Origin of the sequence: Pseudomonas sp. NPDC088444 (assembly GCF_044900175.1) — a bacterium.
Classification (GTDB): Bacteria; Pseudomonadota; Gammaproteobacteria; order Pseudomonadales; family Pseudomonadaceae; genus Aquipseudomonas.
In genome coordinates, this window is sequence record NZ_JBJDNK010000005.1 from 1 (window position 1) to 113065 (window position 113065).

The 113065-nt window shown below is 60.4% G+C and carries 109 protein-coding genes (1 of these 109 cut by a window edge); 69 read left to right on the forward strand and 40 right to left on the reverse strand.

Annotation, left to right across the window (positions count from 1 at the left end; genetic code table 11):
• From ACI2KB_RS11150 to tssE, 15 genes are all read left to right on the forward strand, one after another.
• A partial coding sequence (locus ACI2KB_RS11150) for a DUF2345 domain-containing protein (RefSeq protein WP_404634379.1) occupies window positions 1-2274 on the forward strand: 2274 nt, incomplete at its 5' end.
• Window positions 2271-2909 (forward strand): DUF2931 family protein, encoded by a 639-nt coding sequence (locus ACI2KB_RS11155; RefSeq protein ID WP_404634381.1) that lies wholly within the window; start codon window positions 2271-2273, stop codon window positions 2907-2909. The genes ACI2KB_RS11150 and ACI2KB_RS11155, both read left to right, overlap by 4 nt.
• On the forward strand, window positions 2896-3384 hold the full coding sequence (locus ACI2KB_RS11160) for a hypothetical protein (protein WP_404634383.1): 489 nt from the start codon (window positions 2896-2898) through the stop codon (window positions 3382-3384). Before ACI2KB_RS11155 ends, ACI2KB_RS11160 begins: the two co-directional genes overlap by 14 nt.
• A complete protein-coding gene (locus ACI2KB_RS11165; protein WP_404634385.1) occupies window positions 3381-4019 on the forward strand; it encodes a DUF2931 family protein in 639 nt (212 codons plus the stop codon). The genes ACI2KB_RS11160 and ACI2KB_RS11165 overlap by 4 nt, the downstream gene beginning before the upstream one ends.
• 85 nt (window positions 4020-4104) lie before the next feature.
• Window positions 4105-6360: a hypothetical protein gene (locus ACI2KB_RS11170; RefSeq protein WP_404634387.1), complete on the forward strand. Its 2256-nt coding sequence runs from the start codon at window positions 4105-4107 to the stop codon at window positions 6358-6360.
• Window positions 6357-7394 (forward strand): formylglycine-generating enzyme family protein, encoded by a 1038-nt coding sequence (locus ACI2KB_RS11175; protein ID WP_404634389.1) that lies wholly within the window; start codon window positions 6357-6359, stop codon window positions 7392-7394. Before ACI2KB_RS11170 ends, ACI2KB_RS11175 begins: the two co-directional genes overlap by 4 nt.
• An 11-nt stretch (window positions 7395-7405) precedes the next feature.
• Window positions 7406-8104, forward strand: coding sequence for a DUF3592 domain-containing protein (locus ACI2KB_RS11180; protein WP_404634391.1), 699 nt, complete (start codon window positions 7406-7408; stop codon window positions 8102-8104).
• A 25-nt stretch (window positions 8105-8129) separates the two neighbouring features.
• Window positions 8130-8393, forward strand: coding sequence for a PAAR domain-containing protein (locus ACI2KB_RS11185; protein WP_404634393.1), 264 nt, complete (start codon window positions 8130-8132; stop codon window positions 8391-8393).
• 1 nt (window position 8394) lies between these two features.
• Entirely contained in the window at window positions 8395-9582 is a 1188-nt protein-coding gene (locus ACI2KB_RS11190; protein WP_404634395.1) for a hypothetical protein, read from the forward strand.
• 310 nt (window positions 9583-9892) lie between these two features.
• Window positions 9893-12949 carry an ImcF-related family protein gene (locus tag ACI2KB_RS11195; protein WP_404635024.1) on the forward strand — a complete coding sequence of 1019 codons (3057 nt, stop codon included), beginning with the start codon at window positions 9893-9895 and terminating at the stop codon, window positions 12947-12949.
• A complete protein-coding gene (gene tssA, locus ACI2KB_RS11200; RefSeq protein ID WP_404634397.1) occupies window positions 12946-14532 on the forward strand; it encodes a type VI secretion system protein TssA in 1587 nt (528 codons plus the stop codon). Before ACI2KB_RS11195 ends, tssA begins: the two co-directional genes overlap by 4 nt.
• A 24-nt stretch (window positions 14533-14556) precedes the next feature.
• On the forward strand, window positions 14557-16326 hold the full coding sequence (tssF, locus tag ACI2KB_RS11205) for a type VI secretion system baseplate subunit TssF (protein WP_404634399.1): 1770 nt from the start codon (window positions 14557-14559) through the stop codon (window positions 16324-16326).
• Window positions 16290-17483, forward strand: coding sequence for a type VI secretion system baseplate subunit TssG (gene tssG, locus ACI2KB_RS11210; RefSeq protein ID WP_404634401.1), 1194 nt, complete (start codon window positions 16290-16292; stop codon window positions 17481-17483). Before tssF ends, tssG begins: the two co-directional genes overlap by 37 nt.
• Window positions 17365-17901, forward strand: a complete 537-nt coding sequence (tssJ, locus tag ACI2KB_RS11215; RefSeq protein WP_404634403.1) for a type VI secretion system lipoprotein TssJ — start codon at window positions 17365-17367, stop codon at window positions 17899-17901. Before tssG ends, tssJ begins: the two co-directional genes overlap by 119 nt.
• A 2-nt stretch (window positions 17902-17903) precedes the next feature.
• The gene (gene tssE / locus ACI2KB_RS11220) at window positions 17904-18344 is read left to right on the forward strand and encodes a type VI secretion system baseplate subunit TssE (protein ID WP_404634405.1); all 441 of its coding nucleotides are present in this window, start codon (window positions 17904-17906) and stop codon (window positions 18342-18344) included.
• A gap of 141 nt (window positions 18345-18485) precedes the next feature.
• Here tssE and ACI2KB_RS11225 read toward each other — a convergent pair whose 3' ends face one another.
• Together ACI2KB_RS11225 and ACI2KB_RS11230 are read right to left on the reverse strand one after the other, a co-directional pair.
• The gene (locus ACI2KB_RS11225; RefSeq protein WP_404634407.1) at window positions 18486-19547 is read right to left on the reverse strand and encodes a patatin-like phospholipase family protein; all 1062 of its coding nucleotides are present in this window, start codon (window positions 19545-19547) and stop codon (window positions 18486-18488) included.
• A gap of 73 nt (window positions 19548-19620) precedes the next feature.
• A complete protein-coding gene (locus tag ACI2KB_RS11230; RefSeq protein WP_404634409.1) occupies window positions 19621-20517 on the reverse strand; it encodes a LysR family transcriptional regulator in 897 nt (298 codons plus the stop codon).
• Window positions 20518-20642: 125 nt separating this feature from the next.
• Here ACI2KB_RS11230 and ACI2KB_RS11235 point away from each other — a divergent pair, with 125 nt between their 5' ends.
• The 7 genes from ACI2KB_RS11235 (at window position 20643) to ACI2KB_RS11265 (ending at window position 27313) form a co-directional block, all read left to right on the forward strand.
• On the forward strand, window positions 20643-21026 hold the full coding sequence (locus tag ACI2KB_RS11235) for a tautomerase family protein (protein ID WP_404634411.1): 384 nt from the start codon (window positions 20643-20645) through the stop codon (window positions 21024-21026).
• A gap of 114 nt (window positions 21027-21140) precedes the next feature.
• Window positions 21141-21419: a hypothetical protein gene (locus ACI2KB_RS11240; protein ID WP_166595210.1), complete on the forward strand. Its 279-nt coding sequence runs from the start codon at window positions 21141-21143 to the stop codon at window positions 21417-21419.
• 310 nt (window positions 21420-21729) lie between these two features.
• Window positions 21730-22647, forward strand: coding sequence for an AAA family ATPase (locus ACI2KB_RS11245; protein ID WP_404634413.1), 918 nt, complete (start codon window positions 21730-21732; stop codon window positions 22645-22647).
• Entirely contained in the window at window positions 22644-23600 is a 957-nt protein-coding gene (locus tag ACI2KB_RS11250) for a DUF58 domain-containing protein (protein WP_404634415.1), read from the forward strand. Before ACI2KB_RS11245 ends, ACI2KB_RS11250 begins: the two co-directional genes overlap by 4 nt.
• Window positions 23601-23613: 13 nt before the next feature.
• The gene (locus tag ACI2KB_RS11255; protein ID WP_404634417.1) at window positions 23614-25617 is read left to right on the forward strand and encodes a DUF3488 and DUF4129 domain-containing transglutaminase family protein; all 2004 of its coding nucleotides are present in this window, start codon (window positions 23614-23616) and stop codon (window positions 25615-25617) included.
• A 21-nt stretch (window positions 25618-25638) separates the two neighbouring features.
• Window positions 25639-26418 carry a CHAD domain-containing protein gene (locus tag ACI2KB_RS11260; protein WP_404634419.1) on the forward strand — a complete coding sequence of 260 codons (780 nt, stop codon included), beginning with the start codon at window positions 25639-25641 and terminating at the stop codon, window positions 26416-26418.
• A 100-nt stretch (window positions 26419-26518) separates the two neighbouring features.
• Window positions 26519-27313, forward strand: coding sequence for an acyl-CoA thioesterase (locus ACI2KB_RS11265; RefSeq protein WP_404634421.1), 795 nt, complete (start codon window positions 26519-26521; stop codon window positions 27311-27313).
• A 58-nt stretch (window positions 27314-27371) separates the two neighbouring features.
• On the opposite strand, the gene ACI2KB_RS11270 is transcribed toward ACI2KB_RS11265, so the two are convergent.
• Window positions 27372-27593 carry a hypothetical protein gene (locus ACI2KB_RS11270; protein WP_404634423.1) on the reverse strand — a complete coding sequence of 74 codons (222 nt, stop codon included), beginning with the start codon at window positions 27591-27593 and terminating at the stop codon, window positions 27372-27374.
• A gap of 446 nt (window positions 27594-28039) precedes the next feature.
• Window positions 28040-29359 carry a methyl-accepting chemotaxis protein gene (locus ACI2KB_RS11275; protein WP_404634425.1) on the reverse strand — a complete coding sequence of 440 codons (1320 nt, stop codon included), beginning with the start codon at window positions 29357-29359 and terminating at the stop codon, window positions 28040-28042.
• Between the two features lie 642 nt (window positions 29360-30001).
• Between ACI2KB_RS11275 and ACI2KB_RS11280 the strand changes: the two genes are divergently transcribed.
• The 9 genes from ACI2KB_RS11280 (at window position 30002) to ACI2KB_RS11320 (ending at window position 39708) form a co-directional block, all read left to right on the forward strand.
• Window positions 30002-30913, forward strand: a complete 912-nt coding sequence (locus ACI2KB_RS11280) for a dihydrodipicolinate synthase family protein (protein WP_404634427.1) — start codon at window positions 30002-30004, stop codon at window positions 30911-30913.
• Window positions 30906-32423 carry an aldehyde dehydrogenase gene (locus ACI2KB_RS11285; protein ID WP_404634429.1) on the forward strand — a complete coding sequence of 506 codons (1518 nt, stop codon included), beginning with the start codon at window positions 30906-30908 and terminating at the stop codon, window positions 32421-32423. Before ACI2KB_RS11280 ends, ACI2KB_RS11285 begins: the two co-directional genes overlap by 8 nt.
• Window positions 32420-33766, forward strand: coding sequence for an NAD(P)/FAD-dependent oxidoreductase (locus tag ACI2KB_RS11290; protein WP_404634431.1), 1347 nt, complete (start codon window positions 32420-32422; stop codon window positions 33764-33766). The genes ACI2KB_RS11285 and ACI2KB_RS11290 overlap by 4 nt, the downstream gene beginning before the upstream one ends.
• Before the next feature lie 85 nt (window positions 33767-33851).
• The gene (locus ACI2KB_RS11295; protein WP_404634433.1) at window positions 33852-34700 is read left to right on the forward strand and encodes a glycine betaine ABC transporter substrate-binding protein; all 849 of its coding nucleotides are present in this window, start codon (window positions 33852-33854) and stop codon (window positions 34698-34700) included.
• A gap of 91 nt (window positions 34701-34791) precedes the next feature.
• On the forward strand, window positions 34792-35910 hold the full coding sequence (locus ACI2KB_RS11300) for a glycine betaine/L-proline ABC transporter ATP-binding protein (protein ID WP_404634435.1): 1119 nt from the start codon (window positions 34792-34794) through the stop codon (window positions 35908-35910).
• A complete protein-coding gene (locus ACI2KB_RS11305) occupies window positions 35907-36755 on the forward strand; it encodes an ABC transporter permease (RefSeq protein WP_404634437.1) in 849 nt (282 codons plus the stop codon). Before ACI2KB_RS11300 ends, ACI2KB_RS11305 begins: the two co-directional genes overlap by 4 nt.
• The gene (locus ACI2KB_RS11310; protein WP_404634439.1) at window positions 36752-37600 is read left to right on the forward strand and encodes an ABC transporter permease; all 849 of its coding nucleotides are present in this window, start codon (window positions 36752-36754) and stop codon (window positions 37598-37600) included. Before ACI2KB_RS11305 ends, ACI2KB_RS11310 begins: the two co-directional genes overlap by 4 nt.
• 34 nt (window positions 37601-37634) lie before the next feature.
• On the forward strand, window positions 37635-38633 hold the full coding sequence (locus tag ACI2KB_RS11315; RefSeq protein WP_404634441.1) for a 4-hydroxyproline epimerase: 999 nt from the start codon (window positions 37635-37637) through the stop codon (window positions 38631-38633).
• Window positions 38634-38694: 61 nt separating this feature from the next.
• A complete protein-coding gene (locus ACI2KB_RS11320; protein ID WP_404634443.1) occupies window positions 38695-39708 on the forward strand; it encodes a GlxA family transcriptional regulator in 1014 nt (337 codons plus the stop codon).
• 112 nt (window positions 39709-39820) lie between these two features.
• On the opposite strand, the gene ACI2KB_RS11325 is transcribed toward ACI2KB_RS11320, so the two are convergent.
• Complete coding sequence (locus tag ACI2KB_RS11325; protein WP_404634445.1) at window positions 39821-40186, reverse strand: glyoxalase superfamily protein; 366 nt, start codon at window positions 40184-40186, stop codon at window positions 39821-39823.
• A gap of 166 nt (window positions 40187-40352) precedes the next feature.
• On the opposite strand from ACI2KB_RS11325, the gene ACI2KB_RS11330 reads away from it, so the two are divergent.
• Window positions 40353-41393: a PotD/PotF family extracellular solute-binding protein gene (locus ACI2KB_RS11330; protein ID WP_404634447.1), complete on the forward strand. Its 1041-nt coding sequence runs from the start codon at window positions 40353-40355 to the stop codon at window positions 41391-41393.
• Window positions 41390-43108 carry a diguanylate cyclase domain-containing protein gene (locus tag ACI2KB_RS11335; RefSeq protein WP_404634449.1) on the forward strand — a complete coding sequence of 573 codons (1719 nt, stop codon included), beginning with the start codon at window positions 41390-41392 and terminating at the stop codon, window positions 43106-43108. Before ACI2KB_RS11330 ends, ACI2KB_RS11335 begins: the two co-directional genes overlap by 4 nt.
• 21 nt (window positions 43109-43129) lie before the next feature.
• On the opposite strand, the gene ACI2KB_RS11340 is transcribed toward ACI2KB_RS11335, so the two are convergent.
• Window positions 43130-43816, reverse strand: coding sequence for a YoaK family protein (locus ACI2KB_RS11340; protein WP_404634451.1), 687 nt, complete (start codon window positions 43814-43816; stop codon window positions 43130-43132).
• A gap of 352 nt (window positions 43817-44168) precedes the next feature.
• Between ACI2KB_RS11340 and ACI2KB_RS11345 the strand changes: the two genes are divergently transcribed.
• Complete coding sequence (locus ACI2KB_RS11345; protein WP_404634453.1) at window positions 44169-44486, forward strand: class I SAM-dependent methyltransferase; 318 nt, start codon at window positions 44169-44171, stop codon at window positions 44484-44486.
• Here the strand turns inward: ACI2KB_RS11345 and ACI2KB_RS11350 are convergent.
• Together ACI2KB_RS11350 and ACI2KB_RS11355 are read right to left on the reverse strand one after the other, a co-directional pair.
• Window positions 44473-45411 carry a hypothetical protein gene (locus ACI2KB_RS11350; protein ID WP_404634455.1) on the reverse strand — a complete coding sequence of 313 codons (939 nt, stop codon included), beginning with the start codon at window positions 45409-45411 and terminating at the stop codon, window positions 44473-44475. The two genes, ACI2KB_RS11345 and ACI2KB_RS11350, sit on opposite strands and share 14 nt — an antisense overlap.
• Before the next feature lie 254 nt (window positions 45412-45665).
• Window positions 45666-46682, reverse strand: a complete 1017-nt coding sequence (locus ACI2KB_RS11355; RefSeq protein ID WP_404634457.1) for a zinc-dependent alcohol dehydrogenase family protein — start codon at window positions 46680-46682, stop codon at window positions 45666-45668.
• 200 nt (window positions 46683-46882) lie between these two features.
• On the opposite strand from ACI2KB_RS11355, the gene ACI2KB_RS11360 reads away from it, so the two are divergent.
• Window positions 46883-47353 (forward strand): RidA family protein, encoded by a 471-nt coding sequence (locus ACI2KB_RS11360; protein WP_404634459.1) that lies wholly within the window; start codon window positions 46883-46885, stop codon window positions 47351-47353.
• A gap of 97 nt (window positions 47354-47450) precedes the next feature.
• On the opposite strand, the gene ACI2KB_RS11365 is transcribed toward ACI2KB_RS11360, so the two are convergent.
• On the reverse strand, window positions 47451-48134 hold the full coding sequence (locus ACI2KB_RS11365) for a GntR family transcriptional regulator (RefSeq protein WP_404634461.1): 684 nt from the start codon (window positions 48132-48134) through the stop codon (window positions 47451-47453).
• Between the two features lie 250 nt (window positions 48135-48384).
• Here ACI2KB_RS11365 and ACI2KB_RS11370 point away from each other — a divergent pair, with 250 nt between their 5' ends.
• The 7 genes from ACI2KB_RS11370 (at window position 48385) to pstB (ending at window position 55798) form a co-directional block, all read left to right on the forward strand.
• Window positions 48385-49182, forward strand: a complete 798-nt coding sequence (locus ACI2KB_RS11370) for an enoyl-CoA hydratase/isomerase family protein (RefSeq protein ID WP_404634463.1) — start codon at window positions 48385-48387, stop codon at window positions 49180-49182.
• Window position 49183: 1 nt separating this feature from the next.
• A complete protein-coding gene (locus ACI2KB_RS11375; RefSeq protein ID WP_404634465.1) occupies window positions 49184-50377 on the forward strand; it encodes a CaiB/BaiF CoA transferase family protein in 1194 nt (397 codons plus the stop codon).
• A gap of 59 nt (window positions 50378-50436) precedes the next feature.
• Window positions 50437-51744, forward strand: coding sequence for an MFS transporter (locus tag ACI2KB_RS11380; RefSeq protein ID WP_404634467.1), 1308 nt, complete (start codon window positions 50437-50439; stop codon window positions 51742-51744).
• A gap of 314 nt (window positions 51745-52058) precedes the next feature.
• Window positions 52059-53075: a phosphate ABC transporter substrate-binding protein PstS gene (gene pstS / locus ACI2KB_RS11385; RefSeq protein ID WP_404634469.1), complete on the forward strand. Its 1017-nt coding sequence runs from the start codon at window positions 52059-52061 to the stop codon at window positions 53073-53075.
• Window positions 53076-53148: 73 nt separating this feature from the next.
• The gene (pstC, locus tag ACI2KB_RS11390; protein ID WP_404634471.1) at window positions 53149-54144 is read left to right on the forward strand and encodes a phosphate ABC transporter permease subunit PstC; all 996 of its coding nucleotides are present in this window, start codon (window positions 53149-53151) and stop codon (window positions 54142-54144) included.
• Window positions 54141-55019, forward strand: coding sequence for a phosphate ABC transporter permease PstA (gene pstA, locus ACI2KB_RS11395; protein WP_404634473.1), 879 nt, complete (start codon window positions 54141-54143; stop codon window positions 55017-55019). The genes pstC and pstA overlap by 4 nt, the downstream gene beginning before the upstream one ends.
• A complete protein-coding gene (pstB, locus tag ACI2KB_RS11400; RefSeq protein ID WP_404634475.1) occupies window positions 55019-55798 on the forward strand; it encodes a phosphate ABC transporter ATP-binding protein PstB in 780 nt (259 codons plus the stop codon). The genes pstA and pstB overlap by 1 nt, the downstream gene beginning before the upstream one ends.
• A 185-nt stretch (window positions 55799-55983) precedes the next feature.
• On the opposite strand, the gene ACI2KB_RS11405 is transcribed toward pstB, so the two are convergent.
• Entirely contained in the window at window positions 55984-56916 is a 933-nt protein-coding gene (locus ACI2KB_RS11405) for a LysR substrate-binding domain-containing protein (protein WP_404634477.1), read from the reverse strand.
• Window positions 56917-57144: 228 nt separating this feature from the next.
• Between ACI2KB_RS11405 and ACI2KB_RS11410 the strand changes: the two genes are divergently transcribed.
• The 3 genes from ACI2KB_RS11410 (at window position 57145) to ACI2KB_RS11420 (ending at window position 60734) form a co-directional block, all read left to right on the forward strand.
• On the forward strand, window positions 57145-57945 hold the full coding sequence (locus tag ACI2KB_RS11410) for a glucose 1-dehydrogenase (RefSeq protein WP_404634479.1): 801 nt from the start codon (window positions 57145-57147) through the stop codon (window positions 57943-57945).
• Window positions 57938-59761, forward strand: a complete 1824-nt coding sequence (locus ACI2KB_RS11415) for a glycoside hydrolase family 15 protein (RefSeq protein WP_404634481.1) — start codon at window positions 57938-57940, stop codon at window positions 59759-59761. Before ACI2KB_RS11410 ends, ACI2KB_RS11415 begins: the two co-directional genes overlap by 8 nt.
• A gap of 517 nt (window positions 59762-60278) precedes the next feature.
• Window positions 60279-60734, forward strand: a complete 456-nt coding sequence (locus tag ACI2KB_RS11420; RefSeq protein ID WP_404634483.1) for a type VI secretion system amidase immunity protein Tai4 — start codon at window positions 60279-60281, stop codon at window positions 60732-60734.
• A 176-nt stretch (window positions 60735-60910) separates the two neighbouring features.
• Here the strand turns inward: ACI2KB_RS11420 and ACI2KB_RS11425 are convergent, their stop codons facing one another.
• The 5 genes from ACI2KB_RS11425 to ACI2KB_RS11445 are packed head-to-tail and all read right to left on the reverse strand — an operon-like array spanning window position 60911 to window position 66869.
• Window positions 60911-62335 (reverse strand): DUF2723 domain-containing protein, encoded by a 1425-nt coding sequence (locus ACI2KB_RS11425; RefSeq protein WP_404634485.1) that lies wholly within the window; start codon window positions 62333-62335, stop codon window positions 60911-60913.
• Between the two features lie 37 nt (window positions 62336-62372).
• Window positions 62373-63299: a YbhN family protein gene (locus ACI2KB_RS11430; protein ID WP_404635026.1), complete on the reverse strand. Its 927-nt coding sequence runs from the start codon at window positions 63297-63299 to the stop codon at window positions 62373-62375.
• A 53-nt stretch (window positions 63300-63352) separates the two neighbouring features.
• Window positions 63353-64108, reverse strand: coding sequence for an SDR family oxidoreductase (locus ACI2KB_RS11435; protein ID WP_404634487.1), 756 nt, complete (start codon window positions 64106-64108; stop codon window positions 63353-63355).
• Window positions 64105-65421: an FAD-dependent oxidoreductase gene (locus ACI2KB_RS11440; RefSeq protein ID WP_404634489.1), complete on the reverse strand. Its 1317-nt coding sequence runs from the start codon at window positions 65419-65421 to the stop codon at window positions 64105-64107. Before ACI2KB_RS11440 ends, ACI2KB_RS11435 begins: the two co-directional genes overlap by 4 nt.
• On the reverse strand, window positions 65418-66869 hold the full coding sequence (locus ACI2KB_RS11445) for a UbiA family prenyltransferase (protein ID WP_404634491.1): 1452 nt from the start codon (window positions 66867-66869) through the stop codon (window positions 65418-65420). The genes ACI2KB_RS11440 and ACI2KB_RS11445 overlap by 4 nt, the downstream gene beginning before the upstream one ends.
• 304 nt (window positions 66870-67173) lie before the next feature.
• Between ACI2KB_RS11445 and norR the strand changes: the two genes are divergently transcribed.
• Window positions 67174-68730: a nitric oxide reductase transcriptional regulator NorR gene (gene norR, locus ACI2KB_RS11450; RefSeq protein ID WP_404634493.1), complete on the forward strand. Its 1557-nt coding sequence runs from the start codon at window positions 67174-67176 to the stop codon at window positions 68728-68730.
• A gap of 19 nt (window positions 68731-68749) precedes the next feature.
• On the opposite strand, the gene ACI2KB_RS11455 is transcribed toward norR, so the two are convergent.
• Window positions 68750-69751 carry an NAD(P)H-quinone oxidoreductase gene (locus tag ACI2KB_RS11455; RefSeq protein ID WP_404634495.1) on the reverse strand — a complete coding sequence of 334 codons (1002 nt, stop codon included), beginning with the start codon at window positions 69749-69751 and terminating at the stop codon, window positions 68750-68752.
• A gap of 25 nt (window positions 69752-69776) precedes the next feature.
• A complete protein-coding gene (locus ACI2KB_RS11460) occupies window positions 69777-71213 on the reverse strand; it encodes an NAD-dependent succinate-semialdehyde dehydrogenase (RefSeq protein WP_404634497.1) in 1437 nt (478 codons plus the stop codon).
• 243 nt (window positions 71214-71456) lie between these two features.
• Between ACI2KB_RS11460 and ACI2KB_RS11465 the strand changes: the two genes are divergently transcribed.
• Complete coding sequence (locus ACI2KB_RS11465; protein ID WP_404634499.1) at window positions 71457-72401, forward strand: LysR family transcriptional regulator; 945 nt, start codon at window positions 71457-71459, stop codon at window positions 72399-72401.
• A gap of 95 nt (window positions 72402-72496) precedes the next feature.
• On the forward strand, window positions 72497-74716 hold the full coding sequence (locus ACI2KB_RS11470; RefSeq protein WP_404634501.1) for an EAL domain-containing protein: 2220 nt from the start codon (window positions 72497-72499) through the stop codon (window positions 74714-74716).
• Here ACI2KB_RS11470 and ACI2KB_RS11475 read toward each other — a convergent pair.
• Window positions 74709-75134 (reverse strand): NUDIX hydrolase, encoded by a 426-nt coding sequence (locus ACI2KB_RS11475; protein WP_404634503.1) that lies wholly within the window; start codon window positions 75132-75134, stop codon window positions 74709-74711. The two genes, ACI2KB_RS11470 and ACI2KB_RS11475, sit on opposite strands and share 8 nt — an antisense overlap.
• A 154-nt stretch (window positions 75135-75288) precedes the next feature.
• On the opposite strand from ACI2KB_RS11475, the gene yghU reads away from it, so the two are divergent.
• The 4 genes from yghU (at window position 75289) to ACI2KB_RS11495 (ending at window position 79825) form a co-directional block, all read left to right on the forward strand.
• A complete protein-coding gene (gene yghU / locus ACI2KB_RS11480; protein WP_404634505.1) occupies window positions 75289-76128 on the forward strand; it encodes a glutathione-dependent disulfide-bond oxidoreductase in 840 nt (279 codons plus the stop codon).
• Between the two features lie 108 nt (window positions 76129-76236).
• A complete protein-coding gene (locus ACI2KB_RS11485) occupies window positions 76237-77175 on the forward strand; it encodes a Dyp-type peroxidase (RefSeq protein ID WP_404634507.1) in 939 nt (312 codons plus the stop codon).
• 112 nt (window positions 77176-77287) lie between these two features.
• Window positions 77288-79483 carry an OsmC domain/YcaO domain-containing protein gene (locus tag ACI2KB_RS11490; RefSeq protein ID WP_404634509.1) on the forward strand — a complete coding sequence of 732 codons (2196 nt, stop codon included), beginning with the start codon at window positions 77288-77290 and terminating at the stop codon, window positions 79481-79483.
• A 177-nt stretch (window positions 79484-79660) separates the two neighbouring features.
• Window positions 79661-79825 carry a DUF2986 domain-containing protein gene (locus tag ACI2KB_RS11495; protein WP_404634511.1) on the forward strand — a complete coding sequence of 55 codons (165 nt, stop codon included), beginning with the start codon at window positions 79661-79663 and terminating at the stop codon, window positions 79823-79825.
• Here the strand turns inward: ACI2KB_RS11495 and ACI2KB_RS11500 are convergent.
• The 6 genes from ACI2KB_RS11500 to ACI2KB_RS11525 form a co-directional block, all read right to left on the reverse strand.
• Complete coding sequence (locus ACI2KB_RS11500; protein ID WP_404634513.1) at window positions 79806-80273, reverse strand: type II 3-dehydroquinate dehydratase; 468 nt, start codon at window positions 80271-80273, stop codon at window positions 79806-79808. The genes ACI2KB_RS11495 and ACI2KB_RS11500 overlap by 20 nt on opposite strands.
• A 16-nt stretch (window positions 80274-80289) precedes the next feature.
• Entirely contained in the window at window positions 80290-80913 is a 624-nt protein-coding gene (locus tag ACI2KB_RS11505) for a glutathione S-transferase (protein WP_404634515.1), read from the reverse strand.
• Entirely contained in the window at window positions 80910-81932 is a 1023-nt protein-coding gene (locus ACI2KB_RS11510) for an NAD(P)H-quinone oxidoreductase (protein ID WP_404634517.1), read from the reverse strand. Before ACI2KB_RS11510 ends, ACI2KB_RS11505 begins: the two co-directional genes overlap by 4 nt.
• 43 nt (window positions 81933-81975) lie before the next feature.
• Window positions 81976-82935 (reverse strand): ABC transporter ATP-binding protein, encoded by a 960-nt coding sequence (locus tag ACI2KB_RS11515; RefSeq protein WP_404634519.1) that lies wholly within the window; start codon window positions 82933-82935, stop codon window positions 81976-81978.
• 40 nt (window positions 82936-82975) lie between these two features.
• Window positions 82976-83401, reverse strand: a complete 426-nt coding sequence (locus tag ACI2KB_RS11520; RefSeq protein WP_404634521.1) for a RidA family protein — start codon at window positions 83399-83401, stop codon at window positions 82976-82978.
• A gap of 135 nt (window positions 83402-83536) precedes the next feature.
• Window positions 83537-84787, reverse strand: coding sequence for a flavin-containing monooxygenase (locus ACI2KB_RS11525; protein WP_404634523.1), 1251 nt, complete (start codon window positions 84785-84787; stop codon window positions 83537-83539).
• A gap of 327 nt (window positions 84788-85114) precedes the next feature.
• Between ACI2KB_RS11525 and ACI2KB_RS11530 the strand changes: the two genes are divergently transcribed.
• The 5 genes from ACI2KB_RS11530 to ACI2KB_RS11550 all read left to right on the forward strand — a co-directional run bounded on the left by ACI2KB_RS11530 (window position 85115) and on the right by ACI2KB_RS11550 (window position 90562).
• A complete protein-coding gene (locus tag ACI2KB_RS11530; RefSeq protein WP_404634525.1) occupies window positions 85115-86089 on the forward strand; it encodes a LysR family transcriptional regulator in 975 nt (324 codons plus the stop codon).
• A gap of 383 nt (window positions 86090-86472) precedes the next feature.
• Window positions 86473-87996 (forward strand): amino acid ABC transporter permease/ATP-binding protein, encoded by a 1524-nt coding sequence (locus tag ACI2KB_RS11535; RefSeq protein ID WP_404634527.1) that lies wholly within the window; start codon window positions 86473-86475, stop codon window positions 87994-87996.
• Between the two features lie 37 nt (window positions 87997-88033).
• Complete coding sequence (locus tag ACI2KB_RS11540) at window positions 88034-88906, forward strand: phytanoyl-CoA dioxygenase family protein (protein ID WP_404634529.1); 873 nt, start codon at window positions 88034-88036, stop codon at window positions 88904-88906.
• A gap of 27 nt (window positions 88907-88933) precedes the next feature.
• Window positions 88934-89767 (forward strand): ABC transporter substrate-binding protein, encoded by an 834-nt coding sequence (locus tag ACI2KB_RS11545; RefSeq protein WP_404634531.1) that lies wholly within the window; start codon window positions 88934-88936, stop codon window positions 89765-89767.
• A gap of 63 nt (window positions 89768-89830) precedes the next feature.
• The gene (locus tag ACI2KB_RS11550) at window positions 89831-90562 is read left to right on the forward strand and encodes a class II aldolase and adducin N-terminal domain-containing protein (RefSeq protein WP_404634533.1); all 732 of its coding nucleotides are present in this window, start codon (window positions 89831-89833) and stop codon (window positions 90560-90562) included.
• A gap of 95 nt (window positions 90563-90657) precedes the next feature.
• On the opposite strand, the gene ACI2KB_RS11555 is transcribed toward ACI2KB_RS11550, so the two are convergent.
• The 6 genes from ACI2KB_RS11555 to ACI2KB_RS11580 all read right to left on the reverse strand — a co-directional run bounded on the left by ACI2KB_RS11555 (window position 90658) and on the right by ACI2KB_RS11580 (window position 94964).
• Entirely contained in the window at window positions 90658-91572 is a 915-nt protein-coding gene (locus tag ACI2KB_RS11555) for a LysR family transcriptional regulator (protein WP_404634535.1), read from the reverse strand.
• A gap of 142 nt (window positions 91573-91714) precedes the next feature.
• Entirely contained in the window at window positions 91715-92107 is a 393-nt protein-coding gene (locus ACI2KB_RS11560) for a VOC family protein (RefSeq protein ID WP_404634537.1), read from the reverse strand.
• Window positions 92108-92231: 124 nt separating this feature from the next.
• Window positions 92232-92585 carry a hypothetical protein gene (locus ACI2KB_RS11565; protein WP_404634539.1) on the reverse strand — a complete coding sequence of 118 codons (354 nt, stop codon included), beginning with the start codon at window positions 92583-92585 and terminating at the stop codon, window positions 92232-92234.
• A gap of 140 nt (window positions 92586-92725) precedes the next feature.
• A complete protein-coding gene (locus ACI2KB_RS11570) occupies window positions 92726-93187 on the reverse strand; it encodes an Hsp20 family protein (RefSeq protein ID WP_404634541.1) in 462 nt (153 codons plus the stop codon).
• Window positions 93188-93387: 200 nt separating this feature from the next.
• On the reverse strand, window positions 93388-93900 hold the full coding sequence (locus ACI2KB_RS11575; protein ID WP_404634543.1) for a thioredoxin family protein: 513 nt from the start codon (window positions 93898-93900) through the stop codon (window positions 93388-93390).
• Between the two features lie 131 nt (window positions 93901-94031).
• A complete protein-coding gene (locus tag ACI2KB_RS11580; protein WP_404635028.1) occupies window positions 94032-94964 on the reverse strand; it encodes a LysR substrate-binding domain-containing protein in 933 nt (310 codons plus the stop codon).
• A gap of 122 nt (window positions 94965-95086) precedes the next feature.
• Between ACI2KB_RS11580 and ACI2KB_RS11585 the strand changes: the two genes are divergently transcribed.
• Window positions 95087-96034 (forward strand): DMT family transporter, encoded by a 948-nt coding sequence (locus ACI2KB_RS11585; protein WP_404634545.1) that lies wholly within the window; start codon window positions 95087-95089, stop codon window positions 96032-96034.
• Between the two features lie 247 nt (window positions 96035-96281).
• Here the strand turns inward: ACI2KB_RS11585 and ACI2KB_RS11590 are convergent, their stop codons facing one another.
• Together ACI2KB_RS11590 and ACI2KB_RS11595 are read right to left on the reverse strand one after the other, a co-directional pair.
• The gene (locus ACI2KB_RS11590) at window positions 96282-96584 is read right to left on the reverse strand and encodes a DUF1330 domain-containing protein (RefSeq protein WP_404634547.1); all 303 of its coding nucleotides are present in this window, start codon (window positions 96582-96584) and stop codon (window positions 96282-96284) included.
• A 74-nt stretch (window positions 96585-96658) separates the two neighbouring features.
• Entirely contained in the window at window positions 96659-97336 is a 678-nt protein-coding gene (locus ACI2KB_RS11595; protein ID WP_404634549.1) for a type 1 glutamine amidotransferase domain-containing protein, read from the reverse strand.
• Between the two features lie 132 nt (window positions 97337-97468).
• Here ACI2KB_RS11595 and ACI2KB_RS11600 point away from each other — a divergent pair, with 132 nt between their 5' ends.
• Entirely contained in the window at window positions 97469-98389 is a 921-nt protein-coding gene (locus ACI2KB_RS11600; protein ID WP_404634551.1) for a LysR substrate-binding domain-containing protein, read from the forward strand.
• A 41-nt stretch (window positions 98390-98430) separates the two neighbouring features.
• Here ACI2KB_RS11600 and ACI2KB_RS11605 read toward each other — a convergent pair whose 3' ends face one another.
• Complete coding sequence (locus tag ACI2KB_RS11605) at window positions 98431-98865, reverse strand: GNAT family N-acetyltransferase (protein WP_404634553.1); 435 nt, start codon at window positions 98863-98865, stop codon at window positions 98431-98433.
• A 279-nt stretch (window positions 98866-99144) separates the two neighbouring features.
• On the opposite strand from ACI2KB_RS11605, the gene katG reads away from it, so the two are divergent.
• Window positions 99145-101406: a catalase/peroxidase HPI gene (katG, locus tag ACI2KB_RS11610; protein WP_404634555.1), complete on the forward strand. Its 2262-nt coding sequence runs from the start codon at window positions 99145-99147 to the stop codon at window positions 101404-101406.
• A gap of 195 nt (window positions 101407-101601) precedes the next feature.
• Here katG and ACI2KB_RS11615 read toward each other — a convergent pair whose 3' ends face one another.
• Complete coding sequence (locus ACI2KB_RS11615; RefSeq protein WP_404634557.1) at window positions 101602-102558, reverse strand: alpha/beta fold hydrolase; 957 nt, start codon at window positions 102556-102558, stop codon at window positions 101602-101604.
• Between the two features lie 147 nt (window positions 102559-102705).
• On the opposite strand from ACI2KB_RS11615, the gene ACI2KB_RS11620 reads away from it, so the two are divergent.
• From ACI2KB_RS11620 to ACI2KB_RS11640, 5 genes are all read left to right on the forward strand, one after another.
• Window positions 102706-103605 (forward strand): LysR family transcriptional regulator, encoded by a 900-nt coding sequence (locus tag ACI2KB_RS11620; RefSeq protein ID WP_404634559.1) that lies wholly within the window; start codon window positions 102706-102708, stop codon window positions 103603-103605.
• A gap of 108 nt (window positions 103606-103713) precedes the next feature.
• Window positions 103714-104346 (forward strand): glutathione transferase, encoded by a 633-nt coding sequence (gene yfcF / locus ACI2KB_RS11625; RefSeq protein ID WP_404634561.1) that lies wholly within the window; start codon window positions 103714-103716, stop codon window positions 104344-104346.
• A gap of 237 nt (window positions 104347-104583) precedes the next feature.
• Window positions 104584-104850 carry a PepSY domain-containing protein gene (locus ACI2KB_RS11630; protein WP_404634563.1) on the forward strand — a complete coding sequence of 89 codons (267 nt, stop codon included), beginning with the start codon at window positions 104584-104586 and terminating at the stop codon, window positions 104848-104850.
• Between the two features lie 116 nt (window positions 104851-104966).
• On the forward strand, window positions 104967-105404 hold the full coding sequence (locus tag ACI2KB_RS11635) for a GNAT family N-acetyltransferase (protein WP_404634565.1): 438 nt from the start codon (window positions 104967-104969) through the stop codon (window positions 105402-105404).
• 152 nt (window positions 105405-105556) lie between these two features.
• A complete protein-coding gene (locus ACI2KB_RS11640; protein WP_404634567.1) occupies window positions 105557-106588 on the forward strand; it encodes an Ldh family oxidoreductase in 1032 nt (343 codons plus the stop codon).
• Here ACI2KB_RS11640 and ACI2KB_RS11645 read toward each other — a convergent pair.
• Window positions 106585-106782, reverse strand: a complete 198-nt coding sequence (locus ACI2KB_RS11645; protein WP_404634569.1) for a hypothetical protein — start codon at window positions 106780-106782, stop codon at window positions 106585-106587. The two genes, ACI2KB_RS11640 and ACI2KB_RS11645, sit on opposite strands and share 4 nt — an antisense overlap.
• Window positions 106783-106993: 211 nt before the next feature.
• Here ACI2KB_RS11645 and ACI2KB_RS11650 point away from each other — a divergent pair, with 211 nt between their 5' ends.
• From ACI2KB_RS11650 to map, 4 genes are all read left to right on the forward strand, one after another.
• A complete protein-coding gene (locus ACI2KB_RS11650) occupies window positions 106994-107221 on the forward strand; it encodes a hypothetical protein (protein WP_404634571.1) in 228 nt (75 codons plus the stop codon).
• Window positions 107222-107590: 369 nt separating this feature from the next.
• Window positions 107591-107941: a helix-turn-helix domain-containing protein gene (locus tag ACI2KB_RS11655; RefSeq protein WP_404634573.1), complete on the forward strand. Its 351-nt coding sequence runs from the start codon at window positions 107591-107593 to the stop codon at window positions 107939-107941.
• A 74-nt stretch (window positions 107942-108015) separates the two neighbouring features.
• Window positions 108016-108270 (forward strand): ParD-like family protein, encoded by a 255-nt coding sequence (locus ACI2KB_RS11660; RefSeq protein WP_404634575.1) that lies wholly within the window; start codon window positions 108016-108018, stop codon window positions 108268-108270.
• Window positions 108267-109052, forward strand: coding sequence for a type I methionyl aminopeptidase (map, locus tag ACI2KB_RS11665; protein ID WP_404634577.1), 786 nt, complete (start codon window positions 108267-108269; stop codon window positions 109050-109052). The genes ACI2KB_RS11660 and map overlap by 4 nt, the downstream gene beginning before the upstream one ends.
• 443 nt (window positions 109053-109495) lie before the next feature.
• Here the strand turns inward: map and ACI2KB_RS11670 are convergent, their stop codons facing one another.
• The 5 genes from ACI2KB_RS11670 to ACI2KB_RS11690 all read right to left on the reverse strand — a co-directional run.
• Entirely contained in the window at window positions 109496-109840 is a 345-nt protein-coding gene (locus tag ACI2KB_RS11670; protein ID WP_404634579.1) for a YggL family protein, read from the reverse strand.
• A 216-nt stretch (window positions 109841-110056) separates the two neighbouring features.
• Window positions 110057-110815, reverse strand: a complete 759-nt coding sequence (locus ACI2KB_RS11675) for a class II aldolase/adducin family protein (protein ID WP_404634581.1) — start codon at window positions 110813-110815, stop codon at window positions 110057-110059.
• 23 nt (window positions 110816-110838) lie between these two features.
• Window positions 110839-111630: an ABC transporter permease gene (locus ACI2KB_RS11680; protein WP_404635030.1), complete on the reverse strand. Its 792-nt coding sequence runs from the start codon at window positions 111628-111630 to the stop codon at window positions 110839-110841.
• A 34-nt stretch (window positions 111631-111664) separates the two neighbouring features.
• Window positions 111665-112912: an ABC transporter permease gene (locus tag ACI2KB_RS11685; protein ID WP_404634583.1), complete on the reverse strand. Its 1248-nt coding sequence runs from the start codon at window positions 112910-112912 to the stop codon at window positions 111665-111667.
• A 36-nt stretch (window positions 112913-112948) separates the two neighbouring features.
• A protein-coding gene (locus ACI2KB_RS11690) for an ABC transporter substrate-binding protein (protein WP_404634585.1) crosses the window boundary here: on the reverse strand, window positions 112949-113065 show its 3' portion. It continues 903 nt past the right edge of the window; 117 of the gene's 1020 nt are visible here — the last part of the coding sequence; the start codon falls outside the window, past its right edge; the stop codon is at window positions 112949-112951.

A 113065-nucleotide genomic window follows, 5' to 3' on the forward strand; every position in this document is an offset into this window, starting at 1 on the left:
CAGTTGGAAGATGCACTGCAACTGGTGCAGGCATTGGCGCAAAGTGCTGCGGTGTCGGGGGCCTTGCCCGCCGATGCGGCTGAGCAAAAGCGCCTGAAAGCCGCGTTGTCCGGCCTCGACAAGGTCGGGCTGCTGGCATCGGCGCCGGAAGGCATGGCGCTGACCTCCGGGACGAACCTGCAAGTGTCGGCCGCGCAAAATCTTGCGGTCACCGCGGCCGAGAGTGCCGACGTGAGTGTCTTCAAACGCTTCAGCGTCGCGGCGGGCGAGGCTATCAGCCTGTACGCCCATCGGCTGGGATTGAAGCTGCTGGCGGCCAGAGGCCCGGTGCGGGTCGAGGCGCAGAGTGACGCCATGACCCTTCGCTCCAAGGCCGAGCTAAGCCTGGAAAGTGTTGACGGTGAAATTGTCCTCAATGCGAAGAACGGCATCACCCTGGTCAGTGGCAGCGCCTACCTCAAGATCGCCAACGGCAGCGTCGAAATCGGCTGCCCCAACCGCATCAACCTGAAGAATGATCGGATCACCTGGGGCGGCGCGTCCTCACTGGACAAGGCCCTGCAACCGTGGAAACAGGAAGACCCTGAGTTCCTGTACCCGATGAAGGGTGGCTTTCGCATGGTCGACAAGGACAGCGGAAAACCCGCGCCGTACATTCCTTACCGCATGACCCTGGCCGACGGCAGCACCGTGCAGGGCGTCACCGACAGCGAAGGCCTGACCGAGCGCGCCTACGGCTACGGCGCCGACCGGATCACTCTGGAAGAAACCGGTGTGAAGCTGGACCCTGAAGCACGCGAAGAGGAGGAAGAGGAAGAAGAACTGGAAGAGGGCATCACCCTGCGTCTGGGCCTGTTCTTCGATGGCACCGGCAACAACATGGCCAACGCGGCAGCCACCGAACAGTGTCGGCGGGAGGACCTGGAGATCTACGACGCCCGGGATCTGGAAAGCATCCAGTCGATCTGCAACAAATACGGCTTCGATGGGTTTACCGGGAGCGCGTTTGCGCAGGCGCCGGATAACAGCTACGGGAATGCGCCGAGTAATGTGGTGTATTTGCATCAGCTGTATCCGGATAACGCCGTAACACCACTTAAAAAGAGTGCGGATATCGGCTTTGTCTCTGTCTATGTAGAGGGCATTGGTACGCGGAGTGGTGGCAAAGATGCCACGGTGATTGGTCAGGGGCTGGGGCGTGGCGAGACGGGAGTCGTAGCGAAAGTTCAGCAAGCACCTGAAGCTATTCAAATCCAGCTTCGGGAATTTGTATCTCTTAATCCTGGCATTGCAGTTCGCCGCATCGAAGTTGACATTTTCGGCTTCAGTCGTGGTGCCGCCGCTGCCCGCCATTGCGCTAACGAATTCCTCAAACCGGGCTGCGGGATTTTCAAAGAATTACTTCAGCCCGGGCGCTTTGGGTTGGTGAACAGTTTTGATCCAGCGGTGGGTGTGAAGCTCAACCTGATCGGTTTGTTCGACACTGTGGCGGCCATCTCTTCGCCTGAGCGTGGCGACTGGAGTCCGGCCAACAGCGACAACGACGGTGTCAACCTGTACTTGCCTCCTCGCTGTGCCCGCGAAGTGATTCAGTTGGGGGCCCGGGACGAGTGCAGGCTCAATTTCGCACTGAATGGCGTACTGAGTCATCACCTGCAAATCAGCCTTCCCGGCGTGCATTCGGACATTGGCGGAGGCTACCTGCCTAATGCTCGGGAGCGTCTGTGGCTGGTCGAGCCCAAACGGATTGAGGTCGCAGCGGGCCGCTCATTGGAGTCGCATCCGCAATGGCTGGCCATGGTCGCGCAGGCGGAGGGGTTGCGCGCCAGCGGGCTGAATGGTGACGGAAACATCGAGGCCAAAGCCTGGGCGGCTGCTCAGGCTCATCACCGAAGGGATGGCAACGACACGCAGGCCTACTGGCTGACCGTGACGCTGGAGCGAAGCGTGCGTGGGGAACTGGCGCTGGTGGCGTTGCGCGTAATGCGCGAGCTGGGCGTGCGCCATGGTGTGCCTTTTGACGAGATCAGCGACAGCGATCGCCGTTTCAAGCTGCCCACCGATCTGGCGCCTGTCGCCGAGCACATCATCGAGCAGGTGCTGGCGGGTTCTTCGGTCGTTCTGGATCCCGATCAAGAACGACTGCTGCGCTCGCGTTACATCCACCAGTCGGCGCACTGGACACCGACCAAGGGCGTGATGCTTGCCAAGCCAGCACCGGATAACCGCCGCAACGTATACCCCGATCAGCCGCAAAAGGGGTATCCGCAATGAAACGACTGATGCTTCTAGTTGGCCTGCTGATCAGCCTCTGCGCCTGTGCCAGAGGTCCACAACCGATACCTCCGCCCAAGCTGCCTTATTACGCGTGGTATGTGGGCTTGGCTGCACCAAGGCATATGGAAGTGTGGGTCGAGACAGTGGATGTGATCGACCAGCGAGGGTTGCCGTTTTTTCATGTGTTCGGAGGGGTAGCCAGTTACACAGGGCAGGTGAAAGGCTGGCACAAAGGTGGGGGAAAAATGATGCCCGTGAACAACGTCGATCTCCCAAAGCGTCTATTTCTGCGCTGGCAGTCGCTGGTGGAGCCTCAAGCCTACAAACTTCGTATTCATATTCCTCAATGGGTGCGAGACGAGATGGTCAAGCCCGAGACCGTATTTTGCAAACCGGATCAGAAAGTGCTCACGCTTTATCGCAACAAGATAACGCTGGGAATGGCCCCGGGAGGCATCGTCAAGGTCTGGGTGGGTTCTGGGTGCTTGGGATACCTCGAAATCGGCCGCTACCAAGCTGAAATCGAACCCCGCGGCCCATACCTGAACAACAAGGGCGAGTACTACCGCGCGCCCACGCCAGAAGCTAAGGCATGGATCGAGAAAAATGGAATTCCCTATGGCAGTTGGTAAGCGTTGCTCAGCTTTCCCGCTGAGTGCCAGCGGCCTGAATGGTGATGGGCGTATCGAAGCCAAAGCCTGGGCGGCCGCTCAGGCTCATTACCGCAGGGATGGCAACGACACGCAGGCTTACTGGCTCACCGTAACGCTGGAGCGAAGCGTTCGTGGGGAACTGGCGCTGGTCGGGTTGCGCGTGATGCGCGAATTGGGCGTGCGCCATGGTGTGCCGTTTGACGAGATCAGCGACAGCGATCAGCGCTTCAAGCTGCCCTTCGATCTGGCGCCTGTCGCTGACCACATCATCGAGCAGGTGCTGGCGGGCTCTTCTGTCGTGCTTGATCCCGATCAAGAGCGATTGCTGCGTTCGCGTTACATCCACCAGTCGGCGCACTGGACACCGACCAAGGGCGTGATGCTTGCCAAGCCTGCACCGGATAACCGCCGCAACGTATACCCCGATCAGCCGCAGAAGGGATATCCGCAATGAAAAGACTGATGCTTCTGGTTGGGCTGCTGATCAGCCTTTGCGCTTGTGCCAGAGGTCCACAACCGATACCGCCTCCCAAGCTGCCTTATTACGCGTGGTATGTGGGTTTGGCTGCACCAAGGCATATGGAAGTCTGGGTCGAGACGGTGGATGTGATCGACCAGCGAGGGTTGCCGTTTTTTCATGTGACCGGAGGGGTTGCGAGCTATACGGGTAGCGCTAAGGGCTGGCACAACGGAGGATCGGGTGGAATGCCCATCAACAACGTCGATCTCCCAGAGCGTCTATTTCTGCGCTGGCAGTCGCTGGTTGAGCCGCAAGCCTACAAGCTTCGTATTCATATTCCTCAATGGGTACGAGACGAGATGGTCAAGCCCGAGACCGTATTTTGCAAACCGGATCAGAAAGTGCTCACGCTTTATCGCGACAAGATAACGCTGGGCATGGCCCCGGGGGGCATCGTCAAGGTCTGGGTGGGTTCTGGGTGCTTGGGATACATGGAAATCGGCCGCTACCAAGCCGAAATCGAACCCCGCGGCCCATACCTCGGTAAGAGCGAAGGCAAGTACGTGCCTCTGGAACCCGAAAACAAGGCCTACGTCGAGCAATTCGGAATTCCTTATGGCAGTTGGTAAGCGTTGCTCAGCGATCAGCCCTGGAAGAGATATCCGTCAGTAAACCCGGCATGAAGCCATTTCATCATTTATGGAGTTGAAATAGATGATCCAGGATCAGTCACCTCTCGCCGAAAACCGTTTGGGCAAAAAAGGCACGGTGGTCAATGTGCCGCGCTCGGCGTTGCGCTGTTACTTTCGCCCGGAAACCGAAGAGTTCGTTTTTCTCGCAGGTAAAGAGGCAGGGGAATTCGAAACGCATTGGCGTGATATGGCCGATGAAATGGACAGGTTCCATCAGGCTCAGGCGAAGTACTCCGGTGCATTGAAACATTATGATGACTGCGTCAAAGCAACCGCCCCCATGCATCAGACAAGCAAGAGCCTGGCGGCAATCGATGCTGCGGAAGCCGAGCTGAAGGCCACCCGTGAAGCCATCAAGGAAAAACTGGCCGGAACAGCCAGTGGCGTGGGCTACGACAACATCGTCGAGTTGATTCCGATGGCGGCGCAGGTCGGTGCCAGACGCATGCCGTATGCGTATGTCAAGCAGAGCTACTTCACTGACCAACAGGCCAAGCGTCGTCTTCACGCCGTCTCGTTGCGACAGGGGGGCGGCAAGCGCGGCAAAGACAGCATTATCAGTCGTGATTCGGGCGGCAATCTTGTGGTAGACGCCGCCAAATTGATGGAGCAACTGACCGCGTTCGAGTGGCCCAAACTCAAGCTCGAACTGAAGGATGTCCTCGGGTGGGCCGGTTCGGACCTTGATCTGGAGGCATTCAATAAAGACGTCACCCTGTTCGATTGGGCCGAAAGCTGGAACCACAGCCTGCTTGGTAAGAGTAGCCTGACCGATAACGTCGATGTGTCGGGTGCCGCGCAGTTCATGCGCTTCACCTCCAATCTGGGGGCCAATGCCGAGTTTGATGTCAACAAAGGCAGCGCCGCCATCAAAGCTGAAAGCCAGACGGTCATGACGTTGGCGTCGGGCTATGCCGACATTGAACGCTACGTTCCCGACCGGTTTGGCTGGCCGTTGACCATGCAGACGCGCAGCGGCAAGACCCTGGACCTGGGGCTGATTCGTGTGTGCCTCGCAGGGCAGATCAATGGCTTTCTCGGTGCCTCATTGCAGATCGAGGGCCAGGTGCAAGTGATGGTCAAAGGCGATGAGCAGGTCATCACAGGTCAGTCAGGCCGCTTGCCCAGTTTTCGGACACGCCAAAAACAAGGGCGAAATTTCTTTCAGGCCATGGAAGCCGAGGACCAGGGTGCGACGATCACCGCGGGTGGATTTGCCGGCGCCAAGGTGGAGCTGCTCGGCAAGAGCACTCTGCAATGGCTCAAGCCTTCGCCACCGCCGGACAGCGCGGGAGAGGTGCCGCCTGATGACAAGGCAAATGCAGGAGAGTACGTCGACTTCGCCACGATCGGTTCCAGCATCGCGGGAATGACCGGACTCGGAGCAGGTGGAAAGTTCTACTGCACGTTTATCAATGGCAAGTTTTGTTTGCATGTTGCGGCGAGTCTTTGCGTGGGGACGGGGGCGAAAGGTGGGTTTATTGCTGAGGTGGGGGCTAAAGACATTATTGAGTTTGGGCGGTGGGTAGCTTATCAACTGTATTTGAATAATTATGGGATTCTTGAGTATTTCAATGAAGAAGCGTTTAGGGCGTATTCGCAATATTGCGTATTGAAAATGATAGAAGGGGAAAATTTGGTGTATCGAGGTGTTGCATGGGCCATTGAGTCACCAAAACAAATGCGCGCTGAGCTTAAAAAGCTAGTCGCCTCTATAGCGCGTGAGAGTGTAGATGAAATTCATAATTCTAGCGGGCGAAATCAGATTGCTGAGATTGTTATTGAATGGCGGGAAGATTTGTTAGTTTCTACTCCAGAAGCAAAAGGTATATTTCTCTATCTGCTGACTCGTCACGGGAGACTCGATCATGTCGATTTGAGTAATCGCTCTTGGGGTGGAGATATCTATCATCGTCGTAAGGAAGCGGTCATTTTAATTCTGAACAGCATTCAAACGACTTCGGAGTGGCACAAGGTGATGTGCCGCATCACGAATGATGGCTCCAGGTTGTCAGGGGACTCGCTAACAGTCTCAAAAGCTCAAGAAGATCATTTGATTCGCTTTTTGCAAGAGGGGCGTAATCGAGATGATGACATGCGAGAAATACGTGACGGCTTGACCGCGATATATGGCAACTTGAAAGAGTTGCCCGCGACGGGGTATTCGCTGTCAATGAATAACAGTTACTACTATCGCACCCGGTGCGACACTCATCTGCATTATCCGGCGCGATGCAATTTTGACCCAGCTTTAACGCCGAAGAGTGAGCTGGCATGAATATGCGTTTGGTAAATTTCAATCATCATATGGTTTGTGGGATCTGTCTGATGTTGGCTCTGCAAGGTTGCAATGAAGAAAGTACTTCCCACACATCTTTCTCTCCGGCAGTGCCCGCCGATGAGTTGCGTGGTTTCATCGAAAAAGTAAAGGCCAATTTAGTATTTGTCGAAGGTGGTAAATTTCTGATGGGCGACTTTGGCCCAGAGTATGCTCCTGAACACTTACCCTATGATATGAAAAAGCACAGTCGTCCCTTGCATGAAGTCGAGCTTAGCAGTTATTCGATGAGCAAGTTTAAAGTGACTAACGCAGAGTTTCAGTTCTATCTGAGAGCGAGTGCGCTTCAGCTCAGAGACGATGGTGCGTCACCTAAATCTGAATGGGATCAGATGAACAGTCGTGCCGATACACCTGCTCATGTAGATTGGTTTGAGTCGGAAAACTACTGCAATTGGCTAGCAGTTGTAACTGGGCTCCCATTTGCGCTGCCTACTGAAGCACAGTGGGAGTATGCCGCCCGAAGTAGAGGGCAGTTTCTAATGGTCGCCACTGACGACGGCACCTACAAGGCTGAATCTTATGATTTGGTCACAGAGGAGTATTTTCCCAGAGGTATCAATATTTCAAGCTTTGGAAATGTGGAAGCGTTTGCCGAAGAGATGGGGTGGACAACTGGGAACATGTCCCCGTTACCGGTAGCTATGTTTCCGCCCAATCCATTGGGCATGTATTCCATGACGGACAATGGCTATGAGTGGGTCAGTGATTGGTACGATCCGGATTACTATTCGTATTCGCCGTTAAAAGATCCGAAAGGACCTGAAAAGCCGATGATTAAAGACGCATTTGGTCGCTACACCAAAGTGCTGCGCGGCCAGGGAGGTGCGGACCCGTGGTGGGGTGGCGGTGCTAACGTATTCAGAACCAAAATTGATCCGTTAGGGAGTATCTCTAGAGATGGCTCGCCATCCTTGTTCGACAAAACCACCCGCTGCGTCGTCAATAGCCCTGCTCCTGTAGTAACCGAATAAAAGGAATTATTATGAATGTCATATTGTTAATATTGAAATGGGTCTTTTCTATTGTAGGCCTTGGCATGCTGGTGATGGCTGTCAGCAGCTATAAGAGTGACAGTGAGTTTCTAAAAGGTGCAGCGTCTGTTGTGGGTGTGGTCGAAGGCTTCAAGACCCGAGTATCGGAGGGTGTGGTCTATTACCAGCCTGTCATAAAATTTGCAGCAGACAGTGGGGAACACAGTTTTGTGTCTTCGGTGGGCAGCAGTCCAGCGGCCTATAAAAAAGGCGAATCTGTCAACGTGCTGTATAAGGTTCATGCTCCCGAGGAGGCGAAAATAGACAGTTTTTTCTCTCTATGGGGGGACGTCGTGGTTGAAGCGTTGTTGGGGGTTGTCTTTTTCTCCATAGGCGCTGCGATGTTTTTGATGGGGCTATTAAAACGCCGAAAAAAGGCGGCGCTCATGAGGCGCGGTGCCAGTCTTTGCGCAACGATTACTTCGGTCGAGCGCAATGCCCGGTTTTCAGTCAACGGGCGCCATCCCTACGTGATTACCTGCGAGTGGACCAATCCGGAAACCTATGCCTTGCACCGTTTTGAAAGCGAGCATATCTGGTTCGATCCCACGGTTTACGTCACCCAGGACAAAATCAATGTCTTCGTCAAACCCGGTAACTTGAAGGTGTATTACGTCGATATTTCATTCTTGCCTCCGTCGGCAAGTTAACCACTTTTCATATCGGATTCACTCTATGAAACCTGTTATTCGCACCGGTGACTTACTGTCATCGGGCGGGGTCGTCATTGCCGGAACCCGCCAAATCATCATTAACGGTGCTGCTGTTGCCTGTGTGGGCGATAAGGTTATTTGCCCCTTGCCCGGTCATGGGCCTAACGCTATCGCGGAGGGTGATAAAGGTTCGACCTACCTGGGGCGCGCAATGGCTTTGCACGGATACCGTTGCGAGTGTGGTTGTACGTTGATCACCTCGTTGCCTCAGGTCGGGAGGGCATGAGATGCCTGTCGATCTCGATGCGCTTCCGGCAAAGATGCAGTTGCCCGCATCTCCCAGGATAGGGCGCGGGCTGCTGTTCATCCTTGTGTTCACGCTGCTGTGCGGCGCGCTGGTGGCCGTGTTCTGGTCGGCGCCGGACAGTTACTCATCCACCTGGTTCTGGTGCTCGGTGCTGGTATTGCCGCTCTTGGGCGGGATCATGCTGTTTTCGATCAGGCTGCTGATGCATGAACAGCGCCGCGATTATGCGCAGAACTGGAACGACAGTCATGACGAGCACGAAGGTCAGTTGATCGAGCGCGGACAGCGAGCCATTGCGATGCTGGCCGCCTCTTATGTTTGTGATTCGGGCAGTTCGAAGTTGGCGCAGACCTTGCGCGCAGGACAACAGGTTTCTCCGGCGCAGGAGACCAATCCGCAAGCGGATTTTGACTGCCCTGCCCGGGAAGATGAGCGGGAGCGAAGGAAAGGTGAACACCTCCTGCGGTTGGCAACGTCCATTGAACGCGTGCTGGCAGGCTTTGAGGCCGATATGCAGGACGTGCTGAATGACGCATCGCTGCACGTGCGGATTCGTCATTGCGTCGAGCAGTCTCAGGACGAGGTTGAAGCCCTGTGGCGTTCTATCCGAGGAGCGCTGGGCGCCCGTGATCAGGTGGCGTTCGCTGTGCAGGAGGACGGATTGTTGTGGCTGGATGCATGGCTGGACGATGGCTTTCCAGCCCGTGCCTGTCTGTCGCTGGAAATCAATAGGCCCTCAGAACCCCTGGACGGTCAGGGCGAGTCTGTTTCAGCGATGTTGCTGGCGCATACCGGGTGGTGCGCCGAAAAAGGGGTGCGCCCGCAGTCGTGGATTCACAGACCGGTCAAGCTAACCCGTGGCGCGGCCGACATTCGACGGGCTCTGCTCTGGGGCAAGGTCCCACCGGACAATGCTGATTTCTTCATTTGGCACAGCCAGTTACCCGAGGGCATCACCGGGGTACTCAGCGTCGACCTCCATGAATCTGGGCAGTCTCCCCCTACCGACGCCTGGCACTCGCTGGACGGCTCGTTCGGAAAGACGGGGGCTGCGGTCGGGAACACGACGCTGATCGTGGCCGCAGAGCAGGCGCTGGTCGAGGCAAGGCCTCAATTGATTCTGCTACATGACCATTCAACGCAAGCCTGCGTTGTTCAGCCTGGATGAAACGTTCAATGAGGATGGAATCTTGAACAAAATACGGATCGCCGGCTGGATTCTGATTGCCAGTCTGCTTGTTGTGGGGGCGCTGCTGATCTGGGTCGATAACCCGGTTGTCGAGCACAGAACCGAGCTTGAACAATGGAAGTGGTCAGCGGCGCTGGTCGCGGCGTGCTTGCTGCTGATTTTTTTTAACCGTGCTGACCAATGGATGATCAGTTCACTGAGCCGGATGGAATTCTTGTCCTGGTTCCGCGCAGCCTCGGGTGGCGATTTGCGTTCTACCAAAAGAGAGCTCGACTCAGGCTCCATTGGGATGTGTGCAACCCAGCTAAAGCAAATCCACGGCCCCCTCTGGCGCCAGAAATTCCGCCTGCTCCTGGTCTTCGGCGAACCCGCCCAACTCGACGCCCTGGCCCCCGGCCTGTCGACCAACCCATGGCTCGAAGGCGAGGGTATTGTGCTGATCCAGGGCGGCTCTGCACAAAAGGCAGCGGTTAACCCTTCACTCACCCACTGGAAATCCCTCTGCCATCGACGCGCCTTCGACGGCGTGGTCTGGGCGTTGACCGCCGACCAACGCAACGACACCAAGGCCATGGGCCAGGGCGTGCGCCAACTCCGCGAACTCGCCCAAACGCTGCGTTGGCAGTTGCCGCTGCACATCTGGCATGTCTGTGACGGGGAGTGGGGGCAGGACGGTCGGGCGACGCAGCCGGTGGGCGGTGTGTTGCCGTCGCAGCCTTCTGCCAAGGCCTTGAGCGAGGTGTTGCGCGGGGTGATCGAGCCGCTGCGTCGGGGCGGCTGGGCGCAGGTTCAGGAGAACCTTCATCACGATTTTCTGTTGCGTTTGTCCCGTGATTTGCAGGCGGGAGAGATCGCTCGGTGGGCGAAGGCGCTGTCGCCGCTGTTCGGGCGTTTTGTACCGGGCGTGACGCTGCGCGGTCTGTGGTTCAGTCCGCCGCTGAAGGCCGTGCTCCCCGTACGTGATGATGTGCGTTCGTCGTTCTGGCTGATGGACCCTGCCTGGTACGGCATTCTCAAGGACCGCCCCGGTCGTGCGCGGCGCATTGGCTGGCCGAAGACGCGCATCGCGTATGCGTGCGCGTTGAGTCTGGCGGCGCTGTGGGGCGCGGGGCTGTTGCTGTCGTTTGTCAGCAATCGCGCGCAGTTGCTGGAGGTCGAGCGCAATCTGGCGGCGGTGCGGCCGCAGGGCGACCCCGATCAGCAGGTGTTGGCGTTGCATGAGCTGATGCGTGAATTGGGTCGGCTGGATTGGCGTGCGCATCACGGCGAGGCGTGGTCTCGGCGGTTCGGTCTGAGCCAGAACGGGGTGTTGCTGGAGCGCTTGTGGCCGCGTTATGTGGAGGCCAATCATCGGCTGATGCGCGATCCGGCCAGCGCGCTGCTGGAGCAGCAGTTGCAGGCGTTGATCGCCTTGCCGCCGAACAGCCCTGAGCGCAGTGCGCAGGCCCATACGGCGTACCTGCAACTCAAGGCGTATTTGATGATGGCCCGGCCAGAGAAGGTGGACGCGGCGTTCCTGGGCAAGGTGTTGAAAGCGGCAGAGCCGCAGAGAGCGGGCGTCTCGCCGGGGCTGTGGCAGGGGTTGTCGCCTGCGTTATGGCAGTTCTACGCCGACCAGTTGAAGTCCCATCCCGAGTGGCGCATCGAGGTCGACCCGACGCTGTTGGCGCGGGCGCGGCAGGTGTTGATCGGCCAGTTGGGCCAGCGCAATGCCGAAGCCACGCTGTACCGTCAGGTGCTGGACAGCGCCGCCGATGAGTACGCGGCGCTGGACCTGCAGGACCTGACGGGGGAGACCGACGCGCGCAGCCTGTTCAGCAGCACTGCCAGCGTGCCGGGGGTGTTTACCCGCCAGGCGTGGGACGGGCAGGTGCGCGACGCCATCGAGCGCATCGCCGAGGCGCGACGCGAACAGATCGACTGGGTGCTGAGCGATCGCGAAGGCGATATCGCACCTGACCTGACTCCCAACACGCTGCGCGAGCGTCTGACGGCGCGTTATTTTCAGGATTACGGCAGCGCCTGGCTGGCGTTTCTCAACAGCCTGCGCTGGCAGCGCACGGGCAGCCTGGGCGATGTCATCGATCAGTTGAGCCTGATGAGCGACGTGCGCCAGTCGCCGTTGATCGCGCTGATGAACAACCTCGCCTGGCAAGGGCAGGCCGGGCAGCCAACGCAAGCCCTGAGCACTTCACTGCTCAAGTCGGCGCAGAAACTGGTGGGTCGTGACAAGACGCAGGCGATCGATCAGGCCTTGCCCGATCATCACGGACCGCTGGACGCCACCTTCGGACCGCTGCTCAGCCTGATGGGCAAAGAAGCAGGTGCGGGTGACGACAGCCTGAGCCTGCACGCCTTTCTGACCCGCGTCACCCGCGCGCGCCTGAAGCTGCAACAGGTGGGTAACGCCAGCGACCCGCAGGGCTTGACCCAGGCCCTGGCGCAGACGGTGTTTCAGGGCAAGGGCATCGATTTGACCGAGACTCAGGCCTACGGTCATCTGCTGGCTGCCAGCCTCGGCGCGGAATGGGCGGGCATTGGTCAGACGCTGTTCGTGCAGCCGCTGGATCAGGCGTGGCAGCAGGTGCTGCAACCTTCGGCGGCGAGTCTGAACCGGCAATGGCAACAGTCCATCGTCGATCACTGGAATGACGCGTTCGTCGGTCGCTACCCGTTCGCGGCGACGGGCAGTGATGCCTCGCTGCCCTTGTTGGGCCAGTTGATCCGAGCGGATTCCGGGCGCATCGAACAGTTTTTGCAACGGCAACTGGACGGCGTGCTGCGCAAGGAAGGCAACCGCTGGGTGGCCGACCCGCAACACAGCCAGGGTTTGCGTATCAATCCGCAGTTTCTCGCCGCGATCAACCAACTCAGCCAATTGGCGGACGTGCTGTACACCGACGGCGGCATGGGCCTGAGTTTCGAGCTGCAAGGCAAGGCCGTGCGCGACGTGGTGCAGACCACCTTCACCCTCAATGGCGAACGCCATCACTATTTCAACCAGAAGGAAAGCTGGCAGCGCTTTGCCTGGCCGGGCAGCAGCGCGCACCCCGGCGCGAGCCTGACGTGGACCAGCGTGCGCACCGGCGAGCGCTTGTATGGGGATTATCAAGGAATCTGGGGGCTAATTCGCTTGCTGGAAGAGGCGAGGGTCACGCCACTGGACGACAGCGAAAGCCGCTTTCGCGTGGTACTCACTGCCCCGGACGGGCTGGGCCTGACCTGGTACCTGCGCACCGAACTGGGCGCGGGGCCGATGAGCTTGCTGAAGTTGCGCGGTTTCACGTTGCCGAAGCAGATTTTTCTGACCGCACGCCAGCCCGCACACAATGGGGGTGAGTCATGAGCCTGCAAACCCTGATCACTCAGTGTCTGGGAGAGCGTGACGGCTTGGCCTTGGCACGCGCGCAAGCCGAGCGCTGGGCGGTCTTGCTGGAGCCGATCAACGATGATTGCGCGGTAGGTGAAGACCCCGGTTATGACGACGATTTCCAGTTCATGCGCGAGGAGGTCAACAAGCTGTCGGGTATCGACGCCGAGCGTGTGGCTGAACTCGCGGAAAAGCTGCTCACACAGCGCTGCAAAGATGTGCGCGTGGCGTCGTATTACCTGTGGGCGCGCCTGCACACGCTGGGCGAGGTCGGGCTGAGTGAAGGGTTGAGTCTGATCGCCGCGTTGTTGGAACAATTCGGTGATGCGGTGTTACCCGCACGCCCCAACAGTCGGCGAATGGCGCTGGAGTGGCTGACCAGCAGCAAGGTGCTGGACAGCCTGGCGTTATACCCGGAAGTGGTGAAGGGCGAAGCGGAGCAGACTGTGGCAGCGCTGGTCTGGCTGGAGCATGGGCTGGGTCGGTTGCCGGAGGCGCAACGCCCTGAACTGGGTGCGCTGTATGCCGCGTTGTTGGCTCGCTTGAGCCAGTCCGGCGGGGTGGATGCCGTGGTGCCGCAACACAGCGCAAGCCACGACGCCGCCTCGGAGATGACGGCGCCTGGACGTGCGATCAAGTCCGGGCGCGACTTGCTGGACAGCGGTCGTACGCTGGCGGCTTATCTGTGTGACCAGCCTCAAGGCTGGTTGGCGGCCCATCGACTGATGAAAAGCCTGCGGTGGGACACTGTGCATCGCGCGCCTTTACAGGAGGCGGGGGGACTGACCCGCCTGACGCCGCCGCGCAGCGATTATCGGGCTCAGCTCAAGCGCCTGTATCTGCAACAGCACTGGAGCGAGTTGATCGATCAGGCGCAGCGCGTGTTCAGTGAGGGCGTCAATCACTTCTGGCTGGATGTGCAGTGGTACCTGTTCCAGGCGCTCAGCAAGCAGCCTGCCCCGATGGACAGTTGGGCGCCGATTGTCGCTCGTGATCTGGTCACGCTCATCGAGCGCCTGCCCGGTCTGGACGAATTGCGCTGGAGCGACGGCAGCCCGTTTGCCGACCAGACCACGCGAGAGTGGATCGCGCAACACATGGCGGTGGGGGACTCCCGGCAATGGCTGACAGCACCCGCTGCGCCACTGGCATCGGCGGATGCTCACCTTCTCGCACTGGAGAACGACGCACTTGAACAGGCGAGCAGCCACGGCGTGGAGTTTGCGCTGAACGGGCTGATCACCCAGCCCGATGCGCAGCAAAGCGGTCGCCAGCGCTGGCGCATAAGGCTGTTGATGGCGCGCGTTGCCGAGCAGTACGGCAAAGGCGATCTGGCGCTGCACCTGTTGAGTGAACTCGATGCCATCGGGCAGCGACAGACGTTGGCCGATTGGGAGCCGGAGCTGAGTTTCGAGGTCAAGGCGCGCCTGCTCAAGCTGCTGCGACACAAAGCGCAACGTCACGACGCCGACAAACCCGCCACTCATCAACGCATGGACGCGTTACTGGCGGCGCTGGTCGCCATCGATCCGGTGCGCGCAGCGGCCCTGTGCCCCTGATGTTTATTTACAAGGAGTTTTTCAGTGAATGAAGACAACCTCACGTTGCAGTACTTCGATGCCGAAATGCGTTATTTGCGCGAAGCGGGCAAGGAGTTTGCGCAGGCGTTTCCCGACCGGGCGGCGTACCTGAATCTGGACAAGCCCGGCGCTCAGGACCCGTATGTGGACAGGCTGTTCGAAGGGTTCGCGTTTCTCATGGGGCGCCTGAGGGAAAAGCTCGACGACGATTTACCGGAGTTGACCGAAGGCCTGGTCAGCCTGCTCTGGCCGCACTATTTGCGCACGATCCCGTCGCTCGCCATCGTCGAACTGGCACCCGATGCCATGCAGTTGAAAGGCAGCGAAATCGTTGCCAAGGGATTTGAGGTCCAGTCTCGTCCCCTGGGGCCGAAGCAGACGCGCTGTCGCTACACCACGACTCAGGACCTGGTGTTGCGGCCGATCGCGCTGGCGAGTGTGCAGCAGGGGCATGAGCCGGATGGCCGTTCGCGGTTGCGCTTTCGCTTCGAGTGCAGTGCGTCGACAGACTGGCGTCAGGTGGATATGAGCCGTTTGCCGCTCTATTTGAATGCCTCCGCGCCGCTGGCCAGCACCTTGCACCTGGCCCTGACAATCAACACGCAGGAACTCTACGTGCGGTTGTCCGGGCAGCAGGATCGGCAACCACTGTCTGGTCACTTCGCCGCCAGGGGCTTTCGCGAAGAGGATCGTTTGTGGCCCAAGGGCGACAGTGCATTCAGTGGCTATCAGCTGTTGCTGGAATACTTCACCTTCCGCGAGAAATTCATGTTCGTGACGCTGTGTGGTCTTGAACACGTGAAGCTCACGCCGGAAACCACCTGGTTCGAGGTGGACGTGGTGTTGCGCGAGCCATGGCCGCACACGTTCGCCTTGACTGCCGAGCACGTTCGTTTGCACGCGGTGCCGGTGATCAATCTGTTTTCGCTGGAGTGCGATCCGCTGACGGTCGAACCGTTGCAGACCGAGTACCTGTTGCGGCCCATGCGTTTGCAGGACGGCCACACCGAAATATATACGGTGGACAGCGTCGTCTCGTCCAAGGGCGGCGCGCGGCATGAGTACGTGCCTTTCAGCAGTTTTCGCCACAAGGGCGGGATGTTGCGTGACGAGGCTCCCGAGCATTATTTCCATACCCGCCTCAAGCGGGGCGCCAACGGCCTGCACGATACCTGGCTGATTCTCGGCGGCGACGGATTCGACAACGCCGCGCAGGACCGACAGGAAAGCCTGTCGCTGCGCCTGACCGGCACCCACGGTCAGCTACCGCGCAAGGCGTTGCAGAGTACCTTGCTCGACAGCGCCGTCGGGTCCACTCAGAGCAGCCTGAGTGTTCGTAATCTGTCGGCGCCCACGTTGCCGTGTTACCCGCCGGACCGGGATCGGTTTCATTGGCGGGTGCTCAGTCATCTGGGGTCGAACTTTCTGTCGATGATGGACAGCGCCGAAGTGCTGCGAGGCACCCTGGCGTTGTACGACTGGACCGGCAGCGAGATGAATCGCCGCCGTCTCGCCGCCATTCTGGATGTCGGCCATTTCCTGATTCAGCGCTTCGAAAAGGGCTTTCTGCTGCGGGGTGTAGACATCGAAGTCACGCTGGATGAGCACGGCTTTGCCGGCGAGGGCGATCTGCGGCTGTTCGGCGAAATGCTCAATCGATTCTTCGCGCTGTATGCCGACATTCACCTGTTCAACCAACTCACCCTGGTGCTGCAACCTTCTGGAAAGTGCGTGCGATGGAAAGAAAATCACAATCAGCGAATTCCCGGCTGAACGCGTCGGGCCTGCTGGGCAGGCTTGAGGGGCGGGTGGCGCAGACTCACGTCTATCGCTTCTGCCAGTTGCTGGAAAAAGCCTTGCCGGGTCATCCGCTTCTGGGCAGCACCGAGCACCCGCAACAGGACCCGGTACGCTTTCGGCCAGACCCCGGCATGGGCTTTCCGGCGGCCGAACTGAAAGCCATCGAGATCGCAGACGATCCCGAAGGTTGTGCCACGGTGCGCACGCGGTTGTTGGGGCTGTACGGCGTCGACTCGCCCTTGCCGACCGCCTATCTCGACGACATCACTCAGCGTCGGGAGGGGCATGAGGCACTGGAGGCGTTTCTCGACATTTTCAATCACCGGATATTCACCCAGTTCTATCGCATCTGGCGCAAATACTCGTACCCAGCTTCCTTCGAAGCGGGCGGCACCGATGCTACGTCGCAGTGCCTGCTTGGCCTGATTGGTCTGGGCATTCCGGGCACTGCGCGGCACATCGCGACGCCGGTCTCGCGCTTCCTTGCGCTGCTCAGCGTGATGCGCCTGCCCACGCGCAATGCCGAGGGAATCGCGGCACTGGTCACGCTGTTGGCGCCCGCCACCCAAACGCGGGTGACGCCACATTGGCCGCAGTCGGTTCGACTGGCTGAACCTGCGCGCCTGTCGCGGGCTCATCCAGCGAGCCTGTCTCAAGGCACGCCACTGGGACCTGTCGGCCTCGATGCCAATAGCCAGTTGCTCATCACCCTGTCTACCCGCGATCCAACGGAGACCCAGGGCTGGCTGCCTCATGCACGGCTGCACACCGACCTGCTGGTGGTGCTGCGCGTCTATCTGGGCTGGCGTTACACCGCGAAGGTGCAGCTGTCGTTATCCATCGGTGATTTACCAAGGCCAGTGCTGGGCCAGACTGCGGTGAGACTGGGCATGACCGGCGTGGTGCCACGCAGTGCACTTGGCAAGATTCGCTGTCATGAAGACATCGTCACGATCAACCTGGGCCGCTATCAAGGTTTGCCCGATAACCCGAACGCAAGGAGCCTTCACCATGATCCGAACACTCTGGAACGCACTGATCTGCATAGCCATTACTCTGCCGTTGACCGCTTGTGGGGTGGCACAGAAGGTATCCGACGCCACATCGTCCACCATGAGTGCTTTATTTGACACGCCGATCACCCGCCTGAGTCTGGACTTCAACGGTCGGGGGGCACTGAACACCGATGCCCGTGACATGACCGCGTTGTCGGTGCCGACGGTGCTCAGGGTTTATCAAGTCAGCGACAGACGATCGATCGAACTGGGCACCTACGAGCGGCTGCTCAATGATGACGAAAGCCTGCTGGGCGCCGAGTTGCTGGACAGGCAGGCTGTGCTCCTGAAGCCCGGGGAGGGGGCGCAACTGAATGTGCCGTTGAAGCCGGAAACACGATTCGTCACGGTGGTGGCCTTGTTGCGCACGCCGGATACACAGGCCAACACGTGGCGCATCACCCTGACGCGGGACGAGCTCGACGCCGACCGGCCACGCATCATTGATCTGAGCGATGACCGCCTGCGTCTGCGCCCTCGGCCGGAGGCGTGATCATGGACGGCGTGACACCTTCGCTGTACGAAATGCTCCTGCAGAATGTTCACGGCGAACTGGACTTACAGCGCATCGGCGAAACCGAACAGCGCACGCTCTCGATTCTCGACAACATTCGCCGCGTCCTCGGTAGCCGGGCGGGCAGCCTCAGTCACTTGCCGGATTATGGGTTGCCCGATATGGGGGTGGTCTTGCAGGGACTGCCAGCGACGGCCAATAGGCTGATCGGGACCATGACGGCCACCTTGCTCAAATATGAGCCGCGCCTGGCGGCAGTGAGCATCGAGCTGTTACCGCAAACGCTGCCTGGCCATCTGGACTATGCGCTGGACGTGCAGCTCAAGGACGGCGGCTGTGTGCTCTTCGGCACCACCTTGGGGCCGGAGGGGAGGGTGCTGGTTCGTCATCTCAGGGATCGGTATGCGGTGAAACCTTTGTGATTTGACACTCCGCTTTCGCCAGCAAGCCGGCTCCCACAGTTCTTGCGCCGGACACGAGGTTTAGGTTCGGCGCGATCCTTGGGAGCCGGTTTGGTGCGGGCGGCGTTCCGACGAATGCGGTAGCGCAGACCAATGCGTGAATCAATGCTCGCGTTCATACCGATCCAGCGTGTCCCGCGCAATCTCACGGCCCAGGGCGATCAACTCGGGCGCCTTGTAAAACTCGAAAAACCGACACACCCGCTTGGGCACGTTGATCAGGATGTCGGGCGGGTAACCGGCGATCTTGTACTGCGCCAATGACGTTTGCATCACCTCGAAACTCTGGTTGATCAGGTCGAGCAGCGACGCCGGGCCGACGTTGTCGACGATCACCGCGCCGCTGGCCGATTTCGGCGCTCCCGCCTCGGTGGGGGCGGCGGCGGGTTGCTGGCCTTGCGGGTCGGCAGATTCCGGGTCTTTGCTGTCCAGCCATGGGTTGGGCAGGACGGCGGCAGTGGCTTTGAGGCTGTCCTGTTCCAGCCGCAAGACATCGTCGCCTGCCACGTCCAGCTTGCGCCGGAACGGCAGGTGCGAGCCGATGGAACTGATCAGGCTGTCGAAACGCTTTTTTACTGCAGGTGGGCGTTCGATGACCGGCAGCTGGTATTGCTTCTGGTTGGTGGAGTTGAGGTTCACGGCGACGATCAGGTCGCAATGGCTGGACACCACCGGAACGATGGGCAACGGGTTGAGTAGCCCGCCGTCCACCAGCGTGCGATTGCCTTGCACCACGGGGGTGAACAGGCTGGGGATCGCCGCCGAGGCACGCATGGCCGAATGCAGGTTGCCTTCCTGAAACCAGATTTCCTGTTGGTTGGTCAGGTCGGTGGCGACCGCAGTGTAGGGGATGCGTAAATCCTCGATGTTCACCTCGCCGACGATTTCGCGAATCTGCCCGAAGACTTTTTCCCCGCGAATGGCGCCGAGGCGAAAACTCACGTCCACCAGCCGCAGCACGTCGAGGTAGTCCAGACTTTCGATCCAGGCCCGGTATTGCGGCAGTTTTCCTGCGGCGTAGATACCGCCAATGACCGCGCCCATCGAACAGCCGGCGATGCAGGCGATCTCATACCCGCGTCGTTCCAGTTCCTCGATCACGCCGATGTGCGCGTACCCCCTGGCGCCCCCTGAGCCCAGGACCAGTGCGATTCTTTTTTTCATGCGCCACTCCCCCTTGCAAGGCTTCTACCCTACGCCCAAGGCGCCTGCGATTCACCTGTCCGGGTGCAGATTTTTAGCGGCCGGCCAGACCGTCGCGAACGGTTTGCGCCAACAAGTCATGGGCCAGACGCAGGTTGCCCGGCTGTCCGGAAATGACGCCCCAGATGTCCATGGTCAGGGAGAAATCACTGACCGAGATGACCGACAATTCGCTGGCCAGCGGGCTGTCGTCCATGAACTGCCGAGGAATCAGCCCCAACCCGAGTCCTGAGGCAACCATGCGCATCTGAATCGCCGTGCCGTGGGTGTCGATGCCCAGTTTGAGTTTCTTGCCCTTGGCCTCGATGGCGGCGACCAGGGCATCGCGGTAGCCGCAGCCTTCCGGATTGAGCACCCATTCGTGTTCGGCGAGGGCTGCGAGACTCGACGATGGGTCAGCCAGCGGTTGAGCGCGACTTTGCACCACCCACACCTCGAACGCGCCCAGTTGTTGGCCTTCGAACCCGGTCGGGGCACGGCTGGGGGCAGGGCGCATGAGGGCAGCCGCGTCAAATTCGCCACGGGCCAGGCGCTTTTCCAGCAGAAAGCTCCAGTCGGTGATCACTTGCAGGTCCAGTCGCGGAAATGCCGCTTTCATGCGCGACACCAGATCGAACGCGGCGATGTCGGCGATCACCTGCGGAAAGCCGACGCGAAAGGTGCCACTGGGCGCTGCATCCTCTTGGGGAATGGCCAGCAGCAGGTCGGCGTCGTGCAGCAAACCGACGGCGCGTTGGTAAATGCGTCGTCCGATGGCGGAGGGCTGAGGCGGACGAGTCGAGCGATCGAACAGCTCTGCGTCCAGCACTTGCTCCAGATGCTGAATGCGACGCGAGACGGCGGACTGGGTCAGGTTCAGGCGCGACGCGGCCTTGGTCAGCGACGTGCATTCGATCACCGCGACAAACGCCTTGAGGTCTTCAAATAGCATGCGAAATGCTCATGTAAATGGTGCTAATTATGCGCTTGAAGCGGTTTTTTCCTGAGCATAGGGTGAAGGCCTGTTCCCGGCAATGTGTTCGCCGGGCCTCTGCCTCCTCAAGCAAGGACACCACCATGCCTCTGGTTCGTATAGATGTTGCCGACCGCACCTCGCCTGACACATTGGCGATTATCAGTGAAGTTGTGTATGAGGCGATGCGCAGCACCGCCAATGTTCCCGAGCACGACAAGTTTCAGATCGTGCAGCGCCATGCCGCCGAGGAACTGATTTACCCTGCGGCGGGGTATCTGGGTGTTACCTATACGCCGAATATCGTGTTCATTCAGGTGACGTGGAACGAGGGGCGAACGACCGAGGTGAAGAAGGCGTTCTATCAGGCGGTCGCGCAGGGGATTCATGAACGAGCGGGCGTGCGCAAGGAGGATGTGTTCATCAATCTGGTCGAGACCAAGCGGGAAAACTGGTCGTTTGGTAACGGCGAGATGCAATACGCCTGAAAGAGCACGGGCAGACAATGAAAACCGATGCGCTGCGAGTCCAGGTTATGGCACTTTTACATCGCTACACCGTCCAACGCGCATTGTCGATTTCCATTGTTGAGGTAACACCTGATGAAAGCCTGGATTTGTCTGCCCCTGCTCGCCCTTGTTCTCACAGGCTGCGCCGGTAAAACCGCCTATCGCGACAGTTGCGCCACCAATCTGGACGCCGCCTGGCACGAGCTGGATCTGGCCAAGGCCGAAGGTTTTGCCGGTACTGTCAGCTACTCCAAGGCACTGTCACTGCTGACCGGTGCCAAGACCCAGCAGCAATTCGAAGCGTTCGAAGGCTGTAATGAAAAAGCCGAGAAGGCGCGCTTCTACATTCGCGAGTCCCGCGCGGGGCGTTGAGTAAGGGCGTAGACCGCCCTAATTGCCGAGGTGACTCAACGCGGTCCTTGTGGGAGCTGGCTTGCTGGCGAACGCGGTGGGTCAGTCACAGATGAGTTGGCTGACACACTGCTTTCGCCAGCAAGCCGGCTCCCACACGTTCGGCGAATCCATCACGTTGGCTAATGTGCACAACAAATCCTCTCGATCCCTCCCTCCGCTCTGGCGAAACCGCCTACGCTGACTTTAAAGTGACAGCATGTCTGGCAGCAGGTTTGGCATGGTCTGCGGTCCCGTTTAGCCAAGAGCAGTCGCCTGGGGAGGCTTTCCAATGGGCAGAAAACTGGATGCGTGTCTGAACGCAATCAATGAAGTGGTGCTGGGCAAGGAGCCTCAAGTCCGTCTGGCCATGACCTGCCTGCTGGGCGGCGGGCATTTGCTGATCGAAGATTTGCCCGGCATGGGCAAGACCACGCTCAGCCACGCGCTGGCGCGAATTCTGGGGTTGAGCTTTCAGCGGATTCAATTCACCTCTGACCTGCTGCCGGGCGATATTCTCGGCACGTCGGTTTTCGATCGGGAAACCGGGCAATTCACCTTTCATCCGGGACCGATCTTCGCCGAACTGGTGTTGGCCGACGAGATCAACCGTGCCACGCCGAAAAGCCAGAGCGCGTTGCTCGAAGCGATGGAAGAAGGGCAGGTGACCATCGAAGGCGCCACCCGCCTGTTGCCCGATCCGTTTTTCGTGATTGCCACGCAAAACCCGTTCAGTCAGGGCGGCACCTTTGCGTTGCCCGAGTCGCAACTGGATCGTTTTCTGATGCGCCTGTCATTGGGCTACCCGGCACGCTCTGCGGAAAAAGCCCTGCTTCTGGGCGAGTCCCGTCGTGAATTGTTGCCGCGCATCGAGCCGATCATCGACCACGCCGAACTGGCCGCTCTGCAAGAGGAAGCGCGTCGGGTGCGGGTCAGTGATGCGCTGGTCGATTACGTCCTGCGGCTGGTCGATGCCACGCGCAGCCAGCCACAGTTTGCCTACGGCCTCTCGCCGCGGGCCAGTCTGGCGATTTTGTCCGCGGCACGGGCCTGGGCGCTGCTGATCGGGCGCGACTATGTGATTCCTGAAGACGTTCAGGCGATTCTGCCTGCGGTGGTCGGCCATCGCCTGCGCGACCGGACCGACCCGACCGGGCATGGGGGCGGGGCGTTGGTTCAATGGCTGCTGCGTGAGGTGCCGGTGCTTTGATCTCTCAGTTCAAGCCGCTCTGGCAACGCTGGGTGGGGCGTCGCATTCCCCCAGCGTCGCGGATCGAGCTGGATCACCGTCGAATCTTCATCCTGCCGACCCGGGTCGGCGGCACCTACGCACTTGTCCTGTTTTTACTGCTGTTGGTCTCGATCAACTACCAGAACAGCCTGGCCTATGGCCTGACGTTTTTGATGCTGTCGGTGGGCATCCTCGGCATCCTGCACACCTATCGCAATTTCAGCGGCCTGATCCTCAGCGCCAGCAACGCACGCTCGGTGTTCGTCGGCGAGCCGGTGCAACTGCGCCTGCGGCTGGAAAGCGCTTCCAGCGGTCATCAGGCCATTGCGCTGGGTTGGGACAGTGAGCAACTGGAGCAGACCGATGTCGATCCGCAGCGTCAGGTCGAGGTCGCCTTGACGCTGCCCGCCGTTCACCGAGGCTGGCTGCGGGCGCCGCGCCTGCGGGTCGAGAGTGTGTTTCCGCTGGGTATTTTCCGCGCCTGGAGCTGGCTGGATCTGGAGCAGACGGTACTCATTTATCCGCGTCCGGTGGCGGGCAGCCTGCCGCTGTTGCAAGGGGTGCAACCCCACGCCGAAGACGACGGGCAGGCGACGCAAGGGCAAGGTGTCGACGATTATCAAGGCCTACGCCTGTGGCAACCCGGTGACTCCATGCGGCGCATGCACTGGAAAGCCTGGTCGCGCGGTCATGGCCTGATGGTCAAGGAGTTTACCGACCTGAGCGGCCATGACCTGTGCCTGGATTTCATGGCGCTGGGCGGGGGCATCGAAGAGCGGCTGTCGCGCCTGTGTTACTGGGTGTTGGAGCTGTCCCAGCGTCAGCAGCCGTTTGCCCTGCGCCTGCCGGGCTTTCTGTCTGCGGTGGACACTGGCGATGCCCATCGCGAGGCCTGTTTACGGCAGTTGGCGCTGTACGGGGTGCGGGCATGAGTGAGCGCGAGTCATGACCTCCGCCAATCTGGGCAAGCCGATCCCACGGGTCAGCCTCAACTGGTTGCTGATCGCTCAGGCGCTGGTGATCGTGCCGTTTTCATTGCACATCCCTGTGGCATTGATCGTGTTGTGGCTGGTGTGCAGCTTCTGGCGCATCCAGATTTTTCGCATGCGGGTGCGCATGCCGGGCACTTGGGTCAAATCCGGGCTGTTGGTGGGCACGGCGGGCGGGATCTTTCTGGCCCGTGGCAGCCTGGTGGGCCTGGACGCCGGAGCCGCGCTGCTGATCGCGGCATTCATCCTGAAGATGCTGGAAATGCAGACCCGGCGTGACGCACTGGTGCTGATCTTCCTCGGGTTCTTTTGCGTCGCCGTCGGCTATCTGTTCGAGGATGCGCTGCTCTGGGGGCTGTTTACCCTGTTGCCCATCGCCACGTTGCTGGCGGCGCTGATCGGTTTGCAGCAATCGAGCCTGGCCACGCGACCTGCCGCCACCTTGATGCTCTCCGCCAAGCTGCTGTTGCAGGCCGTGCCATTGATGCTGCTGTTGTTTCTGTTCTTTCCCCGGCTGGACCCGCTCTGGTCATTGCCCCAGCCCAGCAACAAGGCGCTCACGGGGCTATCGGACAGTATGGCGCCGGGTGATATCGCCGAGTTGAGCAAATCGGCGGCACTGGTGTTTCGTGCCAGTTTTGACGGGCCGATTCCCTCTCGCGATCAGCAGTACTGGCGCGCGCTGACGCTGGAGCAATTCGACGGTCGGCGCTGGTCACAGTCCTCCCGCGCACAGGTGCCCGATGCACCGGACTGGCGCAAGGAGGGTGAGAAGATCAGCTACAGCGTGGTCATGGAGCCCACCGGCAAACCGTGGCTGATGTTGCTGGACATGGGGGTGCCCGACCTGAATGGTGTGCGGCAGATGAGCGATTTTCGCTGGCAGCGCAGGCGGCCCATCGATCAGTCAATGCTGTACGCGGTCAACTCATGGCCGAATGCGGTGCGTGAAACCGCTCTGAGTGAGGGCGCAAGGATGCAGAACCTGCAACTGCCCGCCAAGAGCAACCCCGAGGCACGCGAGTGGGCGGCGGACGTGCATCGTCGTCATCCCAAGCCGGACGACATGGTCGACAGCCTGCTGTCGTACTTCACCGAGCAGCCATTCCATTACACCCTCAAGCCTCCTGTTTTGGGACCCAACAGTATCGATGACTTCCTGTTCGGCAGCCGCGCCGGGTTCTGTGCTCACTATGCCGGGGCGATGACATTCGTGTTGAGGGCCGCGGGCATTCCGGCGCGGGTGGTGGCCGGTTATCAGGGCGGCGAGATCAATCCGGACGGTCATTACATCAGCGTGCGTCAGCTCGATGCCCATGCCTGGGTCGAATATTGGCAGGCCGGGGTGGGTTGGCGCAGTGTCGACCCGACCGCCGCCGTAGCGCCAGCGCGAATTGAACAGGGTCTGGAACAGGCGTTGGCGCCGGATGAAGAATTCCTCGCGGATTCGCCCATGTCGGCGCTGCGGTACAGACACCTGGCCTGGCTCAATTCGATTCGCCTGAGTTGGGATAATCTCAACTACGGCTGGCAACGCTGGGTGCTGGGGTACCAGGGCCAGCAGCAGTTGCAGGTGCTGGGTCGCTGGTTTTCGGGCTTTCAGGCGCCGGTCTTCGCGGGCGGGGCGGTGGTCATTCTGAGTTTGCTGGCGTTGTGGCTGTTCAAGCCGTGGCGTCGGGAAAGCGATTCCCAGTTGCGTCTGTTTGCGGCATTCGAACGATTGCTGGCCAGGCAAGGTCTCAGACGTCAGCCCGGTGAGGGTGCTCAGGCGTTTACCCGGCGTGCGGCACAGCGTTTTCCTGACCACGCCGACGCCATCGAGGATTTTGCCCGAGAGTTCGAAGCACAACGCTATGCCGGTGAACCCGGCTCGGTCGGCCAGTTGCGTCGGTGTTTGAAACAGGTGCGCCGTCGTTTGCCCTGGCGCCTGTCGGCGGCGAAAGACAAATCGCCGTCTTGAAATGATGAAGGAGTGTGTTCCATGTCTGCCATGGTCGATCATCTGATCGCCGAGATTCTCAGCCTCAACGTCAAACTGCTGGCGTGCCATGCACGACTGGCCGCCTCGACCGACAGCGAGGCGCTGCATGCACTGCGCACCACGGTCCGGCGCCTGCGCAGTGTGCTGCGGCCATTGCGTGGCCTGCCGGGAATGGATCAGGTCGAAGAAGCCGCCAAAGGGGTGGGCGACCTGACCACGCCGTTGCGCGACATGCAGGTGTTGGCGGTTTTTCTCAACAAACAGGGGATGAATCAGGCGGCGCTCAAGCGCACGACGTATCTGGATGCGGCGTGTCCGCAGGTCGCCACGTCGCCCGAACTGAATCGCCTGTTCGGCGTGCTGGATCAGCTGCCCTCGTTTTTGCGCGCGCAGCAACGTCACGGCCTGTTGAAACGCCTGCGCCAGCGCATCGAAAAACGCATGGACAAACAGTGGAAGCAACTGCGCGAAGCCATGGCCGATCCGGCCCATGATCGCCATCGCCTGCGTTTGCTGATCAAGCGCGTGCGTTATGCTGCTGAAGCGTATCCCGAACTCAGTCATCAACCTGAAGGCATGCAAAAGCGCTTGAAATCGGCGCAGGGCGCTTTGGGCGACTGGCACGATCATCTGCAATGGTTGGCGCAGGCTGAGCAACAAGCCGATCTGGCACCGTGTGTGGCAGGGTGGGAGTTGGGGATTCTGCGCGCCGAGGAGAAGTCCGACAAAGCGCTGGAGCGTCTTCACCACGCCTGTTTTGGTGATCGCCCCGTCCCTTGATCCCGATCAGGCCGCAGGATTGGCAGTTATGAGCGCTGTTCGGCAGAGGGCGTCTGGTTAAGATCCGGGCATGTCTTTGCCGAGCCACATGGAGTGCCTGATGACCTTTTCCGAATTGCTCGACGCCGTGCGCGACCATCCTGCGTCCGTTTCCATTCCCGCCTCATGGGGGCAGGGGCGTTCATGCTTTGGTGGGCTGATGGCGGCCTTGCTGTTCGAAGCCATGCGTGGGAAGGTTCCGGCGGGCAGGCCGATTCGCTCGCTGGCGGTGTGTTTCGTCGGCCCGCCTGCCATTGATGTGCCGATTGCCTTTGAAGTGGAAATCCTGCGCGAAGGCAAGGCCGTGAGCCAGGTCTTGGGGCGGGCGATCCAGAACGGCGAAACCGTGACGCTGATTCAGGGCAGTTTCGGTGCGGCCCGCGAATCGACGATTGCCGTAGCGGCGGAGCCTGCGCCTGAATTCAAACCGGTCGACGAGGTGCCGGTGTTCCCGTTCATTCCCGGCGTGATGCCCGAATACTTGCGCTATATCGACATGCGCTGGGCCTTGGGTGGTTTGCCGTACACGAACACGAAATCGCCTGCCATTGGCGGCTATGCACGGTTGCGGGATGTGGCAGAGGAGCGATTGACCGAAGCGCATCTGCTGGCGTTGGTCGACACCTGGCCGCCTGCGGTATTGCCGCACCTGAATAAACCGGCGCCGGGCAGTTCGCTGACGTGGACCATCGAGTTCGTTCAGCCGCTGCCGGAAATGACGACCCACGACTGGACGCAATACCGTGCGGTGATCGAGCATGCCCGCGATGGCTATGGCCATGTTGTGGCAGCGCTATGGACGCCTAAAGGCCAGTTGGTGGCGATCAGCCGTCAGACGGTGACCGTGTTCGGCTAAGCCCTGAGAAAACGAAGCCCTGTGAAAACTGGACCCTGAGAAAACCTGCCCCGAGACCTTATTGGCCTCGGGTTTTGATCGCCTGCGCTGCAATGAGCCCCAGAATGCCGATACCGGCAGAGGTAATGCTGGCGTTGAACGCGCCATCCAGCAGCAGAAGGCCAGAGACGATCGACAGCGGAAACGCCATGGACGACAGCACCAGGTTCGACGACAGACCGGATTTGTGTGTGGCACTGAAGAAGTCTTCAAGGTGAAGATTGGAAATGAACTTGGGCATGATGACCTCCGTAATGCCTGAATAAGAACCGTTTTCGATGGGTTCAGAATAGGCCTGTGTTCGCGGGACGGCGAATGGAGGATTGCTATCGGAGTGATAGCCAGGATGGGGGAAAGCAATCGGTGAGGAAAAGCACCGATCGTGGATGTGGCGCGCCCCTGCGGGGGCTTCTCCGCTTGGAGGCAATCAGCACACTCTGGACCGGCGCAACGCTTGTGGGGTCGGCTTGCTGGCGAAATCGGCGTGTCAGAAACGCAAATATCATCTGATTCGATGCATTCGCCAGCAATCCGGCTCCCACAGGTTCAGCGTCGAACGTTAAATCTGGGCTCGACGCAATTATTGTGGGAGCCGCCTTGGTGGCGAATGCAGTTAGCCAGCCAACATAGATTCTTCTACATGAAATGGAGTTGCCCATTCAGAATCCAGGGTGGCAACTCAAGGCTCTAGCCCTGAAGCTTCAACTGCCCGATGGCGGTGTTCAATTCACCGGCCAGGGTCGCCAGCTCATCGCTGGTGCTGGCTGAGTCCACGGTCTGGCGCACGGTGCGCTCGGTCACGTCACGAATGCTCACCACCGCCCGGTTCATTTCTTCTGCCACCTGACTCTGCTGTTGCGCGGCCACGGCAATCTGCGTGTTGCTCTCGCGCATCTGTGCCACGGCTTCGGTGATTGCGGCCAGCGCCTCTCCGGCTTCCTGGGCATGTTGCACGCAATCGTCAGCTTTATAAGAGCTTTCCTGCATGAAATCCACGGCATCGCGCGTGCCCGCTTGCAGCGCCGAGACCATGGTGGTGATTTCGTCGGTGGAGGTCTGCACGCGCTTGGCCAGATTGCGCACTTCATCAGCCACCACCGCGAAACCACGGCCCATTTCCCCGGCCCGGGCGGCTTCGATGGCGGCATTGAGGGCCAGCAAGTTGGTTTGTTCGGCAATGCTGTGAATCACGTTGACCACGCCGTTGATCTTCTGGCTGTCTTCGGCCAGGCGCTGAATCATCCCCGCCGTCTGCTGCACACCGCTGGACAGCCCGGCAATCGAGGCTTGCACCCGGTCCACCACGTCCTTGCCGCTGCCCGCCAGGGCATCTGCATTTTGTGACTGGTCCCGGGTGGCGCTGGCGTGCTGAGCGATGTGATAGACCGTGGCGGTCATTTCATTGATGGCCGTGGCCACCTGATCGGTTTCGCTTTGCTGGCCCAGCATGCCTTCGCGCACATCGCTCATGCCGGTGGCCAGGTGCACAGCACCTTGATCCAGCCGCGCCGCCGATTGCGCCACCGTGCCGACGATTCGTTGATACCCGGCCTGCATGGCATTGAAAGCCTTGGACATCTGCCCGACCTCATCTTCTCCGGCCATGGGCGCCCGGGCGGACAGGTCGCCGCTGCTTTCAACGTGCAGCATGACGTCCTTGAGGGCGTTCAGGTGGGTCAGCAGAAAGCGGATCAGCAACTGCGAAGCGCTGAGCATGGCCAGCATCAACACCAGTACCGCGAAGGCGTACTGCGTGAAGTGCTCTGCGAGTAACTCATCGAATGAGGGCGGGGCGGGCAGCGGCGATAACGCTGGCACCGGTTGCCCGGCAGGCCATGCGGCCAGTAACTGCGTCTGAGCCTGGGCAGCCAGATGGGCATCTTCGGCGCGGCTTTGCTGCTCGATGTTCAGTGCGTACACCACCAGCAGCAAGGTGGTGATGAAGGCGACGGCGTTCACCGCCCAGAATTTGTACTTCAGCGAGATGTTGCTCAACCAGCGGCTCATAAGGAAGCTCTTCTGTGATTGCACGTGATAAGGCAAGGTGCCAGTAGTTTCTCAACAGGGCGTGACAATGGCGTTGATCTGGATCAACGCTTGCGACATCACCCCATGGCACGGCAGAAACACCCCTCGATGCCCTTCAAAAGCGATCGTGAATCCCCGTTTTTGCCTCGATCGATAACATCAGTTTATGGATTGATGAGCGTAAAAGTTTCTTGTTCCTGCCCTCGAACGACACGTAATCTTCACACAAGCCGCAAGCAATCCCCGGCATGAATCGGGGAGTCAAGACGTGCAAAAAAGTGGACGGGGCCTCTCCGTACCGCTTGAAAACAAGAAACCGTCGTCACTGCCAATGGGGACAGATACGGTCTATGAACACACTTGAGTTTCCTCTGCCCACTGTCGAACAGCGCCCGTTATTGATAGCGGTCTTGTCCCGACTAAACAGTTTCTAACGATCACGGTCCCTCCGTCTCTCGCACCTCTTTCGGTTCGAGCGAACGGTACACCTGCGTCTGTTGATCGCTGAATGTTTTTTCTGCGACCTGGCCGGTATGTCGAGTGCACAAAGGCATGTTTTTTAACGCTGTTTAATATTCTTTTTTACACAGTTTATGCGCCATACATCACCGGAGAAACGTCTTGAAATTCGAAGGCATCTATACACCGGCCGTCACGCCACATACGCCTGACGGTGAAATCGACTGGAGCGTATTTTCAGAGGTTCTTGAATCTCTGATCGAAGCGAAAGTGCACGGCATCATTATTGGTGGCTCGACGGGCGAGTATTATGCCCAGACCGCCGAAGAGCGTCTGAAACTGGCCGCCCGTGCCAAGGAAATCATTGGCTCTCGCGTGCAGTTGATCGTGGGAACCGGCGCCATTCGCACCGAAGACGCGGTGATGTTCGCCGAGGATGCCAAGCGGATCAAGGCGGATGCCATCCTGGTCACCACCCCGCCTTATGCGCTACCCACCGATCAGGAAAACGCCATTCATGCGTTGACCATCGACCGCGCCGCCAACTTGCCGATCATGTTGTACAACTATCCGGGCCGGATGAGTGTGCAAATGAACGAAGACTACTTGGCCCGCGTTGGTAAGTCGAAGAACGTCAAGGCGATTAAAGAAAGTTCTGGCGACATGGGCCGTGTGCATCTTCTGGCGCGTGAATATCCGCACATCGCATTATCCTGTGGCTGGGACGATCAGGCGCTGGAGTTCTTCGCCTGGGGGGCAAGAAGTTGGGTGTGTGCCGGTTCAAACTTCCTGCCGCGCGAACACGTTGCTTTATATGAGGCGTGTGTCGTTGAAAAGAACTTCGACAAGGGCCGTCAGATCATGTCGGCAATGATGCCGATGATGAATGCACTGGACGGCGGCAAGTTCGTGCAATGCATCAAGTTCGGTTGTGAATTGAATGGATTGAAAGTGGGGGATGTGCGTGCACCGCTACGTCCGCTGAACGCGGATGACAAGCGCAGTTTCCAGACCGTTGTTACCACTCTGAAACGCACCGTCGCACACATCACTTCCGGAGCCAGCCATGCGTGATCTTCTTACAGCGGCTGAATACGCCGCCATCGCCCAGTCGATGTCGTTTCCCTCCAACGCCTTCATCAACGGCGCGTTCAAACCGGCGATTTCCGGTAACACGCTGGCCACGATCAACCCGGCCAACGGCGCGTTTCTGACTGACATCGCCGCGTGCAATACCGAAGACGTGGACTACGCCGTCAGCAAAGCCAAAGAGGCCTTCGACGACGGGCGTTGGCGCTTGCTGCCACCGGGCGAACGCAAGGCTGTTTTGCTGGAGTTCGCCAAGTTGCTGGAGCGCAATCGCCATGAGCTGGCGGTGTTGGAGAGCCTGGACAGCGGCAAGCCAGTGCGTGAATGCCAGTTGGTCGACGTGCCGGACACCGTTCACACCCTGCGTTGGCACGCCGAAGTCATCGACAAGCTCTACGACCACACGGCGCCCGTGGGCAATGACGCCCTGACCATGGTGGTTCGCGAGCCGATCGGTGTTGTTGGGTGCGTGCTGCCGTGGAATTTCCCGCTGTTGATGCTGGCCTGGAAAATCGGCCCGGCACTGGCCGCCGGTTGCTCGGTGATCGTCAAACCGGCCGAGCAAACCAGCCTGACCACCCTGCGTGTCGCTGAACTGGCGTTCGAAGCGGGCATTCCGGCCGGTGTTCTGAACATCGTGACCGGCACCGGCAAGGACGTCGGCGAGCCGATCGGCCTGCACAAAGACGTCGACATGGTGAGCTTCACCGGTTCCACCGCCACGGGTCGTCGTTTCCTGCATTACGCCGCGGATTCGAACCTCAAACGCGTGGTGCTGGAGTGCGGTGGCAAGAACCCGGCGGTGGTGATGGACGACGCCGAGGACCTGGACCTGGTCGCCGAGCAGGTGGTCAACGGTGCGTTCTGGAACATGGGTGAAAACTGTTCGGCCACCTCGCGCTTGCTGGTTCACGCCTCAGTCAAAGACGAACTGCTTCAGCGCATGGGCGCCTACATCCGTGAGTGGAAAATGGGCGACCCGCTGGACCCGCAGAACCGCGTCGGTGCACTGGTCAGCAGCGATCATTTCGAAAAAGTGAAGTCGTACCTGGACTACGCCAGTTCCAGCAAGCTGGAGGCGGTGTACGGCGGCGACACTCAGGACGGCGCATACATCCAGCCGACCGTGATCGATGGCGTGGACCGCGACAGCCGTCTGTTCCAGGAAGAAATCTTCGGCCCGGTGCTGTCGGTGACCACCTTCCACTCGATCTCCGAAGCCATCGCCCTGGCCAACGACACCGCCTACGGCCTGGCCGCTTCGGTGTACACCGGGAACCTGCGCAAGGCGATCAAGCTGGCCAGGGAAATCCGTGCAGGCATCGTCACCGTCAACTGCTTCGGCGAGGGCGATGCGTCGACCCCGTTCGGCGGTTACAAGGAGTCCGGTTTCGGCGGTCGCGACAAGTCGGTGTTCGCTCACGACCAGTACACCGAGATCAAGACCATCTGGATCGACGTGTCCGACCGCTCCGTTGACGAGACCGTAAAATGAACACGCATACCATCAAGCGTCTGCCGGTCGACACCGGTGTTTCAGGCTGGGAGGCGATCTCCACGCGTTCTGCCCCGGTGCGCATGCTTGATGGGAACGTGTCGGCGGACTGGCTGATCATCGGTGCAGGATTTGCCGGTCTGTCGGCGGCCCGTCGGCTGTCCCAGTTGCGTCCCCACGACAGCATTGTCGTGGTCGATGCCCACGAAATCGCCAAAGGCCCGGCGGGACGAAACTCCGGTTTCATGATCGACGTGCCCCACAGCCTCTCGACGGGCGAGTACTCGGTGGCCGGAGAATCGGCCACCGCACTGGAAATCGAGCAGAACCGTTTCGCCATCGGCTTCGCGGCGCACGCCGCCGCCGAGTACGGGATGTCGGCGCACACCTTCGACCCGTCCGGGAAGATCAATGCGGCGGCCACCGAGCGGGGTTTGAAGCTGAACCTCAAGTACGCCAAATCCCTGGCCGGGATCGGCGAGAAACATGAGCTGTTCGATGCGGCGCAGATGCGCGAGATCACTGGCTCTCATTACTACCACGGCGGGTTGTACACCCCCGGTGCGGTGATGATTCAACCGGCGCAGTACATCCGCGATCTGGCCGATGGTCTGGCGCAGAAGATCAGCCTCTACGAGCGCTCGCCCATTGTCGAGTTGACGAAGGCGGGGGCCGGTTGGGTCGCCAAGTCCCATAAGGGGCAGGTCAGTGCGCCGAAAGTGATTCTCGCGGTCAACGGCCACATCGAAGACTTCGGGCATTTTCAGGGGCGTTTGCTGCACGTTTTCACCTACGCCTCGATGACCGCTGCCTACAGCCATGATCAGTTTTCTCGCCCCGCCACGGGCAAGGATCGCTGGGCCTTGTTGCCTGCCGATCCGATGGGCGCCACGGTGCGCAAGATCACTGAAAACGGGCTGTCACGCATCGTCATTCGCACCAAGTTCACTTACGACCCAAGCATCACCGTCACGCCCAAACGAGTTGCCGCCATCGCTGAAGAACAACGGCAATCGCTGGACGCACGCTTTCCTGAGCTGAAAGACACGCCCATCGAGTTCAGTTGGGCGGGGCGTCTGTGCCTGAGTCGCAACAGCGTGCCGGCCTTCGGCGAAGTGGAAGACAACCTCTACGCGGCGTGCTGCGAAAACGGTCTGGGCACGGTGAAAAGCACTTTGGCTGGGGTCATGGCTGCGGAGTTGGCGACGGGTACGGAGTCAGCGTTTTTGCAGCGTTTCAGCCAGTCGCCGGAACCCAGCAAACTGCCACCGCGCCTGCTGACCCAACTGGGGGTGAGTTCGGTCATTCGCTGGCAGGAATTGAGGGCAGGAAAAGAAGGGTGAGGATTCGTCACCCGGCATGACACGCATCAGGTCTGGAAAAAACACACACGAGTTGATTTTCATAAACGTAGATCGGGGAAGCGCCATGAAGAACATCTGGAAAACCGTTTGCGCTGTGGCTGTCGCGGGGATGATGACCCTGTCGGCCCATGCTGAAGAAAAGACCATCACCGTCGGCACCATGAACTGGGAAGACCTGACGCCCATCACCGGTATCACCAAAAAGGTGCTGGAAGACGCAGGCTACACCGTCAAGGTCGTCGAGTTCTCCGAGTGGGGCATTGCCTACGCCGCGCTGACCAAAGGTGACGTTCAGGTGCTGGCCTCCCAGACCGACTACGCTGCCAACGACTACTGGAACAAGAACAAGAACCGCCTGGAGAAACTGTCCCCGGTTTCCCATGGCCTCTATCAGGGCATCGCGGTGCCCAAGTACGTCGACATCGATTCGGTCGATCAACTGAACGCCAACGCGGACAAGTTCGGCGGCAAGATCATCGGTATCGAGCCGGGTTCGGGCCTGATGAAAGACGCCACCAACGTGGTCAAGGGCTATGACCTCAAGCTGCAACTGGTAGAGGGCAGCACCGCCGCCATGACCGCTGCGCTGAAGTCGGCCGTGGACCGCAAGGAGCCGATCGCCGTCACGGTCTGGGAGCCGTCGTGGATGGTGCAGAAATACGACGTGAAATTCCTCAAGGACCCGAAAGGCATCTTCCCGCCACCACAGGGTTACTACTGGATCGGCCACAAGGGCTTCTCGGCTGACTTCCCCCATGCGCGTGAGTTGATGGCCAGTGTTTATGTGCCGCTGCCGGACATTACTGCGATCAACACCGAAGTGAAGGATGGCAAGACCATGGATCAGGCCGTCAAGGACTGGACCGACAACCATGCCGACCTGTTGAAGCGTTGGGAAAACGTCAAGAACTGATAAAGCGCTCCACGCTGACTGTTTCAGCTTTGCCACTGCCGCCTTTTGATCAATGAGAGAAGTCAGTACAACTGGCTCGACGGGTTACGAAATGACTACGGCTAAAATAGACACAAACGAAGTGCTGGTGGATTGCCAGAACGTCTGGAAAATCTTCGGGAAAAGCGCCCCTGCTGCAATGAACGCTGTGGTTCAGCAGGGCCTTTCCAAGAGCCAGATCCTGCAAGACTACAGCTGCGTGGTCGGGGTTTCGGACGTCAGTCTCCAGGTTCGCCGCGGAGAAATCTTTTGCATCATGGGATTGTCCGGCAGTGGCAAGTCCACCTTGATCCGCTTGCTCAACAAGCTGATCACCCCAAGCTCCGGCAAGATCCTGGTCAAGGGCAAGGACTTGTCCTCGCTCAACCCGGCGCAACTGCGTGAAGTCCGTGCCCGCCACATCGGCATGGTGTTTCAGAGCGTGGCCCTGCTGCCCAACCGCACGGTGCTGGAAAACACCGCGTTCGGTCTGGAAGTGCAGGGCGTCGGCAAGGCCGAGCGTTATCAGGTGGCCGAACGTGCGCTGGCCAAGGTCGGTTTGACCGAGTGGGCGTCACGTTACCCAAGTGAGCTGTCTGGCGGCATGCAGCAGCGTGTCGGCCTGGCACGCGCCATCACCGCAGACCCTGAAGTGATCCTGATGGACGAGCCGTTCAGTGCGCTCGACCCGCTGATCCGCAGGCAACTGCAAGACGAATTCCGACAACTGACCAAGGAACTGGGCAAGTCAGCGGTCTTCATTACCCACGACCTGGAAGAAGCCATTCGCATCGGTGATCGCATCGCGATCATGAAGGACGGTGCGATCATCCAGGTCGGCACTGCCGAGGAGATTGTCCTCAACCCGGCGGACGATTACGTCGCCGAGTTCGTCGCGGGTATTTCCCGCCTGCATCTGGTCAAGGCCCATTCGGTGATGACCCCGGTGGAGGCGTACAAGGCTTCGAATCCAGGTTGCGACGTCAGCCGCCTGATCAAGACCTCACCCGGCGCTGACATCGATGAACTGATCGGTTTGACCATGAAATCCGAGCGCGATGCACTGGCGGTGGTCGACAACGGCGCGGTGGTCGGCATCGTCACCACCCGTGATCTGCTGCGCGGCGTGCAAGGCATTCCCAACGAATTCGCGGCCTCGGCAGCGGGCGCGGCGCTGGAGGCCTCGGCATGAACACTCCCGACTTTTCCAGCCAGTTCGACGAGGCCGTCGACGCGGGCCTCGGCTGGCTGGCCGACCACGGTGATTTCCTGTTCAGCGCGGCCAACGATGCGCTGTCCGGGCTCTACAAAGCGGTGCTGTGGTGCCTCGCATTCCCGCCGTATTACGTCGTGGCGCTGATCATCGCGGTGCTGGGCTGGAAGATGGTCGGCACCCGCTTTGCAATTATCGCCTCGCTGGCTCTGGTGTTCTGCGCCTTGATCGGGCTGTGGCCGGAAACGGTCAGCACCTTGGCGCTGGTGCTGACCGCGACACTGCTGGCCTTGGTCGTCGCCATTCCTCTGGGCGTGATCGCCGGGCTGACCCCGGCCTTCGATCGGGTCGTCGATCCGTGCCTGGACCTGGTGCAAACCATGCCGCCCTACATTTACCTGCTGCCCGCCATTGCGCTGTTGGGCTATGGCCCGGCGACCGCGCTGCTGGCGACGTTCATCGTTGCCCTGCCGCCAGCGTTGCGCCTGACCTCACTGGGCATTCGCATGACGCCCAAAGCATTCATCGAGCTGGGCGATGCCAGCGGTGTGACGGGTTTGCAGATGTTCTTCAAGATCCGCCTGCCGTTCGCGATGCCGAGCATCATGGCCGGGGTCAACCAGAGCCTGATGATGGCGTTCGGTATGGTGGTGATTGCTGGGATCGTCGGGTCCGGCGGCTTGGGTGAGTCGATCTATGGCGCGGTGCGCACGCTGGACATCGCCAAGTCGATCAACGCAGCGATGGCCATCGTCATCCTGACCATGATCCTCGACCGTCTGGCCCAGAGCGCCGTTCGGTCGCGCACAGGAGAAGCGCAATGATCGCGGATTTCCGTTTTTCCCCCGGTGAGTTTTTGGCGCCTGCCGTCGATTGGCTGAACGCCAACCTGCACGGTCTGTTCGTATTCATCAGTCAGATCGTCGAAGCGGTGTTGGGCGTGGTGGAAAAGGCCCTGCTGGCGCCTCATCCCTACGTCACGATTGCCATCGTGTTCGTCGCCGCGTTCATCTTTGCCACCAAACGCGTGGCGGTGTTTTCGGCCCTGATGTTGGCGTTCTGTCTGTTCTCCGGGCTGTGGGTGGCGTCGATGCAGACCATCGCGCTGGTGTCGGTGGCGGTGCTGATTTCGGTGGCCATCGCCTTTCCGCTGGGTGTGTTGGCGGCGCGGGTGAGGAAGGTCGATGACGCCTTCCTGCCGATCCTCAACATCATGCAGACCGTGCCGCCCTGGGTGTACCTGATTCCAGCGGTGATTTTGTTCAGCCTGGGCCGCGTGCCAGCGATCATCGCCACCATCGTTTACGGCATTCCGCCGATGCTGCGCCTGACCACGCTGGCGTTCAAACAATTGCCCAAAGACCTATTGGAGCTGGGGCAGGCGTCTGGCGCCTCGCCACGGGACATCCTGTTCAAGATCGAACTGCCGACCGCTGCACCGACCCTGTTGGTGGGCCTGAACCAGTGCATTCTGATGTCGCTGGCGATGGTGGTGCTGGCGGGGCTGGTCGGTGCGGGTGGCCTCGGTGCAGAGGTGACGCGCGGTTTGTCGCGCATGGAAATGGGCCTGGGTCTGCGTGCGGGTCTGGCCATCGTCGCCATCGCGCTGTTGCTGGACCGGTTGTCTCGCGGCGCGTTGCAGCGTCGCTCTTCAAACAAGCTGGCTTAGGCCCAACAAAATGGTCTGACAGGGAATTACCACGATGAGACGCAGTTTCTTCTGTATCGACTCGCACGCCTGCGGCAACCCGGTGCGGGTGGTCGCAGGCGGTGGGCCGCTGTTGCCCTCGGTGTCGATGGCCGAGTGCCGCGAAATCTTTGTGCGCGACCACGACTGGGTGCGCAAGGCATTGATGTTCGAACCGCGCGGCCACGACGTCATGTCCGGCGTGATCATCTACCCCTCGACGCGGGATGATTGCGACTTCGGCGCGCTGTTCATCGAAGTCAGCGGCTGCCTGCCCATGTGCGGAGCGGGCACCATCGGGTTGTCGACGGTGGTGATCGAAGAGGGGCTGATTACGCCTCGGGAGCCGGGCAGGCTCGCTATCGAAACCCCGGCCGGGCGCGTTGACGTGGTGTATACGCTGGAGGGCGAACACGTGACGTCGGTCAGCCTGCACAACGTCGCCAGCTACCTGCACAGTGCCGATGTTGAAGTTGAGGTGCCAGGTGTTGGCACCCTGACGGTCGACATCGCCTATGGCGGCAACTTCTACGCCGTGGTTGAGCCTCAGGTCAACTGGCCGGGATTGGAAGGGCAAAGCAGCGCCGACATCGTCGGCCTGAGCGTGAAACTGCGCGAGGCGCTGGCCCACGTCAGCAACCCGATTCACCCGGAGAACGAGCGGATCAGCGGCGTGCACCACGTCATCTGGTGCGACAAGCCGAAAGACAGCACGGCCCATGGTCGTTGCGCGGTGTTCTACGGCGACAAGGCCATCGACCGTTCTCCCGGCGGCACCGGCACCTCGGCGAGAATGGCGCAGTTGTTCGGCAAAGGCCGTTTGAAGGTGGGTGACCTCTACCGGCACGAGAGTTTGATCGGTACTCTCTACGAGGGCAAAGTCGAGGCGGCGACCCACGTTGGCGATTTTGCGGGCATGAAGCCCAGCATCACCGGCTGGGCGCAGGTGACCGGCCACAACACCATTTTTGTAGACGACAGAGACCCGCTCGCCCACGGCTTTCAGTTGGCGTAGCACGGCGGCCCGGATGCGCGATGAGGCGTCGGGGCCGCACTTTTAATGACCGAGGCAAACGTTGAGCGAAAGACGCGAGTTCAGTGGGGGCATGAAGGGCAAGAACCTTCGCTACCTGGACGACAATAAAAACACACCCTGTGCAACGACCCGGACCGGGTTTCTGTTGCTCGAACACTTTTCCCTGCCTGCTTTCACCCAAGTGCTGGACACCATCGTCACGGCCAATTTGCTGCGACCCAAACTGTTCACCTCGCGCACGTTCGGTTTGCAGGAAGGCGAGGTCATCAGCGACTTGGGGCTGGTCATTCGGCCTGACGCGAAACTTGAATTGCCCACCCTCAAAGACCTCGATCTGCTGGTCATCTGCGGCGGTTATCGCACTGAACTCAAAACCCACGAAGCCCTGACAGCGCTGTTGACCACGGCTGCCGATCTGGGCATTGTCCTGGCCGGGTTGTGGAATGGCGCTTGGTTTCTGGGTATGGCCGGGTTGCTGGAAGGTTATCGCTGCGCCATCCATCCCGAGCATCGCCCGGCCTTGGCGGATCTGTCGAAAATCACCCACGTCACCAGTGAGCCGTTCGTGGTGGACCGGGATCGCTTGACCGCGTCGAGCCCCTCGGGCGCGTTCCACATGGCGCTGGAGTGGATCAAGGGCCTGCACGACAAGGCGCTGGTGGAAGGCATCGAAGACATTCTGTCCTTCGAAGAGTCGCGCTATCGCCGGATCAAACCCAGCCGCCACATCTCGGTCAGCGCGCCGCTCAAGGAAGTCGTCAAACTCATGGACGCCAACCTTGAAGAGCCGCTGGAAATGGAGCAACTGGCGGTGTACGCCGGGCGTTCACGTCGGCAGATCGAACGGCTGTTCAAGGAGCAACTCGGCACCACGCCACAGCGCTATTACCTCGAACTGCGCATTACTGAAGCCAGACGGTTGTTGCAGCACACCGAATTGTCCCAGGTCGAAGTGCTGGTGGCGTGCGGGTTCGTTTCACCGAGCCACTTCAGCAAATGCTACAGCTCGTATTTCGGGTATCGGCCGTCGAAGGAAAAGCGGTTGGTGAAGTGAAGTGTTTGTAGTGGCGCTCTTGATTCTGTCCGTCAGAGCTAGCGGGGCTTGGTCTGGACCTGCGCGCATGAAGAGCAAGAGCAACGGCTGGGCTGGAGCGAGTCGGTATGGATCAGTCTTGTGCCAACTCGCAAAATCGAAGCCGGTTGCCAAACGGATCGGCAATTTCCATCACTTTGCCCCAACCCTGCTCCTGAATCCCGGGGCGGGCGTGCTTGTAGCGTTTGGCGTTCAGTTCTTCGCACAAGGCTTCGATCTCTATCACCGGGACAAAAATCGTCGAGCCGGGTGTGGCATCGCCATGATGACCAGTCAGGTGGACGACCAGATCGCCACGCCGGGCCTGGGCATACAGCGGCAGATCGTCTGCGAAGCGGTGCTCCCACTCGATCCTGAACCCCAGAAAGTCCACATAAAACGCTTTCGCCTGTTCCTCGGAAAAGATACGAAGCAACGGAATGGCTCCTGAAACCTGCATGGTTCACGCTCCTTGTTGAGAGAGCCAAGGATTCTATCCGAGCGAACGATCTGTGATGCAAACGACGTTTCCGACCGGAGGTATCGCGGCTGAAACGAGGAGATCAAGCAACGGCACATCGCCATCTGTATAGTGGCGGCGTGATCCCCTGTACTGGGCATTATCCATGAAGCTCCTGTGCCCATTGTGGTTTGTCATTTGCTGCCTCTTCGTCTCCGGGCAGGGCAGCGCGGCCGAGCAGACGCTGCGCGTGCTCGCGTGGCCGGGGTATGCGGACAGCGATCTGGTGAGCGTTTTCGAGAAACGCTACAAGGTCAAGGTCGAGGTCACCCTGGTGGGCAGCGATGAAGTGCTGCGCAGCAAGCTGGCCGAGAACAAGGGCGGCGACTTCGATGTGATCGCCGCCAACACCGCCGAGGTTCACAACTACGTGAATCAGGGCCTGTTACAGCCGTTGTTGCCGGAACGTATCGCCAACACCGCGCGCCAACTCCCGCGTTTTCGCGATTACTCGCGCATCCCCGACATCGTCGTTGCCGGCCAGGTGTATGCCGTTCCCTATGTCTGGTCCGACATGGGGCTGATCTATGATCGCAAGCAATTCACGCAGCCTCCGGAATCCGTCGAAAGCATGTGGAACCCGCAGTTTCAGGGCCGCGTGCTGGCGTTCAATACCAGCAATCACAATTTTTCCCTGGCGAGCCTGGCGATGGGGGGCGATCCGTTCAATATAAAACCCGATGACTTCCCCCGAGTCACTGCCAAGCTGGTGGCGTTGCGGCGCAATGTCCTGACGTTTTACTCGCTGCCAGAAGAGGCGGCGGAGCTGTTTCGCAGCCACTCGGTGGCGCTGATTTTCGCCAACTATGGCCGCCAGCAACTCAAGCAATTGCGTGACGCGGGCGCCGATGTGGGCTATGTGGTGCCCAAAGAGGGCGCGCTGGCTTGGCTCGACTGCTGGGCGATCAGCAAGGGGGCTCATGACCCCGCGCTGGCCACGGCGTGGATCAATTACATGCTTGAACCTGAGGTCAGTCGGGCCATTACCGAGCGGCAGGATCTGTCCAACACCTTGCAGGAGCCGACCGATGCCAGCCCGTCCAGCCGCTTGATCTGGCTAAGGCCGGTGGAGGACGATGAACGCCGCGCGGCGTTGTGGCAGCGCATTGTGTCCGGTGAGCGTCCGCCGTTGGGGGAATCGCGGTGAAATTCGGTATCGCGTTCAAGCTGGGCTGTCTGATGGCCCTGTTCGGCATGCTGCCCACGGGGCTGGCGGGTTATTACATCTACAACAGCAGCCGGGAGATGCTCCTGCGCGCTGCCGAGCGTGATTTGCTGACGTCGGTGCAAGTCCTGGGGCGCAACCTGCACGCCAGTTTGCGCAATATTTCGCTGGATGCTGCGGTGTTGACCAATGGCCCACAGGTCCACGAGCTGGGCGATATCGATGATCCTGCACTGCGTAACGCCGTTCAAAGCAATCTCGCGGCGTCGTTTCGCGCCATGCTGCTGGCGCATCCCGATTACATGCAGATTCGTCTGATCAGCGCCACCGATCATGGGCTGGAACTGGTGCGCCAGGACCGGGATGGCCCGAACATCGTTCGGGTCGAGGGCGAAGACCTTCAAGAGAAAGCTCACTACGCCTACGTCTTCGAAACATTGCGTCTGGCGCCGGGTGAGGTGCGGATTTCGCCCATTGTCATCAACCATGAACAAGGCGCGCACTCGGGGCTGGGCAAGCCGACGCTGCACGTGTCGACCCCAGTGGCGGACCCCTCGGGCAAGGTATTCGCGCTGTTGGTGATCAACGTCGACCTCGATCAGTTGTTCAGCCAGTTGCAAAGTGATCTGCCCAAGGAATATCAGGTGTACCTGAGCAATCGCTGGGGCGATTTGCTGGTGCACCCGGACCACCGCCGCACGTTCGGCTTCGATCAGGGCCGCCGTCTGTTCCTGCAGGACGAATTCCCCGAAGTGTCGCGCATGCTCGCCGAGAGCGGCCCGAACGCCTTGATCAGCCGAAGCGTCGAGCAGGGGCAGCAGGACCGTCTGGTCGCCGCATTCGTCAGGTTGTCCCACAGCGACGGCTCCGAGCCGTTCGTGGTGCTGGGTTTGGGGCAGCCACAGAGTCATGTGCTGGCTCAGGCGTCACGGGCGGGCACCAACATCATGCAGATTGCGCTGCTGTTCAGCGCGTTGGCGTTGTTGGCGGCGGTAATTGCCTCGCGCGCGCTGATTCGTCCGTTGCGCAGCATGACCGACGCGGTCGAGCTGTTTTCCCGTGAGCGCAAGATCAGCGATCTGTCGCCTCGCGAAGATGAATTGGGCGTGCTTGCGCGCCGATTCCAGTCGATGAAGCAGGAAATTCTGACGCAGCTCGACGACCTGACCAGCAGCCGCGCGGCGTTCGAACATTTGGCGCGTCACGACCCGCTGACCGAGTTGCCCAACCGGCGCATGTGCTTCGAAGTGTTGGAACAGGCGTTGCTGGACGCGCGGGCGAAGGGACAGAAGATGGCGTTGCTGTTCGTCGACCTCGATCATTTCAAGGAAATGAATGATCAGTACGGCCATCGCTTCGGCGATCAGGTGTTGCAGGCCGTGGCCAAGTTGCTGACCTCAGCCAGCGATGGCGCGGATTGCGTCGCGCGTCTGGGGGGCGATGAATTCGTGGTGTGCTTCAACGACGTGAAAGACCCGCAAAAGATCGTCGGCCTGCTGGAAAAGCTCCACCAGTGCTTCCAGTTGCCGCTGTTCATCGACGGGCATCGGGTGCAGATTCACGCCAGCATGGGCGTCAGCCTGTTCCCGCGTGACGGCAACGACATCGGCACGCTGATCCAGCACGCCGACCACGCGATGTACAAGGCCAAGAGTGCAGGCCGCAACTGCTATTCCTTCGAGATGCAGGAAGAGTGAGGCCATGTGATGTGTTGGCGATCAGAGGTTTTCGTCCGAGCCAAAGGTGCGCACACAGGTCCAGACCGCGACCAGCACTGGCAACACCAGACACCACAGCCCGACCGCAAGGTACAGCAGCGCCGCACCGATACAGCCGACGGTGAAACCCAGCAGGTTCAGGCTGATCGGTTTGAGTCGCTGCTTGATCGCCGCACGTTCCTTTTCGTCGCGCAGTCCGATGAGGGCGAAGACGTCGATGGCGCCTTGCGTCACGTTGCCCGTCATCAGGGTGGTCGGTGGCGCGCCCTTGAGGTGCTGACGCGAAATCGCGTTCTGAATGGCCATGGCGGCCACGCCCGTCATGCCGGTGATCAGCGCTGCGGTGCTGTCGCCGTCACTGAATGGCCCCAACTCGATGGCCAGCACGCCGAACAGAGCCAGCAGGACCGTGTGCAGAATCAACAGTGGACGCAAAGGCACCAGGCCGCGTTGGTGAATCGACACGGCGGCGATATGGGTCAGGCCGACGACCAGCGCGAACACCGGCAACGCGAGCAACTTGGCCAGTGCGCCTGAGGTGCCGTGAACGATGCTTACGCCCAGCGTGACGAAGTTGCCGGTCACGTGAGCGGTGAACAGTCCTTGCAGGGCCAGAAAGCCAATGGTGTCGACGAAACCGCCGTTGAAGCTGAGGGCCGGGGCCATGGAGCGGTGAATGGAAGGCATGGATGGCGTCCTTGAACGGGTGTGCGCTGAAGGCCATCAGCAACGCTGAATGGCAGGCTTGGCGATCAATCTAAGGAAAGATCACGAGCCGAACAATCAGGTGAAACGGGGACTCATTGTTTCCTGAACGGGGACGATGGGGCCGAGACGGGCGTTGCGTCAGATCATGGTGACTGCCGCCAATTGACAAGCCCGGTGCCGCTTATCTAGGATGCCGCTCATGCGCCGATTTAAACAGCTACTTGCGGGGCGCCGGGTGTCGCGAATGCGTCACCGAAATACCGCTAAAGCGCTGGTTCGGTGTTGCCTCTCACCGCTGCCCAGCGGAACACTGAGGCGGAGAAAAAGCACCATGAGCAACACGTCCAGCCCACGCCCGTTGATTCGTCTGAGCCCCCTGGCCAGCCCGTTCAATCGTCGCAACCCAAAGATTCTTCTCGCCGGTTCCCATCAGCCGACGCTGTTGCGTTATCTGGATGGACGACCTCGTCGTCAGCACGGCCCCCATGCCTTTCTGATTCAGTTCATCGCCGCCGAGGAGTCGCTGGAGCGCTTCAGCAATGACCAGTTCGATCTGGCCGTCGTGCAGGCACCTTCCGCTGAACGGGCGGATGCGGTGATCCGCCACCTCACACGCATCGCCCGTCAGGGGTTGATCACTCGGTGCTGATCAGGCGCAACGCGGGCTGTAAGGGCGCCTCGGGATGATCGAGTTTGCGCTGACCGCGGATATCGTTGGCGTGGCGGCATTGCTGGATAAGATCGCTGCGCAACGACCAGTCGGTGTTGATGATGTAGAAGTTCTGGATGTAGCTCTGTTCGTCCACCGAAGCAAACCATTGGTTGATCTTGTCTGACAGGTCGGTGGCCGCATGGAATGGCAATGAGTATTTGGCGCATTGCACCGCTGTCAGGCGATGAGGCGTCTTGGTCTCCTGCGCCGTTTTGTCAATGAACCCTTTCAGGGTGTTGGTGTTGAAGAGGTTCTCCCCCGGCCAGCGCTGATCGACGCCATACCAGAACTCGTAGCCCCCACTGCCATGGTTGTACGCGATGACGACGTTGCGACCGGGATGGTCGGCCCAGAGTCGACTCAGCGTGAGGCCGCGCAAGGTATAGGGAACCAGACGGGGTTCCAGCTCGTTGAGCAACAACGCCTGCAGTTCGGCGTGGGCCTCGGGGGTAAATTTGTCGAACTGATGAAAATCCAGCACGATGATTTCCTTTGCCGGAACACCGTGGCTTTCCAGTTCCCGATAGAAGGCCTGGACCTTCTGAATGACGTCGACCGCAACGGTTCTGCCCGAAGAGGTCAGGTGGTACAGCTGAAAGCGCTGCGGACTGCCCAAGGGATGTTTTTTGTAGAATGCGATGCGCAAGTCCAGCACGCGGATGCCGTGACGAAGTTGCTCGTGAGGCGAGACATCCTGAGCGCATTCCTGAGGCAATCCCAGATTGGGGGATTGCTTGTCGCTGCCTGAGTTATGCGCGCCGGGCAGGATCAGTTCGTCGATGCGCAGGTGCTGAAGGCGGGGTGTTTCGGCCATCCATCTCATATGAATGGGCGTGTCGGGGTGTTGAGACGTATGACTCATGGCGTCAATCCTTGACTGTGAATAGGCCGGTGCAAATGACGTCATTCTGCGAATGCTCACTTCGGACGTCGGCAGGCAGATTTGCGTGTTGTCCGGGCATGGTCAATGGGGGCGCGCGAGGTGAACCGTTACCCTATATGTAGGGAGAAAACACGGTCAGGCGTTTACCTCCGGTTTCAATAAACGCCAGCGAGGTTGTGGATCACGCACACAGCGTGCTGTCGACACGTCACGTTTCAATATGCCCTCGATCGTCAACGGACCCTCAGCACCACGCGACCGCGCACGGGGTCTTCGTCCAGGTGGTTGTGCGCCTTGCCGAACTGTTCGAACGGCCAGGTGCGATGAATGTCTGGCTTGAGCAGTCCTCTGACCGTCAGCTCATTGATGACGTCCAGTGCACGCTTCATCGCGGCGCTGTCCTGCTCGATGCCCAACTCGGGCTTGCCTGTGAAGTTCTCAAGGCAATGCACGAAGAAGCGCATGTTCTTCCTGAACGCCTGCATGGCGGGGAAGGGCGTGGTGTTACCACCGCGCAGGCCGTAGAGCACCAGACTGCCGCGGGGCGCCAGCACGTCGCCCAACAGTGACAGTTGGCGACCGCCAAAACCGTCGAAAACCGCTTCGATGCCTTGGCCTTTGGTCAACGCCTGGATGCGCAGGCAAATGTCGTCTTCCTCCGTCACGATCACCCGTTCGGCACCGTTGGCCAGCAGGTATTCGCGGTCTTCGGCGTGTTGCGTCGCAGCGATCACGTGCAGGCCAAGCGCCTTGCCCAATTGCACGAAGGCGATACCGGGGCTGTAGGCGGCGTCGGTGACCAGCACGGTCTGGCCCGCCTGAACCTTGGCCAGGTCGGCGAAGGCAAAGTACGCCAGCAGCATGGGCGTGTAGTGCACGCTGGCTTCGATGGGCGTGAGCACATCGGGGTAGCGGGTCAGGGCATTGCGCGGCACGATGACGTGGTCGCCACACACCGGGTAATCGTTGGCGCTCATGGCCTTGAAGCTGGCGACCTTGTCACCCACGTGCAGATCTGTCACGCCTGCGCCGACCGCCTCGACGATACCGGCCATTTCGCTGCCGATACCGGCGGGCAACTGCACCGGGGCCAGGGCCAGGTTCTGGCGCCACAACACATCGTCCCAGCTGATGCCGATGGCCTCGGCACGAACCAGCACTTCCTGTGGACCGGGTAAGCGGTCAGGCTGCTCCTCGCAACTGAGCACATCGGCTTTGCCGAAGCGATGAAATTTGATGGCGCGGGACATTTCCAACCTCGACTCATTTGTTTAGGGTTGAGAAAACTTTACGGGCGCCGGGCGCTGTGCACTATTTCTGTCTGTCGATACCCGACATGCCTGCTATCAATTGGGGTTTGGGGAACTCGCGGCCGGGAACGCAGGTTGTTGAATACGCGGGGAAACTGCGCAGACACTCACTCAATGATTTCCAATGACAGGGGCTGGCAATGTCGTGTGATGTTCGTTTCAAGCAGGCGTGTGAGCAGTTGGGTTACGACTTCGATGGCGAGATCAAGATCGGCGGCAACTATGTGCCACTGGTGCGCCATGAGGATCAGTTGTATATCAGCGGGCAAATCCCGCGGGTGGGCGACACTGTGGTCGTGACAGGCCGGGCAGGGGCCGATGTCACGCTGGAACGGGCGCAACTGGGGGCAAAAATCAGCGCCCTGAGGGCCATGGCGCTGTTGCAGCGCAGTCTGGGCAGCCTCGACAGGATCAAGCGCGTGTTGCGCATGACCCTGTTCGTGCAATGCACCGACAGTTTTACCCAGCAGAGCGAAGTGGCGGACGGCGCGTCCGAGCTGCTGTTTTTTGTGTTCGGTGAAGCGGGCGCTCACACCCGCAGTTCGGTGGGGGTTTATCAACTGCCAAAGAATGCGACGGTGGAAATGGACCTGATTGCAGCAGGCGAGTGAAAAGTCTTGATACTCGGCCATGCTGACTTGAAAACAGGCTTACTGTCGTCTTCAAACTGTTCGTACAGCGCCCAACGTCAATGCTCACCGCGAGCATTCACGCCGAGCGCTGTACGCTCACAATCCCGTGTTCGAGCATGGTGGCCAGAAACACGTCGATCTTGTTGCGCAGGTGGTCTTCCATCAGCGCGCGGAGCTTTTTGCTCTCGCCTTTTTTCAGGTAGGTCAGCATTTGCTCATGTTCGTTGATCGCCTGCTGCCAGCGCCCCGGTGTCGGGTTGAGGCGGCGACGGACATGACGCAGCCGGGCGTTGAGGTTGTTGAACATTTCCGACAGCACCCGGTTGTCGGCCACTTGCAGAATTTTCAAGTGAATCTGCTGATTCAGGTTGAAGTAGCTGCTCAAGTCATTCTGTTCATGGGTCAGGCGCATCGCCGCTTGCAGGGCTTCCAGTTCGGCGATGTCGGCGGCCGAAATTTTCTGACACGCCTGTTCGCCTGACAGGCCTTCCAGCGCCGCCAGCAGGGTCAGCATGTTCGCCGCTTCTTCCAGGCTGACACTGGCCACTCGCGCCCGGCGCGTGGCCGAAATTTCCACGAGGCCTTCACGGGCCAGCACTTTTATCGCCTCCCGCAATGGCGTGCGCGACACGTCCAGTTCTTCGCACAAGGCCCGCTCGGACAGCGGCGCGCCCGGCATCAGTTCGCCGCTGATGATGCGTTCGCGCAGGGCGGCATACGCGGCTTCGTTGATGTTCGTCAGATTGTTGTTCTCGGACATCCGTCCCTCTCCATCGGTATCCCGTCTTTGCCAGTGCGGGCTGAACTGGATTATCGGGGTGAATCCGATTTTTTTCCACGACAACGCGCTTTATTAGGTTTTTGCTCCGTATTTATGGGCATGTGGCGCCTGCTTCATTTCGTCTGACGTGTCATTTTTCTGCAAAAACCGCTTGCACATAAAAAATCGACGCCTATATTTGGGATACCAAACACACGAAATGGTATCCCAAAAATAATAAGGTGCTCGTATGAACAGCCAGGTTTCCCCTGCGCCGGAAGTGCTTTTGCAGCGCGACGGCGGCATTGCCACGGTCATTCTCAACCGCCCGGAAAAACTCAACGCCACCACGCTGTCGATGTGGAAGCTGCTGGATGACACCATCAGCCGCCTCGACGCCGACGACAGCGTGCGCTGCATCGTGATCCGAGGCGCCGGGACCAAGGCCTTCGGTCCCGGCAATGACATCTCCGAATTCGAAACCCACCGCGGCAATCAGGCGCTGGCTCGGCGTTACGGGCCGGTGATGCACAGCGCCTTGCGTACCATCGCTCACTGTCGTCACCCGCTGGTGGCGATGATTCATGGCATTTGTGTGGGCGGCGGGTTGGGCATTGCGTCGCTGTGCAACGTGCGGATCTGCGGCGAGTCGAGTCGTTTCGGGGTGCCGGTCAACAAGCTGGGGCTTGCCATGTCCCACGATGAAATGAGCGGCCTGATACGCATCGCAGGCCCTGACGTGACCTTGGAGATGCTGCTTGAAGGCCGCGTGTTCGGTGCTGCCGAAGCGCTGCACAAACGCATCGTCAGTCGGGTCGTGGCAGATGCCGATGTCGAGGAAGAGGCCATGGCCGCCGCTCGCCGCATCGCTGACGGCGCGCCGAGGGTGGCCCGTTGGCACAAGCAGTTCGTCGAGCGCAGCCTCGACCCCGCGCCGCTGAGCGCCGAGGAATACGACGAGGCTTTCGACTGCTTCGCCACCGAGGATTTTCAGATCGGTTACCAGGCCTTTCTGGCCAAACGCACCCCTGTTTTCGGAGGCAAATGACATGGCCGGTCCATTGCAAGGCATGAAAGTCATCGAGCTGTCGCACATCATGTCCGGCCCCATCTGCGGGATGATGCTGGCCGACATGGGCGCCGACGTGATCAAGGTCGAGAAAATGGACGGTGACGACTGCCGCCGCTTCGCGCCGATCCTGGAGCATGGCGAGTCCGCGTCGTTCATGATCCTCAACCGCAACAAGCGCGACATCGCCCTGAACCTTAAAACCGACGGCGGCAAAGACGTACTGCGACGTATGCTCAGCGATGCCGATGTGGTCACCGAGAACTATCGCAAGGGCACCATGGAAAAGCTCGGGCTGGGCTATGACACCCTGAAAAAGCTCAATCCGGGGCTGATTTATTGCTCGGTATCCGGCTACGGTCGCACCGGGCCGTATGCGGACAAGGGCGGGTTCGACCTCATCGCCCAAGGCCTGTCGGGACTGATGAGTTCGACCGGTGAACCGGGCCAGGCGCCGATCAAGGCGGGTTCGCCGATCGCCGACATCAACGCCGGTATTCTTGCCGCACTGGGCATCGCGGCGGCCTACGCCCATAAACAGAAGACCGGACTGGGTCAGGTGGTCGACACCTCGTTGTTGGAAGCGGGCTTTCAGCAAATGTACTGGCCCGCCGCGAACTACTTCTCCGAGGGCGTGATTCTGCCGAAGATGGGCTCGGCCAACTCCACCAGCACCCCGTATCAGGCGTTCAGAACTCAAGATGGCTGGATCAACATCGGCGCGGCCAACCAAGGCAACTACGAGCGTTTGCTGCAGGTGCTGAATGCGCCGCACATCAGCGAAGACCCGCGGTTTGTCACCAACGTGCTGCGCATGAACAACCGCGAGGCGCTGGTCGATCTGATCACCGAATGCCTGGTGCAAGACACCACGGACAACTGGGTCGCGCGGCTGGATGTCGCCGGATTGCCCGTGGGCGCGGTGCTGGACATCTCACAGGCGGTTGAGCACCCGCAGATTCTCGAACGGGAAATGATCGTCGAAACCCATCATCCGGTCACCGGCCCGGCGCGCAGCATCGCGTTGCCGATCCGCTTCTCCGAGACGCCCAAACAGGTCAATCGCCCGTCTCCGTTACTGGGCGAACACACCCGGGAAATCCTCGCGGAATATGGCTACGACGCCGGGCAGATCGCCGAATTGCATCGCGAGGGAGCGATTCTCAATCTGTAAACCTGATACGCGCGTGAGTGAAGTGAACAACTACAAAAAGAACACTGAGGACCGCAATCATGAACAGGTTAAAACCCAAGGCCACCACCATCGTCATGGCGATGCTGTGCCTGATGTACTTCATCACCTACGTCGACCGTGTCAACGTCAGCACGGCCGCCGGGCAATTCAGCAGCGAGCTGGGCTTGAGCAACACACAACTGGGTTTCATCTTCTCGGCATTCGCTTACCCGTACATGGTGTTTCAGTTCATTGGCGGCTGGGTCAGTGACCGCTATGGCGCCAAACGCACGCTCATCGTCTGTGCCTTTATATGGGCGGCGGCGACGGTGCTGACTGGCATGGCGGGCGGTTTCCTCAGTCTGGTGGCGGCCCGCATGTTGTTGGGGCTGGGGGAGGGCGCAACCTTTCCGGCGTCGACCAGCGCCATGGCCGCCTGGGTCTCGAAAGAACGGCGCGGTTTCGCGCAAGGCATCACCCACGCGGCGGCGCGGTTGGGTAACGCCTGCGCACCGTTGATCGTCGCGGCGTTGATGACGGCCTACGACTGGCGCTTCTCGTTCTATCTATTGGGCGCGCTGAGTTTCGGCTGGGTGGTGTTGTGGTACGTCACGTATACCGAAAAGCCCGCCGATCATCCGCGTATCACCCAACAGGAACTGGCGGTACTGCCTGCCCCCAAACCCCGTCGTGTCGATGCGCCGGGCACCTATGGCCGACTGTTCCGCCGTATGTTGCCGGTTTCCAGCGTGTACTTCTGCTACAACTGGATCCTCTGGCTGATGCTCAGCTGGATTCCGATGTACTTCATGCACAACTACCAGATGAACATCAAAAACGCGGTGCTGTTCACCTCCGGGGTGTTTTTTGCTGGCGTGGTGGGCGACCTGCTCGGCGGAATGATCAGCGACAAGCTGCTGCACAAGACCGGCAACGTGAAAATTGCCCGCAGCTATCTGGTCGCGGTGTGCATGGCCTGTACCGGGTTGTCGCTGATTCCGGTGCTGATGTTCCACGAACCGATGTATTCGCTGGTGTTCCTGGCCATGGCGCTGTTCTTCAACGAGATGACGGTCGGGCCGATGTGGGCCGTGCCCATGGACATCGCCTCGGATCGCGCCGGAACCGCCAGCGGCATCATGAACGGCACGGCGGCCACCGCAACCATCATCAGCCCGGTGCTGGCCGGTTACCTGATCGACCAGACCGGCAACTGGGCGTTGCCGTTCCTGATCTCCATTGGCGTACTTGCCTTCGGCGTGTTGATGACCTTCACCATGCAGCCGCAGAAAAGCTTCGTGACAGAGGAGAAAGCACCGGTGCAAAACTTCGAAACACATGAGGCGAGCGAGGTGGCCGTCAAATGATGCGCTGGCGCCTGAAACAGCGCTCCGTATGACATGTAACTGTCACAAAACAGGCTGAAAGCGGGCTGGGAAGGCCGTTTTTCAGTCGTGATGTGGCGCATTGATATTAATTTCGGAAAAAGTAGACAACCCCCGGATTCCCCAATGAATTCGGGGGTTTTGCGTTTACAGCGTGTAGGCGGATACCTACAAAACCCAGTCGCTTTTCGCGGCTGTCTAGAGACTGTCATCAAACAGAAATGTTTGGGGTTTTAAATCTGCATCGGGTCTTCAACTGCGACCACAAACACACACTCTCTTGTTGAGGTATTGCCGTGAATCTGCTGACAAAAACACGCCTGTCGCTCCTGCTGGCTTCGATGGCCCTGACCGGAATGGCACACGCTACGGACGTCACTGGTGCTGGTTCGAGCTTCGTCTACCCAGTCATCTCCAAATGGGCGACCGAGTACAGCACAAAATCCGGCAACAAAGTTAACTACCAGTCCATCGGTTCCGGTGGTGGTATCGCTCAAATCAAGGCCGCTACCGTTGATTTCGGTGCTTCCGACGCCCCTCTGAAAGCTGAAGACCTGCAGGCCAGCGGCCTGGGCCAGTTTCCGAGCGTGATCGGCGGTATCGTTCCGGTCCTGAACGTCGAAGGCGTTGAAGGCGGCAAACTGGAGCTGGACGGCAAGACCCTGGCCGACATCTTCCAGGGCAAAATCACCAAGTGGAACGATCCAGCGATCGCCAAGCTGAACTCGGGCCTGAAACTGCCTGAAACCAACATCACCGTCGTTCACCGTTCGGACGGCTCGGGCACTTCCTTCAACTTCACCAACTACCTGAGCAAAGTCAGCCCAGAGTGGAAATCCGCTGTTGGCGAAGGTTCTGCCGTTCAGTGGCCTGTCGGTGTGGGTGGCAAAGGTAACGAAGGTGTGGCTGCCTACGTGAAGCAGATCAAAGGTTCGATCGGCTACGTGGAATTCGCCTACGCCAAGACCAACAACATTGCCTACGCCAAAATGCAGAACGCTGCAGGCAAAGTGGTTGAGCCTAGCGCCAAGACCTTCGCCGCTGCCGCTGCAACCGCAGACTGGGCCAGCGCCAAGGACTTCAACCTGATCATGACCAACGCCCCGGGCGCTGAAGCATGGCCGATCACTGCGACCACCTGGATCATCATGTACAAGACGCCGAAGAAGGCTGACGAAAGCAAGGCTGCTTTCGACTTCTTCAAATGGTCCCTGGAAAACGGCCAGGCTCACGCCGAGTCGCTGGACTACGTTCCACTGCCTAAAGAGCTGGTTGCCAAGATCGAAACTTACTGGAAAGCCGAGTTCAAGTAACGACTCGACGTCATCCGGCTTACCCCTGTCACCGAGCGCTCGGTGACAGGGTTTCTTTTCGAGTGGACCCAACATGACTGAGAACACCCAATATATGTCCGCTGTCATTCCGGATGTGGAATCCGAGAGCGAAAAACGAGCGGCCCGCGATCACCGACACGATGCCTGGTTCCGGCGCATCATGCTGGGCGCGGCTTTGTTGGTTCTGCTGTTGCTGGCGTGTATCGCCGGTTCGACGCTGTGGGGCGGAGCCCTGGCGTTCAAGACCTTTGGTTTCGAATTTCTTACCAGTACCGAATGGGATGCGGTGAACGGCCATTTCGGTGCGTTGGTCCCGATCTACGGCACGCTTGTCACCTCCTTTCTCGCGTTGCTGATCGCCGTTCCGGTGAGCTTCGGCATCGCGATTTTTCTGACTGAAGTAGCCCCTCCTTGGTTGCGGACCCCCATCGCGTCAGCGGTCGAACTGCTGGCGGGTATCCCTTCGATCATCTACGGCATGTGGGGCCTGTTCGTGTTCGGCCCGTTCATGGCGGCCTACCTGGCCCCGTGGATCAACGACAACCTCGGTGCGCTGCCGTTGATCGGTCCGGTGTTTCAAGGGCCGCCACTGGGTATCGGCATGCTGACCGCCGGTATCGTGCTGGCGATCATGATCATCCCGTTCATTACCTCGGTCATGACCGAAGTGTTCCGCACCGTTCCGGTGGCGCTGAAAGAGTCGGCCTACGCACTGGGCGGCACTACCTGGGAAGTGGTCTGGGACATCGTCCTGCCTTATACGCGCACGGCGGTGGTCGGCGGTATTTTCCTCGGGCTGGGGCGCGCACTGGGTGAAACCATGGCAGTGACCTTCGTTCTGGGTAACGCCCACCAGTTCTCGGCCTCGCTGATGATGCCGAGCAGCTCGATCGCATCGGTGATCGCCAACGAGTTCAGTGAGGCGTACACCGACCTGCATCGCTCGTCGCTGATCGCGCTGGGCTTCCTGTTGTTTGTCGTCACCTTCATCGTGCTGGCAATCGCCCGTCTGATGCTGTCTCGTCTGTCGCGCAAGGAGGGTGTATGAGTAAGGTCGACAACGAAAACCTGTACCGGATGCGGGCGCTGAAAAACAAGCTCGCCATGGTGCTCAGCTGTGGCGCGACGGTGTTCGGTCTGCTGTGGCTGGTGTGGATTCTGATCACCACCATCATCAATGGCTTCGAGGCGCTGAACCTGCGCCTGTTCGTCGAGATGACCCCACCGCCGGGCGCTGCGGGTGGTCTGGCCAACGCCTTTTACGGCAGCATCCTGATGTCGGGCCTGGGCCTGGTGATCGGTACGCCTATCGGTCTGATGGCCGGGATCTGGCTGGCTGAATTCGCCCGCCACACCAAACTGGGTAACGCGGTTCGTTTCATCAACGACATTCTGCTGTCCGCCCCTTCGATCGTGCTCGGTCTGTTCGTGTACACCGCCGTGATTTTGCCGGTCAGTGCACTGACCGATCATCGTGTCGGCTTCTCGGCGTTCGCGGGTGCTCTGGCCTTGGCGTTGCTGGTGATTCCGGTCGTGGTGCGCACCACCGATGAAATGCTGCAACTGCAGCCAGCCACCATGCGTGAAGCGGCGCTGGCCCTGGGGGTGCCCCAGTGGAAACTGACCCTGCAAATCGTTCTGCGTGCCGCCCGGGCCGGTGTGGTCACGGGTGTGCTGCTGGCACTGGCGCGCATCACCGGTGAAACCGCGCCGCTGCTGTTCACCGCCTTCGGTAACCAATTCTGGAGCGGCGATTTGCTCAAACCGATCGCCAGCATTCCGGTCGTGATCTTCCAGTACGCCATGAGCCCGTTCGATGATTGGCATTCCCTGGCTTGGGCCGGTGCTTTGATCATGACTCTGTTCGTACTGGTGCTGAGCCTCAGCTCCCGTCTCATTCTTCTGCGCAATAAGGCGTCCTGATGAACAATCTTTCTCTTGCCGACGAAAAAACCAAGATCCAGGTACGCAACCTCGACTTCTTCTACAACGGCCACCAGTCGTTGAAGAACATCAACATGACCATTCCCGAAAAACGCATTACCGCGATCATCGGGCCGTCGGGTTGTGGCAAGTCGACCATGTTGCGCGTGTTCAACCGCATCTATTCGATGTACCCGAAACTGGAAGCCAAGGGCGAAGTGCTGCTCAACGGCGAAAACATCCTGGCGCCGGGCTACTCGATGAACCGCCTGCGCAGCCATGTCGGCATGGTGTTCCAGAAGCCGGTGCCGTTCCCGATGACCATCAAGGACAACATCTCCTACGCGGTCAAACACCATGAAAAGCTCAACCGTCGCGAGATGGAAGACCGTGTTGAAGAGGCCCTGCGCGGCGCGGCGTTGTGGGATGAAGTGAAGGACAAGCTGGACAAGAACGCCCAGGGTCTGTCGGGTGGTCAGCAGCAGCGTCTGTGCATTGCCCGTACCATCGCGCTGCGTCCGCAAGTGCTGCTGCTGGACGAACCGACCTCGGCACTCGACCCGATCTCCACCGGTCGTATCGAGCAGTTGATCACTGAACTGAAAGAGCAGTTCACCGTGGTCATCGTCACCCACAACATGCAACAGGCCGCACGTTGCTCGGACTACACCGCGTTCATGTTCCTGGGTGAACTGATCGAACACGGTGACACCGACACCATCTTCACCAAGCCGACCAAGACCCAGACCGAAGACTACATCACCGGTCGTTTTGGTTGATCCGCTGGCAGCGGTAACAACCGTGGGAGCCGGCTTGCTGGCAAAAGCGTCCGTTCAGATACTTCGCCGTTGACTGACGCTACGCTTTCGCCAGCAAGCCGGCTCCCCACAGTGTTCTGCGTTGGGCGTGAATGCTCAGTCTGCCTCAGTTTTCGTGGGAGCCAACCGGGTGGCGAAAGGGGCTCTCAACCCAACGGCACCGGCGGTATCGTGCTGTGATCCCCCATGAACTGCTCCAGCCGCTTGCGCAGCCAGCGCTCGGCCGGGTCGGTATCCATCACGCTCAACCAGACCATCGACAATTCGAGGTTCGGCGTAATGAACGGCAAAGGCTCTCCTCGCAACAACCCCGTCTTGCCCATCGCCAGCGTCAAATGATCGGGCAGGTTGCACAGCAAATCCGTTCCGGCCATCAAGGCGGGCAGGGTGCTGTACTGCGGCACTGACAACACGGCCTGCCGCTTGCGTCCGATTGCGGCCAGCCATTCATCGGCAAAACTCGAAATGTTCGCCACGTGGGACACCACCACGTGAGGCCGCGAGCAGTATTCGTCGAGGGTCAGAGGCTCGGCGCGATCATCGGCCCGCACCACCATCGGCTGAATGCTGCGCAGCAATTTGCGCTTGGCATTGGCGGGCAGCTCGCGGGTCAGGCACACCCCGACAGTGATCTCGCCGGACATCAACAGCTCGGAGATATTCCAGTAGTTGCACTGCTTGATCACGATGATGATGCCCGGCGCCTCTTCGCGAATCGCCCGCAGTAGCGGAGGTAACAGGCTGTACTCGACGTCATCGGACAGGCCAATGCGGAAGGTCATGTCACTGCTGGCGGGGTCGAATTCCCGCGTCAGGCTCAGGGCCACCGACATGGCGTCCAGCGCAGGGGAGAGGTGATGAATGATCTCGTTGGCCCGCGCCGTCGGCTCCATGCGATGGCCGACGCGAATGAACAGCGGGTCATTGAACAACGCCCGCAGCCGGTTCAGCGCGGCGCTGATGGTGGGCTGACCGAGGAACAGCTTCTCGGCGGCACGGGTCACGTTGCGCTCTTGCATCAAGGTCTCGAACACCACCATCAGGTTGATATCCGCCTTGCGCAGTTCATTGCGGTTCATGCGTCGCCCCCGTAGCCCAACATTCGTCACCCTGCTTCAAAGCCTGAGAAATGATGGGCAACAGTTTATGGATCACGATTGTCTGACGTCCAGCGTAAGCGGATGTTTCGTGGACAGGGCGGTCAAATTGCCTCTGCGAAGGCGTAGGAGCGTCGAGAGGGGTTTTCTGAACTTACTCCAACCCCCATCAGTCAGCATTGAAACGCTCATCCAGAGGCTCGACTTCCCATGCTGATTTCCCTCAAAGGCCAGGTCGCGCTGGTCACTGGCGCCAGCTCCGGCCTGGGCGCAGGCGCCGCCAAAGGCCTGGCCGCATCCGGTGCTGCGGTGGTCATCAACTACCACTCACAACCCGAACCTGCCGAGCAACTGGCCGACGAGATCCGCGCTGCGGGTGGTCAGGCCCTCGCTGTGGGCGCCGACGTTTCGAAAGAAGAAGACGTCGAAAGACTGTTCGCCGAGACCCTCAAGGCCTTTGGCAGGCTCGACATTCTGGTGGCCAACTCCGGCTTACAAAAAGACGCCCCCATCGCCGAACTGACCCTCGACGACTGGAACACCGTCATCAACGTCAACCTGACCGGCCAGTTCCTGTGCGCGCGCGCTGCGTTGCGCCAATTCGCCAGGCAGCAGATCCGCCCGGAAATTTCCCGTGCGCTGGGCAAGATCATTCACATGAGTTCGGTGCATCAGGTCATTCCCTGGGCAGGGCACGTGAACTACGCCGCGTCCAAGGGCGGGGTCGATCTGTTGATGCGCAGCATTGCTCAAGAAGTCGGCGAGCAGCGGATTCGCGTCAACAGCATCGCGCCGGGGGCCATTCGCACGGCGATCAACACCAAGGCCACCACTGGGGAGGCCGAGAAAAAACTGCTGCAACTGATTCCCTATGGGCGTGTGGGCGAGGCCGAAGACGTCGCCAATGCGGTCGTGTGGCTGGCCTCCGATGCCTCGGATTACGTCCACGGCACCACGTTGTTCATCGACGGCGGCATGAGCCTCTATCCGGAGTTTCGTCACAATGGTTGAACGAGCAGAGCCACAAAGCGCCATCGAAAACCACGGCATCATTGGCGACATGCGCAGTGCCGCGTTGGTGGCAGACACCGGCAGCATCGACTTCTGCTGCTGGCCGGATTTCGACAGCCCGAGCATTTTCAGTGCGCTGGTCGACACCCCGGATGCAGGTATCTTCCAGTTGGCGCCGATCCTGCCCGATGCACGGCGCCAGCAACTTTACCTGCCTGAAACCAATGTCTTGATGACCCGCTGGATTGCCGAAGAGGCCGTGGTTGAAGTCACCGACCTGATGCCCATTGCCTCTGACGTCAATGACCTGCCGCGGCTGGTGCGGCGCATTCATGCGCGTCACGGCACGACGAGGGTGCGTATGCACTGCCACGTGCGTCACGACTACAGCCGCGCCGACACCCGCGCGAGCATGGACAACCAAGACGTGCGTTTCGAGGCCGTCGGTCAACCCGCCTTGCGTTTGTCGGCCACCACGGCATTGGCATTGGAAGGCCACGCGGCCATTGCCGAGTTCCAGATGAAGCAGGGCGATACTGTCGAATTCATGCTCGGCGGTGCGGACGACGAACAGGTCAAAGCCAGCCAATGCGACGGCGACCTGAAAAGCACCGTCGACTTCTGGCAACACTGGAGCCGCCATTCCAACTACCGAGGCCGCTGGCGCGAAACGGTCAATCGCTCGGCGTTGGCCCTCAAACTGCTGACCTCGCGCAAGCACGGTGGCATCGTCGCGGCAGCCACCTTCGGCCTGCCGGAGGAAGAGGGTGGCGAGCGCAACTGGGACTACCGCTACACCTGGATCCGCGACGCCTCGTTTACCGTCTACGCCTTCATGCGTCTGGGCTACACCGAGGAAGCCAACGCGTTCATGCACTGGGTACGCGAGCGTATGGGCGATTGCTGCGAAGAGGCCAACAAACTCGGGATACTTTATGCACTGGATGGTCGCGAGGAACTGCCGGAAGAAAACCTCACCCACCTGGCCGGTTATGGTGGTGCGACCCCGGTTCGCATCGGCAACGAAGCGTACAAGCAGACACAACTGGACATCTACGGCGAACTGCTGGATGCCGTTTACCTGGCCAACAAATACGGCGACGCGATTTCTCACGAAGGCTGGAAACACACGACACGGCTGGTCAACGAGTTGTGCGAAAACTGGCGCAGTCCCGACGTCGGCATCTGGGAAATGCGTGGCGAAGATCGACATTTTCTGCACTCGCGGCTGATGTGTTGGGTCGCTTTGGACCGTGCCCTGCGGCTGTCCTTCAAACGTTCACTGCCCGCGCCGTTCGAGCGTTGGGACAAGGAACGCCAGGCCATCTACGACGACATCTGGGAGAATTTTTGGGACCCCGAACTGGGTCATTTCGTCCAGCACAAAGGCAGCAAAAACCTCGACGCCTCCATGCTGCTGATGCCACTGGTGCGCTTCGTCGGCGCCAGCGACCCGAAATGGCTGCAGACCCTTGACGCGATCGAACGCACCCTCGTGCGCGACGGCATGGTCTTCCGCTACCGCAACGACGACAGCTATGGCGACGGGTTGAACGGCGACGAAGGCGCGTTCGTAGCCTGTTCGTTCTGGTACGTCGAGTGCCTGGCCCGGGCAGGCCGTGTCGAACAGGCCCACCTGGAGTTCGAACAACTGCTGCGCTATGCCAACCCCTTGGGTTTGTACGCCGAAGAGTTCGACACTCACGGTCATCATCTGGGTAATACACCCCAGGCGTTGAGCCATCTGGCGCTGATCAGTGCGGCAAGTTTTCTGGATCGGAAGTTGGAGGGGAAACAGACCCTTTGGCAGCCTTGAGGTGTTCGAGTCGATCATCGTGTCTTACGCGGATTCGCTGTGGGAGCGGCGCCTGTCTCCGAGCCTTGCGCGTTCCTCGGTAGCAGTCCGGCTTGTCGGCGGCAGCGATTTCAACTACGCCACCGCCGGCAAGCCGGACTGCTACAGGAATGTGCTTATACCCAATGGCAATGTCTCCAGCGCAAACCGCTCCCCAATCACATCGCAATAACGCGTCCGTGCCTAATACGCGCCCGGCTCGTTGAGACTGGGGCATGCCGGTGAGAAGAATCCATGGTTTGTAGGAAAAATGGTTGCTATATCGTAGTCCCAGTCCTGATTTTCTCCCCTCTCTTTTGAGAGTCCAGATCCTTACGTAGGTTGTCGGTTCTATCCCTAATCAGTAGCAAGGATGACCGACGATGCGACCGTTTTTCAGTTCTGCATGGTCTGCATCGCAGCGAATCTACGATCCCTGCGACTTTAACCAGCCAGAGGCTTTGTATCGTACGGACAAAGCGAATTTCTGGAGCTTGCGATGAGCAAACATAGACCACTTGCCGTTGCCATGTTGATAGTAAGTATCTTCACTCCTGTCAGTCAGGCTCAAGACCAAATCCGAAACGCTCCACAAGCGGGCGGCCGAACCTATTCGGTCAATTACAAAGATATGGTCCTTGCCACCTGCATCGCCACCGCCTACAAGAACGACCCCGGCGCCGCCAAGGATGCTGGCAGTAGTGTCAGTGCATTGCGTGACTGGACATCCTTTGATCTTGATCAGGCCACCCGTCCTATTCAGGATCTGGTCACCGATTATTTAAGTCGTGACTATCACAATCCTGTCGTGGAGTCGGAAGTGAAAGGCGTTCGATTCGACCTTTTGAAGTGCCTGGATCTTTACCACAGTGAGGCATTGGAGGCGCAAATAAAGCGCTGGGGTTATACGCCAGATCGCAGTTACCGACAGGATAATCCTGCGCCTGACGAATGAGCCGTGCCTTTCGCACGGCATCGGCGAGCACAATTCTCTGTGAGAGCGGCGTCCGTTTTCGAGCCTTGCGCGTTCCTCGGTAGCAGTCCGGCTTGTCGGCGGCAGCGATTTCAACTACGCCACCGCCGGCAAGCCGGACTGCTACAGAGGATTCATGCCGTTCTTGCACTCGCGCACTACTTCACCCGCAACTCATACCCCAACGGCAACGTCTCCAGCGCAAACCGCTCACCAATCGCATCGCAATAACTGGTCCGCGCCAAATAGGCTCCCGGCCCGTTCAGATACCCGTCGATGTTTTGCACCTCTTCGCACAGTTCAAACGTGCGGCCCTTGAGCAAACCGCTGGCCTGGGCCGAGCGCAGGGCGCCGTTGGGGGTCCAGTCGGCGATGATGAGCGAACCTTCAGGCGTCGATTGCTCGTAGCTGCGCACGAAGGCTTCGGCAGAACGGTCGCTCAGGTAGGGCGCCATGAAGTAGTGGATGTCGTCGCGAAAGGGCAGGGTTTCCTTGTGCACCGGTAGCTGAATCGCGCCGCTGGCGTACACGGTGTAGACGGCGAGTATGGTCATCGGGGCGGCAAGGGGAGACGCCGTCACAAGGCCTGATGCCTTGCGCGGCAACAAGGCTTGAAGCTGGATCACGCCGACGATGCTCAGCAGCACGGCGCCCGGCAGGAAGAAGGTGAAGCGGTCGGTAACGTTGTAAGAGACCGCGAAGATGAAGTTCATCATGGCCGCGCACCACAGCACTCGCAGCGTCGGGCTTTTCGGGAACAGCAACAGGCCGACCAGTTGTGGGCCGATCAGCGACAGCAACAGCAGCCCCACCGAGTTCTTTTCGTGCCACATGTCGTCGAAGCGGAACAGTGCTCCCTGCCAGCTTTGTTCGGTGGAGGTGTCGGGGATGCCGATCAGGTAGCGATGGCCGATGTCGATCAGGTTCATGCCGCTGTGCAATTCGTTGCTGATGCCCGGAAATGCCACGGAAAAACCCATGGCAAAACCGGGCAGGGTGATCAGGATGCGCGCCTTGTGTTGCCACAGCATCTGTACGTAGAGCGGGAACAGCACGATGAAGGTCAGCTGATGAATCGCAGCAGCCATGCCGGTGAGCACGCCGATGAGAAACAGCGCGGGCATTACGCCCAAACGCGGTTTGTCGTTGAACTGAACCATGTAGGCCAGCGTCACCAGCAGCGTGTGCAGTACGTACACTTCGGCCTTGGTCGAGACCCAGAACACGCAATGGCACAACACGGCAGCGGCAACGGCCAGCAGCGCCTGGGATACCGTGGCGCCCGCGCCTCGGGCCAGACGAAAAATCGCCCAGGCCAGAGGGATCAGCAGCAGCGAGTTCATGAAGCTCAGCACAAGGGGGCCGAACCCGGCGAACAACGCGGTGGTGACGAACAGGTAGAGCGGATGGTCCAGTGGGGTCAGGGTCTGGCTGAAATATTGGCCCTGCGCGGCATCGGCGAGGAACATGCCGTTGTCCATCCACTGGATCGGCCCGCTCGACGCCAGAAAGCTGGCCAGGATCGCCCCGACCACCAACAGCAGGGGAATCACCACTGAAGCTCGATAATGCACTGCCACCATGAACTGCACTCCTGTCCCTGTTTTCTCGTGAGCCACGTTATTGAAGGGCTTCGCGCCCGGACGCCGTTTCACCCTTGAGCCGCAGCAGCATCAACGCGCCGATGGCAACCGCGAACCACAGCGTGGCCAGGCGAATCAGCACGGTGGCGGCTACGGCGTCGGCGCTGTTCATGCCTTTCCAGACCAGCAGGCCGACCATCACCGCCTCGGCACCGCCCAGCCCGCCGGGCATGAAGCTGATCGCCCCGGCGAGCATCGCCAGGGCGTAGACGAATACCGCAAAGGTCAGCGGAATGTCGGCGCCCATCCAGCCCAGAATCCAGTCGAAGGCCAAGGCTTCAGCGCTCCAGGCCACCACGCTGAGCACGGTCAGGCCCAGCATCAAACGCAAGCGGTGGCACTGTTGGGCATGCACCAGCACCTGCAACAGATGACGCAACAGCCCGATCAATTTGCCGCCGTCGCTGGGCACGGCGCCCATCAGGCGTTCCAGTAAGCGACGCTGGGACAGCACCAGCAGGCCGACCAGCACCAGCGCCACGCCCACCACGATCATCGGCATCGCCTCGGGGTACAGCGACAGACCGAACAAGGTCAGCAGCACCACGGCGAACAGGTCCGACAGGCGCTCGCTGAAGAACGCCGCGAAGCTTTGCGGGTACGGCACGCCCCAACGTTTGAGCAGTACGCCGCGCAAGGCCTCACCGGCTTTTCCGGGGGTAGTGGTCAGGGCGAAGCCTGCCAGATAAATGTTCAGGCTCGGGCGCCACGGAATCGGGTGGCCCAGTACCTTGAGGTAAGACTGCCAGCGCAAAAAACGCAGGCCGTAATTCACCAAAGACATGAGCAGCGCGATGACGATCCCCACCAGCCCGACCTCGCCCACGGCCGCGCCCACGGCGTGCCATCCCCCCCATAGCGAGAAGGCCAGATAGCCCAGCGCCGAACCGACCACCGAGAGCATCACGGCCCGATAGCGCCAGCCGGACAACAGCACCGGTTCATTCAAGGCGGGATTCACAGGTTCAGCCTCTTGAACACGGGCTGCGGGATGGCGCGGATGATCAACATGATCAGGCCCCAGAAGCCCGGCGCGTAGAGGGTCGGAACCTTCTGCGCGATGCCTTTGACGATGCGTTGCGCGACCTGCGCCGGTTGCGCCAGCAGTGCGGCGGGCAGCGACAGGCCTTGGGTCATCGGCGTGTCAACGAAGCCCGGTTTGATGGTGGTGACGTGCACGCCGACTTTGAACAGCCGCGCCTGCAAGCCTTCGCAATAGGTCGAGACTGCTGCCTTGGCGCTGCCGTACAGGTAATTCGAGGGTCGACCGCGATCCGCCGCCACCGACGAAATGATCGCCAGGCTGCCGCAACGCTGGGTTTCGAATTGTCCGGCGAGAAGCGTCAGCAGGGCGATCACCGAGGTGCCGTTGTTGGCGAACTCGCGCAGGGCCACGTGCACGTCGCGCTCGCAGGCTTTCTGGTCGGGCAGGGTGCCGTGGGCAATCAGGGCGATGTCGATCTGGCCCAATGCGGTCAGGCAGCGACCGAGCATCAGCGGGTGGGCGTCGATGTCGTTGGCGTCCATTTCATGCAACGTCACGTTTTTCGCGCCCCGGGCCTTGAGGTCGGCGGCGGTCTGCTGAAGCTTGTCGACGTTGCGCCCCACGAGGAAGAAATCACTGCCTTCGCTGGCCCACAGACGGGCGCAGGCGGTGGCGATGGCGGAAGTCGCGCCGATGATCAGCACTTTTTTTACGCTGGGAGTAGTCATGACAGCACGCGGCTCCAGAAACGGGACATCAGAGAGGGATCGCGCAGCGCTTCCAGTCGCTCCCAGTCAGGGTAGGCCTGACGAAAGTCGGCGCCGCTCATATGGGCATCCTTGGCCGGATACAGGCGGCCCCCCGCAGCACGAACGATGTCGTCCAGCCGGGGAAACACGATGTTTTCCAGGTGTTCGCTTTGCGCGAAGTCCAGCGCCAGCGAGGTGCCCGGCATCGGGAATGACAACAGGCCCGGCGAGCGCACATCGCCGCAACGCTTGAGCACCGCCAGAAAAGAGCCTTGCCCGGCCTCGGCAATGGCCCGTAGTAGCTCACCCATCGCCGCTTCGGCGTTGGCGCTGGGAATCACGCACTGGTACTGCTGGAAACCGCGCCGCCCGTAGATGCGGTTCCAGTGCAGAATGCGGTCGAGTGGGTAGAAGAAGGGTTCATAGGCGCTGCGGCCTTTCGTGCGCTGGCGCGGGTGCACGCGCCAGTACAGGCTGTTGAAGGCACTGAGAGAGAGCTTGTTGATCAGCGACACCGGTGGCGTGACCGGCACGCTCAGCCTCGCACGATGACCGATATCGAGCGAGCCGTACTGTGCGTGGTCGCCAACGATGAACACGCCGCGACCGGTGTCAGCGCCTTTGGCCAGGCAGTCGACCCAGGCCACGCTGTATTCATGCTGCTCATCGAGTTCGTCCGCCAGTGCGAAAAACTCCGCGAGGTTCGCGAAGCGCACGGTCGTGGTGTCGATCTGGCTGGTGCGGATCGGCATCAACTGAATCTGCGCCCAATGGATGATCCCGGTCAGACCGAGGCCGCCAATGCTCGCGCAAAACAGTGAGGCGTTGACGCTGGGCGAGCAGGTGATCTCTGGCTGGCCATGGCGCAACAGGCCGAAGCTGCGGACATGGCGGCCGAAGGTGCCCCGCACGTGGTGGTTCTTGCCGTGCACGTCATTGGCGATGGCACCGCCCACCGTGGCGAATTGCGTGCCTGGCGTTACCGGCAGAAACCAGCCGCGCGGAATCGTGATGGTCAGCACCTCGGCCAGGGTAATACCGGCTTCGACCTTGAGCACGCCGTTGTCCCAGTCGGCCTCGATCAGCCGATCCAGCGAGCGCATGTGCAGCACCTGATCGCTCGCTGCCAGGCAACTGTCGCCGTAGCTGCGGCCGTTGCCGTAGGGCAGGCTGCTGTGGTGCGCGTCGATCACCCGATCCAGATGGGCGGGCAGCTCGTCGAGCCAGACGCAGCGATGACCGCGCTGCGGGGTATGAGGAAACCGTCCCCAGGAATACAACGGCGTGCTCATGCGGCGATCCAGAACATCAGCAGGAAAATCGCGCCGATCAACTGGCTGGTGCGATCGCGGATGGCGAACACCACCGGGTCTTCGTTCATCTGCCCGCGGTGGGTGAGCATCCACACGCGGGTGACCCAGAACAGCATCAGCGGGCAGGCCAGCCAGATCACATGGGGCGTGACGTACAGCGCGGTGGTTTTGGCGTCCTGGATGTACAGCGCCAGCACCATCACCGCCAGATACCCGGACGAGGCGCCCAACGAGGCGATCATGTCCAGATCGCCGGGGTAATAGCCGCGCCCTCGGGCGAAGGTGTTCACCTCCCGGGCGCGGGCGTCGCGCAGTTCGGCGTAGCGCTTGACCATGGCCAGGCTGAGGAAGATGAACATCGAGAAGGCGAGAATCCAGAACGTCAGCGTCAGGTTGAACGCGGCGACCCCGGCGATGATGCGAGCGGTGTAGAGCATGGCCAGGGCGATCACGTCCCAGGCCATCAGCCGCTTGAGTTGCAGCGAGTAGGCGAGGGTCAGGCCGTAATAGGCCGCCATGACCGCCGAGAATTGCCAGGGTAATAAAAGGAGGGCCGCGCCGAAGGCGGTGAACAGCAGCGTTGGCACCAGAATCAGCCCGGCCTTGATCGACAGGCGTCCGCTGGCGAACGGTCGATGGCATTTGCTTTTGTGGTGGCGGTCGTCGCAGAGATCCAGCAGGTCATTGAGGATGTAGACGCTGGAGGCGCACAGGCCGAAGCAGAAGAACGCGAATACCCCGTCGCGCAGCAAGTCCACTTGCACGAAACGATGAGACGCCAGCAGTGGCACGAAAATCAGCGCGTTTTTCAACCACTGGTGCATGCGCAAGGCCTTGCGCCAGTCGCGGAAACTTGAGGTGTTGGTGCGGATCGTCGGCTCGACCTGGCGGAGGGCCTGCACCCGGGATTCGACACCCGAATCAGGATTCACGACATAAGCCTGTCGCGACACTTTCCAGATCGGTAAATCATCCGTTGAGTTGCCGATATAGTCGAAACCGCCTTCGCCGTAGTGGGCCACTAACAGGTCGCGCTTGTTATTACCGGACAAGTTGCGATTGGCATTGGAGGCCAGCACCAGGTCGAATAACTGCAAGTGTTCGGCAATGCGTTCGGCCAGGCTGACATGGCTGGCCGTGGCCAGTACGATCAGCCGACCACTGGCTTTCTCGGCCTGGATCATCTCGATGATCTGCGGGTCGTAAGGCAGTACCGAGACATCTATCTCGGTCTCCTGCGCCAGACCTTCCTTGAGTGCGGCCTTGCCCTTGAGCAGCCAGCCCAGCATTTTGAAGACCTGCAATGGCTTGCTTCTGACGAAGGCCATGGCGGTTTCCATCAGCAGGTCCGAACGCAACAGCGTGCCATCCAGATCCACGACCAGAGGGGGGAATGTTTCGAGAACTCTTCCCTGAATTCTTGCCATATCGAGTGCTCCTTTCGGGGACCACTCGACTATAAACAAAATAAAATTTTCACAACTTCATTTAAATTAAACGCCGTGGTCAATGCCGTCGGCGTGTTGGCGTCAGAAGTTTCAAGGCAACTAAGCGCGCACTTTTAAGTGCGCCGTTTCAGGGTTGAAACATTCCGCTGTCGGTTAATTGGCGATGGGGCGTGAACCGAAAATTGGCGCGACGGTTTTTGTGCGGTCTTTCATTGACGCGCAGGCTGTCACTTGCGCCTGATGTGTGGTCATAATGACCACTTTTCACGGACCAGGAGCCTCCATGACCCACCCTTTGCTCTTGGCGCTGGTGCCACTGGTGGCCGACCTTTCCCGCGACCTTCCGGACGATGAGCGCTATCGGCGCCTGTTGCGTTCCCTGCGCCAGTTGCTGCCCTGCGATGCGGTGGCGTTGCTCAGGCTGGAAGACGATGTGCTGGTGCCGCTCTCGGTCGAAGGCCTCAGCCCGGATACCTTGGGGCGTCGTTTCAGGCTGGGCGAGCATCCGCGATTGGACATCATTGTGCAGAACCGCGAGCCGACGCGGTTTTCCACCGATTGCGAGCTGCCGGACCCTTACGACGGTCTGGTGGATGAGGTTCACGGTCATCTGGAAGTACACGATTGCCTCGGCTGTCCGCTCTACGTGCAAGACACGCTCTGGGGCGTCATCACCCTCGATTCGCTGGACCCGTCGCGCTTCGGCAGCGTCGACCTGGGCAACCTGCAGGCCTTCGCCAGCCTGGCGGCGGCCACCGTCATGGCCAGCGACCGGATCAACCATCTGGCCCGCAGCTTCGAAGATCAGCGGCAACTGGCGGAAGTCTACAAGCGTGCAGCCGGCGGGCGCGGGCCTCGGGAGTTGATTGGTCAGAGTGCCGTGCATCGGCGTTTGCAGCAGGAGATTCAACTGGTGGGCAACAGCCCGCTAACGGTGTTGATCACTGGCGAAACCGGGGTGGGCAAGGAACTCGTCGCCGAGGCCATTCATATGCAGTCGCCCCGGGCGCAAAAGCCGTTGATCAGCCTCAATTGTGCGGCGTTGCCGGAGTTGCTGGTGGAGAGTGAGCTGTTCGGCCACGTCAAAGGTGCGTTTTCGGGGGCTGTGAGCGGGCGCAGTGGCAAGTTCGAACTGGCCGACGGCGGCACGATCTTCCTCGATGAAGTGGGTGAACTGCCGCTGCCGGTGCAGTCGAAACTGCTGCGGGTGTTGCAGAGCGGACAGTTGCAGCGGGTCGGTTCCGATCAGGAGCACCGCGTGGACGTGCGCATCATCGCTGCGACCAATCGTGATCTGGCGGAGGAGGTGCGCGCCGGACGCTTTCGCGCCGACCTTTATCATCGCCTGAGTGTGTATCCGCTGGTGGTGCCGCCGCTGCGTGAGCGGGGCAAGGACGTGCTGCTGTTGGCCGGTTATTTCCTTGAAGAAAACCGTGCACGGATGGGGCTGCGCAGCTTGCGCATGAGCCTGGAGGCGCAGAAGGTACTGCTGGGTTATGCCTGGCCGGGGAATGTGCGTGAGTTGGAGCATTTGATCAGCCGTGCAGTGCTCAAGGCCTTGTCCCAGGCCGAGAGGCCGAAGATCCTGACCATCGAACCGGGGGCGTTGGGGATCGATGAGAACGCGTCGACCCCTGAGCGGCATGAGCCTGTCGCGGTGGTGTCTCCTTCCGTGATCCAGCCGGGCGAAGGACTGAAGGAAGCGGTCGACGGATTTCAGAAGGGCGTGATCATCGATGCCTTGAGTCGGCATCAGGGCAAATGGGCCGACGTGGCCCGGGAGTTGAATCTGGACCGGGCCAACCTCAGTCGATTGGCCCGGCGGTTGGGGATTCGTTAGACGCCTGAGCGCTGGCTGATCAAACGAGATCCCCATCCGCCATCGTCAGAATGATTTTCCCGACATTCGCTGACGACTCCATCCGCCGATGGGCATCCGCCGCGTGCGAGAGGGCGAAGGTGCTGTCGACCACCGGCAACAACGTCGCGCTGCCGTTGAAATGTTCCAGCCAGTGCTCGCTAAAGCGCTTGATCATCTGGTGCTTTTCGGCCTGAGGACGGGACTTCATGACCGTGCCGATGATTTGCACGTGGCGATACAGGATCTGTTCCAGTGCCACCGTCACCGGGCCGCCACCGCCCAGAATCCCCACCTGAATCAGTCGCCCACCCTTGGCCAGCGAGGCAAAATTGCGGGCGAAGTAGGGTTCGCCGACAAAGTCGACCAACACATCCACCCCCCGGCCTTCGGTCTTGTCGGCGATGACCTGGGCGAAGTCTTCCGTCTTGTAGTCGATCACCACGTCAGCGCCCAGTCGTGAGACTTTCTCTCGCTTGCTCGCTTCGGTGGTGGCGAAGACCAGCGCCCCAGTCGCCCGGGCCAGTTGCACCGCCGCCGAACCCACGCCGCCTGCGGCTGCGTGGATCAACACCGAGTCGCCGGCCGAGAGGCGGCCCAGGTGCATCATCGCTTCATGGGCGGTGACGAACACTTCAGGAATGGCCGCCGCGTGCACGTAATCCAGTTGATCGGGAATCGGCATCGCCATGCGGTAGTCGATCCGCGCCACCTCGGCGTAGGCACCGCCGCCGACCACGCCCATGACCCGGTCGCCGACCTCGTAGCCGGTGACGTCGTTGCCCTTGGCGATCACTTCCCCGGCGATTTCCAGACCGATGATCGTTGAGTCACCGAAGTCCGGCCAGCCGTAGCCGCCGGTGCGGTGGGTGAGGTCGGCGCGGTTTACGCCTGCCGCGTACACCCGAACCAACAGGTCGGCAGCGCGAACTTCAGGCGCAGGCACTTCGTTGAGGGTCAAGACATCGGCATCGCCAAACGCTTTGAAAGTAATGGCTTTCATGGGGTGTTCTCCAAAAAAGGGGGGATCAGATCTGGCTGATGAATTTGTTCGTCAAGTAATGCTCGATGCCTTCGACACCGCCCTCGGAGCCGTGGCCGCTTTCCTTCATGCCGCCAAAGGGCAGTTCGGTGGCGACGATGCGGTATTGGTTGATGCCGATCATTCCGGCTTCCAGCCCGTCGGCCACGTCGATGGCGGTGCGTGCGCTTGAGGTGAAGGCGTAGGCGGAGAGGCCGTAGGGCAGGCGATTGGCTTCGGCCAGGCCACCGGCCAGTGTGTCGAACGGCATCAGCACGGCAATCGGGCCGAAGGGTTCTTCATGCATGACACGCGCGTTCATCGGCACATCGGCCAGCACCGTTGGCTCGAAGAAGAAGCCGTCACCCTCGATGCGTTTGCCACCGGCCAGCACCCGCGCTCCACAGGCCACGGCGTCGGCCACCAGTTCTTCCATCTTGGCCAGTTGCCGAGGGTTGGCCAGCGGGCCGACTTGCACCCCGGCGTCCAGGCCGTTGCCGATTTTCAGGGCGAGTGTGGCCTCGACGAAGTGCTCGACGAAGGTGTCGTACACCGCCCGTTGAATCAGGAAGCGGGTGGAGGAAATGCACACCTGACCGGTGCCCCGGAAGCGGTTGGCAACGCCTTCCACCGCGGCCTTTTCCACGTCAGCGTCGTTGAACACCAGCACCGGGCCATGGCCGCCCAGCTCCAGCGTGATCGGCTTGACGCCTTCGGCGGCGCGGGCCGACAGCAGGCGGCCAATGGGCACCGATCCGGTGAACGTCACTTTGCGAATGATCGGCGAGGCGATCAGGTGTTTCGAGACCTGATCCGGCACGCCAAACACCACTTGCAACACGCCTTTTGGCAGGCCTGCGTCATCCAGTGCGCGGGCCAGGGCCAGTGCGGTGGAAGGGCTTTCTTCACCCGGTTTGATGATCACGCTGCAACCGGCGGCCAGCGCGGCGGAGAGTTTGCGGGCCGGGGTGATGGCCGGGAAGTTCCAAGGGGTAAACGCGGCCACCGGGCCAATCGGCTGACGCTTGACCAGTTGCAGCACGCCGGGTCGGTTGGACGGCACCACGCGGCCGTCGATGCGGCGGGCGCTTTCGGCGAACCATTCGAAGTATTCGGCAGCACGCAGCACCTCATCGCGGCTTTCAGCCAGCGGCTTGCCTTCTTCGAGGGTCATTTGTGTGGCGATATGCGCCGAGCGTTCGCGGATCAGATCGGCAGCGCGCTTGAGAACACGGGCGCGCTCCGCGGGAACGGTGTGGCGCCAGACGTCGAAGGCGTGGCGGGACACTTCAAGTGCCTGATCCAGATCGGCCTCGCTGGCCAGTGGCACTTGCCCCAGCGGTTGTTGGGTGGCCGGGTTGATCACGGTGGCGGTGGCGCGTCCTTCGGCGGACAGCCATTGGCCGTTGATGAACAGGGAGAGCGAATCGTAGGAAGCGTTCATGGGGTCACCTTTCGTTCGGACTTGCAGGGCTTTTGGCGTCAAGTGCGGGGCTTAGCCACGTTGCTTAGCCACTTTGCTTAACACCGGTTGCGATGAAGTCTATGGAGACCGGCTTCGATGATTTAGCCGTGCAAATGGCAATCAATGTTGTGCACAGGGGGAGAATCGGCGGGATAGCGATTGCCCGATGCCAATGGGCCATGGATCATGGGCGCCCTGATCAACGCGCCCCCGGAAGGATGCATGGACAAACTCTCCAACATGTCGGTGTTCGCCAAAGTCGTGGAAATGGGCAGCTTCACCGCTGTGGCCAATCACCTGGACTCCACCGTGGGCAACGTGTCGCGGGCGGTGTCGACCCTCGAAGAGCTGCTCAACACCAAGCTGCTGCACCGCAGCACGCGGCGTTTGAGCGTGACCGACGCCGGTCGGCGCTTTTATGAGCGCTGCACCTCGATTCTGGCGGACCTGGAAAACGCCGAGGCCGAGGCCCGAGACACCTTGCTCGCCCCACGCGGCACTTTGCGCGTGCACTGTGTGCCGGGCTTGGCGCGGCATCTGGTGACCCAGGCGATTCTGGCGTTTCGTGCCGAGTTTCCCGAAGTGACCGTGGAGTTGCTGTTGTCTCAGCGCATGCCCAACCTGCTGGAAGACCAGCTCGACGTGTCGGTGCTGATCGCCCGCACGCTGCCGGACTCGGCGTACGTCAGCCAGAAAATCGGCATCAGCCACTGCGTACTGGCGGCATCCCCCGATTACCTGGCGCAGCATCCCGCGCCGTCGACCCCCGAGGAACTGGCCGATCACCTGTGCGTGCGGCTGGGCACGGTGGATTACACCCCCGATGAATGGCAGTTGTTCAGCAAGACGGGGGCGTCGAGCTTTCGTCCCACAGGTGCGCACCTGAGCGTCAACGACATGGAGGCCATGGCCGTGGCGCTGCGCGAGGGCGCGGGAATCGGTCTGCTGGCCGGGTTCGCGGCCATCGATGACCTGCGCGCCGGGCGGCTGGTGCGGGTGTTGCCGGGTTACTTCACCGAAGCGCGTAATGTGTATGCGGTGTACACCTCCCGGCAGTTTGTCGATGCGAAGATCAAGCGTTTCATCGACGTGCTGAAAACGCAGGTGGGAGGCGCTCTCGATGCGTGCAGGCTAGAGCTGGTCGGCCCGGCGGGAATCGCCGAATGATCGCTGGCCCCTGAATAAACAGACGGTTAGGATAGCCATTCGCAATCATCGGTCGTTGCGACCCGCTGTTGTTACCGACGCAATCAGGTGTCTTGATGTTCAAACCCAACCTCGCCGACTGGGCCGCGACCCGACGCAGTCGTCAGTTGATCCTGCGCCTTTCTCCGGCGATTTGCGCGCTGCTGTTGCTGATCGGCCTGAGCGGCTATCTGCTGGTGCAGAACGCGTTGAATCAGGACCGGGACGTTCAGCAGCGATCGCGCATTTTCATCGCGCGGACGCTGGAGCAGGTGCGCAACGAGGTGGGGCGCAACATCATCAACTACGCCAAATGGGGCGAGGCCTATAAACACCTGCACATGACGGTGGACAAGGTCTGGGCGGACGAGCAGCGCAATGTAGGCCCCATTCCCTACGAGTTGTACGGCTACAACGGTGTGTTGGTCATCGACGCGCAGGACCGGACCAGCTACGCGGTGATCGACGGCAAGCCTTCGATGATTCAGGCCAGCGACTGGCTGGAAGGCGATCTGGACGCCCTGATCAGCGACGCGCGGCAATCGACGCTGGAAAATGATGGCCTGGTACGCGCCTTCAAAGTCGCGGGCGTTCCAGCGCTGGTGGCGGCGGCGACCATCAGCCCCGAGACCGATCCGCTCATTCAGCCTGTGCCTGGCCCTGCCTCGGTGATGATGTTCGTCACGATTCTCGACCCCGCCAAGCTCATTCATCTGAGCGACACCTACGGCTTGCCGAACATTGCCGTGTATCAAGGCCCGCAGCCCGGCTACGACACCATGCCGCTACTGGGTTCGAAGATTCAGCTGAGCTGGATGCCGCCGACACCGGGCATGGCCTTGCTCAAACAGACCTTGCCGCTGTTCATCTCAGGCGTACTGGTGCTGGCCATCGTGTTGGCCATGCTGGTGCGTTATGCCTTGACGCTGGCGCGGCAGATCGACGCTCAGTTTCAGGCCTTGCATACCAGCCAGCAGGAGTTGAGCGGCAGCGAACAGCGTTTTCGCCAGTTGTCGTTGCATGACTCGCTGACCGGCCTATCCAACCGCTTTCGTCTGCATCAGTTTCTCGACGAGCACCTGGGCCGTCCGGTGACCTGGCCGTTGACGGTATTGAGCCTGGACCTGGACCGCTTCAAACCGATCAACGACGCGCTGGGCCACGCCATTGGCGATCAGGTGCTGCACACCGTGGCGCAACGCCTGAAGACCCATGTGCAGGACGGCGACATGGTGGCGCGGCTAGGCGGCGACGAGTTCATCGTGGTGCTGGTGGGCGAGGTCGGAGAGCAGGATGTGGTGGGGTTGTGCAATGGCCTGATCGCGGACATCTGTCGGCCCATCGAGGTCGAGGGGCAGACGGTCTTCATCGGCACCAGCATCGGCATCGCGCAGGCGCCGATCCACGGCAACAGCGCCGCCGACTTGCTGAGCATGGGCGATATCGCGCTGTATCAGGCCAAGGCGGCCGGTCGTAATACCTGGCGTTTTTACGCCGACAGCATGAAGACTCAGTTGCTGGCCCGTCGGCAACTGGAGCACGAGCTGCGCGCGGCCTTGCTGCACGACCAGTTGCGCCTGCATTACCAGCCCCGTTACGCCACCGTCGGCGGCGCGCTGCGCAGTTTCGAAGCGCTGGTGCGCTGGCAACACCCGCAGCGCGGCCTGTTGCCGCCGGACACGTTCATCACGCTGGCCGAGGACACCGGGCTTATCCAGCCGCTGGGGCGCTGGGTGCTGGAGACCGCTTGCCGTGAAGCCATGAACTGGCCAGACGATGTGGGCCTGTCGGTCAACCTCTCACCGGGGCAACTGGCGGAAAATGAAGACATTGTGGCGGTGGTCGCGCAGGCCTTGCACAGCAGCGGCCTGCCTGCCAGACGCCTTGAGCTGGAAATCACCGAGCGCGTGCTGCTCGATCACGCTCAGGGCGCCGTGTCGGCGTTGACGGCGTTGCGAACGCTGGGCGTGCGTTTGAGTCTGGACGATTTCGGCACCGGTTTTTCGTCGCTGGCGTATCTGCGCAAATACCCGCTGGACGGGATCAAGATCGACCGCAGCTTCATTTCCAACATGACCGAGCGCGGTAACGATCAGGCCATCGTGCAGGCGATGATCGATCTGGGGCGCTCGCTGGGCATGACGGTCACCGCCGAGGGCGTGGAAACCCAGGCCCAACTGGAGTGCCTGCAACGCCATCCCTGCGATGAAGTGCAGGGCTTTCACTTCAGCCGAGCGCTGCCAGCGGAGGAACTGGCGGCGCTGTTCGTCCGTGAGGCACGGCCCCCGCTCAGCTAGCGGATCTGGACGTCAGCCACTCACGCAGCCGGTCTTGCAGGCGCGGGATGGCGTCGTCCATGGCCAGAAACGCCTTGACCGTGCTGACCTGCCAGCGCTGCCCCTCATCGCCGAACACCACCTGATCGAACGTCCCGGACGGCACGTCGGCCACCAGAAACCAGGTGTCCAGCCCGTTCATGCCCTGACCGACGTAGACCCGCTGGCAAACGATCCACGCCGGGTCCAAGGTCAGGCCGAATTCTTCATGGGTTTCCCGCAGGGCGCATTGCGCGGGCGTTTCATCGCCTTCGCGGCCACCGCCGGGCAGGTCCCACAGGCCCGGCCAGGGAATGGTCGGTGTGTCGTCGCGCTGGTAAATCAGCCCCTGGTCGTCGCACAGCAAGGCGATCTTGGCGCCGGAAAAGGGAGGGTGCATGGTCTTCTCTGCAATTGAAATGTGGTTGAGCCGCCCCAAGGTAACCGCATACCCTGAACCGTTCTGATATCACGCAGGTCCCGTCATGGCCCGCGGCACGACACGGCCGCGCGCCATGAATCACCATCAGTGACTCACTCTAGAGGTTTGTTTCATGTCGAAAGAAGCATACGTTCCGCCGAAGGTCTGGAAAAACGAAGCAGCCTCCGGTGGCCAGTTCGCCAGCATCAACCGCCCGGTGGCAGGCCCGACCCATGAGAAAACCCTGCCCGTGGGCAAGCAGCCGCTGCAACTCTATTCGTTGGCGACCCCCAACGGTGTGAAAGTCACCATCATGCTCGAAGAGCTGCTGGCGCTGGGCAAGACCGACGCCGAATACGACGCCTGGCTGATTCGCATCGGCGAAGGCGACCAGTTCTCCAGCGGTTTCGTCGACATCAACCCCAACTCCAAGATCCCGGCATTGGTGGACCGCAGTGTAGAGCCACCGATTCGCGTATTCGAATCCGGTTCGATCCTGCTGTACCTTGCCGAGAAATTTGGCGCGCTGCTGCCGACCGACCCGGCGGGCCGCACCGAAACCCTGAACTGGCTGTTCTGGCAAATGGGCTCGGCGCCATACCTGGGCGGTGGTTTCGGCCACTTCTACGTGTACGCTCCGGAGAAGTTCGAGTACGCCATCAACCGCTTCACCATGGAAGCCAAGCGTCAGCTTGACGTGCTGGACCGTCGTCTGGCCGAAAGCCCGTATCTGGCAGGCGACAGCTATACCATCGCGGATATCGCGGTGTGGTCCTGGTACGGTCAGGTGGTGCGGGGCACCGTGTACAATTCGGCCGAGTTCCTCGATGCCAAGAGCTACACCCATGTGCAGCGCTGGGCCGAAGAAATCGCCAACCGTCCGGCAGTCGTGCGCGGGCTGCGGGTCAACCGCACCTGGGGCGATGAGGACAAACAGGTGCCGGAGCGGCATTCGGCGGCGGATATTCGCTGATTCACCCCCGGTATTCCTGGTCAACACAGAACGTGTGGGAGCCGCCCGGCCGGCTCCCACACTGATCGTGACCAGAATCAAAATACAAATGAAGGATCAATCCGCTTCATGATGAACGACACCCCATACGCCCAGGGCATTGACACGCCGATCACCCGCAGCGCGATTTTCATGGTGGCGACCATCGCTCCCGGTGCTGAAGCTGCCGAAAAGGTCCGCGCATGGTGCGGTGACATTGCCGGTCTGGTGCGCTCGGTGGGCAAGCGGATTCCCGACGGCAATCTGTCCTGCATCTGCGGTTTCAGCTTCAACGCCTGGGATTCGCTGTTTGGCACCACGCGCCCGGCAGCGCTGCACAATTTCCGCGAATTCGGCCCTGAGGAGCGGCGCGCGGTGGCCACTCCCGGTGACATTCTGATGCACATCCGGGCCGAGCGTATGGACCTGTGTTTCGAACTGGCGACCCAGTTGCTGGAGCCATTGGGCGATGCGGTCACGGTGGTCGAGGAGGTCCATGGTTTTCGCAACTTCGACATGCGCGCCATCATCGGTTTCGTCGACGGCACTGAGAACCCGGAAGGCAAGCGCGCCGTCGATGCCACGATTGTGGGTGATGAAGACCCGGCGTTCGCCGGTGGCAGCTATGTGATCGTGCAGAAGTACCTGCACGACATGGCCGCCTGGAACCGCTTGACCGTTGAACAGCAAGAGCTGGTCATCGGCCGCAAGAAACTCTCGGACATCGAGCTGGACGACGAGGTCAAACCGAGCAATTCCCACAGCGCTCTGACCGTCATCGAAAAGGACGGCAAGGAAGTGAAGATCCTGCGCCATAACATGCCGTTCGGCCGACCGGGAGCACGGGAGTTCGGCACTTATTTCATCGGTTACGCGCGCTCCCCCGAGCCGCTGGAGCAGATGCTTGAAAACATGTTCGTCGGCCGTCCGGCCGGCAATTACGACCGCTTGCTGGATTTCAGCAAGGCCGTCAGCGGCGGGTTGTTCTTCGTGCCATCGACCGATTTCATGGCCTCGCTCGGCGACTGAGGCGAGCGCAAGGGGGGACTGGCCGATCGGGTGACTCTGTCGGCCTCGCGAGACTTTCCGCTGAAAAACCGGATAATGGCCGCCATTCGTTTTTCTCGCTGCCGGTACCCCCATGGAAATCAAGGTCAACTTTCTCGACAACCTGCGACTTGAAGCCAAGTTCGACGACTTCACGGTGATCGCCGATCAGCCCGTCCGTTACAAGGGTGATGGTTCGGCGCCGGGGCCGTTCGACTACTTCCTGGCGTCGTCGGCCTTGTGTGCGGCGTACTTCGTCAAACTGTACTGCCAGACGCGCAACATCCCGACCGAAAACATCCGGCTGTCGCAGAACAACATCGTTGACCCGGAAAACCGCTACAACCAGATTTTCAAGATTCAGGTCGAGCTGCCCGCCGACATTTCCGAGAAGGACCGTCAGGGCATCCTGCGTTCGATCAATCGTTGCACCGTGAAGAAAGTGGTGCAGGCCGGCCCTGAGTTCGTCATCGAAGAAGTCGAAAACCTTGATGCCGACGCCCAGGCGCTGTTGATGCCCGACTCGGTGGACGGCGCCAACACCTACATCCTCGGTAAAGACCTGCCGCTGGAGCAGACCATCGCCAATATGTCCGGCCTGCTGGCGGACTTGGGCATGAAGATCGAAATCGCCTCCTGGCGCAACATCGTGCCCAACGTCTGGTCGCTGCACATTCGCGACGCCCATTCACCCATGTGCTTCACCAACGGCAAGGGCTCGACCAAGGAAAGCGCGCTGGCCTCGGCGCTGGGCGAATTCATCGAGCGGCTGAACTGCAATTTCTTCTACAACGACCAGTTCTGGGGCGAAGACGTCGCCACTGCCGAGTTTGTGCATTACCCCAATGAGCGCTGGTTCAAGCCGGGCCCGAATGACGAGCTGCCCAGCGAGATCCTCGACGACTATTGCCTGAAGATCTTCAACCGCGACGGCGAGCTGCGCGGTTCGCACCTGTACGACACGAACTCCGGCAACACCCAGCGCGGCATCGTGTCGTTGCCCTTCGTGCGTCAGTCGGACGGTGAGACGGTGTATTTCCCGTCCAACCTGATCGAAAACCTGTACCTGAGCAACGGCATGAGCGCGGGCAACACCCTGGCCGAAGCGCAGGTGCAGTGCCTGTCGGAGATTTTCGAGCGGGCGGTCAAGCGCGAGATTCTGGAAGGCGAAATTGCGTTGCCGGACGTGCCGCAAGACGTGATCGCCAAGTACCCGGGCATCCTCGCCGGGATTCAGGGGCTGGAAGAGCAGGGCTTCCCGGTGCTGGTGAAAGATGCCTCGCTGGGGGGCGAATTCCCGGTCATGTGCGTGACCCTGATGAACCCGCGCACGGGAGGCGTGTTCGCCTCGTTCGGCGCCCACCCGAGCTTCGAAGTGGCGCTGGAGCGCAGCCTCACCGAGTTGCTGCAAGGTCGTAGTTTTGAAGGCCTGAACGACCTGCCGCAGCCGACTTTCGAAGGTCAGGCGGTGATCGAGCCGAACAACTTCGTCGAGCACTTCATCGACTCCAGCGGCGTGGTGTCATGGCGCTTCTTCAGCGCAGCGGCTGACTATGAGTTCGTGGAGTGGGATTTCTCAAGCGAAGGTGAAGACGCCAACGCTCAAGAGGCCGCAACCCTGTTCGGCATCCTCGAAGACATGGGCAAAGAAGCGTACATGGCCGTGTACGACGACCTGGGCGCCAACGCCTGCCGGATTCTGGTGCCGGGTTATTCGGAGATCTATCCAGTCGAAGACCTGATCTGGGACAACACCAACAAGGCCTTGCAGTTCCGCGCCGATATTCTGAACCTGCACAGCCTGAGCAAGGTCGGCCTCAGAAACCTGGTGCAAGGTCTGGAAGCCAGCGAACTGGACGATTACACCGACATCACCACGTTGATCGGCATCGAGTTCGACGACAACACCGCGTGGGGCCAGTTGACGATTCTGGAACTCAAGCTGCTGATCTACCTCGCCTTGCAGAAGTACGAGAAAGCCAAGGATCTGGTGGAGGCGTTCTTGCAGTACAACGACAACACCGTCGAGCGCGGCCTGTTCTATCAGGCGGTGAACGTGGTGTTGGAAATGCAGCTGGACGAGGACCTGGAACTGGCCGATTACGAAGTCAATTTCCGTCGCATGTTCGGTAACGAGCGCATGGACGCGGCGATCGGTTCGGTGGAAGGCAGCGTGCGTTTCTACGGCCTGACGCCGACCAGCATGAAGCTCGAAGGGCTGGACCGTCACCTGCGTTTGATTGAAAGCTACAAGAAGCTGCATGCGGCGCGGGCGAAGGCAATCCTGTAGTTGGGTGGCATAGCAGGGGCCCTGTGGGAGCGAATTCATTCGCAATGCAATCGTTCGGTCGATGCATGTGTATCGAATGTCCCGGCCCCTCGTCGGAATGCCGCCCAGAATGAATTCGCTCCTACAGGGCGCGCTCATCTCTGGGTCTGCATTTAACGTTTAAGACGAGTAAAAACCATGAACCGTCGCAAGAAAATCGTCCAACTGCTCAAGGCTCATGCCAAAAAGGCCAACGCCAAACTGGCGCCGAAGAGCAACAAACCCAAATACATCAGCAAAGCCGATCGGGCGAAGATGGAAGCCGAAGCCGCTCAGGCACCGGTCACGACGCCTGAGATTTGACCTCCTCAGCCTCTTCCAGCATCTGCGCCACCGCCGTCAACGCCAGCCGATAACCCCGCGCACCCAATCCGGCAATCACCCCGGTGGCTGCCTTGGACACATACGAGTGATGCCGAAAGCTCTCACGCTTCCAGATGTTGCTCATGTGCGCTTCGATGATCGGGCCGTCGAAGGCCAGCAGTGCATCGAGGATCGGCACCGAGCTGTAACTCAGGCCCGCGGCGTTGATGATCAGCGCATCGGCCCGCAGGCGCGCCTCCTGAATCCAGTCCACCAGCACGCCTTCGTGGTTGCTCTGGCGAAACTCCAGCGACAGCCCCAGTTCGGTGGCGTGGGCCTGACAACCCGTTTCGATGCTGGCGAAGCTCTCGCTGCCATAAGTACCGTTCTTGTCCAGCCCATAGAGGTTGGCGTTGGGGCCGTTCAGAAAAAAGACCGTGCGCGGCATGGTTGACTCCTGAGTGTCATGCAAAGGGGCGGGTGGCGAGCATCGCCGGGTGTTGATCGAACATCGCGAACCAGGCCGCTAAGGCCGGGTGATCGGCGCGCCAGTCGAGGTGGGCGAAGCGAAAATCCAGATAGCCCAGCGCGCAGCCGAGGGTGATCAGCCCGATGTCGTCGGGCTGGACGCTGAAGGTCGCTGCCTGCCGTTCAACATCAGCCAGCACAGCGTAAATCTTGGTCAATTGCCCATCGGTCCAGTCATCCCACTGTTTGTCGACGGGGCGCGCCACGGCTTCGTAGCGGGCCAGCATCGCGGCGTCCAGCAGGCCGTCGCCCAGCGCCTGACGCACCAGACTGACCCAACGTCGTTCGCCTTCACGCGGGAACAACGTGCCACCGGAAGCCGTGTCGAGGTACTCGCAGATCACCCGGCTGTCGAACAGCGCCAAACCTTCAGGCGTTTGCAGCGCAGGCACCTTGGCCAGCGGATTGAAGCGGGCGATGCGTTCGTCGCGTTTGACCGGGTGGGCAGCGGAGTCGAGCTTTTCGATTCGCTCGGCCAGTCCGAGGCAGTGCGCGACGACCATCACTTTGCGCACGTAAGGCGAGGTTGATGCGTAATACAGCTTGAAGGTTTCCATCATGCCGCCCCCATGATCAACAGCACCTTGCCCAGATTGGCGTTGCTTTCCAGCAGACGATGGGCGTCGGCGGCTTCGCTCAGGGGCAAGCGGGCATGAATCAGCGGTCGTACCTGCGCGTTCGCCAGCCAAGGCAGCAGATGCTCGCGAAGGCACGCCGCCAGACGAGCCTTCTCTTCGCGGCTTTTGGGGCGAAGGGTGGAAGAGGTGAGTGTCAGGCTTTTGCGCATCACGGTCTGCAAGTCCAGCTCGATCTTCGCCCCTTGCAGAAACGACAGGCTGACGTGACGGCCGCCGTACGCCAGCGCTTCCAGATTGCGCGCCACATAAGGGCCGCCGACGTTGTCCAGCACCACGTCCACGCCGCGCCCCTCGGTGCACTGGGCGACCACCGCCACGAAGTCTTCCTGATGGCGATCGATCGCACGCCAGACCCCAAGACGCTCCAGCAGCGCGACCTTTTCCGCGCCGCCCGCCGTGGCGATGACCCGTGCACCGGCGGCGTGGGCGCACTGCACGGCAAAGCTGCCGACACCGCTGGCCGCGCCATGGATCAGCACCACGTCCCCGGCGTTGAGGCGGCCCAGTTCGAACAGGTTATGCCACACGGTAAACGCGGCTTCCGGCACCCCGGCAGCGTCCGCCAGTGACAGTCCGGCAGGCACTGGCAAGCAGTGATCGGCCAGTGCCACGCAATACTGCGCATAGCCCCCGCCATTGAGCAGCGCCATGATCCGGTCGCCGACGGAAAACGCGTTGACACCTTCGCCCACGGCCACCACGACACCCGCCGCTTCAAGGCCCAGCACGTCAGTTACGCCACAGGGCAAGGGCATGCCGCTGCGTTGCATCAGGTCCGGGCGATTGACGCCCGCAGCGTCGACCCGTATGAGCACTTCACCGGATTGCGGCATGGGCATCGGGCGCTCGACGCACTGCAATACATCGGGGCCGCCGGGTTGACGAGCGATGATCGCAAGGGTCGTGTCGGGCAGAGCGTTAACGCGGAATAAAGCGGTCATGACAGTCTCGAAATCAGATAGGAGGTGGCGCCTGCGGCTGACGTTACAGTTCGCTGGCGAAGGCGCAGATGTCGTCGCTGTCGATGTGCAGCCCGGCGACCGCGCCCACGGGCCAACGGGTCAGGGCTTCGGCACCGGGGAGTCGAACTCGCAGGCGATCAGGGCCCAGCGCCGGTGCGTCGAGGTGAACGTCGGTATGGTCGCCTTGGAAGACATGCGCAACGACGGTTGCACTGAGGCGGATGTCAGGTCCCAAGGCTTCAAGCTGGATATGCTCCGGGCGCAAATAGACGTCCACGCGCGCGCCGATCTCGGCCTGGACCCGATCACTGGGCATGCGCAAGACAGTCCCGCCCAATGCCACGACGGCACGCTCGTCACGGCTCAGGTAACGCCCCGGCAGCACGTTGACGTCACCGACGAAGCGGGCCACGAACGGATCTTGCGGATGACGATAGATCGCGTCGGGCGGGCCGATTTGATGCACGCGTCCGGCACACATGACCACCAGGCGGTCGCTCAGGCTCAGCGCTTCGCTCTGGTCGTGGGTCACCAGCACCGTGGTCACGTCCAGCCTGCGTTGAAGGTCTTTGAGTTCGGCCTGCATGGCCAGGCGCAACGTTTTTTCCAGCCCCGAAAAAGGCTCGTCGAGCAGCAGAACGTAGGGACGATGAGACAGCGCCCGGGCCAGCGAAGCACTTTCGCTCACCAGGCTGACCTCGCACGCTGACGAGGAGGTTCCGCCCACCTGTTGGCCGTCGATCAGGATTTCACCCTGATCGGACTGGACGACACCTGCCAGCAGATTGAGCAGGGTGGTCTTGCCACAGCCTGAAGGCCCGATCAGGGTCACGAACTCGCCCTGGTGAATCTTCAGCGAGACGTCGTGCAAGGCCTGCGAATCGCCGAAGCGCTTGCTCACCTTGTCCAGTTGAATCGCGACAGGCGCACTCGACGCCGTCACGGTGGCGATTTCAATGGGCTTGATCGGGAAGGGGGCCATGGACACTCCGCTTGCAGGGGGGCGAGATCAGGCGCTGAGGTCAGGCCGCAGTCCAGTCGTCCGGGATGACCGCAATCACGTCGATTTCCATCAGCCATTCAGGCTGGCCGAGGCCGGAAATCACCAGGCCGGTGGAAATCGGGAACACACCTTTGAGCCACTTGCCGATTTCGCGGTACACCGGCTCGCGGTAGCGTGGGTCGATGATGTAGGTGGTGGTCTTGACGATGTGGGAGAGGTCGGAACCGGCTTCTTCCAGCAGTTGCTTGACGTTTTTCATGGCCTGTTCGGCTTGCGCCCGAGGGTCGCCCAAGCCCACAAGATTGCCGGCGAAATCGGTGCCAATCTGCCCGCGAACGTAGACCGTGTTGCCTGCGCGCACGGCTTGGCAGAGGTCGTTGTCCAGCGACTGGTTGGGATAGGTTTCCTTGGTGTTGAACATGCGAATGCGGGTGTGGGTCGGCATGGTGACAGCCTCTTGAACAATGTTTGCCCCAGCTTCACACCGGCCCCTGACGGGATAAACCAGCATTTGCGTGGGGTAGTGATTAGGAAAAACCGAAGGCCGGGACAGCCATGGGCTGTCCTGGGCGTATCCGGATCAGGACGGCTCGTACGCCATGTAATCGTTTTGCAGCACGATGTGGTCGGCGATGTATTTCGCGTCGTGCCACACGCCATAAATGAACGACGAGGCGCGGTTGACCAGGTTCGGCAGGCCGAGGAAGTAGATCCCGCTTTCAGCGCAGATGCCGCGCTTGTGGAACGGCTCGCCCTTGTCATCGAAGGCGTTGACCTGCAACCAGTGGAAGTCGAACTTGAAGCCGGTGGCCCACAGAATCGTAGTGATACCGGCCTGTTGCAGATCGAGGCTCAGCAGCGGATCGATAAGGCATTCCGGGTCGGGCAACAGCTCCCACGCCGAGGGTTCGGGCGGGAAGGGCAGGCCGTTCTGTTCGATGTAGGCGTCAGCATCACGCAGCACGTCGAAGTAGGCGCGATCGCCTTCGGCCACGTTTTCAGCCAGGCCCGGTTCGAAGGTCATCACGCCGTCGTTGTAGGTCTTGGTCAGCCCGACCAGGGTAATGCCCTGATGAGCCAGACGACGGAAATCGACGGTCTTGCCGCCTTCATAGCCGCTGACGGCAAAGGCCACGTGTTTCTTTTTCGGGGTGATGCGCACTTCGTCCCACAGGCCCAGCGCGCCCAGCCACCAGCAGTAATCGCGACCGCGATAGGCGCGGGGCGGGCGGTAGTGTTCGCCCACCGACAGATAGACCTTTTTGCCTGCGCGTTGCAGTTCTTCGGCGATCTGCGAACCTGAGGCGCCCGCGCCGATCACCAGCACCGCGCCCTCGGCCAACTGGCTCGGGTTCTTGTACGCAGAGGAGTGCAGCTGCTGAACGTTGGCGTGCTCCGGCACGATGTTCGGCACGGCCGGACGCTGGAACGGACCGGTGGCGGCGACCACGTTGCGCGCTTCGATCACGCCCTCGGAAGTGGTGACCTTGAAGCCCGGGCGCCCGCTGTGACGTTCGACCTTGAGCACTTCCACTCCGGTGCGCACGGGCGCCTTGAGCATGTCGACATAGGCTTCGAAATAGTCGGCCATGCGCTCTTTGGGCGGGAAGGCCTCGGGCGAGATGTTCTCGAATTTCAGGCTCGGAAAACGGTCATGCCAGGCCGGGCCGTTGGCGACCAGCGAGTCCCAGCGTTCGGAGCGCCAGCGTTCGGCGATGCGGTTTCGTTCCAGCACGACATGCGGCACGCCCATGAGCGAGAGGTGTTCGCTCATGGCGACACCGGCCTGGCCTGCACCGACCACCAAGGTGTTGATTGTTTCCACTGCCATTTGAGTTTCCTAAAGAGAATCGACCCTGATCGGTTTCGTCGATGCCCATGCACCGACGGCAGTCGAAGGCACAGGCGCCTTGCCGACTTCATTCATCCACGGCGCCAGTGTGCTCAAGGGGGGCTCGTATAGGAATTCTGCTTTTTGAACGTAGAGCTTAGGAAAAACCGAACCCTGCTTCGGCGCCCGAAACCCGATGATGGCAATTCGTCGCAGGGGTGTGATGACGGCCATTGACCGGCATGAACCCTGCAACCGACGACATCGATCGCTATTTAAAAGGTGGGCGCAATTGTTCGCTCACCTGCCAAAGCTGTGGAGGGCGTGATGCTCAGTCGTATTACCCAACGCCAACTGGAATATTTCGTCGCCTCAGGAGAAGCGGGCAGCATCAGCGCAGCGTCAGAGCGCATTCACGTGTCATCGCCGTCGATTTCGGCGGCCATCACCCATATGGAGGCCGAGTTAGGGATTCAGCTGTTCGTCCGCCATCACGCCCAGGGCATCTCGCTGACGGCGGTGGGACGGCAAGTGATGCAGGAGGCCAAACTCATCCTCGAACAGATGAGCAACCTCTACACCATTGCTTCGGAGTCCCTGAACACCGTGCGTGGCCCGTTGCGGGTCGGTTGCCTGCATTCGCTGGCGCCGATGATCACCCCCGAACTGGTGTTCGGTTTCGGTCGGGCCTTTCCCGGCGTGCGCATTTCCCAGGTCGAAGGCGACCACGAGCAGTTGCTGGAAAAGCTGCGCAGTTCGGAGATTGACATCGCACTGACGTACGACCTGGCCAGCAGCCCCGACATCGACTTCCAGCCACTGGCGAAACTTCCGCCCTACGTCATGGTGGGCGAGCATCACCCGCTGGCCCATCTTCCGGCAGTCAGTGTGCAGGATCTGGAAAACCACCCCATGGTGCTGCTCGACATCCCCTGGAGCCGGGAGTATTTCCTCAGCCTGTTCATACCCGCGGGCATCACGCCGAACATCGTGATGCGCTCCAGCAACCTGGAAACCGTGCGCGCCATGGTCGGCAACGGCATCGGTTACACCATCGCCAACGCTCGGCCCAAGGGCAACATTTCTCAGGACGGTAAACGCCTTGTACGCATTCGCATGGCAGGCGGCCTTCACCCTTTGCAACTGGGCTATGCCACGGCCAGCAATGCGCAATTGTCTCGGGTGGTGTCGGCCTTCACCGAGCGCTGCCGGATGTTCGTCTCGGACCAATACATCCCAGGCATGGCCGCGCCGAGCTTCTTCGACCCCCATACCGTCAAGGCGGGCACCCAGGCGCAGTGACGCCGGTGCACCACGGTTGATCATCTGTGGCGGCCAGCGCTGCTTCGGTTTTTCTCGCCCCAGTCGTAAATCAGAAACGAATTTAACCGCCCGCACCGGGCCTGCAGACTGCAGCCATCGGACACACCCAGGGACGACCACGGACACGCCGCACTGAAATGTGGCGCCCGCCGGATTGCGGATCGGCCAGAGCACTCTTGTGGTGCGGGTCAGGCCCGGCGCGACCTTGCATCGGTTCTGCCTACTCACTGGCGCGGTTAATCCTAATTGACCGGGAGCGACCCTCTCCACGAATCTCGTTTCAACGGTGCAGCCGTGGAAATGGGGTCGAACGGGCCTCTCGCGGTTGCACATTCAGATTTGATTAGTTGAGCGCGGCGACGATGACCTTCGACTGGAATTACATGTTTGGTTTGTTTCTCGACGCCGAGTTTTGGCGTGCGACATGGACCGTCATCAAGCTCAGTTTTGCCACTTGGATCCTCAGCATCGTGTTCGGCTTCTTCGTGGCATTGGCCAAGCAGTCGAAGCGCCCAGTGTTGAACGGTCCGGCGCGGGCCTACATCTGGTTGTTCCGCAGCATTCCGCTGCTGGTGCTGCTGATCTTCGTCTACAACGTGCCGCAGGCGTTTCCGGCGGCCTCGGTGGTGCTGGGCGACCCATTCTGGGCCGGTCTGCTGGCGATGGTGATGTGCGAAACCGCTTACGTCGCCGAGATTCATCGCGGCGGCCTGCTGTCGATTCACAAGGGCCAGACCGAAGCGGCGCGTGCGCTGGGCCTGCGCTTCATGGGTACGCAATGGCGGGTGGTCATTCCTCAGGCGCTGCGTGTGGCCTTGCCGTCGCTGGCCAACGAATACATCTCCATCGTCAAGCTCAGCTCGCTGGTGTCGGTGATCTCGCTGACCGAAATCCTCATGGTCGGCCAGCGCCTGTACTCGCAGAATTTCCTGGTGATGGAGACCATGGCGGCGGTCGCGTTCTACTACGTGCTGATCGTCACGGTGTTCGATTACCTGCTCAAGCGTCTGGAAAAGTACTTGGACGTCAACCAGCGCAATGTTTCGCGCAAGCCCGACGCTGAAGTACTGGCCTTGGCCACGCAACCGCGCAAGGCCGAGCCGCGTCAGGCGCCTGCCGGGGTCGAAGCACCCGCGTTGCAGGCCAACCGTTTGCACAAGGCCTACAACAACGTCGAGGTGTTGGGCGCGGTCAGCCTGAAGATTCAACCGGGTGAGGTGGTGTCGGTGATCGGGCCGTCAGGCTCGGGCAAAACAACCCTGATTCGCCTGCTCAACGGCCTTGAGCAGATCGACAACGGCGACATCCAGATCAACGGCCAGCCGTTCATTCACCTGAACAAGCAGGGCGCGCAGAAAGCCGAGTACATCGAACACGCCGAGCACCGCCTGAGCATCGGCATGGTGTTCCAGAGCTTCAACCTGTTCCCGCACCTGAACGTGCTCGACAACCTCCTTATGGCGCCGCGTTACCACCGCATGGGCGCGCTGGCCGATCTCAAGCAAGAGGCCTACGCGCTGCTGCACAAGGTGGGAATGCTCGATCACGCCTGGAAATACCCGAGCCAGCTTTCCGGTGGCCAACAGCAACGCGTGGCGATTGCCCGAGCGTTGATGATGCGCCCGCAAATCATGTTGTTCGACGAGCCGACCTCGGCGCTGGACCCGGAAAAGGTCAACGAGGTGCTGCAAGTCATCGAAGCCCTCGCGCAAGAAGGCATCACCATGGTGATCGTCACCCACGAAATGAACTTCGCCTTCAAGGTGTCCGACCGGATCGTTTTCATGGAGAAGGGCCGCGTGGTGTGTGACGACAAACCCCAGGTGCTGCGCAACGGCCATAACCCACGCGTCGAAGCCTTCCTCAAGGATGTCTCGCTGGCGTGACCCCTCTCATTGTTCAAGTTTTGGAAAAGGTAAGCACATGATCGAGCAAGCGCAGATTGAGCAGTTCCACCGGGACGGCGTTCTGGTGGTGGAAGGGGTCCTCTCGGCAGAGGAAGTGGCGGCGCTGCAACACGACTTCGATCAGTGGGTGGAAGAGAGCCGCAGCCACGAAAAAGGCTGGGGCGAGACCATCGATGGCCGCGCACGTTTTGACCTTGAAGGCGACCACCGTGCGGATCACCCGTCGCTGCGCCGGGTCAGTTCGCCGACCGAAATTTCCAGGGCGTACTACCAGGTCGCGCTGCAATCACGCATGGCGCAGATCGCCGCTCAGTTGATCGGTGGCAACGGCACGCGCTTTCACCACAGCAAGATCAACTCCAAGCTGCCGCACACCGCGACCCAGGTGAAGTGGCACCAGGATTTCCTGTTCACCCCACACAGCAACGACGACATCGTCACCGCGCTGTTGATGGTCAGTGACGTGACCCCGGAAAACGGTCCCCTGAACGTGATCCCCGGCAGCCACAAAGGCCCGCTGTGGTCGCACTGGCATGACCAGCGTTTTACGGGAGCGGTGGATGATCAAGTGGTCGCCGAGCATTGCCAGACCCCGGTTGCCTGCTTCGGTCCGGCTGGCTCCGTGTGCTTCATGCACACCCGTTTGCTGCACGCTTCAAGCCCTAACGAGACCGAGCTGCCGCGCACTCTGTTCATCGGCGTCTACGCCGCGGAAGACGCGCTGCCATTCGGCGAAAACCCTCTGCCCAGTGAGCATTCCGGCCTGATGGTGGCCGGTGAAGAAAGTGGCCTCGTGCGCTCCACGGCCAATCAGGTGCGTCTGCCGCAAAAGCCGCGTGGCGCCTCTTTCTTCGTGCAACAGGCCGGACAAGACCAAGCTTCTGCCTAACTACTCTTAACCTTGCGGGGATTTACCATGACAGCGTTGCACAAGTTTGTTCGCCCAATTGCTTTGAGTCTGGTTGGCGCAGCGGTCGCCATGACCTCGTTGGCTGCGTCGGCTTTCCAGAAAGACGGCACGATCATCGCCGGTTCCGACGTGACCTTCTTCCCCTACGAATACATGGACAAGAACACCCCGGCCGGTTTCGACATCGAGTACATGGAGGGCCTGGGCAAGATCATGGGGCGTAAGGTCGAGACCGTCGACACGCGCTTCCCTAACCTGATCACTGGCCTTCAGGGCGGTCGTTTCGACGTCACCAACTCGTCGATGTACATCACCGCCGAGCGCGTGAAAGTCATCGACATGATTCCGTACCTGAAAAGCGGCGAATCGATTCTTTCGGTCAAGGGCAGCGACTACCAGCCCAAGCGTCCTGAAGATTTCTGCGGCCACAAGATCGGCTCCATGGCTGCCACCTCCTGGCTGGCACAGATGAACAAATTGTCGCAAGAGTATTGCGTCAAGAACGGCCTGAAGCCGATCGCGATCAGCGAGTACGCCACCGATCCGCAAACCACTCAAGCGATGCTCGCTCACGCGGTTGAAGCGCAAATCACCGACGCCGCCGTGGCCCGTGGTGTGGTCGAAAAACTCGGCAGCCGCGTGGTGATTTCTTCCGACACCCTGATCTACCCGGTGCTCAACGGCTTCGGCGTGAAGAAGGGCAACGACGACATCAAGGCCGCGTTGGTTGACGCCATGGCCAAGTACCGGGCCACCCCGGAATACACCGCGCTGCTGAAGAAGTACAACTTCGAAGCCCCGACCGATGCAGACATCGCCGAGCTGATGCCTAAACCCTGACCGGACCTGAAGTGCGTGCCGCGCCTGGCTTCTCAGTAGGCGCGGCACGTCGGAGAGCGATTCATGGCGTTATCAATTGAAGAGCAGGCGCGCATCGATCTGGCCGCCACCTTTCGCATCGTCGCCCATCTGGGGATGCACGAAGCGGTGGCCAACCACTTCAGTGCGGCAGTCTCAGCCGATGGCAAACAGTTTCTGATCAACCCGAAGTGGAAACACTTCTCGCGCATTCGTGCCAGTGACCTGTTGCTGCTGAACGCCGATGATCCGGCCTGCGCCGAACATCCTGATGTGGATTCGACCGCGTGGTCGATTCACGGGCAGATTCACCAACGCCTGCCGGAAGCGCGTGCGGTGCTGCATTTGCACCCGGTCTACACCACCGCCGTGGCGTGCCTGGCCAAGCCGCAAGTGCTGCCGGTGGACCAGAACACCGCGCGTTATTTCAATCGCGTGGCAGTGGATGAAATGTATGGCGGTATGGCGGACACCGAAGCCGAAGGCGCACGCCTGGCCGGGTTGCTGGATGGCAAGCGTCGCCTGCTGATGGGCAACCACGGCGTGATGGTCATTGCCCCGGACATCGGCGAAGCGTTCGACGACATCTGGACCCTGGAACGGGCCTGCCAGATCCTCGTCACCGCCTGGTCCACTGGGCAGCCCCTGCGGGTGCTGTCAGACGAGGTGGCTGAAAAAACGGCGAAAGGCTGGGAAAAAATCACCGACTTTTCCCGTCGCCATTTCGAGGAAATGAAGCAGTTGATGATCGACGCCGATCCGTCGCTGCTGGATTGAGCCGATTGCGGTGCGCTCAATGGCTCACGCTGACGCACGCTCACGGGGAGTGTGCAACTATAGAATCCCCCGCAGGATTGCGTGTTTGTTGCTGTTCACGGCAATGGCCCCATCGGTTGCAATTCCCTGATCAGCTCCACGAGCAGGCGAAGGCCGACCGGCAGTTGCCGGAAGTTCGCGTAGTACAGGTGAAACCCCGGATCGATATGGGCCCAGTCCGCCAGCACTTCACGCAACCTGTCGTCGGCCAGATAGGGCGCGGCGACGGCGGCGGGGACGTACAGAACGCCCGCGCCCCGTGTTGCCAGCGTCAGCCCGATGCGGCTTTCGTCGAGCATGATGGTGCCGGGTACGTCGACTTCCAGCACTTCATCGTCTTTCATGAACTGCCAGTGGTAGGTCTTGCCGTTGCCCAGGCGGATACGCAGGCAGCGGTGTTGCATGAGGTCGTGGGGGTGCAGCGGGGTGCCGAAACGTTCCAGGTATTGCGGTGAGGCCACGACTGACCAGCGAATGTCCGGCGACAGGCGTTGAGCGATCATGTCCACTGGCACCGTACCGCCGATGCGGATGCCTGCGTCATGGCCGTCGCCGATCACGTCGACCATTTTGTTGGTGACGGTCAGCTCGATTTCGATGGCGGGATAGCGCTCGATGAACTCCGGCAGCACAGGCCCCAGCAGCAATTCGGCGCCGTCGCTCAGGACATTGAGCCGGATGCGTCCGGCCGGTTCGTCACGCAGACGGTTCAGGGCCTCCAGCGCCTGGCCGATGTCGTGGACTGGCGTGCTGATCAGGTGTTCCAGTTCTTCGCCCGCGGCGGTCAATGTCACGCTGCGGGTGGTGCGATTCAGCAACCGCACGCCAAGTCGTTCTTCCAGCCCCTTCATGGCGTGGCTCAGGGCGGACGCACTGATCCCCACGTCGAGACCCGCACGGCTGAAGCTGCGATGCCGGGCGATGGCGAGGAAATAAACGATGTCTGCCAGATTGGCACGGCTGAGGTGCATTTGGGGCTCCGCAAGCTGGAGAGGAGGGTTAGCACGCGGAGAGGCTAAGGGACTAGGCCGAACCTGATAATGGGGTTATTGCGAATGCTCTCATGAGTGAGGCTCATCAATCCCGGGCAATCAGGTCGCTGGCCCCAGAAACTCAGCGCGTGGGCGCAGCAAGCAATTCGGAAATCTCGATCAGGTTCAAGTCCGGATCGCGTACATACACCGAACGGATCGGCCCCGTAGCGCCCGTGCGCTGGACCGGGCCTTCGATGATGGGCCATTGCTCGGCGTTCAGGCGTTCGATCACCGCTTCAAGGCCGATGCTGGCGATAAAACACAAATCCAGTGCCCCCGGCACCGGCAGGTGCGCCTTGGGTTCGAACTCCCGGCCACGTTCATGGACGTTGATTTTCTGCTGGCCGAAACGAAACGCCAGACGGCCATTGCCGAAAGTTTCAGGCTGCATGCCCATGACGCGCACGTAGAAGTCTTTGCAGGCGTGTATGTCGACAGTAGTCAGAACGAGGTGATCAAGGTGGTCGATCATGATGGGCTCGGGTTCGGGTTCGGGCTGAGGTACGGAGGCACCCCAGGGAAACTGTTCAGTCGGGAGAGAGTGAAGCATGAGAACGTGGCGGCCGGAAGCGCCGCCCGCCACGATTGTGCGAATGTCAGCTTCTCAAATCAGTCTTCTTGTCACCGCAGGGCATTTTCGGCTTTTCATCAGGGTGGAATTCACCTGTGAGGTGCTGCTCGCTCAAGCGCTGGGTCAGGACCTGCTCGATGTCATTGACCGCAGCTCGGTCATGCAGGTCATCGACCAGCAGCCACAACCGAGGCAGATTCTGAAAGTAGGCGTCGTCGATCTTGACGTCCTGGGTCAATTCCCGATCCATCCGCCAGAGGCATTCGCGCTGCGAGGTCTCGGGGTCCTGAGGCCAGGTTTCGGAAGTGGTCAGCCAGACTTCGTGGAAGTCGTGAAGGTTGGTTTTTTTGAGTTTTTCCAACGGTACGAATGTATTCACGGCATCACCTGTATGCGAATGGATTGCACGGCCCGGCGGTTTGCCAGAGCCTGTCCTCTGTTGCAGCGTCGTACATCTACTAGGGCCAAGGCTGCTCGGCGGAGTTCCATCGGATTAAGGTTGGAAAAGCTGCTCGCGCTTCAATGCCGATTGACTTGCCGTCGGTCCGGCCCGCTGCCGGGGGTGTGAATGCGAATGTGCCGAGACTGGCTCTCATCGGGCACGACCCGCAGCAGAAACACGATCAACAGGCCGTTTTCGAAGGTCGCACCTTGCACTTCGATGTGGTCCGCCAGATGAAAGACCATGCGAAACGCACCGTGGGCGATGCCTTGATGCAGGTAGGTCGCGCCTGCGTCCGTGTCGCGCTCGCCGCCGCAGACGGTGAGCACGCCTTTTTCGACCTGCAGGTCCAGGTCGTCGGCGGACAGCCCGGCAGCGGCAATGACCACACGATAATGATCGTCGCCATAACGTTCGACGTTGTGAGGGGGGTAGCCCGTGGCTGTTTCGCTGTGCAGCGCTGACTCGAAGAAATCGTTGAACCGATCGAATCCCACCGATTGGCGGAACAGCGGAGCCAGTGAGCTTGCAGTGGCCATGTCCGAATCTCCTGACGATTTCCGGTGATCGAGACGCGAGTCGCAGATCGGCTTCGCACACTATGCAGTTAGGCTCACCGCCAGAAAAAAACAAGCGCAACGCCAAGTATTTCAATCAGCCCGTTGGCGGTCCGGATTGTCGGCGGCAGCGGCACGGCGGACGCCACCGCAGGCAAGCCATGCTGCTACAGGGCGGGGTGTCAGTTCTGGTTGTTGGGGGCTTCGAAAATTGCCAGCAGGTCCTGAATGGTGCTTTCCAGATAAAGACCTGCTCGATAATCCGCTTTCAACGCATCGCCACCTTGCGCCACTGCGTGTGGGCGTTCGATGAAACGGCCGATCAACTGGAAATCCTGATCGAGCACCAACACCAACGGGATTGAAATCCGCTCCAGGGCCAAAGGGCCTTTCAACGCGTCCTCGGCGCGGCTTTTGGTGATGAGCGCCAGATCGATGAAAGGATTCAGGCGCTGCAACGCGTCCATTGCAGCCAGATTGATCTGGCAATCGGGGCACCACATCTCTGCGGCGGCCAGCAGATGGAAACGGCTTTTCAGCGTTTCCAGTCGTTGCTGTGTGGCCGCGCTGAGCGCATTCGGCGCAGCCAGTTTTTGCTGAATGCTACGCACTGCGTCGATTTCTGCGGGCAGACCATGGCTGACGAAATCATCGAAGGTCTGGCCGATGGCGAAGAGGTCCTGATAGGTGGTCATGATGAGAGGCTCTGTGGTCAATCTGATGAGGAATCCCAGCAGAAACCTGCGTCGGCTGCAATAACGAACGGCGTCCGTCGGTCCACCGTGATTACCCTGTGGGAAGTCGCCGTTCGCCCGACCCGGGCCTTTCATTGAACCCGACTGTACCCCGAACGAAGCGCATCTTCCTGCGCCGAGGCCAGCAACCACCGGCGAAACACCTCGGCGCAGGGCGACAACTGGCGGTGCTTCACCGACACCAGAAATTCGCCCAGGCCTGTGATGCACTGAAAATCAGTGACCCGCTGCAATTCGCCCTTGGCCACGGCTTCGTCGGCCATGAAGGTCCAGGCCATGCCGATGCCCATGCCTTGCAGCACGGCGCGGTAGGCCAGGGTCAACTGGTTGAACACCGGGGCTTTGTCCGGGGGCGAATAGTCGTGGCCCAAGTAATCGAACCATTGTTGCCAGTCCAGGCAGTGCCAGGCGGAGGTGTCGATCTGCACCAGATTGGCGTTGGCCAGGTCATCCAGGGTCTTGATACCTGAGGTGTCGAAATCCGGATGAGCTGCGGGGTAGACGATTTCCGGCAACAGGAAGTCGCTGTCCAGTGACGCCCATTCGCCCGCCCCGTACAGCACGCCAAGGTCGAAATCGTTGAGGCTGGCGTCGTCGATTTCGTTGATGGCGTGGACGTGTACGGCGATGTCCGGATAGGCCTTGTTGAACTCGATCAGCTTGGGGAACAGCCAGAACTGCGCCAGTGCGTGGGTTGCCAGTACCGAGACGGCGTTGGACTGGTGCACGTTACGGATGCGCGTGACGCTCTGGTACATCGTCGTCAGCATCACGTTGACCGTCATCAGCAATTCCTCCCCCGCACGGGTCAGGGCAACGCCTCGGGGCTTGCGCTCGAACAGCGGTACGCCGACGCAGTCCTCCAATTGGCGCATCTGTTTGCTCACGGCGCTCTGGGTCAGAAACAGCTCGGAGGCCGCAGCCGTGAAGCTGTTATGGCGTCCGACGGCCTCGAACGTGATCAGCGTTTCCAGCGGGGGCAGGGTGCGCAGGTAGCGGTTGATGACGGTTCTCCTTCAGAGGTGGTACGACATTCCACTGGGGAATGGGTCGCTGACTTTTTATCGCATGTGGGGAGTATTGGCCATCGCTAGAATCTCGCCAAACAATCAGGCGGGTCGATGAAATGAACGGTGGGATGGCGTACGCGCTGTTGGCAGGGGCGATCTGGGCCGGGGTGATCATGGCGCCCTCGTTGTTGCCGGAGTTCAACGCGGTGCTGATCAGCAGTGCGCGGTTTGCCCTGTACGGGGCGGTATCGCTGCTGATTGCGCTGCCGTTCGCGTCTCGCCTGTTCTCCCGAGTGACCCGCACGGACCTGGGCATGCTGCTGCGGTTGTCCCTGACCGGTAATGTTTTGAACTACGCCCTGCTGGGCGCCTCGATCCAGCTCACCGGGGTGACGGCGGCTGCACTCATCAACGGCATGATGCCGATTGCGATCACCTTTCAGGGCCGCCATGACGCAGGCTCGCTGCCGATCTCGAAACTCAAGCTGCCGTTGTTGATGGTATTCCTCGGGATCGTATCGATCTGTTTGCAGCACGCGGTCCAGCCTGCAACCGGGATGTCACTGTCGTCGCAAATGCTCGGCCTGGCCTGCGGACTGTCTGGCGTGGTGAGCTGGTCCTGGTACGCCACCCGCAACAGCCGCTATCTCAAGCAAAGCAGCTTCAACAGCAGCGAGTGGTCGACCTTGCTGGGGATCGTCACGGGCGCGGTGGCTATCGTCTTCGGCCTGCTGGCGTTGATGCTGTTCCCCAACCTGATTCCGACGAACATCGACAGTGGCCGTTGGGAAACCTTCCTCTGGGTGTGCCTGTTCCTGGCGTTTTGCGGGTCCTGGCTGGCCAACGGTTTGTGGAACGCCTGTTCACGGCGCATGGCGGCATCCCTGAGCGGGCAGATGATCGTGTTTGAAACCGTGTTCGCCTGCGTCTACGGATTCATCTACACCCGGCATTTCCCTGGCTTCGTGGAAGTGGCATCGATCCTCTTACTGGTCGGCGGCGTGGTCTGGTCAGCGCGGCGCCATCAGGTACCGGTGGTGAAGCTGGATCAGCCGAGGTGTTGAGGGAGGCACTCAAGCTGCGACAGATTCCATGTGGGCTGACAAACTGCATTCGCCATCAAGGCGGCTCCCACAAAGATCGCGCCGGACAGAAGACTTTGGATCGACGGAGAATCTGTGGGAGCCGGCTTGCTGGCGAATGCGATGTGCCAGCCGCCTTTTCGCGTCTGACACACCGATCTCGCCAGCAGCCGGCTTCTACAGTTACGCGAGCGATCGCTTCATTTCATATCCGCACTGCTCCGCGGATTCAAACAGGCACTACATCACTGCCTTCCACCAACAACATCCGGTATTGCGCTCCTTTGAGGCGGTGCTCACGCGCTGCCTGATAGGCCGGGCTGTCGTACCAGGCGCGGGCGGCGGCCATGTCGGGAAAGCGTAGGATCGCCGCGCCTTCAGCAGTGGGGCCTTCGAGGACGTCGAGCGCGCCATAGAATGCCACGCGCGTGATGTCATGGCCTGCACGGGCGGCAGGCGCCATGTCGGCATACTGCTGTAACGCTGTCGGGTCGGTGGTGTTGTCGCGGATAAAAATCACGTAAGCGGACATGTTTAACTCCTGATCGAATCGATTGAAGGGGACAGGCGATGCAATAGCCCGGCAGTAAGGCCGGGCTATTGGTTTCAGGCACCTTGGCGCAGCGCCTCGACGATCGCTTTGGCCAGTGGACCACCGGAGGCCGGGTTCTGCCCCGTGAACAGGCGACCATCGACCACGACTTTTTCCTGCCAGACATCCGTTGACGAATAGTCCGCGCCTTCTTCACGCAATGCGCTCTCCAGCAGGAACGGCACATCGGCCTGGGCGTAACCGGATTCTTCGTCGTTGGAGAACGAGGTCAGCTTGCGACCACTGACCAGCGGGGTGCCGTCTTTCAGTTTGGCGCCGAGGAATGCGGCAGGCCCGTGGCACACGGCAGTGACGATCTTGCCGCCATTCCAGGCGCGCTCCACGGCACGTTTCACTTCAGGATCATGGGCGATGTCGACCATCGGGCCGAGGCCGCCGGGGAAGAAAATCGCGTCGTAATCCAGCACATCGACTTCCGACAGTTTGCGGCTGTGGGCCATGCGGCGAATGGCGTTGCTGTTGCGGAAGGCCAGTTGCGCCGGGTCGCTGTCGTCGTAGCCGTCTTCCGGCGGGGTGCCGCCCAGCGGCGAGGCGTATTCCACGGCCACACCTGCTTCAGAGAACACTTCATAAGGGTGCGCGACTTCCGGGAAAAAATAGCCGGTAGGGCGTTTGTTCGGGCCGATTTCAGCGGCGTTGGTCAGGATGAACAGAACGTGTTTGATCGACATGGCAAGTTCCTCGTAACAGTGGGTTGGCGCTGGAATTGGCGGATTCCGTTGGTTGGGGTAACTTTGCCCCACGCCCAGATATTCGAGAAATTTACTTATCTGATTTCAGATATTCACAGAGCGTTATGAGCCATGCGATACGACCTCAACCTGTTGCCCGTTTTCCTAGCGCTGATGGAGGAGCGTAGCGTCACCCGCGCCGCTGCGCGCCTGGGGATTACCCAGCCTGCGCTCTCCAACGCCTTGAACCGGCTGCGCGACACCCTGCGTGACCCACTGTTCATCCGCGAACGTTATGGCATCAAACCGACGCCGTTCGCCGAGGAGATCGCACCGGGCATCAGCGAGACCCTGACTCGGCTCGATGACTTGATTCTTGGCAGGCAGGCGTTCGATCCGGCCACGTCTGCGCGCCAATTTCAGATTGCGCCGAACAGTTATGTGGAAATCGTGCTGATGCCCAGCGTCATCGCCCGCCTGCGTGAATTGGCGCCGGGGATCAAGGTCTCGCTGGTGCCGTTCGGCAGCGACCTGACGGAAACCGGTCTGGTGTCGGGCACCACAGACATGGTGCTGGGACGTATCGTCGACCCGCCTGATAACCTGATCCTTCAACACGTTCTGGATGACGGCCTTGCGTGTGTCGTTCGCGCCGACCATCCCGAAATCGGCGACAGCCTTTCTCGCGAACAATACGAAGCGCTGCGCCACGTCAACGTGCTGCCGCCGGGGCGTCTGCGGGTGGGGCTGTTTCAGGCGCTGGAACGGCAAGGACTGCGTCGGGAACTGGCGATTTCGGTGACACATTTTCTGGCCGTCCCCGAAATCATTGCCGCCACCGACTATTGCGCGACATTGCCACGGCTGATCTGCAACCAGATCGCCAGAGACACACGGCTCAAGGTCCTGGCCGCGCCGGTGGATCTGGGTACGTTCCCCGTGGACATGGCCTGGCACGTGCGCTATCGCAACGACCCCGCGCACCAATGGTTGCGCCAGTTGCTCATCGAAACGGCGGCAGGGCTGAGCGGAGCAGAACACCACCCCCTGTAGCGGTCCGGCCGGGCGGCGCTCCGCTAGTCGGCGGCGTTATCTCAAGCGTTCTCATTTCCCGGCCGGGTAAACGAATAACGATCGATGTCCTGCCGTAACTGCCAGCCGCGGTTTCGCCAATAGCGGGCGGCAGTCTCGTTGCCCTTGAGCACGTCCAGATGGCATTTGCCAATACCCAGCGCTTCCAGGCTCGACAGGCAGCGTTGCACCAATTCATTGGCGATCCCCATCTGCCGGAACTCAGGCAATACCAGCAAATGCTGTAAATAGCCCCGACGCCCGTCGTGCCCGCACATCACACAACCGCACAGGCCAGACTCGTTTTCGGCGACAAAGCTCATGCCGGGATTGCGTTGCAGGTAGCGGGCGGTGGCCTCGCGAGAGTCGGCGTCACGAATTGAAATGCCGGGCGTGTTACTCATCAATGCGAGAACGGCGTCGTAGTCGTCCATCGTCATGACACGAATGTTGATCATGGGCAGGCCTGTGGTCTGGCGAATTCGGCAGGGTAACAGAGCCGATTGAGAACGCTGTAACAGCGATGCTGACAGTCTCCGTCTATCACCCCCCAATGCTCCGCCTATTAGACCTTGCGCCGATCAGGGCTACCCTTGATCTAGCATCGGCGAACGCCGTGCCGCTGAACCCTGATAAGGCGATAACAATAAGCACCCTGTGCTCCTGAGCTCCTTCATTCCGGCCTGAATCCTGCGTGGGCTCGGCAACGGGATGATTCCGATCAAAGGTAGATCAACATGGCAACTGAATCGAAATGCCCGTTCAACCACGCTGCTGGCGGCGGTACGACGAACCGCGACTGGTGGCCGAACCAACTGAATCTGAACATCCTCCATCAACACTCCTCACTGTCCGACCCCATGGGCGAAGGCTTCGATTACGCCAAGGCGTACAAGAGCCTGGATTTTGCGGCGGTCAAGAAAGACCTGGAAGCGGTGATGACGAACTCGCAGGACTGGTGGCCTGCTGATTTCGGTCACTACGGCCCGTTGTTCATTCGCATGGCCTGGCACAGCGCCGGGACGTATCGCACCGGGGACGGGCGCGGAGGGGCGGGGTCGGGGCAGCAACGCTTTGCTCCTCTCAATAGCTGGCCGGACAACGTCAGTCTGGACAAGGCCCGACGGCTGATCTGGCCGGTCAAACAGAAATATGGCAACAAGATTTCCTGGGCGGACCTGATCGTGCTCACCGGCAACGTGGCGCTGGAGTCCATGGGCTTCAAAACCTTTGGTTTTTCCGGTGGGCGCCGGGACGTGTGGGAGCCTGATCAAGACGTGTATTGGGGCACCGAAACCACTTGGCTCGGCGGCGAAGAGCGCTACGGCGCGCACAAGGACATGGAGCAACCCGGACAGGGGGATCTGGTCGCCGAACCGGCCAAGCATGGCGAAGAAAAAAGCCGCACGGATGGCGAGCGCAATCTGGAAAATCCGCTGGCTGCCGTGCAGATGGGGCTGATTTACGTCAACCCGGAAGGTCCGGATGGCAACCCCGATCCGGTCAAGTCCGCATTCGACATCCGTGAAACCTTTGGTCGCATGGCGATGAACGATGAAGAAACCGTCGCGTTGATCGCCGGTGGACACGCTTTCGGAAAAACCCACGGTGCAGGCCCGGCAGATAACGTCGGGCCGGAGCCGGAGGCGGCAGGGCTGGAAGAGCAAGGCTTTGGCTGGCGCAATAAGTTCGGCAGCGGCAAGGGGGGCGACACGATCACCAGCGGACTGGAGGTGACCTGGACCTCGACCCCAACGAAATGGAGCAACGAGTACCTGGAAAACCTGTTCAATTTCGACTGGGAGCTGACCAAAAGCCCGGCGGGCGCCCATCAGTGGAAGCCCAAAAATGGCGCAGGCGCGAACACCATTCCTCACGCCCACGACCCGAGCAAACGCCAGGAACCGCGCATGCTCACCTCGGACCTGGCGCTGCGTTTCGATCCGGCGTACGAGAAAATTTCCCGACGCTTCAAGGACAATCCCGATCAATTGGCCGATGCCTTCGCCCGCGCCTGGTTCAAGTTGACGCACCGCGACATGGGACCACTGGCGCGTTATCTGGGCCCGGAAACGCCGACCGAAGAGCTGCTTTGGCAAGACCCGTTGCCTGCGCCGAAAGGTCCATCAGTGGATGACAGCGACGTGGCTGCGCTCAAAAACAAGGTGCTGGAGTCGGGGCTGACGGTCTCACAACTGGTGTCCGCAGCGTGGGCGGCGGCCTCCACATTCCGTGGTTCGGACAAGCGCGGTGGCGCCAATGGCGGGCGTTTGCGCCTTGCGCCGCAGAAAGACTGGCCTGCCAACCAGCCTGCACAACTGGCGAACGTATTGCAGGTGCTGGAACGTATTCAGGGCGAGTTCAATGGCGGGCAGGGCAAGCACGTATCGCTTGCCGACCTGATCGTGATCGCCGGTAATGCTGGGGTTGAAAAGGCGGCGCAAGCGGCCGGGCAAACCGTGACCGTGCCGTTTGCGCCAGGTCGGGTGGATGCGTCCCAGGAGCAGACCGATGTTGAGTCGTTTGGCTTTCTTGAGCCCATTGCCGACGGCTTCCGCAACTACCTCAAGGGCACGTACAAGGTTTCAGCGGAAAAGCTGCTGGTGGACAAGGCGCAACTGCTGACGCTGTCGGCACCGGAGATGACCGTGCTGCTGGGCGGTCTGCGGGTGTTGGGGGCGAATGTCGATCAGAGCAAGCATGGGGTGTTCACCACGCGTCCCGAAGTGCTGACCAACGACTTCTTCAAAAACCTGCTGGACATGAGCGTGGAGTGGAGGCCTACCTCGGCCAGCAACGATACCTTTGAGGGACGGGACCGCAAGACCGGTGCGGTGAAATGGACGGGGACGCGGGTGGATCTGGTGTTTGGCTCCCATGCTCAACTGCGCGCCATTTCGGAGGTGTATGGCAGCGACGATGCCCATGAGAAATTCGTGAAGGATTTCGTGGCGGCCTGGACGAAAGTGATGAACCTGGACCGGTTCGACCTGCGTTGATCTGACGATAACGCAACCCCTCCTGTGGGAGCGAACTCGTTCGCGATGGCGGCGTGACAGAGGATACAACGTCGTCGCCTGAAACATAGAATCGCGAATGAATTCGCTCCCACACGGGGGCGCTGACGTCGCGCCAAGTGCGGTTTGAGCCAGTGGGGAATCAGGCCTCCTGAGAGGCCTTGGTCCGCTGCGGTGTCAGTGTTTCTGCGCAACATTGGCGTCCAGGAAACGATGAATCTGTTCGCCGATTTCCTCGACATGGGTTTCCAGTGCGAAATGCCCGGTGTCGTAGAAATACACCTGCGCCTTGGCGATGTCGCGTTTGAAGGCCTCTGCACCCGGTGGCAGGAAGAACGGGTCATTCTTGCCCCACACCGCGAGCAGCGGCGGTTGGTGTTTATGGAAATACGCCTGGAATTCCGGGTAGCGTTTCACGTTATTGGCGTAATCCTTGAACAGGTCCAACTGGATCTCGTCGTTGCCTGGCCGCGCCACGAGGGCGGCGTCCAGCGTATAGGCCTCGGGGGCGACACGATCCGGGTCTTTGACGCCATGGGTGTACTGCCACTTGATCGATTGCAGCGTCAGCATGTCGCGCAATGCATCGCGATTGGCTTGTGTCGGCTCATTCCAGTAGCTCCGGATCGGGTTCCAGCCGCTGCTCAAGCCTTCTTCGTACGCGTTGCCGTTCTGGCTGATGATCGCCGTGATGCGCTCGGGGTGCGCCGAGGCCATGCGCCAGCCCACGGGGGCGCCATAGTCGAACACTTCGATGGCGTAGCGTTTCAGTGACAGCGCTTCGGTGAAGCCGTCCATGGTTTTCGCCAGGTTGTCGAAGGTGTACGCGTATTGCGAACGGTCCGGACTGTCAGAGAAACCGAAACCGGGCATGTCCGGAGCCACGACGTGGTAGCGGTCCGCCAGTTTCGGGATCAGTTCGCGGTACATGAACGAGGACGTCGGGAAACCGTGCATCAACAGAACGGTCGGTTTCGAGGGATCACCGGCTTCGCGGTAGAAAATCTTCACCCCTTGCACATCAACGTAGTGGTGGCTGACGACCGGCTGCGGGGCAGTGGCTGCCTGGGCGGATGTGCCGAAGAGAGTGGCGGCGGTCAGCGCGGTGGCGGCCAGCAAGCGATTCAAGGTCATGGTCATGCTCCTGCAAATAAAGGTTCGGCGATGGCCGGTTCAAGTGTTCAAGCCAGGCTGGCTCGTTGAAAGCGATATTGCAGGTATCCATTAATTTGCAGAATCTAGTAATCTTGATAACCGGCTTACCAAAAAATGGAAGGGTGAATGGACCGTTTCGAATCGATGGAAATGCTCGTGGCGGCAATCGAGAACGGCAGCCTTTCGGCCGCAGGGCGCGCACTGCACGTGCCGCTGGCGACGCTGAGTCGGAAAATCACTGATCTGGAGACCCGATTGGGCACACGCTTGTTGATTCGCGGCACGCGCAAGTTGACCTTGACCGATGCGGGTGTGGCCTACGTTGCGGCGGCGCGAAGAATTCTGGAGCAGGTCGACGATGCCGAACGTGAAGCGGCGGGTGAATTTCAGGTCCCTAAAGGCGAACTGGTGATTACCGCGCCCGTGTTCTTCGGCCGTCTGCATGTGCTGCCAGTGGTCACGGATTTTTTGGCGCTTTACCCTGAGATCAATATTCGTTTGCTGCTGGTCGACCACAATATGCACCTGATCGACGAGCACGTGGACATGGCGGTGCGCATCGGCAAGTTGCCCGACAGCGCGATGTACGCCACCCACGTTGGCTCGATGCGCTCGATGGTCTGCGCCAGCCCGCAACTGTTGGCGCAGCATGGGGTGCCGCAGGTGCCGGACGACCTGCGACGGTTTCCTTTCGTGCGCGTGGTGATGCCGGTGCCGACGCCAGGCTGGCGGTTTCGTTCGCCGGACTTCAGCAGCGTCGTCGAGATTCCCATAGCGCCCCGCTTGGCAGTGTCTACCGCCGAGGCCGCGTTGCAGGCGGCGATTCGCGGTGTCGGGGTGGTCAATCTGATGCGCTATCAACTGGTGGACGCCATCGAAGCCGGCCTGCTGCAACCGCTGCTGGAGGCATTCGAGCTGGACCCGTCGCCGATTCATCTGCTTCATGCTTCGCGGGGAAACATGCCGCTGAAGATGCGCTGCTTTCTGGATTTCGCCGCGCCCAGGCTACGAGAACTGTTGGGCTGAACACGCCGCATTCCCGACGGGAATGGCCCCATAAAAAAGCCGAATTTCCCTTGTGCCGGGCATTCTCGTAGCGTGGCGTTTCCCACCCTTGAACATGGAGATCATGCTGTGAACGATGCCCCGCTGCGCCTGTATGTCGACGCCCGTTTTACCAGCCCTTATGCGATGTCAGTGTTTGTCACACTGAAAGAGAAGGGCATCGATTTCGAGCTGATTCCCGTGAACCTGGGGGCGCAGGAACAGCACGCGCAAGGCTATGCCGAATTGTCTTTGACCCAACGGGTGCCGACGCTGGAGCAGGGTGGCTTTGCCGTGTCGGAGTCGTCGGCGATCACTGAATACCTCGAAGAGCGCTTTCCCGAGACGCCGGTCTACCCGCAGGACCTGCGACAGAAGGCCCGAGCCCGCCAGGTACAGGCCTGGCTGCGCAGCGACCTGATGCCGATTCGGGAAGAGCGCTCCACGCTGGTGATTTTCTACGGGAAGAAAGTCGGACCATTGACCTCGGAAGGCAAAGCCGCTGCGGCCAAGTTGATCGCCGCGGCCAAGGCGCTGTTGGCGGATGGGCGTGAATACCTGTCGGGAGCGTGGTCGATTGCCGATGTCGATCTGGCGCTGATGCTCAATCGTCTGGTGCTCAATGGCGATGAGATGCCCGAAACCCTGGTGCGCTATGCCCATCGGCAGTGGCAGCGGCCAAGCGTGCAAGCATGGTTGAATCTGCAGCGTCCACCCCTTTGATTCACCCCTCGGATCTGTCATGGGTGGGCTCACCCAAACCGGCGCAGCCATGCACCCGGTGGCAGGCGTGAGAAACCAGCGTGCGTGAGGGTGGGGTCGCCCAGCCACAGGGTTCATGTGCTGACGACCCTCACCACCGCATCACTTCGTAACAGAAGCTCGTCTGAACTATTGTTTTTCCTGCGCGCTCCAACACCCCGCACGTACAAAGCCCGCACAGGGAAAAGGAGTTCTGAAATGATCAAGACACTGACTGCCGCCATCCTCGCCACTGCCGCTCTGGCCACCGCACCGTTCGCACTCGCGGACAAGCCCGGCCCGGGCTGGATCACCATCGAGAAGGCCATCGAAAAAGCCAAATCGGCGGGCTACACGGAGATCTACAAGATCGAGGCGGATGACAAAGGCTACTGGGAAGGTGAAGGACGCAAGGCCGACAGCCTGACCTATGAGTTCCGCATCGACGGCACGTCCGGCAACATCCTGCGAGACCAGAAAGACTGATTTTTCCTACCCATCAGGAGCGCTGATTGAAGCGCTCCTTCTTCATGTCTCCCTTTACTCATTTCGCCGAATCCGACACCCTTGCCATCCTTTTCCATGTCAGCAGGAAGCGATGCATGAGCGTGCGGATCGAGTTCAAAAGCAACCCCAGTGAAGATGAGCGTCTGCAGATTCTGGAACCGCTGAGGGCCTACAACGCCGAGAAAGCGGGCGATGGGCTGTCAGAAAAATTCGCGTTTTTTGTGCGTGACGAGAACTCCGATGCGGTGCTCGGGGGATTGCACGGGCGCATTCTCTATCGCTGGATGTTCATCGAGCTGCTGGTGGTGCCCGAGCAGGCAAGAGGGCAGCGTATGGGCAGTCAATTGATGGCCATGGCCGAGGATCTCGCGCGTGAGCGCGATTGCGTCGGCGTCTGGCTGGACACCTTCGATTTTCAGGCCCCGGATTTCTACCGCAAGCACGGCTATCAAGCGTTCGGCCAACTGGATGACTATCCGCCTGGGCATCATCGCCTGTTTTTTCAGAAACGCCTGACATCGGCGCAAGCCTGAATTTGGCTTGGGTCGTTGGCGCGAGACTTGCCTAGTGGTGGGAATGCAAGCCGGTGTGCGGTTTACCGAAAGGGCCGCGCACAGTAATCTCCGGACGCGTATTCACGTTCTGTTCGGCTTCCATACCTCCAATAATCACACCGGAGCTTCAGATGTCTTCACCCCGCGACCCCGCTGACACCCAGACGATTTCCTTTCCCGAACTCACCGATGTGCTGCGGCGGATTTTTCTGCGCCATGGCACCTCGGCAGCAGTGGCTGAGGTGCTGGCCGAAAACTGCGCCAGCGCCGAGCGCGACGGCTCCCACAGCCATGGGATCTTTCGCATCAAGGGTTATCTGGCGTCGTTGGGGGCAGGTTGGGTGGACGGCCAGGCAGTGCCAAAGGTCGAAGACGTCGGTGCTGGATTTGTGCGGGTCGATGCGGGCGGTGGATTCGCTCAGCCAGCGTTGCAGGCCGCCAAAGCGCTGCTCATCGAGAAAGCCCGCAACGCGGGCATCGCGATCCTGGCGATCCGCAATTCGCACCATTTCGCGGCGCTATGGCCCGATGTAGAGCCTTTCGCGCAAGAAGGGCTAGTGGCACTGAGCGTGGTCAACAGCATGACCTGTGTGGTGCCTCATGATGCACAAAAGCCGTTGTTCGGCACCAATCCGATTGCCTTCGCCGCGCCCCGTGCCGACGGGCAACCCATCGTCTTTGACATGGCCACCAGCGCCATCGCCCATGGGGATGTCCAGATCGCGGCGAGGGAAGGGCGTATGTTACCCCCCGGCATGGGCGTGGATCGGGCGGGTCAGCCTACGGAAGATCCCAAGGCGATTCTCGATGGCGGCGCGCTGCTGCCGTTTGGCGGCTACAAAGGCTCGGCGCTGTCGATGATGGTCGAGCTGCTGTCGGCCGCGCTGACCGGGGGCAACTTCTCATTCGAATTCGATTTGTCCTGCAAACCGGGCGCGCAGACACCCTGGACTGGTCAGATGATTATCGTCATCGATCCTGACAAGGGCAGTGGTCAGTCCTTCGCGCAACGCAGTGAGGAACTGGTTCGGCAGATGCAAGGTGTAGGGCAGGAGCGGATGCCGGGAGACCGCCGCTATCGTCAGCGCGAAAAGTCCCTGGCTGAAGGTATCGTGCTTTCAACTGCGGATCTGGCACATCTCAACGCGCTCGCCAACGGCTAAACGTCGAGCCTGGGAAGCCTTCCCGGCAGTTTCAGTCCCACTGGATTCTGCCGGGCGACGTGCAGGCGCATCAGGTGCTGGCTGTCTTGTGCTTCATCCGTCGACCGGGTTTTCTGTCCACAGGGCATCGCTAGGGCACTCGCACTTATGGCGGCCAGCACCAGCGTGATCAAAAAGGCTATGAGTGTTTTCATGGTCATGCCTCACAAGTGGGAGGGAGTCGAGGCTCCATCACCGCAGGCTACGTCCGCTGCCGACAACGACGTTACTCCATTCCTGTCGAGAAATTGCCTGATGCTGTCTGCCTCGGAAACCGACGAGAGAGCGACCGTTCGTCGAAACGGCACTTGCGTTCGGGAGGGGATAAAAATACTGTATGTTTAAACAGTATTCGAGGAAGAGAGAATGGCCATGCAGGTAAATCACGCTCAAACCGCTCATTCATTCGCTGCCGAGGCTGCAGAGGCCACGTTCGACAGTATCTGGGGCAACGCCATGCAGCGAGAGGATTTTCTGGCTCTGGCAGCAGGCGTGCGCCAGTTTAGCCTTGAAATGGCCGAATTGGACTTTGTTTCGAATGTATTGGGCACGCAGCGTGCAGGCAGCGAGCAGCCACAGGCTGTCGCGGATTGAGGAACAGCCGAGAAAAGCGGTTTCGGCCGGAATCAGGGTTTGTACGTGACAGGCACAGACAGGGGGGCAGCCCGGGTTTCATCGGTGTCAGGCTGACGCTGTTTGCCGGTTCTGATCAGGCTGAGTGCGAACAGGGTGCCCACGAGCGACAAAGCGCACCAGGCCAGAATAAATGTGATCACGTCTGGTTCTCCGAACTGCACAATCGGGTTGCCCGTTAACAGGCAAACGTTCCATCCGAATCTATCGGCCGTGTTGACTGCATCCTGAGGCCGGACGCGCGAATCTTGAACAATTGTCGGTCGAATCGCAACTCCCCCGGACCGATGGGGTCTTGCATTTAACAGATCACGTTCGAGGCCCCTGTTCATGAAAGATATCGGTTCACGCTTGAAGGAAGAACGCAAAAGCCTCGGCCTGTCCCAGCAGGAGTTCGGTGCCATTGGCGGGGTTGAGGCCAACGCCCAGGGCAAGTATGAGAGCGGAGAGCGTATTCCACGTTCCGACTACCTCGCCGCTCTGGAGAAAAAAGGCGTCGACGTGCTTTACGTGCTGTCGGGCAAACGCACACCCATGGCGGCTGACTCCCTTAACGATGCCGAGCGGGCGATCATCACTCATTACCGCGCGTTGAGCGAGGACGACCAGGACGCGATTTCTCAACTGGCCAATTCGCTGTCGGAATGCGCCATGGACGCCGCGGGGCAGGCTTCCGCTTGACAGGCGATCAAGGCTGGCTTGCGAGTGAATATATGAAACGTATATGCTTCGTATATTCATAGCGAGGACAACCCATGGGGCTGGTCAAGATTTCCGAACAGATGCACGCCAATATTCGCTCTGCCAGCGCTGCGCTGAGCCGTTCGATCAACGCGCAGGCTGAACACTGGATGCGTGTTGGCATGCTGGCCGAACTTAATCCGGGCCTGAATTACAGCGACATTTGTCAATTGCTGATTCGTGCTGAAGCCGCGGGGGATTCGTTACTGGAGGCCTTGCCTGACGTGTCGGACACCGATGAACTCAAGGTCCGGGCGGTGTCGCGATGAGCATCAGCATCAAGAGCGAAGCCGATCTGGTGGGGCTGCGCGTTGCGGGGCGTCTGGCGGCAGATGTGCTGGCGATGATTGCCCCACACGTCAAACCGGGTGTCAGCACCGAGGCGCTGGACGACATCTGCAACGACTACATCGTCAATGTCTTGAAAGTCACGCCTGCCAATGTGGGTTATCACGGTTTTACCAAGACCACCTGTATATCGCCCAACACCGTGGTGTGCCACGGCATTCCGTCTCCCGATGACATTCTCAAGGACGGTGACATCGTCAATATCGACGTGGCCGTCATCAAGGATGGCTGGTACGGCGACACCAGTCGCATGTATTACGTCGGTGAGGTCAGTCCGCTGGCCAGACGTCTGGTCGAGACCACTTATGAAGCCACGCTGGCAGGGATTCATGCGGTACGCCCCGGCGCGACATTGGGCGACATTGGAAATGCCATCCAGACCGTGGCCTACCGGGAAGGCTTCAGCGTGGTGCGGGAGTATTGCGGTCATGGCATTGGCCGCAAATACCATGAAGAACCTCAGGTGCTGCACTACGGCGCGGCGGGCAAGGGACTGAAGCTCAAACCGGGTATGGTGTTCACCATCGAACCGATGATCAACGCCGGCAAGCCCGGGACCCACGTGCTGGATGACGGCTGGACGGTTCTGACTCGGGATCAGTCCCTGTCTGCGCAATGGGAGCACATGGTAGCGGTCACCCAGACGGGCTTCGAATTGCTCACGCCCTGGCCTGACGGAACGGGTGAGTACCCTTCGGTGTAGGGTGTTCTACCGTCTGGACGAACAAAGTCACAATTGAGCAAGTGACGAAATCTGGATTGAGCTTGTAGGATCTGTCCCGTTCCCCTGTAGTGCTGCTGCCTGACCGGCTCAAGGATGATCAGGCAAACAGCACTTGGGGAGAACACCAGAAAGCTTCGCGCACGGCGATTAAACAGCCGGCCTGAGCCTAATGCCAGTCAGTTAAGTCGACTGGCATTTTTGTTTTCGGGTCGGATACTCCGCAGGCTGCTGCTTCATCACTCTGGGGCCTCATCTGTCAGGTCGCCGATGGGACAAGGCTTTTGACAAACGCATAAAAAATCCGATGCTCGTTTCCAGGCATCGGATTTTGCGGTTTACAGGCTAATCGTCAATGACGCCAGTCTTGATTGACTGGCATTCGCCAAAGGGCGGTTTTTCATTGACAACGTACAGCCGTGCAATCAGGAAGCCGTGTTGATCGGCTTTTCCGGGTACCAGGCGTCGATCAGCGGGCCGACTTCGACTTTGGTCACCTCGCTGCGGCCCTTGAGCCAGGCTTCGACAGTGGCGCGCTGTTCTTCGGTGACTGAACCGCGCTCAGCCAGGCAAACCAGACCGTAGTCGTCGCCGCCGACATAGTCCAGACCGTTGGCGTCCATGGCGTCGGTCAGGAACGCGTCGAGGAAACCGTCGATGGCCTGATCGTCCAGACCCTCTTTGAATTCCAGATTGAGCTCGAAGCCCAATTCCTGAAACTCGTCAACACAGAGCTTTTTGCGCAGACGACGGGAGCGGTTAGTGGCCATGAAGCAATCCTCTTAGGTAATTTCGGGGCGCAGTCTACCAGCTAACCCCGATGATCGCCTCTCCCATAGTGATCAGCGTTTGGCAACGCCCCCGCGGCGTATGGGAAATCTGCAGCAGTCCGGCTTGTCGGCGGCAGCAATTTCGAAGACACCGCCGTCAGCCAACCAAGCCGCTACAGGGATTTTCATCAAGGCGGCCATCTGTTGGGCGAATCGCTACGAGCAATAATCCGCGCGCTGGCCCTCGATCAGTTTCAGCGCCGCATCCCACGCCAGTTGGATCACCCGCAGGCCTTCCTCGTCATCGGTGAACTGACTCGCCGTGAGTTGGCAGACTTCTTCGGACGGATAAATCAACTTGCTGCCACCCGCCAGCGCCGCCACCTGGGCCTGGCAGGCGCGCTCCAGAAAATGGATCTCGTGGAAGGCTTCAGCAACGTTGCGCCCACCGGCCAGCAGGCCGTGATTGCGCAGGATCATCGCCCGATGAGGCCCAAGGTCGGCGACCAACCGTTCGCGCTCACCCAGATCCAGCGCGACCCCTTCATAGCTGTGATACGCCAGCTTGCCGTAGAACTTCAGCGCATGCTGGGAGATCGGCAGCAACCCTTGTTCCTGCGCCGAGACCGCAATACCCGCTGCGGTGTGGGTATGGATGACGCAGTTCAAGTCATGGCGCGCCATGTGGATTGCCGAATGAATGGTAAACCCGGCGGCATTGACTTCGTGGGTGTGCCCACGAGGGTCGACGACCTTGCCTTGATGGTCGATCAGCACCAGGTCACTGGCCTTCATGTGATCGAACAGGACGCCGTAGCGGTTGATCAGAAAACGTGGCTCGGGACCGGGCACCCGCAGGCTGATATGGGTGTCGATCAGGTCGGTCATGCGAAAGTGCGCAATCATCCGGTACAGCGCCGCCAGTTCGCAGCGCAGCGCCCATTCTTCTGGGGAAAACAGACTCGGGCCTTGCATGTAAGTCTCCTGTGGCAGTGGGGTCACGGGCCCCGGGTACGTTCGCCGCGCCGACGCAATGCTTCCATCGTCAGCAGCAATAGCAGGGCGCTGAGCACCATCATGGTCGCTGCCGCCGCGATGGTAGGGTTCAGGTTCTCCTTGATACCGGCGAACATCTGAATGGGCAATGTCTTCTGGGCCGGTGTCGATAGAAACAGGGTCACCACCACTTCGTCAAAAGAGGTGGCGAAGGCCAGAAGTGCACCGCTCAGCACACCGGGGGCGATCAGGGGCAGGGTGACGCGGCGGAAACCATACCACGGTGAGGCGCCCAGGCTGGTGGCGGCGCGGGTGAAGTTGCGGTTATAGCCCTCCAGTGTGGCATTCACGGTGATCAGCACGAACGGCGCGCCCAGTACCGCGTGAGCAATCACCAACCCTGCGTAGGTGTTGAGCAAGCCCAGGCGGGCGAAAAAGAAGTACAGCCCGACTGCCACGATCACGACTGGCGCCACCATCGGCGAGATCAGGATCGCCATCACCAGCGCCTTGCCCTTGAACTCGCCACGAGACAGACCCACTGACGCCAGGGTGCCCAATACGCTCGCCAGCAAGGTGGCGGCGGGGGCGATTTTCAGGCTGTTGCCCACGGCTTGCATCCAGTCGCCAGAGCCAAAGAACTCCTCGTACCAGCGCAGCGAGAAGCCACTGAGGGGGTAGCTCAGAAACGAGCCTTCATTGAAGGACAGCGGCACGATCACCAGAATCGGCACGATCAGAAACACCAGCAGCGCCAGGCTGTACACGCTCAGCAACGGACGTAGCAGGCGCATTTCCCACGGGTCGACGTTCTTCATCAGTGGCTCCTCAGGCTAGCCGGTTAGCAGGGCGTGAAACTCTGGCGTACACCCAGTACAGCAACAGCACGATAATCAGCAGTTGGCTGCTCAGCGCGGTGGCCATGCCCCAGTTGATGGTGGTGTTGGTGTAATAGGCCACGAAGTAGCTGATCATCTGGTCGCCAGGACCACCCAGCAGCGCCGGGGTGATGTAGTAACCGATGGCCATGATGAACACCAGCAAGGCACCCGCGGTGACACCCGCGTAGGTCTGCGGCAGGTAAACCCGGCGAAAGGCAGTGAGTGGGTGAGCGCCCAGTGAAATGGCCGCATTTTCATAACGCGGGTCGATGCCTTTCATCACCGCGTACAGCGGCAGGATCAGAAAAGGCAGCAGAATATGGGTCATCGAAATCAACACGCCGGTGCGGTTGAACACCAGTTCCAGCGGTTTTTCCAGGATGTGCAGGCTCATCAGCGTGTCGTTGACCAGGCCGCCGGATTGCAACATCACGATCCAACTGGCAGTGCGCACGATCAGTGACGTCCAGAAGGGCAGCAACACGAAAATCAGCAACAGATTCGCCCGTCGCGGCGGTTGCCGGGAGAGCCAATAGGCCAGCGGATAACCGAGCAATACGCAGAAGAGCGTAACCAGCCCGGCGATGACCAGCGAGCGTTGCAGCACATCCAGATACAACGCTTTGCCTGGGCCGACGTAGTGGAGTTGACCGGCGTCCATCTTCAGGTCGAACGCCGATAACCAGTACAAGCTGGTGTAGGGGCTGCCCAACGTTTTGAGGGTGGTCCAGGTTTGCACGTCGTTGAGCGCGGGAATGCCGCTCAACAAGCGTTCACGAACCGGCTCGCCGCGCGGTGGCAATTTACTCAATACAGCGGTCGGGATACTGCGCAGCATTGAACTTTCATAACCCAGTCGACGGTTCAGAGCGAACAGTTGCCCGGTGCTGCGGGCTTCACGAAGGTCATCGGCCATTGCGGCGAATACAGGTTCGCCCGGCACTGACTGACCATCCCACTGCTCCAGTAATTGCAGGGTCTTGGGCAGTGCCGTCGCCACTTCCGGGTTGTCGATGCTGCGGGTCAGCAAGCCGCCGATGGGCGCCAGAAAACCCACTATCAGCACTATCAACAGCGGCAGGAGAAGCATGATCGAGCGCCGAGTGTAGGCGCGCCGGGCGGCCTGCAAGCGCCAGGCGAGATCGCGTGGCGGCGGGGCGGAGGCCGGGGTGTCCAGAGTCAGAGCGTCGGGCATGGGGTGCTCCTTGTGGCAGCGGCGGTCAGGGACAAATCAACGAGCGGCCCAGGCGTTGAAGCGCTGTTCCAGTTCTTCCCCGTGGTCGATCCAGAACTGCGTGCTCACTTGCAGGCCTTTCACAATGTCCGGCAGGTTCTTCTTGGTGTTTGC

Bases quoted from the DNA above. Each gene is read 5' to 3' on its own strand.
- ACI2KB_RS11180 (WP_404634391.1), top strand. From the start codon at position 7,406: ATGAATGTCATATTGTTAATATTGAAATGGGTCTTTTCTATTGTAGGC.
- ACI2KB_RS11550 (WP_404634533.1), top strand. From the start codon at position 89,831: ATGGCGTTATCAATTGAAGAGCAGGCGCGCATCGATCTGGCCGCCACC.
- ACI2KB_RS11415 (WP_404634481.1), top strand. From the start codon at position 57,938: ATGGTTGAACGAGCAGAGCCACAAAGCGCCATCGAAAACCACGGCATC.
- ACI2KB_RS11240 (WP_166595210.1), top strand. From the start codon at position 21,141: ATGAAAGCCTGGATTTGTCTGCCCCTGCTCGCCCTTGTTCTCACAGGC.
- ACI2KB_RS11380 (WP_404634467.1), top strand. From the start codon at position 50,437: ATGAACAGGTTAAAACCCAAGGCCACCACCATCGTCATGGCGATGCTG.
- ACI2KB_RS11490 (WP_404634509.1), top strand. From the start codon at position 77,288: ATGGAAATCAAGGTCAACTTTCTCGACAACCTGCGACTTGAAGCCAAG.
- tssA (WP_404634397.1), top strand. From the start codon at position 12,946: ATGAGCCTGCAAACCCTGATCACTCAGTGTCTGGGAGAGCGTGACGGC.
- ACI2KB_RS11270 (WP_404634423.1), bottom strand. From the start codon at position 27,593: ATGCCCAAGTTCATTTCCAATCTTCACCTTGAAGACTTCTTCAGTGCC.
- ACI2KB_RS11620 (WP_404634559.1), top strand. From the start codon at position 102,706: ATGGACCGTTTCGAATCGATGGAAATGCTCGTGGCGGCAATCGAGAAC.
- yghU (WP_404634505.1), top strand. From the start codon at position 75,289: ATGTCGAAAGAAGCATACGTTCCGCCGAAGGTCTGGAAAAACGAAGCA.
- tssJ (WP_404634403.1), top strand. From the start codon at position 17,365: ATGATCCGAACACTCTGGAACGCACTGATCTGCATAGCCATTACTCTG.
- ACI2KB_RS11290 (WP_404634431.1), top strand. From the start codon at position 32,420: ATGAACACGCATACCATCAAGCGTCTGCCGGTCGACACCGGTGTTTCA.
- map (WP_404634577.1), top strand. From the start codon at position 108,267: ATGAGCATCAGCATCAAGAGCGAAGCCGATCTGGTGGGGCTGCGCGTT.
- ACI2KB_RS11615 (WP_404634557.1), bottom strand. From the start codon at position 102,558: ATGACCTTGAATCGCTTGCTGGCCGCCACCGCGCTGACCGCCGCCACT.
- ACI2KB_RS11535 (WP_404634527.1), top strand. From the start codon at position 86,473: ATGACCTTCGACTGGAATTACATGTTTGGTTTGTTTCTCGACGCCGAG.
- ACI2KB_RS11555 (WP_404634535.1), bottom strand. From the start codon at position 91,572: ATGCACCTCAGCCGTGCCAATCTGGCAGACATCGTTTATTTCCTCGCC.
- pstC (WP_404634471.1), top strand. From the start codon at position 53,149: ATGACTGAGAACACCCAATATATGTCCGCTGTCATTCCGGATGTGGAA.
- ACI2KB_RS11325 (WP_404634445.1), bottom strand. From the start codon at position 40,186: ATGCAGGTTTCAGGAGCCATTCCGTTGCTTCGTATCTTTTCCGAGGAA.
- ACI2KB_RS11285 (WP_404634429.1), top strand. From the start codon at position 30,906: ATGCGTGATCTTCTTACAGCGGCTGAATACGCCGCCATCGCCCAGTCG.
- pstB (WP_404634475.1), top strand. From the start codon at position 55,019: ATGAACAATCTTTCTCTTGCCGACGAAAAAACCAAGATCCAGGTACGC.
- ACI2KB_RS11670 (WP_404634579.1), bottom strand. From the start codon at position 109,840: ATGGCCACTAACCGCTCCCGTCGTCTGCGCAAAAAGCTCTGTGTTGAC.
- ACI2KB_RS11355 (WP_404634457.1), bottom strand. From the start codon at position 46,682: ATGTCCCGCGCCATCAAATTTCATCGCTTCGGCAAAGCCGATGTGCTC.
- ACI2KB_RS11560 (WP_404634537.1), bottom strand. From the start codon at position 92,107: ATGATCGACCACCTTGATCACCTCGTTCTGACTACTGTCGACATACAC.
- ACI2KB_RS11440 (WP_404634489.1), bottom strand. From the start codon at position 65,421: ATGAGCACGCCGTTGTATTCCTGGGGACGGTTTCCTCATACCCCGCAG.
- ACI2KB_RS11275 (WP_404634425.1), bottom strand. From the start codon at position 29,359: ATGAGCCGCTGGTTGAGCAACATCTCGCTGAAGTACAAATTCTGGGCG.
- ACI2KB_RS11570 (WP_404634541.1), bottom strand. From the start codon at position 93,187: ATGGCCACTGCAAGCTCACTGGCTCCGCTGTTCCGCCAATCGGTGGGA.
- ACI2KB_RS11360 (WP_404634459.1), top strand. From the start codon at position 46,883: ATGTCGTGTGATGTTCGTTTCAAGCAGGCGTGTGAGCAGTTGGGTTAC.
- ACI2KB_RS11520 (WP_404634521.1), bottom strand. From the start codon at position 83,401: ATGCCGACCCACACCCGCATTCGCATGTTCAACACCAAGGAAACCTAT.
- ACI2KB_RS11515 (WP_404634519.1), bottom strand. From the start codon at position 82,935: ATGGCCCCCTTCCCGATCAAGCCCATTGAAATCGCCACCGTGACGGCG.
- ACI2KB_RS11310 (WP_404634439.1), top strand. From the start codon at position 36,752: ATGATCGCGGATTTCCGTTTTTCCCCCGGTGAGTTTTTGGCGCCTGCC.
- ACI2KB_RS11410 (WP_404634479.1), top strand. From the start codon at position 57,145: ATGCTGATTTCCCTCAAAGGCCAGGTCGCGCTGGTCACTGGCGCCAGC.
- ACI2KB_RS11160 (WP_404634383.1), top strand. From the start codon at position 2,896: ATGGCAGTTGGTAAGCGTTGCTCAGCTTTCCCGCTGAGTGCCAGCGGC.
- ACI2KB_RS11230 (WP_404634409.1), bottom strand. From the start codon at position 20,517: ATGCTATTTGAAGACCTCAAGGCGTTTGTCGCGGTGATCGAATGCACG.
- ACI2KB_RS11265 (WP_404634421.1), top strand. From the start codon at position 26,519: ATGACCTTTTCCGAATTGCTCGACGCCGTGCGCGACCATCCTGCGTCC.
- ACI2KB_RS11660 (WP_404634575.1), top strand. From the start codon at position 108,016: ATGGGGCTGGTCAAGATTTCCGAACAGATGCACGCCAATATTCGCTCT.
- ACI2KB_RS11430 (WP_404635026.1), bottom strand. From the start codon at position 63,299: ATGCTCTCGGTGGTCGGTTCGGCGCTGGGCTATCTGGCCTTCTCGCTA.
- ACI2KB_RS11530 (WP_404634525.1), top strand. From the start codon at position 85,115: ATGCTCAGTCGTATTACCCAACGCCAACTGGAATATTTCGTCGCCTCA.
- ACI2KB_RS11585 (WP_404634545.1), top strand. From the start codon at position 95,087: ATGAACGGTGGGATGGCGTACGCGCTGTTGGCAGGGGCGATCTGGGCC.
- ACI2KB_RS11165 (WP_404634385.1), top strand. From the start codon at position 3,381: ATGAAAAGACTGATGCTTCTGGTTGGGCTGCTGATCAGCCTTTGCGCT.
- pstA (WP_404634473.1), top strand. From the start codon at position 54,141: ATGAGTAAGGTCGACAACGAAAACCTGTACCGGATGCGGGCGCTGAAA.
- ACI2KB_RS11545 (WP_404634531.1), top strand. From the start codon at position 88,934: ATGACAGCGTTGCACAAGTTTGTTCGCCCAATTGCTTTGAGTCTGGTT.
- ACI2KB_RS11650 (WP_404634571.1), top strand. From the start codon at position 106,994: ATGGCCATGCAGGTAAATCACGCTCAAACCGCTCATTCATTCGCTGCC.
- ACI2KB_RS11235 (WP_404634411.1), top strand. From the start codon at position 20,643: ATGCCTCTGGTTCGTATAGATGTTGCCGACCGCACCTCGCCTGACACA.
- ACI2KB_RS11315 (WP_404634441.1), top strand. From the start codon at position 37,635: ATGAGACGCAGTTTCTTCTGTATCGACTCGCACGCCTGCGGCAACCCG.
- norR (WP_404634493.1), top strand. From the start codon at position 67,174: ATGACCCACCCTTTGCTCTTGGCGCTGGTGCCACTGGTGGCCGACCTT.
- ACI2KB_RS11475 (WP_404634503.1), bottom strand. From the start codon at position 75,134: ATGCACCCTCCCTTTTCCGGCGCCAAGATCGCCTTGCTGTGCGACGAC.
- ACI2KB_RS11295 (WP_404634433.1), top strand. From the start codon at position 33,852: ATGAAGAACATCTGGAAAACCGTTTGCGCTGTGGCTGTCGCGGGGATG.
- katG (WP_404634555.1), top strand. From the start codon at position 99,145: ATGGCAACTGAATCGAAATGCCCGTTCAACCACGCTGCTGGCGGCGGT.
- ACI2KB_RS11525 (WP_404634523.1), bottom strand. From the start codon at position 84,787: ATGGCAGTGGAAACAATCAACACCTTGGTGGTCGGTGCAGGCCAGGCC.
- ACI2KB_RS11420 (WP_404634483.1), top strand. From the start codon at position 60,279: ATGAGCAAACATAGACCACTTGCCGTTGCCATGTTGATAGTAAGTATC.
- ACI2KB_RS11635 (WP_404634565.1), top strand. From the start codon at position 104,967: ATGAGCGTGCGGATCGAGTTCAAAAGCAACCCCAGTGAAGATGAGCGT.
- ACI2KB_RS11465 (WP_404634499.1), top strand. From the start codon at position 71,457: ATGGACAAACTCTCCAACATGTCGGTGTTCGCCAAAGTCGTGGAAATG.
- ACI2KB_RS11260 (WP_404634419.1), top strand. From the start codon at position 25,639: ATGTCTGCCATGGTCGATCATCTGATCGCCGAGATTCTCAGCCTCAAC.
- ACI2KB_RS11460 (WP_404634497.1), bottom strand. From the start codon at position 71,213: ATGAACGCTTCCTACGATTCGCTCTCCCTGTTCATCAACGGCCAATGG.
- ACI2KB_RS11470 (WP_404634501.1), top strand. From the start codon at position 72,497: ATGTTCAAACCCAACCTCGCCGACTGGGCCGCGACCCGACGCAGTCGT.
- ACI2KB_RS11590 (WP_404634547.1), bottom strand. From the start codon at position 96,584: ATGTCCGCTTACGTGATTTTTATCCGCGACAACACCACCGACCCGACA.
- ACI2KB_RS11345 (WP_404634453.1), top strand. From the start codon at position 44,169: ATGAGCAACACGTCCAGCCCACGCCCGTTGATTCGTCTGAGCCCCCTG.
- ACI2KB_RS11155 (WP_404634381.1), top strand. From the start codon at position 2,271: ATGAAACGACTGATGCTTCTAGTTGGCCTGCTGATCAGCCTCTGCGCC.
- ACI2KB_RS11225 (WP_404634407.1), bottom strand. From the start codon at position 19,547: ATGAAAAAAAGAATCGCACTGGTCCTGGGCTCAGGGGGCGCCAGGGGG.
- ACI2KB_RS11365 (WP_404634461.1), bottom strand. From the start codon at position 48,134: ATGTCCGAGAACAACAATCTGACGAACATCAACGAAGCCGCGTATGCC.
- ACI2KB_RS11175 (WP_404634389.1), top strand. From the start codon at position 6,357: ATGAATATGCGTTTGGTAAATTTCAATCATCATATGGTTTGTGGGATC.
- ACI2KB_RS11510 (WP_404634517.1), bottom strand. From the start codon at position 81,932: ATGACCGCTTTATTCCGCGTTAACGCTCTGCCCGACACGACCCTTGCG.
- ACI2KB_RS11445 (WP_404634491.1), bottom strand. From the start codon at position 66,869: ATGGCAAGAATTCAGGGAAGAGTTCTCGAAACATTCCCCCCTCTGGTC.
- ACI2KB_RS11675 (WP_404634581.1), bottom strand. From the start codon at position 110,815: ATGCAAGGCCCGAGTCTGTTTTCCCCAGAAGAATGGGCGCTGCGCTGC.
- ACI2KB_RS11305 (WP_404634437.1), top strand. From the start codon at position 35,907: ATGAACACTCCCGACTTTTCCAGCCAGTTCGACGAGGCCGTCGACGCG.
- ACI2KB_RS11435 (WP_404634487.1), bottom strand. From the start codon at position 64,108: ATGACTACTCCCAGCGTAAAAAAAGTGCTGATCATCGGCGCGACTTCC.
- ACI2KB_RS11630 (WP_404634563.1), top strand. From the start codon at position 104,584: ATGATCAAGACACTGACTGCCGCCATCCTCGCCACTGCCGCTCTGGCC.
- ACI2KB_RS11595 (WP_404634549.1), bottom strand. From the start codon at position 97,336: ATGTCGATCAAACACGTTCTGTTCATCCTGACCAACGCCGCTGAAATC.
- ACI2KB_RS11185 (WP_404634393.1), top strand. From the start codon at position 8,130: ATGAAACCTGTTATTCGCACCGGTGACTTACTGTCATCGGGCGGGGTC.
- ACI2KB_RS11640 (WP_404634567.1), top strand. From the start codon at position 105,557: ATGTCTTCACCCCGCGACCCCGCTGACACCCAGACGATTTCCTTTCCC.
- ACI2KB_RS11680 (WP_404635030.1), bottom strand. From the start codon at position 111,630: ATGCGCCTGCTACGTCCGTTGCTGAGCGTGTACAGCCTGGCGCTGCTG.
- ACI2KB_RS11300 (WP_404634435.1), top strand. From the start codon at position 34,792: ATGACTACGGCTAAAATAGACACAAACGAAGTGCTGGTGGATTGCCAG.
- ACI2KB_RS11195 (WP_404635024.1), top strand. From the start codon at position 9,893: ATGTGTGCAACCCAGCTAAAGCAAATCCACGGCCCCCTCTGGCGCCAG.
- ACI2KB_RS11655 (WP_404634573.1), top strand. From the start codon at position 107,591: ATGAAAGATATCGGTTCACGCTTGAAGGAAGAACGCAAAAGCCTCGGC.
- ACI2KB_RS11170 (WP_404634387.1), top strand. From the start codon at position 4,105: ATGATCCAGGATCAGTCACCTCTCGCCGAAAACCGTTTGGGCAAAAAA.
- ACI2KB_RS11540 (WP_404634529.1), top strand. From the start codon at position 88,034: ATGATCGAGCAAGCGCAGATTGAGCAGTTCCACCGGGACGGCGTTCTG.
- ACI2KB_RS11375 (WP_404634465.1), top strand. From the start codon at position 49,184: ATGGCCGGTCCATTGCAAGGCATGAAAGTCATCGAGCTGTCGCACATC.
- ACI2KB_RS11455 (WP_404634495.1), bottom strand. From the start codon at position 69,751: ATGAAAGCCATTACTTTCAAAGCGTTTGGCGATGCCGATGTCTTGACC.
- ACI2KB_RS11245 (WP_404634413.1), top strand. From the start codon at position 21,730: ATGGGCAGAAAACTGGATGCGTGTCTGAACGCAATCAATGAAGTGGTG.
- ACI2KB_RS11645 (WP_404634569.1), bottom strand. From the start codon at position 106,782: ATGAAAACACTCATAGCCTTTTTGATCACGCTGGTGCTGGCCGCCATA.
- ACI2KB_RS11340 (WP_404634451.1), bottom strand. From the start codon at position 43,816: ATGCCTTCCATTCACCGCTCCATGGCCCCGGCCCTCAGCTTCAACGGC.
- ACI2KB_RS11255 (WP_404634417.1), top strand. From the start codon at position 23,614: ATGACCTCCGCCAATCTGGGCAAGCCGATCCCACGGGTCAGCCTCAAC.
- ACI2KB_RS11330 (WP_404634447.1), top strand. From the start codon at position 40,353: ATGAAGCTCCTGTGCCCATTGTGGTTTGTCATTTGCTGCCTCTTCGTC.
- ACI2KB_RS11600 (WP_404634551.1), top strand. From the start codon at position 97,469: ATGCGATACGACCTCAACCTGTTGCCCGTTTTCCTAGCGCTGATGGAG.
- ACI2KB_RS11350 (WP_404634455.1), bottom strand. From the start codon at position 45,411: ATGAGTCATACGTCTCAACACCCCGACACGCCCATTCATATGAGATGG.
- ACI2KB_RS11405 (WP_404634477.1), bottom strand. From the start codon at position 56,916: ATGAACCGCAATGAACTGCGCAAGGCGGATATCAACCTGATGGTGGTG.
- tssG (WP_404634401.1), top strand. From the start codon at position 16,290: ATGGAAAGAAAATCACAATCAGCGAATTCCCGGCTGAACGCGTCGGGC.
- ACI2KB_RS11605 (WP_404634553.1), bottom strand. From the start codon at position 98,865: ATGATCAACATTCGTGTCATGACGATGGACGACTACGACGCCGTTCTC.
- ACI2KB_RS11425 (WP_404634485.1), bottom strand. From the start codon at position 62,335: ATGGTGGCAGTGCATTATCGAGCTTCAGTGGTGATTCCCCTGCTGTTG.
- ACI2KB_RS11485 (WP_404634507.1), top strand. From the start codon at position 76,237: ATGATGAACGACACCCCATACGCCCAGGGCATTGACACGCCGATCACC.
- tssE (WP_404634405.1), top strand. From the start codon at position 17,904: ATGGACGGCGTGACACCTTCGCTGTACGAAATGCTCCTGCAGAATGTT.
- ACI2KB_RS11685 (WP_404634583.1), bottom strand. From the start codon at position 112,912: ATGCCCGACGCTCTGACTCTGGACACCCCGGCCTCCGCCCCGCCGCCA.
- ACI2KB_RS11575 (WP_404634543.1), bottom strand. From the start codon at position 93,900: ATGACCACCTATCAGGACCTCTTCGCCATCGGCCAGACCTTCGATGAT.
- ACI2KB_RS11505 (WP_404634515.1), bottom strand. From the start codon at position 80,913: ATGATGGAAACCTTCAAGCTGTATTACGCATCAACCTCGCCTTACGTG.
- ACI2KB_RS11190 (WP_404634395.1), top strand. From the start codon at position 8,395: ATGCCTGTCGATCTCGATGCGCTTCCGGCAAAGATGCAGTTGCCCGCA.
- ACI2KB_RS11500 (WP_404634513.1), bottom strand. From the start codon at position 80,273: ATGCCGCGCACGGTCTTTTTTCTGAACGGCCCCAACGCCAACCTCTAT.
- ACI2KB_RS11495 (WP_404634511.1), top strand. From the start codon at position 79,661: ATGAACCGTCGCAAGAAAATCGTCCAACTGCTCAAGGCTCATGCCAAA.
- ACI2KB_RS11370 (WP_404634463.1), top strand. From the start codon at position 48,385: ATGAACAGCCAGGTTTCCCCTGCGCCGGAAGTGCTTTTGCAGCGCGAC.